Here is a 115,343-nt window from a genome sequence, read left to right on the forward strand (position 1 = left end):
AGGATCGTTCAAAGACAATTCATGCTCTGCCAGGAAAAAATCATATTTTTTCACATTAGAAATCCTGCTCGCCTTGCCCTCTTCCAAAAGCATTTGTCTATAGACTACGCCCTCGTCATCTGCTTCGAAATACCATTTTTTCCCATCTTAATATAGCAGCAGGTAGATCATAGCAGCCCCGCTTCAGCGTCTATTTCAAGCAACTCTCCAAACATCTGCTCAAAAAGTTCTCTACGCTCTTCTAAATTAAGTACATCAGGATCGAAATTGACCCGCACCACTGCTGCTTCACAGTCCAATGCTTCAATAGCTTCCTCGTCCAGATATATTTCGATTGAGCCTGGTTTAAGCAGCACTTTTTCGATTCCGCCATACTGTGACTGTGATTCATCGTTGTAAGTCATATGGATTTTATCAAAACCCAGCGCCAGGTCCTGCTCATCCGGGTGCATGGTTAGTTGGAGTAGGATATACTCCTGCGGGTCATACTGGTCGTCAGCGAAGCCTATCATCAGAACATCATTCTCATCATCAGCCTGTGCATATATAAAGTTTGCAGTAAATGTGCTCATCATTGCGGCCCCCACAGTTCCATTTTATTCAAATATAAAATATACCTGTAAATAATTTCAACATCCATACGGAATAACCCTTCTCTTGGACGGATTTGTAGTCAGAATATGGTGAATGAGGGTGTAAGTATGCATAAAAAGAGCAGCGTTTCTCCGTTTCCGGGGTACACTGCCCTGTTATGACAACATCAAATTAACTATTCTGCTCTGTTTTCAGCCTCTTTTTGATAAAGTCAGCACATTCCTGTACCAGCTCGTGCAGTTGTTCTGGCTTCGTGCATCTTTTTTCAAGTGCGGGCTTTTGCCAATCTAAATCTTTAATCACAACTACTGCAAATTCTTTCCGGTACCAGCCAACGTCCAGTGTATAAGAATCTGCTCGATAGGCAACCTGAAAAATATCCTCCTGATCCAAATACTGCGTCACATTATAAGTAACAATTCCGGGAAAAAAGTCAATGTCGTCGAACATGGGCGGGTGTGGATCCTTTTGATTTGACGGGGGTTTTAGAGTTTAACTCATTAAAAGCCCAGTTAGAAATTCTTTTTATAAATAGCACCTTGCTGCAACGGGTTAAATCCCTCAGGCCAAATAGTCGATTCATCGAAAAAAGCTTCTCGCAGGTTCGCACGATCTAACCCACTACATTTGAGTACAGCTCCAAACAGCACCGCTCCCTGAAAATCAGCATCTCTAACATTTGCGCCTGTTAAATCTGCTGTTATCAAACATGCATTTTTAAAGACAGCATAGAGGCATGTTGCATTTATTAGGTTGGCACCATTCAAATCCGCATTGGTCATTTCGCACATAATCATTGAGGCCCCGGTAAGATCCGCTTGTGAAAGATTGGCGCCGTCAAGTTCAGCATTTCTTAAACTTGCTTTACGGAGACTCGCTCTCATTAAATCGCAATTGTTCAAAATCGCCCTGTGTAAATCATAGCCATCTAAATTCGCTTCAATAAGTGAGTCTGCATTAACGATTATTGGATTTTCGTTAGCTAATGTATGTATCTTTACTATATCTGTCTCCTCCTTTAAATCATTCTGTCGAGTTCATCTACAATAGTCTCTCGCACTGACTCAGGAGTTTTATTTTCAAGTGTTATAAGCCGCAAAAGCACACTCATTGTCTGCCGGAAGCTGACCGGACTTGATCCTACTTCTCCGTGAGCCCCGGTATGAATTTCAATCGTTCCCGAAGGCAGCAGAAAAGCGGGATCTTTAGATAACGTATGTATTTCATCGAACATTGCAATAATATATGCCTCCGGAATTCCGCGTCTGACTAACTCTGGCTGTAAAGCAATTACATCTTCAATGATCTCATCATCGTTGCAGCCGATCCCGGCTTGAACCACCAGTTCGCCAGAATCTGACGGAAAATATGAAATTCCTATACAGGCGTAATTACTAACCATCCGGGCAGCTAGTACAAGCTCTACTGAAAGCTTACAATGCTTTTTAGATACATAGTTTATCAAAGGAAAGGCGCGCTCGACTCTCTCCCTCGCTGGGTATTTCGCAAACGGAGGTTCATCCAGCCAAACACGGGCACGTCGATAACGGCCAAGGTCGTTGAAGTTCATCAGCATTATGGGTCCTCCGGGAAGTTGTTGTATATGGTCAATCCGGTTCTTGTCTATAACCACCTTTGTTAATCAGCAGTTCCTCAAAATCACACGAGGCCACTGCCTTATAACCTCTTTTCCATAATCCTTCGAGCAGGAGTGATATTGTAGTAATGTATGTTTCTGTGCGCTCACCTATACTCGGTTCGATCTCGACTAAATATTTTGAGAACAAAAATCCGTCAGGAGCCACTTTCCTTCTCTGCTCATGGAAATCATCATTTCTAATTACATCGAGATCACAAATAGCATGGAATAAACTCGAATACTGTCCCGGTTGACCACCAATAGCTCTGCTAATATCAGACAATATGATAGCTCTATCAAGGTCAGTATCCAAATATATTTTGCAAAATAGATTTAAGTCGTTATGTGGCATCTTTGCACCTCATGGCAAACGTCTGATTAAGAGTTAATAACTTCATCACGCATCTCACATAGCAGCACAGCTTCATTCATTGTTAACGGAAACAAATCACCATCTTCAAAAAGATTTTTCTCAGCTTCATCATAACTATCTGCGTATTCTAAAACGTATGTTTCCCCCCCTGATTACGGTTAGCCTTTAAATACTTGCCTTTAGATGTATAAACGACGGTATTATTGATTTTTACTTCCTTGTAGTTCAGTTCTTTAAGCAGCGAGATTATTTTAATTTCCGTTTCCTTCCTTATGCGCCTCTGTTTATTCCAAATCCGCATGTTTATCATAATCCACCCCCAAAGCAACTTCTTTCGATTCACTTATCCTCCCCTCGCCTAAAAATTGAATAATATCAGCTGTCTCATCCTCCCAATCTGGGCCATAAAATGATAAATAGCCGGCAAATTCTCGAAGATGATCCGGCAATTTGTAGTCCAGGATAATGATCTGCTGGTACACCTTAAACATGATTTCAACAGGCATTAAGAAGGACTCCTTATCTTTTTCTTTAATAAAAACTAACACCGATGCATCTGAATTGTTCTGTTCAATCTTTTTTATAAGCAACCCAACTGTATCTTCAAAATCCCTATTCCATTTCTTTTGTTCTTCCACTGAGACATGCAGCCAGTTTATCTCTTGTAACTGCCAGATTTTTGTTGAGAGATCAATTAAGTTGTAGCCTTTATTACTCATAATTTCGTACATATTCAAATCTAATTTGTAATTTTTCTTTTAAATCAAACTCCCAGTAAGCGAACACATAGGAAGCAAAAAACTTGTCAGTATCCCGTTCTGATCTTGCTGCTTTAACTAAAGATACTTCGTGATTCTCTACTAGCCAACCGCTTAGATTCTCAATATTCCATCCGCGTTCGTGGTCAAGATACTCATTTCCTTCACCAGTATCAATAACGAACTCTTTTCCAATCTCACGTGCTTTCTCCATTACATATTCAAGATATTCATCATTATCCTCCATCTAAGACCGTACCTCCTCATATTAATCCCGGCGCTCCAGCTGACCATTCCAATCCAACAATTTTTAAAACCGCCACATGGTTCACACTCTAAAAAAGTTAACCATCTCATATGAGGTCTATACTGACTAAATTCTGCCTAATGCTCTATCAGCTTCTATCTGAAGCTGGAACGTCTTAGTTCCCATGTATTTCCGTGCAGTCTCTAAAATGATTTCTAACAGATTGATGTTCCTTTCCTCTTTTAACAATTTTATTATTTCAGGCATGAAGATGTCCTCAATTATGACCGTTTCTAGTACCTCATCGTGTAACGTAATCGATTCTCTATACGCAGCCTCAGTCGAAGGTAAGAACTCTAACATTTTCCGCAAAAATTCTTCTGATTTTTTATTCATTAGCACCGACTCCTCAGTTAATTGACTGCCACTACTTGAATCATAATACTGTGTCCACAATAAATATAGTTCTAACGGACCGAGATGATCTTATTTTTGCTAAAATCCACTTTTGGGGATTCTAACGGACTCGGATGCTCTTATCTGCGGTGATTTACGTCAAAACATCTGTTTGAACGGAAATAACGGCGCTGGGGTCCGTTAGAGATCTGTATGGTGCTCTAGAGTAAAAATAAGGGCTGTACGGTCCGTTAGCAGCCTCTGTCATCTGACAAAGCTACTGGAGCAGCGAAATCAGTGTGGATGCCGCACGAATGCCGCGTCGAATCGCTTACTAAAGCGCGTAACCGGTAGATTAGGCTCCCCTACGCTCCAAAAGCAAAAAAACCGCCCCTACCGAGGCGGTTTAAACCATACCGTATACTGCACCCGTCACATCATTCTCCATACCCTGCCCCAAGCACCCTACAGCACACCCTGTTATAATACTTACTGATTACTCTCACTACTTATGCTACTTGCTACTGTCATCCCGGCTGCCCCGGCATTAGCGCTCACTTTTGCCCTTGACCTAAACGCTCCCGGCCATTCCAATTACTTGTTACTCTGTATCTTACCTGCTCAGTCTTGCACTTTTTTACTATTTCCCGCTTGAATTTGCGTTGTTACACGTAGAGTATTCACCCGTACGTACTGTCCCTACCCTGCATCACTTTCACTTTTACAGTTGTTCCGGTACAACTCTTAACACGTCACATTTCCCGCCAGCCCTACTGGGCAATCTGCTCACGGATGTTCGCGAGGATCTTCTTCTCCAGCCGCGACACCTGCACCTGCGAGATGCCAAGGCGGCTGGCGACTTCGGACTGGGTCTGGTCGCGGTAGTAGCGCAGGTAGACGATCAGGCGCTCGCGTTCGGTGAGTGCGCCGATGGCTTCGCTAAGCGCCAGCTTGTCGAACCAGCGCTCCTGCGACTCGTCGGCGATCTGGTCGATCAAGGTGATCGGGTCGCCGTCGTTCTCGAACACGGTCTCGTGAATCGAGGTCGGCGGCTTGTTCGCCTCCTGGGCAAACACGATTTCTTCCGGTGTTACACCAAGCGCTTCGGCAACCTCACCGATGGTCGGCAGGCGGTCCAGCGTTTTGGACATCTCGTCCTTCATCTTGCGCACCTTATTGGCCATCTCCTTGAGGGAGCGGCTGACCTTCAGGGTCCCGTCGTCGCGCAGGAAGCGCTGGATCTCGCCGATGATCATCGGCACGGCATAGGTGGAGAACTTGACCTCATAGCTGAGGTCGAATTTGTCGACGGACTTGAGCAATCCGATACAACCGATCTGGAACAAATCATCCGGCTCGTATCCGCGGTTCATAAACCGCTGCACCACCGACCAGACGAGCCGGATGTTGCAGCTTACGAGCGTGTCGCGGGCCAGGTTATCCCCGGCCTGACTGAGCGCGATAAGACGTTTGACCTCCGCATCGTCCAAATAGGTCGGCGGAGCTTTTTTTGATTCAGCTTCCATGGCTCCAACCCCTAATTGTATAAAGCTTTTTTGGAGACGATTGTTTTCTTCATAGAGATGGAGGTGCCCCGGCCCGGCTCGCTGGTCACTTCGAAACCATCCATAAAGTTCTCCATAATGGTAAAGCCCATTCCCGACCGCTCCAGCTCCGGCTTGGATGTGTACAGCGGCTGCTGTGCCAGCTCCAGATCCTCAATCCCGTTGCCCTGATCCTCAATGGTCAGATGGACGGTTTCATGCTCGATTCTCGCCGAGATACTGACAAGCCCTTCCGGGTTGCTGTCGTAGCCGTGAATAATGCAGTTGGTGACCGCTTCTGAAACAACCGTCTTCAGGTCATTCAGTTCATCCATCGTCGGATCAAGCCGCGAGACGAAGGCCGCTACGACGACACGTGCGAACGATTCGTTCTCCGAAAGGGCGGCAAACTGGACACTCATGAAGTTACCAGCTTCACTCTTTGTCATAACGCAACCTCCAAATCCGAGAGCGCTGCGCTCTCGTCGTCATATAGGGACATGATTTTGAACAGGCCCGACATTTCCAGCAGCCGCTTCACGGGTGCGGTGGCATCACAGACTGCCATTTTCCCGCCCTTGCTGCGGATCAGCTTGTACCTTCCAAGAATGACGCCGAGACCCGAGCTGTCCATGAACTGCAGCTCCTTCAGGCTGAGAATCAGATGCTCGACCTGGCCCCGCATAATGGCTTCATCCATTTCCATCCGAACATAATCGGCTGCGTGATGATCCAGCTCTCCATACAAACGGACAACCAGCACACTCCGGTGATGCTCCATCTCCACATGGGAATTCATACTTGCCACTCTCCTCTTCGTTGCTTTCAAACCGCCCTGTAACAACTTCTTTCCCCTACAAGGACAAGGTTTTCTACACGGCAAAGAGTGATTCCTGCCTCACGACAAAACTAGAAGAAAACCCCCATGAATCTACAGAAGTCACAGTGGGAATCTACAAAATACACGCTATATTAATCAATCGTGAACAGCGAGCCTGCAGTCCGCTTGAACAGCTTCCACCAGCCGGCCTTAGCCACATCCTCGCCTGCCTTAAGCTCATACTCCTTGATAACGCTCGTACCCTGATAGACAACCAGCTTCCCGATGGTCTGGTCTGCGGCGACAGGCGCCTTGATATCCTCCTGCAGCACGACCTCATTGCGGATTCCTTCCTGGGTAACGCCCTTTTTGAGCAGTACGCTGTACGTTTCCTTGGCGGTAAGCGGAAGCTCCTTTTTCACGCCTTTTTCAACCTTCAGGGTACCAATGGCATCTCCGGGTTTATAGATCGTATGCACCTTATATTGGGAAAAGAGATAGTCGAACATGCCCGACACCTCGCTGTTGCGCGTCTTGGTGTTCGGTTCACCCAGCACCACGGCAACGGCGCGCAGCCCGTCTCTGGCCGCAGTGGCCGAGAGGCAGAACTTGGCTTCAGAGGTGTATCCGGTCTTCAGGCCGTCTGCACCGGTATAGAACCGCACCAGCTTGTTCGTGTTAACCAGCCAGAACGGCTTCTCGGTATCCTTGCGCAGATAATCCTGGTAGGAGCCGGTATATTTGATGATCCGTTCATGCTTCAGCAGCTCCCGGCTGATGACGGCAATGTCATGAGCGGATGAATAATGGTTCTCCGCAGGCAGCCCGTTACAGTTGGCAAAGTGGGTATCCTTCAGGCCAAGCTCCTCCGCTTTGCTGTTCATCATATCGACAAAAGCGCTCTCCGACCCGGCAATCTTCTCCGCCATCGCCACAGAAGCATCATTACCGGAAGCCATCGCGATGCCCTTAAGCATCTCGTCAACGGTCATTTCTTCACCGGGCTCCAGAAAAATCTGCGAACCGCCCATCGAGGCGGCATATTCACTGGTCCGCACCATGTCAGTCAATTGCAGACGGCCTTCATCCAGCGCCTCCACCGTAAGCAGCATCGTCATAATTTTGGTGATGCTGGCCGGCGGCAGCTTGTCGTGACTGTTTTTTTCGTAGATGATTGTGCCGGTGCCCGCATCCATTAGGATGGCAGAGCGCGCATTCGGGGCGAGATCTGATGCAGCGGCGGTTTTGCCGGTGCTTTTAGCCTTTTCCTCCGCCGCAGCACCTCCGGCCGCTCCCAGTACGGAAACAGCAATACACAGCATAAGCGTTAACATACGTATTTTTCTCAAAATAGTTCCCCTCCTGAACATTACCTTCAACTCACAGGTACTGTATTCCAGTCTGGTCAGAAAGGCAGGAAATTATTCCAGTTATCTGTATAAAAAAAGGGGCCTTCCCTGCATCCTCACGGATTCTGCAGAGAAAGCCCCTTTGCTGTTCACTCTCGGCAAGACCAGGAGCGTTAGCCCCCGATTGCCATTGCGCTGAAAATAACCGGTCCGACCACAGTTGCAGTTGAATTGGCATCCTGGTTCTCAACAATCAGCTGATAGTTTTGCGTACCAGCCGGCGCGTTGATATCTACCATGTGCAAGGAGATAATGCCGTGATCATTGAAGAGATCTTCATATTCCACGCGTGCATAAAAAATCTCCGAGCCTGCACGCCAGATGCGCACAAGGATGTTTGGCGTATCGAGCAGCACATTCACACCAATCGTCGCCTTGAGTTCAACCTTGTTCGGAAAATGCGCCGGTACCGCCGGGTCAATATACACCCCTACTCCAGCGATCTGTACACCTGCAGGGGAAATCGGAACCGGAATGTTAACTCCGTTAGTAATGGGGGTAACGACATGAGCATTGTAGTCCAAAAGTGTTTTTACCACAATCTATCACTCCTTTTCATAGGTATGCTTCAGTATATGAAGACTATGAAAAAGAGCTTGTGCAGATCTATCGATAGATTTGCCTAAAAATATTGCAGATTCACCTGCGGGCCGCACCGTATTCTATAGCCTGCCGGCTGCTGACGCGTCCCAGATAGAGCCTTGACACCGGCGGATAACGCCCCGCCCATTTGGCCGCGAGCAGCGGCAGCACTACGCCGACCAGTGTAAACGGGATCAGTCCGTAATCCGTACCGAGCAGCACCTTGAGGCTATAATTCAACGGCAGATGCAGATACATGATGGCGATCGTGTTCCGTCCAAGCCTGCCCATGAAGCCGAGCGGAAGCCGTTTGGACAATTGGTATACAGCAGCGCAGATAGTCAGCGAGATCAGCAGCGGCACCGCCAGATCCAGCAGCAGCGCATCGTAATCCTTATATTTCATATCAAGGCTGTAGCTGATGAATCCGCTGCGTTCCAGCCATAGCACAAGTACACACAGCGGCAACAGCAATAAGAGCACGTAAGCGCGGCTGATCAGCGCAGGAATAGCTTTTTTACCGTAATACCCGATCGCATAATAGGTTACGGCGAGCAGGGCAACGTCGATGTTCCAGGGGAGGTTGAAGTTCTTTAGCGGCGTCAGCGCGATCAGATGGGATAGAAGGTACGCGGAGGCGATCAGAAGGAATTGGATGCTGCGGCTGTATCTGACAATGTAACCGAAGAGCAGCTGTGTGAACAGGAGACAGGTGATGAACCAGAATACCCCGTAAGGCCCGGTCAAGGACAGTCCTCCGTAGAGCAGCCTGGCGATATTTTCGAGGAACCCGGTGAAATTGAGGCTATACAGCAGCATCCCGGCCGCAATTAATAATCCATAGGCAAAATAGGGTGTCATCAGCCCCTTCGTCCGCTTCACTGCCCAGCCGGTGTACCGCTCAGGCAGGATCGGCTTAAACACCAGACCGCTCAGCAGAAAGAACAGCGGCATCCGGAACCAGGACAGATAATGATTGGCACCGGCATCGCCGGAATGTCCCATCACTACAAAAATAATGCTGAAGCCCTTGGCGGCATCGATCCATAACTCACGTCGTTTTTCCACTTCTCTCTTCCAACTCCTCCCAATCCAGTTTTATTTTTAATATAATTATAGAATGATTGAATTGCTTGTTCAAATTTTAATGAATGTTTTCATGTTGTTTCAGAAAGTTAAATTCAGATAACAACCTGTTATATATAAAAAAATGAGGCATTGAGCCTAGAACCGGGACTTTTACCGTTATTCTCGCTTCTCGGCTTACTTTCGGGACAACAACGGGACTTTTCGGGTTGTTGAGAAATCAATTCTCTGCCTGTAAAACAAATCATGTCACGAAACGATGCTCTGGGCTTGTTATATAGGTATAAACCATAGGAGGTGAAAAGCGTGCAATTAACCGTCCCCGGGGAAGCGGACGAAAGGAAGCTGATGATTGAGCAGGCTGTAGAAGCTGTGAAGGCAGGCAACAAGCAGTCCTACGAGATTATTATTAAGCTGTTTGAACGGCAGATGTATACTTACTGTTTCTATATTCTCAAGAATCATACGGAAACAGAAGATGCTGTACAGGAGATCTTTATCCGTGCTTATGCGAACCTTCACCGCTATAGCAGCTGTACTTCCTTTTCAGCCTGGCTTTACAAGCTGGCCTATCATCATTTAATTAATTTGAAGAATAAAGAAGGCCGCTGGCTCAGACTAATTGAGCATTACAAGGATCAGCAGAGACAGCAGCAGGTTCCATTAACCGATTCCATTACTCACGAGCTGCTGACCCATCTGACCACAGAAGAACGTCATATCCTGCTTCTAAAAGCTGTAGAGCAATACACCTTTGAAGAGATTGGCGGGATTATGGGAATTGGGACAGCTACAGTCCGCAAAAAATATGAACGGCTGCGCAAAAAGCTGATAGAGCGCGCAGGCCAAAAAGGAGCGAGGGTTCATGGGACAATATCAGGGGCAAACAAAACATTCTGAATTGGATGTTTTCGAACGGAATATCCGCGAGTCTGTTATACCCAAGCGGGAATTGAGCACTGACATTATGCATAAGATCGGGGAGATCGAGATGAACAGAACAACCACAAGAGCTTCAAATTTCAGACCGGGAATCCTTAAGAAAACAGCAATTGCTGCGTCCGTGGCTGTAGTGCTTGGCGCAGGTACTATCGGTGCAGGTTTTGTATCGCCTGTAATGGCAGAAACGCTGAAGAAAATTCCCGGTATCGGCCTTATTTATCAGGGTACAAGCCCCCAATCAGTAGATCAGGCGATTGCCCGGGGGATATTATCAGAGCCTGAGCAAAGGGTTACCCACGGCGGAAATACACTGAAGCTGACCAATCTGCTCTATGACGGTACACGGCTGTCCCTCCTGCTGGAGTATGAAGGCGAACAGGATCTTGCCGAGCGCAGTTTAGGGTCTATCATTGAACCTCCGGTATTCCTGGCAGACGGACAGCCGATTACATTTACCAAAGGGATGTTAGGCGATGTCCCTTATCATGATAATACTTACCGCGTGGAGCTGACACATGGCCTCGATTTGCCTGACGAATTTGCGCTGACCATTCAGGCCAAGATGAAGCAGGCGGATGAAATCTTTGAATTCAACGTACCTGTGAAGCTGGTTGATAACGCAATAACGGTTAAACCGGACATTACCAAGTCGAATGGATCGTTTAGTTATACAGTCGATGAGCTGCTGGTAACACCGGTGTCCACGCGTTTAATTTTACACAGTCAGGGCGAGGTCCCTCATTCTAATGGGCAAACAGGTGAATATAGCGCCAGCAAAGTGTATTACGAGCTTGTAGATGACCAGGGGAATTCCCTTGACCCGAATATCTTTGGCTATTATAACAGCAGACCGCAGTCATCGGATCAGGTCAACGAGCTGTATGCCCCATTTGTTGCTACAACAAAGTCAATAACCATTAAACCATTTACGTTAACCGTTAAGAATGATGATTACAGCATTGTGGGGCAAAAGAAAGACCGTAACGGCAACCTGCTGCCGGGAATCCATAACCAGGGAGAACGGACTTACCTGCAGGATCTTGAAATCACAGTGCCGCTCCAGCCCTAATTCGCCATTGATTATTGGGGTGATAATACAGCATTAGACCGGAGCAGTTAATTTAAAGCCGTGTCATCTAACAACAAAGTCACTTAAAGCAGGCTGTCGAGACTTTCTCGACAGCCTGTAGGTTCATGACAATAGCCTCGCTTGCTCAGGTATCCGAAAAGGGAGAACAACCCAAAAAGCCCCTCCGTCTTCCTGTGCGGAAGCGAAAGGGCGATGTAACGCTCTTTTATTGTCTGGCTGAATCCTGCCACTGTGCATCTGCCGGCGGCAGCTCATCTCCTGCCGTCAGGTAAATCCGGTCTACCCGGAGCTGGGATTCACAGGCTAATATGGACAGCGTGTGCTCACCCGGGCTGATCTCCAGGTCGGAGATCGCGCACCAGTAATATACTTGGGCGGTATTGTAGGTGTGAATCTTTCCGCCGCCGAACTGCTCGGACAGAGGCTGAATGTCGCCGTCAAGCGCCAGGTAACAGGAATCAGACTGGAAGTTATGATGTCTGATCAGCAGCCAGGCGTGATACACTCCCGCTGTCTGTACGTTGATCCGGTAATGCATGCCCGGGGCGGCATCCGGCTCCTCCCACTTCAAGCCCGCGTCAGCAACATGCATCGCGAAGCCTGTTCTGCCGTTCGTCTCAGCCTGCAGATGGCTCCAATTCAGGCTGGTATCATCTGCTGCAGGCGTCAGGTACGCATTAGCAGAGTTCTCCAAGGCATATTCAGCCTCGATGGCAACAACACCGTCCTGCTCGGTAAAGCTGCCTGAACCGAAAGCTTCAATAACATTTTTTTCATCCGTACGCTTCCACAGGCTGTCATAGCGCGCACTTCCCAGCTCCGTCTGCGTTTGAGGCTGGCACTTCTCGAAGATCAGATCAAACCGCTCCTCGAAAAAGGCTCTATCCGCGTACAGGACCGATGGCAGCGTTACTTCTTGTTTCTGTGTACTGTAAAACCCGCTGCACAGTGCCTCTACTTCCTTCCAGTCCACTTGAGGGCTCTCCGCGCCGTAACCGGCAGCCGGTTCGTCCCCCCGCACGCTGAAGGCCGGGCCCAGATTAGACTCAGCTCTCTCACTCGTATACAGCACCAGCTTTGAGATGGTTACATAATTATCCGCTGTGTAGAGCTTGAGCGTATGAGCGCCAGCCGCCATATACGGGAGGTTCACCAGCAGCTTTTCCCCGTTATCCATAATGCTCTGCTGCCAGCTGCCCTTCCATTCGTCATTCGTTTCCGACTCCACCAGAACTGGCTCCCCTTCATCTAAGCTTACACCGAAACGGATTCTGCCTGTAGAATTCAGCGTCAGGAAACGGTGAACTTCCAGAATATACTCCCCGCTCTGCTCCACGTAAATGTCATACCCGACGGAGGCATTGTCCCGCAGCTCCCCTTCCGGCACCTGCCCTGCAGGATGCCAGGCCATCAGCGCCGCTCCCTCATATCTGGCCATGCCCGGCACCGTTAACCAGGCGGACTGCTCCTCTCCGGCGTTATTCACTGCTTCGCTGCGGTGATGGTAGCCGTCAGCCGGAATAGACACATATCCGTCCGCTTCGATATATCCGGTGAAGCTGTCCGGCACAGGCGGAGTGGCTTCAACTTCCACCTTGACAGAGATGACAGTGCCGTTTCTGTGATCACGGATGACGATAAGTCCCTGCCGGCCGCCATGGGCCGCGGGCTCATGGACCGTAACCAGAATCCGCTGCTCGGTCTGCAGCGTCCCTTCCGTATCTGAAAGAGAGATCCAGTCCCCCCCATCCTCTACCTCTAACGTATAAGGGATACTTCCCGCGCCCTGGTTACCGAGCTCAATCCACTTCTCACGGCGGCCGTAGACCGAGAAGCGCAGTGACTCCTCCCCGTTCCAGAGGTCTGTCCGCAGGCTGCTTCCCGAGATTCGCAGCGCCGGCTTACGTATCGGATACAGCGCAGTCGGCGGAGGCGGGAAGCTTTCGGGCGTAAGCATGCCTTCCCATTTGCCGCCGCTAAGCTTCCGGTCATAGAAATGCAGCATCCGCCGCTTATTGTCCAGCATCTCAGCTGACAGCTCCGAATAACGGTCCGCCGCCTGCATATTCCCGCGTTCATAGGACAGCACGCTGCGGTCGGCATAATAAAACTCATGGTTGGTGTAATAGGAGGCATGAATTTTCATCAGGAGCAGCTGGAAAAAGGCGGCCTGCTCCTCCTGCGGCAGATTGTGCAGAATGGCATTGCCCCGTCTGTAAAGGTCCTCCAGCAGCAGCAGCCTGCGGCCTGCCTCATCCCCGTAAGCCGTCTGCGAGAATACGCCCGGCTGCATATGCTCAATCTTGCGTACATTCGTCGCCTGGGCAAAGGCCGTATACAGCTGTGCTGCCTCAGCTCCGTGTCCGCCGGAGAAATTGGCATTAATCCAGTGCTCCGTGAACAGCCGCGGGTCTTTCGTAATCCCTTCCGCTTTACCGGCCTCCCAGCCGTACCGGACAAAATACTCCAGGTCCTGCTCAACCGGCTTCAAGCCGCCGACATTCAGCACCCATACCTTACGGATGCCCGACTCCCAGGATTTCTTCAGCTCATTGCCTGTCTGCGCCAGCGGGATAGAATTGATGAACAGATAGCTCATTCCCGTTCCCGGAGCGGCCCAGTAGGAGCCGTGGAAGTAGAGCCCGTTCCCGCCGCTGCGGCTGCGTTCGGCTGCCGAAGGATAACGGCGCATATGCCCGAAGTTATCATTCGCCCAGATCAGGGTCAGATCCTCCGGCAGCTCCAGCCCCTGGTCATACAGTGACAACACCTCTTTATAGGGTACGAAGGTCTGCAGGGCCGCAGTCCCCTTATCCTCCCCAAGCACCTCTATAAGCAGCTGCCGCTGATCACGGACCACCTGTCCGAGCAGCTTGACCTTCGCTTCCTTCTTCTGCTCCTTGGTCAGGGAATCGTCGGCATCAATAGCCCGGGTATGGAAGCCCGAATCATGAATGCCCCGCATCCCCATCGTGAAGCACACCTCATAATTCCGGTTCTGACCGATGCTCTCCCGCCAGTATTCCAGCAGAATCTCCCGGTTGCGGCCAGGGATGGAATAATCGTATTCGGCATCTGTATAGCCCTTGCTTTCAAGCCACGGGGTCCACTCATTCTGGTTGCTGCGCAGCAGCATGTCACAGTGAGAGGTACCGACAACAATGCCCATCCGCTCAGCCAGCGCACCGTTCTCGGAATTGCCGTTGAAATAATTGACATGCATCGCCGGCCAGATATAGTTCGCCTTCAGGCGGAGCAGCAGCTCGAAGATATGGCTGTAGGCTACCGGTCCGATGGTGCCGTCCGGTGTATGCAGTCTGGCCCAGTCATCCAGCTCCTCTTCATCATTCAGGAAAATGCCGCGGTACTGCACAGAAGGCCAGTCGGCCTTACTGAAAGCTGCAGGCACACTATACGAGCCCTTGGTCTTCACCGGAACATCCGCCCAGTAATGCCACGGGGATACGCCAATTGCCTCACACAGGTCGTAGATACCGAAGATCGTACCCCGGCGGTCCGAACCAACAATGTACAATACGCCGTCCACAGCCTGCTGAAGAAAAGCTTCCCAGCGCCACGCTCCCGTCTCATCCTTAATCAGTTCAAGTGGGAGCTCGGCATTCTGCAGGGCTGCTGGAAGCTGCGCGCCCTTTTCCAGTGTAGCAATAATGATGGCGCATTCATGGATCTCTGCCGAAAGGACTGCCTTACAGCCGAAGACCCGCTTAATGTCGGTAATCAGATTCGCTGCGGCGATTTGTACAGCACTGTTTTCCTGTTCGGACACATAGATATGTACCGGCTTGCTGCCTGTGAACAGCTCCAGGCCTTTGTCAGCTGGGTGGATTGTATTCAAGTACATTAACCTCCTCATGATCGGCGGGCACAGCCTGCTGCCTGCTTTCTGTGGGTTAACTATACCTCAAGATAGAACAACAATCTTATATTATGTTGCTTTTATCGCTGTTTGTTGTACTATATTGCTATAAAAGACAGGGGTTGAAGCCATGGGCGCAGATCTGTTCGTTCCGCATCCTTTATTCTATATTGAATACATGAAGCATGACGCCGGGCACCGGATGCCAGGTGTTCATTACCATAACTGCTACGAGCTGTACATCCTGGAAGAAGGTCATCATAATATGCTGATCCATGACTCGGTGCTGACGCTGGCGGTGCATGATACGGCGCTGTTCAAGCCCAATCTGTTCCACCAGAGCTACCGGAATAACGGCTGCGCCAGAACCTGCCTATATTTCACAGACCGGTTTCTGCGGATGTATTTTACGGAAAAGGCCGTCACCTCTCTGCTGGACTGCTTCGACAGAGGCGTCATATCCATTGACAGGGAGCTGTTCCCCCGGGTCAAAAAGCTGCTGCTCCTGCTTGAGAAGGAGGATGTCACGGATAGCAGCAACCGGATTTTCATCTATCTGGCTGAAATACTGGACATTCTGAACCAGAGCAAAAGCGCGCCAAGAACCGCACAGACCACAGCCTCCCCCGATCAGATCGACCTGATTCTCTCTTACATCAACCAGAATTATGCTACAATCCGCAAAATCGAAGAGATCGCCGGGCAGTTCTACATCTCCAAATACTATCTGTGCCACATCTTTAAGGAAGCAACCGGACTTACCCTCGTCCATTATATTAACAACATCAGAATCCAGCATGCCTGCAACATGCTCGTTAATACCGGCCGCTCCATTCTGGAAATCGGGCTGGCCTGCGGGTTCAATTCCTCCATGTATTTCTGCAAAACCTTCAAGCAGGCGCTGAACGTAACGCCGAGCGAATTCCGGAGGACGGCGTTGTAATGATTTCAGTTTGGTATCAAAAGAGAGCAGCCTCTCCCCTGACGGGAGAAAAGCTGCTCTCTTTGTTGTGAACGGCCAGCTGTATACATAGCCGCCTTAATATAAATGGCAGGACACCTGATGGCCCGTGTCCAGCGCACGCAGCTCCGGCGCCTCCGACTTGCATCTGTCCATGGCATATGGACAGCGCGGGTGGAAGGCACAGCCGGTTGGCGGCGTCTCCGGGTTCGGCACGTCGCCGGTCAGGACGATCCGCTGCTTTTTCTGGCCCGGATTCGGCACAGGGACAGCGGACATCAGCGCCTGCGTGTACGGATGCAGCGGCTTCGCGAACAGCTCCTTGGTCGGGGCCAGCTCGACAACCCGGCCAAGATACATTACGGCTACGCGGTCGCTGATAAACTTCACGACTGACAGGTCGTGGGAAATGAACATATAAGTAAGGCCGTACTGCTCCTGCAGATCCTGCATCAGATTCAGCACCTGGGCCTGGATGGACACATCCAGCGCCGATACCGGCTCGTCGCAGACTATGAATTTCGGATTCAGCGCAAGCGCCCGGGCAATCCCGATCCGCTGCCGCTGGCCGCCGGAGAATTCATGGGGAAAGCGGTGGGCCTGATAGGGGGATAGGCCTACAACCTCCATCAGCTGCTCGACACGGCTTTTCAGCTCGCCGGAGGGTACGGAACCATGGGTCCGCAGCGGCTCCTCCAGAATACGCTGGACAGTCCAGCGCGGGTCAAGCGAAGCATAAGGGTCCTGGAATACCATTTGCATATCGGTCCGGAAGCGGCGCAGCTGCTCTGTGTTCAGGCTGCGCACATCTGTGCCGCCAAACATAATCTCGCCTTCAGTCGGTTCAATCAGCCGCAGGATGGCCCGGCCGGTCGTGGACTTGCCGCAGCCGGACTCGCCGACGACAGCCAGCGTTTCGCCCTGCTCGACGGATAAAGTGATCCCGTCCACAGCTTTGACAGCACCGACCTGCTTTCCGAAGAAGCCCTTGCGGACCGGGTAATGCTTTTTCAGATTACGAACCTCAAGTAATATGCTCATAGGACTCCCTCCTCCTGCAATAGACACCGGCAGGTATGGCCCGGCTGGATTTCTACCAGCTCCGGACGTTCCGTCAGGCAGCGGTCAACTGCCACCGGACAGCGCGGCGCGAACCGGCAGCCTGCCGGCAGGTTCGCCGGATTCGGCACCTGGCCGGGAATCGAGGTCAGGCGCTCGCTGTCTCCGGCAAGCTGAGGCAGCGAAGCCAGCAGTCCGCGGGTATACGGATGCAGCGGCGTATTGTACAAGGTGGCGACATCCGTCTCCTCGACAATCTGGCCGGCATACATAATGACAACCCGGTCGCACATCTCGGCTACAACGCCCAGGTCATGGGTGATCATCAGGATGGACATGCCTTCCTTCTCCTGCAGCTCGCGCATCAGATCAAGAATCTGCGCCTGAATCGTTACGTCGAGCGCCGTTGTCGGCTCATCAGCGATCAGCAGCTGGGGACTGCAGACCATCGCCATCGCGATCATCACCCGCTGGCGCATCCCGCCGGAGAGCTGGTGGGCATACTGCTCGGCAATCTTTTCCGGGCGGGGAATCCCGACCTTGCGCAGCATTTCAATTGCCCGCTCGTTCGCTTCCTTCCTGCCCAGCTTCAGATGATAACGGGCCGACTCGGAAATCTGCCGGCCGATCTTAAATACAGGATTGAGCGAGGTCATCGGCTCCTGAAAAATCATCGCAATCCGGTTGCCGCGGATATTACGCACCTCTTTTGCCGGCATCTCCAGCATATCCTTGCCCTCAAAACGGATATGGCCGGAGGCGATCCGGCTGATCCGCTTAGGCAGGAGCTGCATGATCGACAGCGAGGTGATGCTTTTTCCGCAGCCGGATTCACCTACAATCCCAAGCGTCTCCCCTTTACGCACTGACAGACTGATGCCGTCCACCGCGCGGATTGTACCCGCCGCTGTTTTGAACTCGGTGCATAGCCCTGATACTTCCAGCAGTTCTGCCATGATTGCCCCTCCTTTATTTCTGTATCTTGCTTATCTTTGCTGCTTATATAAGAATTCCGCTTATTATTTGCCTTCTTCGACGCCCAAATATTTAAGAGCAGTGAGCGCATAGACTTTGGCACACTGGATGATCTGCCAGACCGGCGCTTTTTCATTGAAGTTATGAATGGTTGACAGCTCAGCCGGCCCGTATTGCAGCACAGGAATATTATGGGTCCGGAAATGACGCGCATCGCTCGATGCCCATTGCAGTACACCGTAGGCTTCCTCGCCGCTGACTTCGCAGATGCTCTCCACCAGGTCGCTTACGACTGGCTCCTCAGGAGCTGTCCAGTTCGCGTTCCCCTGGAAGCCGAAGCCCTTCACCTCAGATTCAATGCCTGCTTCAAGCAGCAGGGAGCGGGCACGGTCCAGCACATCACGGTAATCTACACCGAACGGTACACGGGAATCGACCTGGATCGTGCAGCGGTCCGCCACAACGTTCACCTTGGTTCCGCCTTGAATCGTCCCGATATTCACCGTTACGTGATCGAACACCTGATAAGCAACTTCACCGTATTCTTCGCGCTGCTTCACATAATCCTGCGAGATGCGGATGATCTCTTTAACTTCTTCCGGAATATCCGGCTTGATGTCCCATAGACGCTGCAGCGCTTCAATCCCTTTGGCTGCCTTAACGATGGCGCTGTCGCCGACGACCGGCGACAGGCTGCCGTGGCCCGGCGTGCCTTCTACAGTGAATTCGAACCAGCAGCTGCCCTTCTGCCCGATGGTCGGGTTGAGCGGACCGGACGGCTCGGCGATAACAGCCGCCGTTCCAGAGATCAGACCGCGCTCCAGTACCCAAGGCACGCCCAGATGGCCGCCTGTCTCCTCATCCGGCACGATCAGCAGCGACAGGTCGCCTTTTAGCGGAACACCCAGCTTGGCCAGCAGTGCGGTTGCATAGACAAGTCCGGCCAGCCCTGCTTTCATATCGGAGGCGCCTCTGCCGAGCAGATAACCGTCAACAATATCGCCGCAGAACGGATCAAAGTCCCAGCGGGAAAGGTCACCGGCAGGAACAACGTCGGTGTGACCGCAGAAAATCAGATTTTTGCCGGACGGCTCCTCCGCCCCCGAACTCAGAGTAGAAACGAGATTCAGCATGGTATCGGTAGCCGGGTGAATGGCCGTATCAATTCCTGCTTCTTTTAAATAATGGATAATAAAAGCGCTGATGTCGCGTGAATCGCCCGGCGGGTTCTCCGAAGGAAAACGGATCAGCTGTGAGCACAGCTCCAGGAGCTGGTCCTGCTCATCGTCAATCGCCTGCAGTATCTTGCTTTTCCAGTCTGTCATTGCCTGTTGCGCTCCTTTAAGTCCTCATGACTGGCAATTGCGGCCAATGAGGATCATATGAATTTGTGAAATAGAGCAAGCAGAAACGGCTGTACCGCCCTTTGTAGGACGGTACCGTTTCAGCAAGCCTTCTGCCTTCTTATTGTTCAAACGACAGCGGGTAGAAGCGGATCACCTCATCCGGATAGAACGCATAACCGCTGATCTTATTGCTCATGCCGACAATGCGGTTATATTCGTACAGGTACGCCCAAGGTGCTTCCGTTGTAATGATCTCCTGTGCCTGTTCATAGAGCGCGGTCCGCTTGGCTGCATCCGTCTCAACGTTAGCTTCTTCCCACAGCTTGTCTACTTCTGCATTGCTGTAGTTGATGTAGTTGGAAGAACCTTTGCCGTATAGAAGGAAACCAAGGTGATAGCCGGGGTCATTGACGAAAGAGGTCCATTTCGAGATGTAAGAGGTCAGGTTATTCGTTTTCTGCTGTTCAAGGAACTGGGCGCGGGCCAGCTTGTTGATGTTCATCGTTACGCCGATTTTGGCCAGCTCAGCCTGAATCAGTACCGCATCATCTTCCCAGTCATCGAACCCGGAGCCCAGCGTGAAGTCAAAGGCAAATCCGTCAGCATAGCCGGCTTCAGCCAGCAGCTCTTTTGCTTTATCAAGGTTGTGCTCATAGACGAAGCCTGCATCGGTGAAGCCCGGTGTGTTGCTCGCTACAGAGCTCTTCATCTGTTTGGCCTGTCCGTACATAACGCCGCTCAGCAGCTCATCGTAAGGAATCGCATAGTTGATCGCCTGGCGGACTTTTACGTTGTCAAAGGGCTTCACATTGTTATTCATTGCGAAGAACAGAATCCGGTTACTCGCGTTGGAAGCGACTGTCAGGTCCGTGTTGCTCTCAAGGGAAGCTACATCCTTAGGAGGGATCTCGATCGCCATGTCCACATCACCCTTATCGAGCAGGAGCACACGGTTGGAGGCTTCCTTAGTGAATTTCATAGTAACCTTGCTGAGGCTTGGCGCACCCTGCCAGTATTGCTCATTGGCGGTAAAGATTGCTTCCGTTGCCGGGTCCCACTTCTCAAGGGTGAACGGTCCGGAGCCTGCTGCATTTGTCTTCAGATAGTCTGCACCCTGCGCTTCAACAATCTTCTGATCCACGATGGAGAAGGTATACATCGCAATGATCTGCAGGAAATTATGATTGGCATTAGTCAGTGTCACTTCAACTGTGGAAGCATCCACTACAGTTACTGACTTGATTGCAGCCATTCCATAGAGGAAGCTGCCGGAGCTGGAGTTAGCTACACGGTCAAAAGAATACGCAACCGCTTCGGCATCCACCGGATTGCCGCTCTGGAACGTCACGCCTTGCTTCAGCTTGAAGGTGTACACGGTATTGTCATCCGACACTTCCCAGCTCTCAGCCAGCATCGGCTGTATATCTTCGGTGTTGGCGATATCAGCGCCGTCTTCGGTTTTGATTCCATAGGTGACCAGCTGATCATAAGCGGCAAGCACGAGTGTATCGGAGGTAAGGTCATTGGCTTCCGCCGGGTCAAGCGTAGTGCCGCCTTCGGAATAGGCAACCGTCAGGTTGCTTTTGACAGCAGGGGCAGACGTTCCTGTATTCCCTGTAGCCGCTGTAGAAGCGGGGTTCGTCGGATTGGCGCTGCTTGCACAGCCGGCGAGCATGATGGAAAAAGCTACGAGCGTGGACATCAGTTTGAATCTTTTCATCAGTAATTCCTCCCTTTTCTATATCCTGCCTGCAAAATAACACTGGTGCTGCTCCTGATCATACGCCGCTGGCGGCCGGGTAGTGCACCATGCCATTGGCTTCTCTGATCTATATTTACCGGGATTCAGCGGAGCCGGGAGTACCTCCCCCTGCTCTGCTTTATTTGCCCGAACGCAACCGCGGGTCAAGCACATCCCGGAATCCGTCTCCTAGCAGATTAAAGCCTAATATTGAAGTGGCAATGGACAGTCCCGGAAAAGTAACCAGCCACCATTGCCCGGAAATAATGTATTCCCGGCCTTCGGAGATCATTGCGCCCCACTCGGCAATCGGCGGCTTAACGCCAAGCCCGAGGAAGCTGAGACTGGAAGCCGTCAGGATGGCAAAGCCCATCCCGAGAGTTGCCTGCACCATCAGCGGTGCAAGGGCATTAGGCAAAATGTGGCGGTACAGGATGACTGTATTCTTCACGCCGATTGCCCGGCTTGCTTCGATATATTCCTTCTCGCGGAGTGAGACCGTCTGCCCGAACATCAGCCGGGCGAATTCCGGAATGCCGACGATCCCGACGGCGATCATCGCACTGGTTAAGCCTGCTCCGATTGAAGCGGCAATTGCCATGGACAGCACCAGCGACGGGAAGGACAGCAGGATGTCCATCAGGCGCATAATAACGGTTCCTGTACGGCCGCCATAGTAAGCGGCAATTCCGCCGAGCGGCACACCGATGACGAAGGAGATGCCGACCGCAATCAGACCGGTCCAGATACTGATTCTTGCTCCGTAGAGCACCCGGCTGAGAATATCGCGGCCGAAATTGTCGGTACCGAACCAGTGGCTGGCCGAAGGCGCCTGAAGCTTGTTTGCCATATTTGTCACATACGGATCATAAGGGGCAATCCATGGAGCTATAACGGCTACAACCGTCCAGATGAAAATAAAGGTCAGCCCGATGGCGGCAAGCCGGTTACGCAGCAGCAGGGACCACAGGGTTTTGGGCTTGGCAGCAGCTTGCGGCTTCGCCGGCTTGCCCTGTGATGAATGCGCTGAATGTGCTGCAGTGCTCAACGTAAGTCTCCTCCTTTCTCCCAAGCGGTTCTATTCATAGCGGATCCGCGGATCAATGAAGCCGTAGATTAAGTCGACAGCCAGGTTAATCACGCAATAGAGCACGGCACTGACCAGGGTAAAGGCTTGGATCGGCGCGTAATCCGCAGCCAGAATGGAATCTGTGACATAACCGCCGATTCCCGGCCAGGAGAAGATGGTCTCCGTAATAACCGCTCCGCCCATCAGAAAGCCAAACTGCAGTCCGAGTACAGTTAATGTAGGGATCAGCGCATTAACCAGTGCGTGCTTATATACGACAGCCGATTCCCGCAAGCCTTTGGCCCGTGCGGTGCGGACAAAATCCTGATCCACCACCTCCAGCATGCTGGAGCGGGTCATGCGGGCCACGATGGCCATGGTGCCGGTGCTAAGACAGATCGCCGGGAGGAGCAGGTGAGCCAGGCTGCTTTTCAAGGCAATGATGTCTCCGGACAGGATACTGTCCAGCACGTACAATCCGGTCAGATGCACCGGCGGGTTGAGATCGCCGCTGATGCGGCCCATCGGCGCCGGAGCCCAGCCGAGGATCGAATAAAAGATATAAATGAACATGAGGCCCAGCCAGAAAATCGGTACACAGGCCCCGATCAGTGAGAACACCCGGGAGATGTGATCCAGAATCGATTCCTTTTTTGTCGCTGCCACAATCCCGACGGGGATAGCCACCAGAATTGCAATCAGAATGCTTGCCAGTGTCAGCTCAATTGTAGCCGGGAAGCGTGTAGCCAGGTCGCTGGCTACCGAATGCCCGGTATGATACGCGTAGCCGATATCCCCCTTGAGCAGTTGCCCGAGGTAGGAAAAGAACTGGATGTAGAGCGGCTGGTCCAGTCCCATATCCATGCGGATCTTGTTCACAATCTCCTCCGGGGCCTGTTCTCCGGCCAGCATAATGGCAGGATCACCAGGCAGCACTCTCGAGAGGATGAAGGTGATGACGATAATTCCGAGCAGGGTCGGAACCATTTGCACCAGTCTTTTTAATGTGTAAGCAAACAATGAATCAACCCCCTTACGGCATCAGTCGCGATGATGCTCTGAGCCTTTTCTTTGTAGCGGAACCGAGGTTCCATGTCAGGTACTATGCTGTTTCAAAGCATCTTTAGTGGTTGTGCTAATTCTACATAGAATTCAACGGCTGCTCTACGTCCCGTTTGACTAAAAAAAAGCACAACCGTTTGTCGGTTGTGCACTACTGCAACGTGTGGACGTCACTTTATCTAACATGATATTCCATAAAAATTCCAGTGCCGCCTATTTTTCCTGAAGATAGTAGTAGATCAGGCATAAATGGCAGACAAACTGCTCACGCGGATCATTCAGATCAAACCCGGTTATGTCACGGATCCGCTCCAGCCGGTATTTGACCGAGTTGCGGTGTATGTACAGACTGTTCGCAGTGTCAATCAGACTTCCCCGGCATTCCAGATAGTGATAGAACGTCAGCAGCATGTTGCTGTCATGCTCCTGGTCATACTGCAGCAGCTTGCCCAGCTTGCGCTCGAACAAGTGCTCAAAGCCAGGTCCGCTCAGCCCCTCAAGCAGATGATACACTTCCATCTCTTCATAGCGGGTAACGCTTCCCGGCCCCTGTCCCAGCCGTCTGGAGACAGACAGTGCCTTGCGGGCCTCGTTATAGCTGGTATAGATGTCCCACAGGTATTCCGGTGTACCGACGCCGGTACGGTAATTGGAGAGGCCGTTGCTTTTATCCAGCAGCCAGCCCTCCAGCGTCTTAGACCAGGATTCCTGTATATCTTCGGCGGCGCTAAGCTTACGACCTTCCGGTGTGGGCAGGAACAGCACAGCCCTGCTGGAACGGTACTCGGCATGAGGGGTGACCCCGCGTTTCTTCGCTTCCCGGTCCAGCAGATTGTTCACTGTCTCCTCGCTTGGTGCTGTCTCCCCCTCAATGACTGCAACCTCCCATTTATGCTCAGGGTTCATGCCCAGCTGTCTCGCCCGGCGTTCCACTTCATGACGCGAGGGCAGGGGCGGAGTCAGCAGCTCGTCGATGAAATTGCCGCGCAGCCTGAATTCCGTATCCTCGGCAACCTTCCGGCGCATCAGCTCAAGCGCGAACACCAGCCGGGCCTGTTCAATCCCCACTTCCTCCATATCGTCCAGCCGTTCCTTATCCACCAGCAGCTTAGCCACGGTACGCCGGTCCACATGGATGCTCCAATTCAGCGGCACCGTCTCCTGCTGCCAGTCATAATCCGCCGGTGACGTGACGATAATCCTCCGCTCCGGATCAACCAGCGCTACCGGAGCCTTCAGAAATTCCGCCACATTGTCGGTTACCGCCTGGATGCCGCTGTTCTCCAGCACCATCGTCGTCAGTGTACGGTACACCTCCTCCGCCCGGCGCAGGAGCATTGCCTGCCGGCCGAGCAGCAGCTCCGTCACGGGCTGGGTAATATCCGTATAGGGGATCTCCGGCGGAATTTCCACAATCGGCAGACCGCAATCATTACTGGCGTCAATCGCGCTTTGCGGAATCTCCTTCAGGAACCGGGCCGGCTTGATCGCCAGCGCCGCCGCGCCCAGATTATCCAGCGTATAGATCAGCTCCGCCAGCAGCGAAGGATCGTGACGGATGGAGTAGGCGGTAGTCAGCAGCATAACCCCTTCGCTGATCCAGCCTTTCAGGTCAGGGACCTCCATGATGTCTACAAACCGGACCACCCGGTCCAGCCCCTGCTCACCGCTAACTACCCTCGCTTTGCCGAGCACGGACAGCTGCATTAGTTCTCTTAATGTAATTCCACGTGTCTTCAAGCGTCTCTGCCTCCCTCTGCTGTCTACAGTATTTCATGATTTTTCCTGAAATATGCCACACTATTCATCCAGCGCTCATTGCGCAATTCGTCACGCTAGTGTACCAGACATCTGCCGTTTACCACAGGAAAATATAGCAAATTGCAGACAATTTCCGTCTGTGAAGATGTAGCGGCTGCCTGGGAAAGGCTATTCGGCTCTAATAACTCTCCAGGCTTGCTCTATGCAAAAACATAAATTTGCCTGAAAGCAAAAAAAAAAGCGTCCCCCGGCAGTCACTCCGGGGGACGGCTTAACTGCAAGCTAAGCAGCTAAAACATCAATGCACGCATGCGGCACACACCTGGTACGTACTCGATACGCATTAGGCATTATTTTGCAGCACATTAGTGCGGCACAATCAGCGCTGCACAATGCCCGGCAGGGATGCGGCTGAGGCCGCGGCTGCGCCAAGCGACAGGATCGGGTCAAACGCGCGGATGCCGAGCTTCTCCTCCAGCTCCGCTGCAAGCCCGATGGTGGCGAAGCCGGTACATGCCAGTACCAGCGCATCAGCTCCGCGCTCAACGAGCCGGGCAGCTCCGGCGAGGGCGCCGGCCCGCCCTGCAGGCGTACCGAGATCCAGCGTAGTCGTTACGCCATCCGGGCGGTCCATGCCAATGTAAGCATCGCCCAGAATGCTGCGGATGAACGGCGGAACCTCCGTAAGGATCGTCAGGACGCCGATCCTGCTGCTGCAGGTCAGTGCAAGATGGGCAGCGCAGGAGCCTGCGCCAAATACCGGAACCTTGACGGCTGCCCTTGCTTCCAGCAGTGCAGGGTCAGCAGCACAGCTGATGCCGATCGCCGTACAGCCCTCAGCTTCAAGCTGCCGGGCAAGCTCAATAATCTTCGGCACCGACTCTGCTTCCGTCTCGTCATTGTACACACCCCGGGGCTGATCCGGAATACAGCGGCTGAGCACCGGCAGGCCGAACCGTTGCTCAACCAGCGCCCCGTGCAGCCGGACTGCAGACTCGTCCTGCAGTGTAATCACACGTATCATTCCAAGCATTCTTATCCCCCCTGATTAGACTGCAACAGCCCGTCTTTAATCGCTGCTTCCATATACACATCCACACAGTCCATCTTCTTTGCTCTTATCTAACCCGTCAGCAATACTGCTACAGAAGCTCCCCGGTACGCATAATGAGCTTATCATCAATATAGACATCCGGCTTCATCACTACAGCGTCGATATGTACCCCTGCCGCAACAATTCCCCCGAAGGTATTATTGCTGCCAAAAGCCACATGGATCGTCCCGTAGACCTTCTCATCCTCCAGCACCACACCGGTAATTCTAGCCTTATTGTTTGTTCCGATCCCGAATTCCCCAAGCAGGCGCCCGTCGCCCACGCCGAGCATCTCCAGCAGCTTGTCCCCGCCTTCGCCTTCCGCTGCAGTCAGACGGCCCTGCTCAACCGTCAGCACCAGCGGGCTGTTCAGCGCGCCGATTCCGGCAATCGAGCCGTCCACTTTGATCTGCCCTGCCGCAGTGCCTTCCAGCGGCGCAATATAAGCCTCTCCGGACGGCAGATTACCGGATTCGCCCGGATTCAAATATAACCCGGTGCTGAGCACACCGGCTCTGCCGTCAATAGAGAAGCTGAGGCTGAGCCCGTCCTTCTCCACCCGGACCTCCCGGCCTGCGGACAGTAGCGCAGCTACCTGCTCGGTCAGTTCCTTAACCTGCCCATAGTCGGCAGTAATCGCCCCGTGGCTGAACATATCATCTGTCATCCCCGGCATAGTCGCCACCCGGGTTCCTGCAGCCGCCGCCTGCTTGCGGGCCGCCGTATGTGTCATCGAATGTGTTGTGATACATACCGCCACATCCGCCTTTGCCATCGCTTCCGCAACCGGGGCAGGCAGCTCTTCGCCGGATCTGCTGCGCGGCTGCATAATCAGCAGCATGGATTCAGCTCCAAGGCGCTTGCCTGCCTCGTAGACGGATTCGGCAAGCTCCCGCTTGTCATCATCGGCTACAACGGCCAGCAGCTCGCCGCTGCGCAGGGCCAGGCATTCCTTAAGGACATTCATGCTGATTACTATTCTTGCTTCACTCATCTCAAGTTCCTCCTGATTACACCATTTCTGCTATCAGCTTGCCCATCAGGGCATTTGACAGTACAGCAGGCACTCCTGCTGAGGCCGCCCACTGTCTATGCTGCTCCACATAACCCATACAGTCAAGTACTATGACATCGGCCTCACCCCGCAGCCGCTCCGCGGCAGCGCGGAAATCGCTTTCTGTTCCGGTATACGGGGAAGCCGCGGCAAAGGGAATGCTCCCGCCCGAAGCAGCGAATTTATCTCTCATGCTCTCCTCCTGCTCCGGCAGCGGACCGATTAACCCCAGCCGGCGTCCGCCCAGCATAGCGTGCACAACAGGCGGTATGATCCGGTCCGGCTCTATTAAATGGGCCCTAGACGTGTGCAGGCCGGGAAATACACCTGTACAGGCAAGCAGAATTGTAGTGATTCCCGCCGCCTCCATGGCATCCATTTTCCTCTGCAGCACCGATACGATCCGTTCCCGTGAAATCACCGCCGCCGATCCGTCCGCCATGCGGGTAGTAAGCACGTACTCCCCGGGCTGCGGGCTAAAAAACTCCCGTACCTGCTCAGCGCTAAAGCCGTCCAGCACACCTGCCTGCACCAGCTCTGCCTGTCCCTTCAAATATTGCTCGATGATCGGGGCCACATCAGACCTCGGCGCCTGCCCGATCGTGATTAAACCGATTTGCTTCAAGCTGCTCCCCCCTGTCGTTTCCTATGCATTCCTGAATTCTGTCCCGACACTCGCACGCTGATATGCAAATGGCGCTGAACCGCTTCAGCGCCACCGTTTCCCGTTATGTTAAATGGATGCCACCGCCGGCTTGCCCAGTGTCTGCAGCACGTTCATCGGGCCGTAAAGCTCTGTAATGCGTGCAAACTCTTCCTCGTTATAGAAGGAGCAGGTACCCTGCGTCACCTCTTTGGCCGTTTCAATCGCAAAACGTACCGCCTGGGCAATATCCACCTCATGGCTTGCCCCCGTGCCGCAGCCCGGAACCATGGATTGGGCTGTAATAGCCAGGCCGACAACCGGCGCTGAGGTAGCAACCGCAGGCTGCAGGATCGAATTGATATGGTACAGGCCGTTGCCGTAAGGAGTAATATCCTGGGTCGTCACCGGGAAAGTAACCGGATACTGGCCGGTCGTCATCTCCTTAATGCGCAATAGATCCTCGCTGACCCGCAGAATGTAGCCCTCCTTGACTGTAGGCGAGATAGCAATCCCTTTATGATTCACCACGCGGTTGCCTTTAGTTGTGTCGATTGACAGGACCGCTTCCATCTCAGGCAGCACCTCATGCTCGTTCATCTGCAGAATATCCACCGGAGAATCCATGAAATCCACCGGCTCATGCGGCAGTGTCGGAGCATCCGGGCAAATATGCGTCGTAATCAGCACGTCCCCTTTTAAAACATCTCCCTTAGCCTGCATATCCGCCAGCTTGAGTGCCGCAGCAACTGCCGCAACCGCACCGTCAGCATCAGAGACGATTCCGATCCGGCTGGGCCGGGCGCCGATTCCGCCAAGACGCCCGACAATGCCGAAAGTAGGCGCAGTGCCTCCGCCAAGCTTGCCGCTGCTGCCTGGTATGGTGATTTTGACGAATTCTGTGCTGCCCTTTTCACCCTCAACCTTTCTTACCTCCACGGCAATCCCCGGATAAGCAGAAAAAAGCTGTTTGACCTGCTCCCCGTTCACATAAGCGCTGTCCATTGTGTTCATTACCGTAATCGTTTGCTGAAGTGCCATATCAATTCCTCCCCGGATGTCATTCTCTATGATAGTAATGTTAGAATTTATACTAGCTTAAATGCCGAAATGTCCACAATGTACCGCCCTGCCAAAACTATTGCCGGTTTCTTGTCCTTTACAGATAAACCTTACGTCACGCGTATGCTCTCTAACCGGCCGCAGACGTTTTATACAAGAACTCGGCATACCTTTTCAGGAACAGCCGTGATATGGTAGCTTAAGATGAAGAATGACTAGGGATATTTATCCAAGATGAATCAGGAATCAGGAGGTCATATTATGCCACATCAGCAGCTGGCTGCTGTAATGAGAGCCGAGGCGGAGGCAGCAGTATTCTCGGGAGCTTTTCTCGTGACAAACACCGCTCTACCCGCCGTCACCGGCGCATTTGGATACGCCAACAAAGCCGACGTAACCCCTAACCGGGCTGACACACGCTTCGGCATTGCCTCAGGCTGCAAGCTATTCACTGCAATTGCTGTCTGCCAGCTGGTTGAGCAGGGCAAGCTCTCGCTGGTAGACAAGGTCATGGATGTGCTGGACCGGACCGTTTTCCCACAGTTCAGTCCATATTTCACCGTGCATCAGCTGCTGACCCACAGTGCAGGAATTCCGGATTATTTTGATGAGGAGACGATGGAGGATTTTGCCGAGCTCTGGACAACCCGGCCGATGTATCTGCTGCGGGGGCCCCGGAATTTTGTGCCGATGTTCTGTGAGCTGCCGATGATTTCCGAGCCGGGCACCAGGTTCCGCTACAATAACGCCGGTTACATTCTGCTTGGACTGCTGGTTGAGAAGCTTAGCGGATTAACCTTTACCGATTATGTGGAGCAGCAGATTTTTGCGGCATGCGGAATGAATGACTCCGGATATTTTGCACTGGACGCACTCCCCGGCAATACGGCCCAGGGCTACATCGTGAAGGAGGACGGCACGCACACCACGAACATCTACTCCATTCCGGTAAAAGGGGGCGCTGACGGCGGCGCGTTCGTGACCGCTCCTGATATGCTGCTGCTGTGGGAGGGGCTGCTTCAGCACAGGCTGCTAGGGCCGGAAATGACTGCCCTGCTGTTAACCCCGCATATTCATGAAGATAAGGATGATTACTACGGCTACGGCGTGTGGATTACGAAGCGTGATAGCGGTGTGTATAAATATCATGTGATGGGCTATGATCCCGGGGTATCCTTCCACTCCGCCCATTACCCGGCCAGCGGTACTACCGCTGTAGTCCTCTGTAACGAGAGCCGGGGAGCTTACCGGATGCAGCAGGCTGTGGAAAATTGGCTGAACAGCGGAAGAGAAGGCTGAGGTGTCTGCATTGTGAAAAATAAAGTGGTAATGGCCATCATGATTCTTTCTCTTATCACGTCTTTATTGACCTTTGCGCAATCCTACTATCGAACTGCGGAGGGTCAAGGGTCTGCTGACCGGCAGATCCGTAATACTATCTTTGATCTGTCCGACCGGCAGATGAAGCAGGCTATCGCTACAGGCAGCGGTGATCTGCAGTCGGTCAAGGCATTTCAGACGGAGCAGCAGGCCGCTGTAATTGAAAGTAACCAGTCCGGCATACAGCCTTCTGTCAACGTTAATACACCCTATTACTATATCGCGATGATGTCCTACTCTGCTCTCAGCACAGGCCAGGAATACACCTTAAGTGAGGCCAGGAAGCTTAATAAGCAATTTTCAGACTTAGGCCAGCTGGGGTTTAGCATAAAAGCTTCCGGGGATAATGCCCGTTTCACTGAACACATCAGCATCATGCTGAGGCAGGGTTCAACAGCAATGCAGCCCGGCAGCATAACAGGAAAAGATGAACAAGCTGACAAAGATGGGGCTGAAGCAGGCAGCACTAGCTATTCCAAAGTCCTGATCCCTATTTCGATACACGCCGAATCGATTTCAGCCAGCCTGCCGAGCTGATCTATACAGATGATGGACAGCATTTGTCCGTGACCTATCAGATTGATTTTGCGGCGGTAAAATAAAAAAAACTGCCGGGAATTCCCGGCAGTCTGGACGTACGGGACAGCTAGTGTTCCGTACGTTTGTGTTAAATTGCAGCCTAGTACCGCGTAACGCCGTTCTTGGTCACCAGTGCGAATACCAGCGGCTGCGGCGGAACCGGCTCAGCGGAGATGCGGTAAGCTTCCAGCACCTTGGCTTCCGCTTCCTGCACCTTGCTCACGCCCGCGTTGTTCACATGCAGTACAGCCAGCGTATCGCCTGCGGCAACGGCATCGCCGACCTTCAGGGACAGCTGGATGCCGACAGCCAGGTCGATCTGCGATTCCTTGGTCTCGCGGCCTGCGCCGAGAAGCATGGCGGCTACGCCAATCTCCTCAGCCTGAATGCTCTCCACATAGCCTGCGGAAGCAGCCTTCACCTCGATGAAGCGGCCTGCCGAAGGCAGCGTATCCGGTGCTTCCACCTGCGACACATCCCCGCCTTGGGCGGTTACCATCTGCTTGAACTTCTCCAGGGCGCTGCCGTCCTTAATATGAGACAGCAGAATGGAGCGTGCTTCAGCTTCATCCTTCGCCTTACCGCCCAGCACCAGCATCTGGCTGCCCAGAATGAGGCAGACCTCCTGCAGATCCTTCGGCCCCTGACCCTTCAGCGTCTCGATGCCTTCCTTAATCTCCAGCGCATTGCCGATGCCGAAGCCCAGCGGCTGATCCATATCGCTGATTACGGCCACTGTGTTACGGCCGAGATGCGTGCCGATATCGACCATGGCCTGTGCCAGGGCGATTGAATCGTCCAGCGTTTTCATGAAGGCGCCGCTGCCGGTTTTGACGTCAAGCACGATGGCGTCTGCGCCGGCGGCGATTTTTTTGCTCATAACGGAGCTTGCGATCAGCGGAATGGATTCCACCGTCGCGGTCACGTCACGCAGTGCATACAGCTTCTTGTCAGCCGGGGTAATGTTACCTGACTGGCCGATTACGGCCGCGCCAATCTCCCCGACCTGGGCAAAGAACTGCTCACGGCCCATCTCCACCGAGAAGCCGGAGATCGACTCCAGCTTGTCGAGTGTGCCGCCAGTGTGACCGAGCCCGCGGCCGGACATTTTGGCGACCGGCACTCCGGCTGCTGCCACCAGCGGTGCAAGCACCACGGTTGTCTTGTCGCCCACGCCGCCGGTGGAGTGCTTGTCCACCTTAATTCCGGCGATCGGGCTAAGATCCACCTGGTCCCCGGACATTGCCATCTCAAGGGTCAGATCGCCGGTTTCCCGCGCATTCATTCCCCGGAAGTACACAGCCATAGCCCAGGCGGAAATCTGGTAATCCGGAATCTCACCTTTGCTGTAGCCCTGGACCAGGAAAGCAATTTCTTCACGGCTTAATTCGCCGCCGTCTCTTTTTTTCTGAATCAGATCAACTGCACGCATTAGTTTTGCACCTCACGGATGATGGCTCTTACGAGCCCGATAAATTTAGTATACATCTAAAGTAGAACACGCCGGTAATGGATCAGCCTACATCTTAGGAATAAAGGCCAGCACCAGCTTCAAAAAGCGCTCGCGCACACGCTCAGCTGTCTCCATAACCTCGGCATGGTTCAGCGGCTGGTCAAGGATGCCGGCAGCCATGTTGGTGATACAGGAAATTCCCAGTACCTCAAGGCCTGCATGACGGGCTACAATAGTCTCTGATACGGTGGACATCCCTACGGCATCCGCACCCAGAACGCGCAGCATCACAATCTCGGCAGGCGTTTCATAGTTCGGTCCGAGCAGACCGGCATAGACACCTTCCTTGAACTCAAAATTCTGCGCTGCCGCAGCTTCCTTGGCTACTGCAATCAGACGCGGGCTGTAAGCAGCCGACATATCCGGGAACCGTACGCCAAGCGCGTTATCGTTCGGTCCGATCAGCGGATTGCAGCCGGTCAGGTTCAGGTGGTCGGTAATCAGCATCAGATCGCCCGGGGTATAATCCTTGTTCACACCGCCGGCGGCATTGGTCACGAGCAGGCTGGTTACACCAAGCTCCTTCATGACCCGTACCGGGAAGGCCGTTGTTTCCGGACCGTAGCCTTCATACATGTGGAAGCGGCCTTTCATCATTACCACCCGGCGTCCTTCGATAAGGCCGATCAGCAGCTCGCCTTCATGACCTTCAACGGTCGATACCGGGAAATGCGGAATTTCGTTATATGGAATAACTACTTCATCTGTAATCAGGTCTGCCAGCACACCAAGCCCGGAGCCGAGAATCAAGCCGATTTCCGGTGCTACTGTACATTGATCTTTAATATAGGCTACTGCCTCTTGAATATGGTTTTGAGTTACTGCCATGGTTTGTTGCCTCCTTGAGGGTATGCCCGGATTGCTCCGGGCTGGGTTCTATTTAAGTTCTGACAAAAAGCTTGTCCCGTACTGCGGCGCCTTTGCCCCGAAATTGTCGGCAAGCGTTGCCGCCACGTCCGAGAAGGTCTGGCGGATGCCCAGGCTGCCCGGATTCTTGAACCGCGGGCTGTATACCAGCAGCGGCACATATTCGCGGGTGTGATCCGTTCCGCTGTGGACCGGGTCATTGCCGTGGTCAGCGGATATAATCAGCAGATCGTCTTCGCCCAGCGTGGACAGCAGCTCAGGAATGGCTTCATCAAAGACCTCCAGCGCACGTCCGTACCCTTCCGGATCACGGCGGTGGCCGTACAGGGAATCAAAATCCACCAGATTGGTGAACAGGAAGCCGTCAAAGGGCCTACGCAGCTCATCAATTGTGATCTGGATGCCATGCTCGTTGCTCTTGGTCGGATACGAGGCAGTAACTCCTTCTCCGGTGAAAATATCATTGATTTTACCGACTGCAATAACATCCTTACCGATATCCTGCAGGGCGTTCATTACTGTCGGCTCCGGGGGCTTAACGGCATAGTCATGACGGTTAGGGGTACGCTTGAAGTCTCCCGGCTCGCCGACATACGGGCGGGCAATAACGCGGCCTACCGAGAATTCCGGAGCCATCGTCAGCTCACGGGCGATTGTGCAGGCGCTGTACAGCTCTTCAAGCGGAATAACCTCCTCATGGGCGGCGAGCTGGAACACGCTGTCTGCCGAAGTGTACACAATCCAGGCCCCGGTCTTCATCTGCTCTTCGCCGTATTCCACAAGAATTTCAGTACCGGAAGCCGGCTTGTTGCCGATGACCTTGCGGCCGGTTGCTGCTTCAAATTTCTCAATCAGCTCTGCAGGGAAGCCGTCCGGGTACACGTTAAAAGGAACCTCGATCTTCAGTCCCATTAGCTCCCAGTGGCCAGTCATCGTATCCTTACCTACGGAGACCTCCTGCATTTTACCGTAATATCCGGTTGGCTTAAGCACCGGCTCAAGCGGCGGCAGGGCCGCAATATTAGCCAAGCCAAGCTTTTGCAGGTTAGGCAGCTTCAGGCCGGGCACCTTCTCCAGAATATGGCCCAGCGTATGGGACCCTTTATCTCCAAAACTTTCGGCATCCGGCGCTTCACCGATACCTACACTATCAAGCACAATAAATCCGATCCGTTTAAATGAGGACATTACATCATTCACTCCTTCGCAGTATGCGTAACCTGAGGTCGTATTAAAAACAGGAAGAAACGGCTCTACCTGCTTCCGCAGGGCTGCGCCCAGGGAAAGCCAGCGGTTCCACAGCCCCGCTTGTCAGGTACCCGTTTTTTTCGCCGAATGAACCATCCGGACCTGTTTTGATCCGGTCATTCATTCAGTATGATTCCATCATAACTATCTTACTCATAAAAAGCATCTTTTTAAGCACGCGGATGATGATTCTCATAGACTTCCTTCATATTTTTGCGGGCAATCCCGCTGTATATCTGTGTAGTCGAGATATCGGCATGGCCCAGCATCTGCTGAACGGACCGGAGATCGGCACCGCCTTCAAGCAGATGTGCGGCAAACGAATGCCTTAAGGTGTGCGGGGTAATATCCTGCCCGATCTGGGCTTCCCGCGCGTATTTTTTGATGATTTTCCAGAAGCCCTGACGGGTCAGCCGTCCGCCGAGACTGTTCAGGAACAGTGCCGGCTCATCCAGGCTGCTGCGCAGCAGCTTGTCCCGCATTCCGTCCGTATACCTTGCTACACTGTCTGCAGCAATCGTACCAATCGGAATAATCCGCTCCTTGCCGGAGGCCGAGCTGCAGCGGGCGAATTTCAGCCCGGTCTGCACATCACCGACATCCAGCGAGATCAGCTCGGAGACCCGGATGCCGGTTGCATACAGCAGCTCCAGCATCGCTTTATCCCGCATCCCCTGCGGGCTGTTCCCTTCGGGAGCAGCCAGGAGCCGCTCCACCTCCCCGATGCTGAGAATCATCGGCGGCTTCTTGCTGGGCTTGATTTTATCCATATCCAGCGTCGGGTCCTGATTAATCTGCCGCGTTTTCAGTAAAAAATGAAAAAAGGCGCGCAGCGATACCGTACTACGATTAACCGTAGCCGCTGCCCGTCCAGCTCCGCGCAGCTGCGCATGGTACTGAAGCAGATGTGTTCTTCTTATTTCATCCGGCGAAGCAATTCCCCGTCCGGCTGCAAATTCAAGGAACTGCGTAACATCCCGTCCGTAAGATTCAAGCGTGCTGGGGGACAAGCCCTTATCCTCGGTAAGATACTGCATAAAAGGCTGCAAATGCGACTTCATTCACTCACGCTCCCGTCTGCTCAGGCTGCTATTCGCGGCAATGCAGCATTTAGGCATAAGATTCTTTTAAAATTTTAGCTATATGGCTACATTCGACACACTTCTAGCATTTTCCTGCTTGTCCCGGCATCACTCACCGTACCAGTAATAGAGCCGCAGCCGTTCGCCGGCGCTGAGCCTTCCGCTGTCATGCGGAGCCTCCTGAAATGCCCGGACAGCCGAGCCCTCCGGAATGTCGTAGTGATCAACCGGACTGATCCAGCCGCCGACCCAGTTCAGCACATAATACAGCAGACAGCTAAAAGCGACCAGCAGGGTCATAAAATACAACCGGCGCACCGTTTTAGGAATAGAGACGATCATCAGCATACCTCCCGCTTTATCTTGACTCGTCCTACACTTTATGCGCCGGCTTACAGGGTTATGTATGTCCGGACTTGAAATCTCCAAGCCTTATCCATATTTTACGATTGAAAAAGCCCCCTCCGGCGTACCGGAGAGAGCTTGTGCGGTAATTCCTCATCTATAAGCTTTATTCGGGAGCGCTGCCGTCCGCTGCATTTTTGTCCTTACAACGGTGGCAAATCCCGTGAAAATCAAGTCTATGATCAAGCACCGTAAAATTAAATTCGTTCTCAAGCCGCTCTTCCAGCGGTCCCAGCCAGTCCTCACGGATCTCGTCCATCGAGCCGCACTGCACACAAATCAGATGATGATGGTGATGCTTGGCCGTATCCGTCCGCAGATCATAACGGGCAACGCCGTCTCCGAAATTGATTTTCTCCACGACATGAAGCTCGCTGAGCAATTCCAGGGTACGATATACGGTGGCGAGACCGATCTCGGGAGCCTTTTCCTTTACAAGCATAAACACATCTTCCGCGCTTAAATGATCCTCTTCGTTCTCCAGCAGCACTCTTAAGGTTGCTTCCCGTTGTGGCGTAAGCTTATATCCTTGGGATTGTAGCTGTTGTTTAATCTTGTCTATCCGGGCTTCCACCTGTCTCCCTCCCCCTTGGAAAATTACCGCACCGGGCATAAAACCACTTCTATATTATAGGGGGAGTCCCTTTGAGAAGTCAAACTCTTTTAGAATCATTTTAAATTAGATATATTCACATAAAAAAAGGGACCCCGCCGGCGTCCGGCAGGGCCAAGTTCTATTATAAGGGGGTCATGGGATTACTATAAACCGCGAAGCTTAAGATAGGATGAATAAGAGATAAAGGTTTGCTGAAACGGTGCTTGGAAGGATTGGGGATTGTAGATTGATTGGAATGTTATAGGAGCTTGATAGGAGTTTTGATAGAAACGTTATAGGAGAGCAAGCAGCTTGAAGCTGCTAATCTTTTTACAAAATAATAGGATATACTGGAAGTTAAGGATTACATCCAAAGCAAAGGGGTCATAGCAATCAGCATGCAGCGAATCAAAAAAGCCATAAAAGCCAGCTTAATTTTCCTGGGCATCTTCAACGGCCTGAGGTATCTACTCAGAGAGGTTATATTCGGGAACACCGGCTCATTCGGAGCCGTTACTAATGTTGTCCAAAAGGCAAGCCTGGGGATTGTCATTCTGTTAAGCTTGCTTTTTACAGCGTGGGTGATTAATGAGCGGAATTGACCCGGTACACAGCAGATTATAATTCTATGCCGGGCTAGCAACCCCACTTCAACCTTCGGCATCATATTTGGCATAACATTCAGCCTTCCGGCTGGCTTATAACAAGCGAATTCAGACTATTATTTTATAATCTATTATCCCCCGGGTATTTAGTTCGAACTTTAGTTCGAATGAATCCACTTACATTACTTATACCTAGTCTGGACACTAATTTAGTTGGAAAAAGCTCAGCTAATCCTGCCACTTTCGAGCAAAATATGCTTTCCAGCCGATGTAAGCGGATTCTTTCCAGCTAATCATAGGTTTGTAGCGGAAAAGGTGGTATTAGCGGGTGTTTTTCCACCTAATCTGCTGCTGCACCTTAGCTTTTTGAGGATAGCAGGTCCCGGCGGCTCTGGAGGACTGGCTGAACAGTTCTTAGACGGTCTAACAACGAAGCTTAGCGTATAAAATAAAACCAGCCTGTCCGGATATTACCCGGCAGACTGGTTTGTTATAGGTGCATACCTGATTGCTCGCGATTACAGTTTACAGCGAAACCAGCATCGGCGTCACCCAGCGCATCATGGCAGGCGTTACCCAGGCCTCAAACCCGGAAACCCCGAGAACCAGTACGGCCATGCCCAGGGACAGCAGCGTATACGTCACGAACGGTCTGGTCACCGGTGTCCGTCTGCCGCCGAGCACACGGCTGCGGATCATCAGCAGAGAGAAGGCGATAGCGGCAGCGCTGCTGACCAGCAGCACCGGAATGAGCACCAGATTATGCGGAGCGACAGAGACAAGCGCAAACAGCATACCGTGCCAGGAATACTCGCTGACCATGCAGCCGACGGTGAAGCCGATCAGCACGCCTTTGAGAAAATCAAGAATGAGAATCCCCGGCAGCCCGATCACCGACAAGCCCAGAATCCAGATCAGCCCCACCCATTTCAGATTCAGTGCGGCGATGCTCCAGAAGGAATCCGGTGCAGCCGGCAGCCCCTGCTGGTCCACCGTCACAAAAAAATTCCCGAGATAATCCCCCAGCTCCTGCTGCTGATCGAGCGTCAGGCTGCTGACAATCAGCGCCCCGAACACAACCCCGACCAGAAATAATACCGCTACGAAAATATAAAGAGGCGTCTGTTCCTTGATCATCAGCCGTAAACTGCGCATCGGGACGTTCTCCTTTCAGGTCACATGTTAAACCATATGAGGAAACGTCCCGCTCTATGACTTGTCCTTTGTGAGACTCTGAGGTTATCTGCCCAGCTGTGTCAACGGCTCACTTTACCGTAGATACCTCCGCCGCCCGAAGTCAGGGCAAGCCCGCCGCTGCGGGCCAGCACAATCTGCGCAGCCAGCTCAGGCCCGGTCACCGCCGCTAATTCAGCCTCGCCGGCCCGGTGCAGAATATTCATCTCGGTGCCGAATGCCGCCAGCAGTGCGTTCATCTTCGCCTTACCCAGCCCCGGGATAAACTCCAGCGGAACCTGGTAATGGTAAGGCGGACGGTGATCCGGAACAAGCGGCTGCTCCCGGTCGGCAATATGCAGGATACGGTCAAACACTCCCTGTACAAGCTTGGTGCTTCCGCAATAAGGACAGCGCTCAGAGGTGGCGGCAGCTTCATCAATAATGCTGCCGCAGCCTGCACAGTAACTGCGGTGATATTTGCCGAGCCGCGGATTGAGGCCGAAGTTGGCCCCCACCCTCCGGCCTTCACGGCGCTCAAGCGCCAGCCGGAACTCATCGAATGAGGGAGCCGCCAGTTCGAGCACATTGTATTCGCGGCCGATTTTGCCGAGAGAATGCGCGTCGGAATTGGTCAGGAAGGAATAACGGTCCAGCTCGGAGATGTAGCCGGCCATTGCCGAATCTGCGCTCAGGCCAAGCTCAACAGCGGCAATCTGCTCCAGGTCAAACAGCTCGGCCATCCGCTCAGTGGCACAGCCGTACAGCCCTTTATGCGGCGTAAAAATATGCGCCGGAATCAGCAGGCCTCCCCGTCCGCATATTTCCTCCTGCAGCACGCGTGAGGGGGCATACAGCCGCTGGGAGCTGAGATTCACGTTGCGCATATGCCGGCTCATCCAGGCGCTGAAATCCTCCATCGCCGCAAGGTCCGGCATAAAGGCCAGCACATGGCATTCCTTGCGGCCCGGCTCACGGATTTCAATTTCGGTGCCGAGCAGAATCGTCGTTCCCCGGTAGGCTACCCCGCCGCCGTCTGCTTCAGCCATCTCACCGGACATCAGCAAATCTCGGATATCCTGCATTACACCGGGCGAGTGGCTGTCGATGATCCCAATCAGTTCAATTCCTTTGCGCTCTGCAGCTTCCCTGGCGATATTGGCAAAGGTAAGATCACGGCTGCCGCTGATTTTCACAGCATTTCCTGCAGAGGTTCTGCCGATGTGGACATGCAGGTCGCAGTAAAAGCTGTGCAGCTCAGGCGTTAGTGCCATTGCCCTGTCAGTGTATAGAGATGCCATGCGTAGACGGCCATCATCGTTTTGGCATCGGCAATCCTTCCGTCCGCAATGTACTGGTACGCTTCCTCAAGCGTCAGCTCGGACACCTCCAGGAATTCATCCTCATCCAGCGCCATATCGCCCGGCTGGGCATTCTCCGTCACATACAGATGAATAATCTCATCCGCAAAGCCCGGCGAGGTATAAAAGGATTTCAGCAGCTTCAGCTCACCGCTATGAAAACCAGTCTCTTCCTGCAGTTCACGGCCTGCGGCTTCCAGAGGATCTTCCCCCTTGTCCAGCTTTCCGGCCGGAATCTCCACCTCAGTACGGTGCATCGGCTGGCGGTACTGCTCAACGACCAGCATTTTATTGTTATTAAGCGCAAGCACCGCTACAGCTCCCGGATGCTTTACAACCTCGCGGGTAGCGCTGTTGCCGTCCGGCAGCTTCACGGTGTCTACCTGCAGACTGATGATTTTCCCTTCAAAGATCGGCTGCGTGGACAAAGTCTCTTCATCGAGTGCAGGATTGCTGTGCTTTTCAAAATTTTTCATAGATTCATGGTCTCCTTTGGCTGAGTTCTGCATAGGGTGTATTATAGCAAACTTAAGGGGAAAGAAGGAATGCAAGCATGAATGACATCCTTATCCGTACCAGCAGATCAGCCGTTACAGCCGTTGGCAAGCCTGAGCAGATTAAAGCCGTTATTGCAGAATGGATTGAACGGTACGGGCGCGACATGCCCTTGTCCTACGTCCTGCTGCTGCAGGCAGACAACCGGCTGAATCCGCCAAAAGCAGGCTGACTGCATCCCTTCTGCACCCGCCGGTAATAAGAAGGAGCTGCTCCGGCTTTTTGCGGAAACAGCTCCTTTTTACATCTGCACAGCCGCCGAGGCGGACAGGCTTATGCTTTTGCGCTTTCTTGAATAATAGCTACGACGAGCTCAGCCGCTTTCACGATATCATCAGCCTTGATCCGTTCTTTGGTGGTGTGAATATGCTCGTACCCGATGGCCAGGTTAACAGTAGGTACCTTGAGGCCGTTGAATACATTGGCGTCACTGCCGCCTCCTGAAGGGAACAAGCGTGTTGTCAGACCCAGGGAAGTAATTGCACGGTCCGCCAGCTGCACCACAGGATCATTTTCATTAAAGCTGAAGGCCGGATAAATAATCTCACTGCGGAACTCGCATTCTGCACCGTATTCGCGGACGGTTGTTTCGAGCGCTTCGCGCATCGAGGCAATCTGCAGCTCCACCTTTTCCTGCACGATACTGCGCGCCTCAGCATCCAGCTGCACATGGTCACAGACGACGTTAGTCGGGCCGCCGCCGGCAAATTTGCCGATGTTGGCTGTCGTTTCCTTGTCAATCCGGCCCAGCTTCATTGCGGAAATCGCCTTGCCTGCCACCTGAATCGCGCTAATTCCATCCTCAGGATTCACACCGGCATGAGCAGATTTGCCAAAAATCTGCATCGTGATTCTCGCCTGCGTAGGTGCGGCAACAGCAATTGCGCCGATCTCGCCGTTAGAATCGAGGGCAAAGCCCATATCTGCATCCAGATGGCTCGGGTCCATCGCACGTGCGCCAAGCAGACCAGACTCCTCGCCTGCTGTGATTACGAACTGTAGCTGTCCGTGCGGAATTTTCTGCTCCTGAATAACACGGATCGCTTCAAACAGGGCCGCCAGACCCGCTTTATCGTCAGCGCCGAGAATGGTCGTGCCGTCACTGGTGATCCAGCCGTCTTCCCCGAGGGCAGGCTTGATATTTTGCCCGGGAACCACGGTATCCATATGGCAGGTGAACAGCAGCTTCGGTGCCGCAGCGCCGCTGTCTGCCGCCCAGGTCACGAACAGGTTACCCGCTCCGTGTCCGGTACGCTCCATAGAATCATCCTCGATGGCTGTAAGTCCCAGAGCACTGAATTTTTCTTTTAGCACATCGGCAATCTGCCGCTCATTTCCGGTCTCGCTGTCCACCCGGACAAGCTCCATGAATTCCTCAATCAATCGGTCTCTTACTATCACTGGACTTCCCTCTCTTTCACAGATACGTTACAATGGTGGTAATGCTGTTAACTTACACTAATCCTAAAGGAGTCACACATGAATCGTCAAAAATGGTTCCGCATCGTTATCTATATCATGCTGATCGCAATGATCGCCTCAACACTGCTGATGGTAGTCGAGCCTTTCCTGGCCGGTTAAAAAAGCTTAATAACAGCGTCCGGTACTTACCGGACGCTGTTTGCTGTGTCACGGCGCTTATGCAGCCGCTGATTAATAGAGCTTGGTATCCGGAGTATAACCCTCCAGATTGTCCTTCACGCGCTGCAGGAAGCGTCCGCAGATGACACCGTCCAGAATCCGGTGGTCCAGCGACAGGCAGATGTTGGCCATGGAGCGCACCGCAATCATGTCGTTGATGACGACCGGCTTTTTGACAATGGATTCGAACGTCAGGATCGCCGCCTGCGGGTAGTTGATAATCGGATAGGACAGGATGGAGCCGAACGACCCTGTATTGTTGACTGTAAAGGTACCGCCCTGCATATCATCGAGGCGCAGCTTGCCTTCCCGGGTCTTCTGGGCCAGCTCGTCGATCTCGCGTGCCAGGCCGGCGATGTTCTTCTGGTCAGCCTTCTTGATCACCGGGGTCATAACGGAATCCTCTGTGCCGACCGCCAGCGCGATGTTGATGTCGCGTTTGACAATGATTTTGTCAACGGCCCAGACGGAGTTCATGATCGGATAGTCTTTGATCGCACTGACTACAGCCTTCATCATAAAGGCCAGATAGGTCAGGTTGATGCCTTCCTTGCGCTTGAACTCATCCTTGAGCTTGTTGCGCAGGACAACCAGATTGGTCACGTCCACTTCAATCATCGTCCAGGCATGCGGAATCTCCGAGACGCTCTGGCGCATTCTGGTCGCAATGGTGTTGCGGATCGGCGTCACGTCGATCAGGTACTCTGAGCTGCTGCCCAGTCCGCCTTCGACCTCAATGGTCGGAATGCGCGGGGATTCACTCAGGTGAAGCCCTGAATTGCGCACCGGCTCCAGCTGCTCCTGCGCCTCCGCTTGAATGACCTGAAGCGCAGGCTGCTGCAGCGCTTCTGGCACTTGCCGGCCGGCTTGCCCCGCGCCGGCTGCGCCCGGATGTGCAGGTACCGTCTGACCGGCGGCTGCGCCGCCGTTCTCCAGGTACGCCAGCACATCCTTGCGGGTGATGCGCCCGCCGAGCCCGGTGCCCGGCACGGCGCTTAGGTCAATGCGGTGCTCCGCTGCAAGCGTCTGCACCGCGGGGGAGTAGCGGGAGCGCATAGGCGCGTCCGCTGCTGAGAGAGACGGCGCTGCCGGCCGGACCGGCGCGGCTGGCGTTCCTGGCGCAGGCGCGGCTGCGGCCGCCTGCGGGGCAGTGCCCGCTGCCGGTGCGGAGCTTCCGGCAGAAGCGCCCGCCGGCGCTGCCACGGCGATGCGGGCGATGATCTCGCCAACGCTAATGACCTGGCCTTCCTCGGCCAGCAGCTCAACCAGCGTGCCTTCCACGGTAGAAGGCAGCTCGGCATTGACTTTGTCCGTAATCAGCTCGCAGATCGGCTCATATTCCTCCACGCGGTCGCCCGGCTGCTTCAGCCACTTGCCGATTGTAGCGGACACCAGTGATTCCGCCAGCTGCGGCATTACCACGTCCGTCAGCTTTGTATTGTCAGACATATTGTCACTCCTTAAAGTTTGGTAAGCACAGGCTTCCTGATGATTCTTCGTACATAACTTGCTTCGGAGGCTTGGCTTAGTTAGATAGTATAAATTTAAGGCCTGTAAGTATTGTTTGGGTGGAACGTTATCCTGCTATAGTTGAACGTTAACTTACTTTGGTTGAACGTTAACTTACTTTAGTTGGGCGTTAACCTACTTTAGTTGAACGTTAGCCTACTTTAGTTGAACGTTAGCCTACTTTAGTTGAACTTTAGCCTACTTTAGTCGGAAATCCTCCACCTAAATCCGCAGCAAACGCCCGCCACAGAAGATTAGTTGGATAAACGCCACTTAAAAGCTCACATTCCACCGTCAAAGCTCCATATGGGCGAAATTAGATGGCGATTATCCAGCTAATTCTTATAAATAGCGCCAAAATTCAAAATTAGCTGGCGAAAATCCACCTAATCCGGAAACTCGATGGTAGCAAGGTACTCCCCTTAATACTGCGCCAGCCGCAGCATCTCTGCCTTCACCTTATCTTTGCTCAGCATGAAGAACTTCTCCATCGGCGGGCTGATCGGCATGGCCGGCACATCAGGGCCGCACAGCCGGAAGATCGGCGCATCCAGCTCAAACAGACAGTGCTCGGCGATGATCGCCGCCACTTCGCCGCCGATGCCGCCGGTTTTGTTGTCCTCATGGACGATCAGCACCTTGCCCGTCTGGCGGGCTGCGGCGATAATCGCGTCACGGTCGAGCGGCTGCAGCGTGCGCAGATCCAGAATGTGCGCGGTAATGCCTTCTTCGCGCTCCAGCTCCTCCGCTGCCTGCATCGCAAAATGCAGCGGTAAACTGTAACCGATCACCGTAATGTCGCTGCCCTCGCGCAGCAGGTTCGCTTCGCCGATCGGCACGATATAATCGTCCTCAGGCACGTCTTCCTTGATCAGCTTGTAGCATTTTTTGTTCTCGAAGAACAGCACCGGATCAGGGTCGCGTACCGCTGCCTTCAGCAGGCCCTTGGCATCAGCTGCCGAATATGGCGCCACGATCTTCAGCCCAGGCGTACCGAAAAAGATCGATTCCGGACACTGGGAATGATACAGTCCGCCGAAGATCCCGCCGCCGATCGGCGCGCGGATAACAACCGGACAGCTCCAGTCGTTGTTGGAGCGGTAACGGATTTTGGCCGCCTCGCTAATAATCTGGTTGGTCGCCGGCAGCATGAAATCAGAGTACTGCATTTCGGCAATCGGCTTCATGCCGTACATCGCCGCCCCGATGGCTACACCGGCAATTGCCGACTCGGCCAGCGGCGTATCCATGACGCGTTCTTCCCCGAACTGCTCCTGCAGCCCTTTGGTAGTGGTGAACACGCCGCCCTTAACACCGACGTCCTCGCCAAGCACGAATACTGACTCATCGCGCTCCATTTCTTCCTTCATCGCCAGCCGGATCGCATCGATATATTCCATCATCGCCATGATTTATGCTCCTCCTTTGAGGCCGGATTCGTCGTACACATGCAGCAGCGTATCTTCCGGTTTCGGGAATGGTGCATTTTCGGCGTACGCAATAGCCTCTTTCAATTCGAGATTGTATTCAGCAACGAGATCACGCTCCTGCTCATCACTCCAAAGCCCCTGTTCAATGAGATAGGTCCGGAATGCGGCAATGCCGTCTTTTTTCCAGTTCTCGTCTACCTCTTCCTTGGTCCGGTAAGCCAGATCATTGTCCGAGGTGGAGTGCGGCGACAAACGGTACATCATCGCTTCAATCAGTGTCGGCCCTTCACCGGCCAGTGCGCGCTCCCGCGCTTCCTTCACTACACGGTAAACTTCCAGCGGATCATTGCCGTCTACACGCACACCCGGGAAGCCGTAGCCCAGCGCACGGTCGCTGACCTTGCCGCCAAGCTGCTTATGAACCGGAACAGAAATCGCATACTGGTTATTTTGGCAAAAAATAATGACCGGCAGCTTATTCACACCCGCAAAGTTGCATGCCTCATGAAAATCCCCCTGATTGCTGGAGCCTTCGCCAAAAGTGACAAAAGAAACGAACTTCTTCTTCTGCATCTTTGCAGCCAGCGCAAAGCCGACCGCATGAGGAACCTGGGTTGTCACCGGACTTGAGCCGGTCACAATACGCAGACGCTTGCTCCCGAAATGGCCCGGCATCTGCCGGCCGCCGCTGTTCGGGTCCTCCGCCTTGGCGAATACGGACAGCATCAGCTCACGCGTAGTCATCCCTACCGTCAGCACAAAGGCATAATCCCGGTAATACGGTAAAAAATAATCATTCTGCCGGTCCAGCGCAAACGCCGCAGCAACCTGCGCCGCCTCCTGGCCGATTCCCGAGACGTGGAAATTGATCTTTCCGGCCCGCTGCAGCAGCAGGCTGCGCTCATCGTATTTCCGTCCCAACTGCATATATCTGTACATGTCAATGACCTGGCCGTCTGTCAGTCCAAGCTGTTTATGTCTGTTGGTCTTGTTAGCAGTAGTACCTTGAGATTCCATACAGAGGTACCTCCTAAAAATTTTGATGGGTTATTGGCATGCGCCATAGCACTGTCTTTAACCTGATCTTATAACCAGGTACTAAGACTAGACTAAATACATTATAAGCCCTTTCACCGCAAAAAGAAAAGAGAGGAAAAGCCGGAAAAGAACGGTTGTGCGCTCATCACGCTCCGCCAGCTCTCTCCGGCATTCCTTTTGCTCCCCTGAGCTTATATTAGAACCCGATGGCTCTGCCATCCACCGCCAGCATTGCTTCACCAATCACTTCGGACAGGGTCGGATGGGCATGGATTGCCTCCCCGACTTCCCAAGGTGTAGCATCCAGCAGCTGGGCCAGCGCCGCTTCCCCGATCAGGTCGGTCACATGCGGACCGATCATCTGCACTCCGAGAATGTCGCCGCTGCTGCGGTCCGCAACTACCTTGACGAATCCATCCTTCATCCCGTGAACGATCGCCTTGCCGATCGCCGAGAACGGGAATTTCCCGGTCACAACGTCATGCCCTAAGCTCTTCGCTTCCTTCTCGGTATAACCGACACTAGCCACCTCCGGCCGTGTATAGACACAACGCGGCACAAGATGGGCATGATACGGATGAAGCTGCTCCCCTGCCAGATGATTGACGGCACGGATGCCTTCATGTGATGCTGCATGGGCCAGTTGCAGCCCGCCGATGCAGTCACCGATTGCATAGATATGCGGCTCACCGGTCTGCATATTCGCATTGACCTCGATCACGCCTCTATCAAAGCGGATATCTGTATTTTCCAGTCCGATGTTCTCGATATTGGCCACTCTGCCAACCGACACAAGCAGCTTTCCTGCGGACAGCGTCTGGCTCTGCTCTCCTTTGCGGGCTTCGATACTGATCCCGTCCTCTGTAATGGCACTGGTCTCCGGGTCTACAGTAGTGCCTGTTAGCACTTTAACTCCGCGCTTCTTAAGCAGTCTGGTCAGCTCACGGGCAATTTCTGCATCCTCAAACGGCAGCAACTGGTCTGCAGCTTCGACAACGGTAACCTGAACGCCAAAATCCGCCAGCATCGAAGCCCACTCCACTCCGATCACGCCGCCGCCCACAATAAGTATGGAAGCCGGCAGTTCCTCCAGTGTGAGCGCTTCTTCGCTGCTCAGAATTACCTTGCCGTCAGGCTTCAGTCCCGGAAGCACACGCGGGCGTGAGCCGGTAGCCACGATGAGATTAGTAGAGACCACTGTCTCCATCTCTCCGTCCTCCAGCTCAACAGCCACCGCACCGCTGCGCGGTGAGAAAATCGACGGGCCGATAATGCGGCCCTTGCCTTTAACCACCTGGATTTTATTTTTGCGCATCAGATACTGTACGCCCTGGTGCAACTGCTCCACAACCGCGTCCTTACGGGCCTGCACCTTCGGGAATACCAGCTTGACGCCTGATGTTTCGATTCCGTAGCTTTCGCTCTCCTGTATTTCAGCGTATACCTCCGCACTGCGCAGCAGCGACTTGCTTGGAATGCAGCCGCGGTGCAGACAGGTTCCGCCCAGCTTGTCCATTTCGATGACGACGACAGACTTGCCGAGCTGGGCAGCGCGGATCGCCGCCACATATCCACCGGTTCCTCCGCCCAGAATAGCTACGTCACAGGAAATTGTCATTGTATGTATCCTCCAGTCAATACTCAAAAGTTCTGCATAACTCTCTACATTGTACTCTCTTTTCAGTGCAATTCAAAACGTACAAACGTCATATAGGCATGGACTTTTGCCATGTGAAGCGTTATCATATTGGTGAATTCAATAGGTTGCAGGGAGAGTGTTGCCGGTATGAAACTGATCATTTCACGCTTCTGTGCCATCCTTATTCTCGTGATTCCGGGACTTCTGGCGATGAAGGGATTCCTGATGATGAAGGACGACCTGTTCAATTATCTCTCCATGCACGGCGACGACAGGGTAACTCCGGTTTTTGCCTGGCTGCATTTCGGCGGCGGGCTGCTGCTGTTCGCGGCGGGCATGAGTTTTCTCGGCGGCTGGATTCTCACCCGTGACCGCAAGAAAAATTACGTCGGTCCCCGGTTCAGGGAAAAGCAAAAAGCTGAACAGCCGGCGGCTAAGAACACCTTATAAACTTGTTATTTACTTACCCATAAACAATAAGGGCACTTTTACCTTTCATTCCACCAACTTAGCCCATTCTTCCGAAATCAAAGGCATTTTTGCCTTTCATTCCGCCAACTTAGCCCCATTCCGCTGAAATCAAAGGCACTTTTACCTTTCATCCCGCCAACTTGCCCCATTCCGCCAGCCCCACCCACCATTCCTGCTCTCCACCCAGCCTATACTTCACGACTAACAGCGGTAGAATCCGCACATTAACGCATATCAAAAAAGCAGCAAGCCCGCTTCACCGGCACACTGTGCTCCGGGAAACGCGGCTTGCTGCTTTTCTTGTTCCTATAACACTCAGCTCAGACCAAATCCTAAGCCCCGCCCGGCGCAGCTTTGCGCGCACCATTAACAAGCTCGCTGTAGAGCCCGCCCTGGCGCATCAGCTCGTCATGCGGGCCGTGCTGGAGCAGGCGGCCGTCCTGCAGCACCAGGATACGGTCAGCGGCACGGATCGTGCCGAGCCGGTGGGCAATGACGAAGCTGGTCCGGCCCTTCATCAGCGCCTGCAGCCCCTCCTGGATTTTGATCTCAGTAACGGTATCAATGCTGCTGGTCGCTTCATCCAGCACCAGCATCGCCGGATCGGCCAGGATGGCCCGCGCAATCGCCAGCAGCTGCCTCTGACCCTGGCTGATACCGCTGCCGTCCACAGACAGCATCCGGTCATAGCCTCCGCGCATCCGCATAATGAAGGAGTGGGCATTCGCCAGCTTCGCCGCCTCCTCAACTTCTGCGTCGGTGGCATCCAGCCGGCCGTAGCGGATATTATCGCGGATCGTCCCCTTGAACAGGAAGGTGTCCTGCAGCACAAAAGCCATCTGGCTCCGCAAGCTCTCACGGCGGATGGAGGACAGATCCCTCCCGTCCAGCGTGATGCTGCCTTTGCTTGGATCATAGAAGCGGGACAGCAGGCCGATCAGCGTTGTTTTGCCGGCGCCTGTCGGTCCGACCAGGGCAATCATTTCGCCCGGCTTCGCTTCAAAGCTGATATCATGCAGAATATCCTTGCCCTCGTCATAGGAGAAGGATACGTCCTTGAAGACGACTGCCCCCTCGACATGATTAAGCGATACTGCCGCCCCCTCGTCCCGGGCTTCCGTCTCCTCCTCCATCACCTCAAACACCCGCTCCGCCCCGGCAATCGCCGACAGCAGCGTATTCCACTGGTTTGCCAGGTCATTAAGGGGTCTCGTGAACTGGCGGGTGTACTCCACAAAGGCGATGATAATCCCGACCGTCACAATATCACGGACGGCCAGATAACCGCCGATGCCTGCCACAATGGCAAAGCTCAAATTGTTCAGCCCGTTCATCAGCTTGGGAATAAAGCCTGAGATCGCCTGGGCCCAGTATCCTGACAGCATAATCCTTGTATTGCGCTCACGGAAGCCGGAAATGACCCGTTCCTCCTGTGAAAAGGCTTTGATTACCCGCTGGCCCGACAACGTCTCTTCAATGTAACCGTTCATCTCGCCGACATTGCGCTGCCGCTCCTTGAACAGCGGCCCCGTACGCCGCGTAATCCAGCGCATGCCGAGGAACATCAGCGGCACGACGATGAAGGTCAGGAGCGTTAGCAGCGGGCTGAGCCACAGCATCACACCTACTGTCCCTGCCAGCGTCAGTACACTTGAAAAAATCTGAATAGCCGAGCTGTTCAGTGTCGAGCTGATATTCTCAATATCATTGGTCAGCCGGCTCATAATTTCACCCTGCTGCCTGCGGTTAAAGAACGAAATCGGCAGCCTGTGCAGATAAGCGAACAGGTCGGTACGCATCCGGTATACCGTCTCCTGGGCAATCTCAATCATCCAGATGTTTTGCAGCCAGGAAGCCAGAGAAGTGAACAGGTAGACCAGCCCCAGCATAATGAGGAAAATGACCCAGCTCCGCCCCCCGTCACCTTCCAGATAGTGATCCACCGCACGGCTGATCAGATAAGGCCCCAGAAGCGCCAGTGCTGTACTAATCAGGACAAGAAGCAATACAAGCGTCAGCTTAGCCCTGCGCTTGGCAAGATAGCTCCAGATTCTTGAGAGGGTGGCAGACCAGTTCTTGGGCTTCGCCTTAGGCTTCCGGCCTCCGGCCGTTTTGTCACCTGTTCCAAAATCCGGCCCCGGATGGCGGAAAGGGTCAGTTAATGCTTTGAACATGCTGCGCCCCCTCCCCTGTCTGCGATTCATATATTTTCCGGTATAATGGTGATCCGGCCAGAAGTTCCCGGTGGGTTCCCTTGACAATCAGGCGGCCTTCATCGAGCAGCAGAATCAGGTCAGCCGAGACGGTTGAGCTGATCTTCTGGGTAATCAGGACGGTCGTACAGGACATAGAAGTAAGCTCCTCCAGTAACCGCCCTTCTGTTACGGCATCCAGTGCACTTGTACTATCATCCAGGATAAGAACTGCCGGCTTGCGGACAAGTGCCCGGGCAATGGTCAGCCGCTGCTTCTGTCCGCCCGACAGATTAACCCCGCGCTGGCCGAGCATCGTATCATAGCCTTCCGGCAGCCCAGCGATGGTGTTGTGAATCTGCGCCGCTGCGGCCGCCCGCTCGATCTCCTCCACAGTAGCATGTTCATTGCCCCAGGCGATATTCTCCCGCACAGAGCCGCTGAACAGCAGCACCTCCTGCGGCACATAGCCGATCGACCTGCGCAGCCTGGACATTTCAATGTCCGCACTGTCCATCCCGTCAATCCGGATAATTCCGCCGGTCTGCTCATAAAGCCGGGGAATCAACCCGACCAGCGAAGACTTGCCGGAGCCTGTCGCACCGAGTATAGCCACCCGCTGGCCCGGCTCCACCTTGAACGAGACATCTTCAAGCGCAGCAATATCACTTTCCGGGTAGCTGAAGCTAACCTTGTCGAACTCAATTTTACCTTGAATCGTATGTTTCCCATTCATGCTCTGCTGTGACGCTGCAGGATCTGATTGCCTGTCTCCGTCAGGCGATGCCATTACTTCAGAGATACGCTGCTCTGAGGCAACTGCCCGCGAGAACGTTGCCATAATCCAGGACAGAGCAGACATCGCCCCAATGGTGCGGAGTGCATAGTTAATGACAGCAACGGTCTGCCCCAGGGTAGCTTCACCGGCAGCAATTTCAATCCGCCCGAACCATAGTACAGCGACAATGCCCGCATTAACGATCAGCATAATGAGCGGTCCCATCGTCTCGGTCAGCCTAAGCGCAGCAATCGTCGATTTCATCAGCCCGCCGCTGAACGATGCGAACCGGCCGATCTCATGGCCCATGCGCACAAATACGCGGATGAGCCGGATGCCTGTCAGATTTTCCTGAATGACACCGTTTACACCATCCAGTCTGCTCTGTACCAGCTTGAACAGCGCCGAAGACCTGCGCATCACCCAGGCCAGAAACAGAATCAGCACCGGAAGCGTTACAGCCAGCAGCAGACCCAGCTTCACATGCACGACCAGCGCCATTACGACACTGCCCAGCACAACCAGCGGAACGCGGGTCATAAACCGCAGCGCCATAAAAACCGTATCCTGCAGCTGCGTCACATCCCCGGTCAGCCGCGTAATCAGAGAGGACGTCGGAAACCGGTTAAACACCTCATACGTGAACGACTGTACCTTTTCATACAGCTTTTCCCGCAGATCGAAGGCAAAGCCCTGGCTGGCATGAGAGGCAAAGAAGGAGCTCAGGATTCCTGCAGCGAACGCTATGACAGCGCTCAGGGTCAGGACCCCGCCCCACAGCCAGACCACGGACATGTCTTTTTCAACAATGCCGTTATCGATGATCTTGGAGATCAGAAGAGGCTGCGACAGCTCGACTGCCAGCTCAATCCCCATCATGGCCAGGGCAGCAATGGCGGCTACCCTGTATTTTTTGAGATAGGAGAATATTAAATTCATCTGCTGTACCTCGCCCAGTTATTCGTATAGAGCTTCCCTTAACCGTGTTGACATGGCAGATCCCTGCCCGTTCTTCAGTATAACCCTGCGCAGCGCCTTGTTACTCCGGTTCAGCTCTGTCAGCTCCTCCAGCATGTCCGATAGCAGGGTCTGTACTTCCTCTGATAATCCTCCATTCTCCCGGGCACCTGCTACCCGTTCCTTATACTGTTCCAATTTTTCCGGCACTTGTCATAACTTCCTTCCCGTAAAAGGTTCTCCCGCTGAAAAACACGTGCGTCCATTATAACACATCCGTCTATACGATCTTAGCGCAGGAAATGACGATACAGAAATGTCCCCGGCCATGCAATGTTTTCACTGGCTACTTCACGGGCACATATGATACTCTAAGAAGGTCGCATTTTCAGGCATACTATACTCTTAGGGATAAGAGCGAAAGGATAGATGGACGTGGCACAGTTGTTTTTCAGGTACGGCGCAATGAACAGCGGCAAATCCATTGAGATTCTCAAGGTAGCCCATAATTATGAGGAGCAAGGCAAGTCAGTGCTCATCTTCACCCCATCCATTGATGACCGGGACGAGGTTGGTTACATTTCCTCCCGTATCGGACTGCGCAAGCAGGCTATAGCCATTGACGAAAAAACCGATATCTACGGCATCGTAAGCAGCAACCTGCCCAAGCCGCACTGCGTGCTGATTGACGAATCCCAGTTCCTTACCAAGGACTGTATTCTCCAGCTTGTACGCATCGTGGATGAGCTCAACATTCCGGTTATGGCCTTCGGCCTCAAAAATGACTTCCAGAACAATCTCTTCGAGGGCAGCAAATACATGCTGATCTACGCAGATAAAATCGAAGAAATGAAGACCATTTGCTGGTTCTGTGAGCGTAAGGCAACAATGGCGCTGCGCGTGGAGGACGGCAAGCCCGTCTACAGCGGCAAGCAGATCCAGATCGGCGGCAATGAAGCTTATTACCCTGTCTGCCGTAAATGTCACAAGAATCCGCCTTTGTAGCAGCAAAAAAAGCATTCCGGTACCGTTCAACGACGGCTGGAATGCTTTTTTTATTTATAGGCTTGGCACACTATCTCTGCTTCTGAATAGCCTGAAGAGCATGGTATTCATCTTCCCTGCTTACAAACAGCTCATGCCTGGAAGACAGGTTCCCACCGTAATGGGTGCGGCTTGAACCGGCACGCATTCCTCCGTTGATTCTGGAGCGGTGGCGGATTCCTGCTGTACTGAGGCGGTTCTTAATGACGTAATATTCCATCTGGTCAAAAGTGGTATAGAGCAGCGTCCGTTCCGGCGGTATGAAGAAATGCAGTATGCTTCTGGCAATGCCCATGCCGGCTCCCTCCCCGTCTATGCTGTTCCAAAGCTCTCAGGTTAAGCCTGATTCAGGTACCGCTCCTGCAGTATATTCATGTGATGTCTTTCATGTCCGGCAATCATGCACGCCTGGGCTCTGACCGTTACCGGCACCGAATAGAAGTTTCCCGCCCGGGTCCAGACCTCATCCGACAGGCTTTCCAGCAGGGCAAGTGTTGATTCCCGGACAATCCGGTAATGAAGCACCAGCTGCTTCAGGGTGAAGCGCTCAAAATGACCGGAGGCAACGTAATCCTTCTCTTCATAACCGGGCAGCTGCGCCTGCTCGCCCCTGGCAAAACAGAGCAGCCGGTAAGACATAATCCGGTCATTATCGGTCAGGTGGCCGACCATCTCCTTGATGCTCCACTTCTCCGGGGCATACCTGTAACTGCCCTGTTCTTCACTGAGCCCGCCGAGCAGCGCAAAAACCTCCTTCGACTGCTCACGCAGAATCGTGGTAATGTCGCCTTGCGGCGGTACTAAAGCGATATAACCTGCCTGAGCTTCAGTATACTCTCCTTGTTCCGGACGCTGGTTCATATTAACTGCCCCTCTCACCTAAAATTATGAAGATTTTGTTGAAGAGTGTAAAATGCTATTGTTGTATTTTAGTATATTATGTATAATATTTGCAAGAATAAGGAAGAGTCAACTTGTTCACCGGGAGTGTAGGTATGCTGGATTTTTCGATATATATGTTCTTCTCTGTCCTGGAAACCTTCGCTATGTTCCTGCTTGCATTTCGAGTTTTTAAGATTGATCTTTACATAACTGAAATGATTTTTGCAAGTCTGATTATGGGCTTTGTCTCGTTCGTCCTTCGGCATGATTATAGTATGTTGCTTATAGATGTTGTTATTCAATATCTGCTTACCTTCTGCTTCTTTTGGCTTTTGTTCCGAATCCACATTTTTTATGCAGCGATAATGACTGGCCTAGCCTATTTATCCTACATGCTGCTGCAATCGACCTGCTATTTAATTATGAATTTTACAGGTTTCTTTTCCTTAACCTTTTTGTATCCATCAATAGGAGTTAATATTCTACAGATCGTTTCTGCTTTGACTACACTTTTAATAGCCCGTTATATCAGAAAACAAAGAAAAGGCTTTGATTTCGTACCGGACAAACAGAATAAAAAGCTTAGAATCCAATCACATGAATTTATATTGTTTGCTCTAACCTTACCATGTGTTCTGGTTGTTGTTTTAATGATCAATCTCTCAGAGCGTTACTCCAGTTATTTCTTCTTGATGCCTTTAGCCTATGGAGCCTTGTTATATAGCTATTTATATCTCTCATATAAAAAGGACAGGTCTGAGAATGAACACATTATCTCATAAAATTGCAGCTGCCATAAAAAAAGCTAACCCGGAGGAAACCTACTCTGTTGAAATCATGCAATATTCACTCGGCATTATATTAAATACGCTGCTAATCATTACTGCTACAGCAATGATCGGCTTGCTTACAGGCCACTTTGGTGAGTTCATGACCTTCCTTCTGAGCTGCTCCATTCTTCGCCTAACATCAGGCGGATTTCATCTCAAGACGGCGAGAGCCTGTAACCTTTTTTCTATTCTCTTATGTACACTCATTCCTTATCTTTTCAGCTTCTCGGGAGCGGCTCTTACGGTCATTAATATGACAAGCCTGCTTATCATGCTTCTATTCGCACCTAACCCGGATACAAATGCCCGGATGCCGGTGAAATTATATCCGCTACTCAAGATAATCTCTATTCTTCTGGTGAGTCTTAATTTTTTTATTCATTCGTCTGTCATCGGATTGGCGTTTATCGTTCAATCCTTAACAGTAATACCATGGATAAGGAGGGAAAAACAATGAAAAAGTCGCTTGCCAAGCATGCTTCCTCAATCCTTGCCGCTTCTTCCCGTTTATTTGTTTCAATCATGAAACCAGCTTTTCACAGCCCAGAAGCACCAAAGGAACTCCGTAAGTAATCCAACAAGGATGGGGAAAACATGCGTGTCTTACAAAACGACGGTTCTTCCCTGGATATTCGGGAGGAAGACATATTGTATTTTTCCAGCTACAAAAATGCAATATTCGTCCATACGAAAGAAGGCGAATTTGTTTTCCCCACTACTCTTTCCGATCTTCTGATTGCTTACAAGGGTAAAGGATTCGAACGCCTTGACCGTAATAATGTGGTTAGCCTTAACAAGGTGAACACGTATGACGCCGAGCGCAAAATTGTCCACTTCACTGAAGGCGAACAATTCACTACAGTATCGGAGTCTAACGAACCCCGGATCAAGAGGTTTCTTTCCACACACTTGAGCGAATCAGATGACTGATTGAGTTGCTGTATGCCGTATCTTTCAAAAATCCCGGTATCGTTATCGATACCGGGATTTTTGCTTGGGCAGCGGGCAAATATTATGACATATCAACCATGTTATGTAAAGAGTAATTCGCAGGGTGAATACCAGGAGACGGATTTCTTTCCAAATGGTACCATTTAAATAGATTAGCTATAATTTAGCATATTATACCTACCGATGGAGGAATCTAATGGATTATTATTTTCATCCTTCTCCGCGCCCCTCATCACTCGAACTACTATCTGACGAGCAGCTATTGAACATCTATGAATTGGCGGTGGAGGCTAAAGCTTCGCCTGATTTTATTGAGATTATCACGAATATTCTTTCCGGAAGAAAATTAATCCCCAGCGATCATTTGGACACGTGAGCTCAATAATATCAGTTCATTTCTACATATATCCGGGTAACGCTGCATATTCATTAAAGCACAAAAAGCCATCCTCTTCGTTAGAAGGGATGGCTTTTTGTGAGCTATTCAATAACTTCTGTCTTGAACACATTGTCCAGCTTGCCGCCAAGTCTTTTCTTCAGCGGTACCTTAATGTCACGGCTCAGTTCTTTGAAGAAGGTATCCACATCGCAGTTTACATTTTGGGCCATAACGATAACCGTTCCGTCTTCCACAATGTTACGGTTGACTTCCTCCGGCACATCAACTTCGATGTCATACTTCTTCGTCAAAGTTTTCAGATACCTCGCAAAAATCTCGAGCAGTTCCTCATTGTTGAAATTCTCGACCGCTGCTTTTCCCTTAGGTGTAAATTTTACGTTAATTCTCATTCATGGATTCCCCTTTTCTGTCAAACCATTTTTTGTTGGCTTATGGATCAGGATGAATAGATGGCTGCAAGAAAGGGCAACATTATTCATTTTGTAAACCGGCTCGTTTAATACTCTGTAAGAATATCTTTTACAACTTCTTTTAAACCCATACAGCCTTGTCTAAAATCTGCTGCAATGTTCGCCATTCCGGCACACCTATCACTATCATAACACAAAAACAAAACACTCCTCCATTGGATTTTCATTTCCAATAAAGGAGTGCGTGCTGAACGCGCTTACCCAATCTTATTATTCCGCAGTACAACAAACGCAAATTTGAACAAATGTGCGTATAATCTTTTGTTAAAGAACAGCAGACTGATGCTCATTTTATTTTTGAAGCCAAGCGTGTTGTCCTGGAAAAACGGGTTGATATTATTTTTGAGAAAGCCAATAAATTCCTCGCAGCGTTCATCATTAACCTTCATGCCCTTTTTAATGTAATAGTTGTAGTAGTTAAAGCCGTACTCCACTACATTATCCAGGTATTGCTTCGATATATCATGGTAAGGGGTATTCTTCCCGTCCGACTTGAGGTCATTGTACCGGTCAATTACAGCCAGGTAGTAGTTATAGAAGCTGTTATCGTCCCACACCTGTGTAATACTGCCGCCCCGCTGCAGATAATAGTATTTGGGGTCCCAGACGCGTACCGATTTGTTGGCATGCTTAAACAGGAAGTACATGGCCCACAGGTCCTCATAGATTTTACCGACCGGGAACCGGAGATCCGCAAACAGCTCTCTCTTGAACAGCTTATTCCATAAATAGCTTTGAATTTCGATGTCCTCAACGATTTTTTGTACACCTTCCACATTGCTGTAGACAATCTCACCTTCAAAATATTCATACAACGGCTCCGTTGAATCGTCCGTCACCACGTAATGCCCGCAGATGGAAATATCGGCGTCATGCTTCTCGCTTAGATTGTATAAGAGCTCAAACATGTCCGGTGCCAGCCAGTCATCACTGTCTGCAAAGCCGATGTATTTGCCTCTGGCAATATCAAGGCCGCAGTTTCTGGCTTCCGAGACGCCGCCGTTCTTTTTATGGATCACATGCACCCTGCTGTCCTGACTTGCATAATGGTCACAGATCTGAGGGGATTTGTCCGGAGAGCCGTCATTAATCAAAATCAACTCAAAGTCCGTAAAGGTCTGTGCCAGTATCGATTCGATACATTTTGGCAAATAATCAGCTACATTATACACCGGAACAATAATACTGATTTGCGGTTCCATTCTAATACCCCCATATTCCTTTAGTATTGCCGCCCCGCTTTGCGTATTTTGAATTTGGCGAGGAGCGGATTAAGCATTTCCTGAAGCATGTCGGTATCCGATCTGCTGAGCCACAGACCTGCTATAAAAAATAACGGGACCAGCGTAACCGATAGCACAGCAGCGTCTACAATGAACATTGCGTATGAATGCGGAGTAACCATAAAATCAAACTGTTTCGTTACGGCAATGATAATCACGGAAACCAGAAGATTAATGATCCATTTTTTATAGGTAATCCATGCATTTCTTTTCAATAATTTGCTGTTAGTGTACCATACTATATCAATTAACCGGTAAGTTAAAGCGATCATAGTCGCGTACAGCACCCCGTAGGCTCCGAACGGAAATACCAGAATTAATGAGAACACAAAGTTGATGGTTGTCTCCAGAATCGATCTCCACTGTGTTTTACGGAAATGGCCGACGATGTCAATTACAAGATCTGAGGATAACCGGGCATTGAACAGCAGCTTGACCACAGCAAATAATAGAGGCAAGAGCGTATCAATATAATTGGTATCTTCAATTCCTGAAGTGTACAGCCTCATAAACGGCAGAATTAGAATCGTAGTGATGGTCAGCAGGGCAAACACCAGCGAGATGTAGGAAGACTCAAAAAGGTTGAACATCTTAACGAATTTCGGGAAATTATTATTATATTTTTGTCCTAACGCGAACTTGAAGCTGTCACGGATGGTAAAGGTTACTCTCTCCACCACACCAAAAATCATATTGTACATCATATATACACTTACAACCTTCAGGTTTGTGAACAAGGTGAGCAGGACTACATCGGTATTTTTGAATACCAGATAAGACAGCTCGTGGATCAGAACGGAATTTTTTTGGCTGATGGCCTGGTAATCCGGTGTAGTCTTGAAGTTAATCCATTTGTAATGCTTTCTCATATAGAGCTGGTACACAATAATCTGGACAATGGTAATCACAAAATAAACCGCCTGAACGACAATAATATCAAAGCCGTTCAGCATTAAGACGATACGGATGACGTTGTTCAGAATCGTGGACAGCGCGGTTACAGAAGCCTCAATGTAGTTCTTGCCCTCAGCAAGCAGCAACACTCTGAACTTTCCCTGAAAATAATAATTCACTGCTCCGCCCAGTCCGCTCAATAACACAATAGCCATAACGGTGAGGTTGCTGAAGCCAGAACTGACAACAAGGGGATATCCGATTGAGATCAGGATGACCGCGATAAAATAATACCAGCCTGTTTTGCGGTAATAAGACGAGGTTGCAGTCAGAATTTCGTTGATTTTGGACTTATCGTTATTCCCGATATGCTTGTAGAGCGCCTGGATGGAGGCAGCCCCAACCCCTGCTTCCAGTAAGGATAAGTATGTAATAACCTGCACTACAGACGTTATAAGACCGTTCGCCTCCGAACCGTAGGTAAGGATAACCAGACGCGGGATATAGAACCCCAGTCCGATTACAATCAACTGGCTTAGAACACCGACCAATACATTTAATATGCTTTTTTTGGCCATCCGACTCTTTCCCCTTCACACTAATGTGCTTGCTTCAATGTATTGGTGTTCTTTCCGTGAAAACTTACTGCACCTTTCATTTTTTACAAACGATTATACACGTATGATTAAAATTTTCATGTCGAAAAATGTAGTAATCTAAAATTTAGATTAGACAAACGGGAACCCCATATGTATTCGCCCAGCTGTATGTATTCTTAACTGTTAAAATACGGCTCTCCCCCCTGTTCATCGCATAATTAGCTGCTTTGTAATTAACCATTTTGTAGCGGGGTAGAATCACCCTAATAATAAAACCCTGGTCAACCATGACGGTCGAACGGGCTTTAAAATATTTATTTCGTTAGGGTTAGGACGTGACTCCAGAGAATATTTGGGCTTCCGGCCGCTGCCCTTTTTGAAATTTGACAATAATTAAAAATAATTATCGATGTTGCTTAAAATAAGGTGCTTACTTGAAGGCACTGGACAGCTTATCTTAAAATGAATTTATTGATGTTGTCTGTAAACAGTGTTATTCTAAAAACTTGATGCAACACAAAATAATGTATTTCCCTACCCCTATTAATGATCACTATTTTAGCTATAAAGAAAGGTAACACTATGATAAAAGTTGATAACCTGTCCTTCTCATTTCCGCAAAAAGAACTATACAAAAATATTTCATTTACATTAGAAGAAGCACAGCATTGTGCTTTTATCGGGACAAGCGGCAGCGGGAAGAGCACACTTACGGATATTCTGATCGATCCGGAACGATATTTGTTCGAAGGCAAGCTTGATATAGAGCCGGATTGCAGAATCGGGTATGTAAGCCAGTTCTCACAGCTGGATAACAGTAAAGAAACAACGGTTTTTGAATATATAGGTGAAGAATTTATTAAGCTTCAAAATGAAATAAACGCTGTTCTCACTGAAATGGAGACCTCAACTGATATTGAGCCATTACTGGAAAAGTATCAGCTCGCTTTAGACGCCTTTGAATTAATTGACGGGGATGATTTTGAGAGCAACATTAATAAGAAGCTAAATCTGGCAAATCTCATGAAGCTGAAAGAGCTTAAGGTATCGGACCTCAGCGGCGGGGAATTCAAGCTTATCCAGGTCATGAAGGAAATGCTTAATAGTCCAGACGTGTTAATTATGGATGAACCGGATGTGTTTTTGGATTTTGAGAATCTAAATGCGCTTAAAAATCTTATTAACGCTCACAAAGGCATACTGCTGGTCGTAACGCATAACCGGTATTTGCTCAATCATTGCTTCAACAAAATTATTCACCTGGAAAACATGGAAATTCAAGAGTTTGACGGACGTTATATTGATTACAATTTCTCCCTGCTTCAGACTAAAATCGAGGCACAGGAGCTCGCCCTCGCTGAAGAGGAAGAAATCAAGAGAAATGACAACATCATCGATAATCTTAGAGCTATTGCAACTTATAATTCTGAAGCCTCCCGGGGCAGAGCATTAAAAGCCAGAGTTAGATTCCAGGAGAGACTGGAAGCGCGCAGAATAAAGGCTCCGTTCGTAGATATTAAGCAACCGAAGATCAGCTTTGGTGTTGGTCACGAAATGGAAGATACGGTTGTTATACGTGTCCAGGATTACAGTGTTTCCTTTGATGAATTACTCCTTGAAAATGTTAGCTTCGAGATCAAAGCTGCGGATAAGGTAGCCATCATCGGTCCAAACGGTACGGGTAAAACGACCCTGCTACGGGAAATCGTTAAGAACAAACATGATTCCATTGAAATCAATGCTGATGCTAAAGTAGCCTATTTATCCCAGCTTCAAGGCGAAATTCTGGACGATTCGAATACGATTCTGGAAGAATTCATTGAGGCGGGGTTCAATACGTATGAGGAGATTAGATCCTATCTTGCGAACTATGGCTTTGAAGGAGAAATCGTCACTCAGAAGATAGCTTCTTTATCCGGCGGGGAAAAAAACATCCTTCAGCTAGCCAAGGTGTCTGCCAGTAATGCAAACATCCTGCTGCTCGATGAGCCGACAAGCCATTTGGATACCTACACCCAAATCGCACTGGAGAAAGCCATACAAGCGTATAAGGGTGCCATTCTGATGATTTCTCATGACTTCTACTCTGTCGTGAACGGTATGGATTATGTTTTGATCATTGAGGATAAGACGATCAGAAAAATGAGCATGCGTAAATTCAGAAAGATGATTTATGCCAGTCATTTTAATAAGGATTACCTGGAAATGGAACAAAACAAAAAAGCTGCTGAAATGAAAATAGAGCTCGCTTTGAAGGAAAATAACTTTGAACTAGCCAAAGTATTGGCGGAGGAGCTTGAAGAGCTGATTAAGCTGCTGTAAACGTGTGAGACAAAAGCAAAAAGACACTGAAGCGTTAGTCTCAGTGTCTTTTTGCTGTCATTTAAGGAGCAGTTCACCTAGCTGGTCGTTCCATCCTTCAACAACACCATTGTTAAAGCTTATAATTGCTGATCCATAATACCACGTATCTCCTCCGTTTGTGATATGATCTGGCGTTCCCATTGATTTCTTAACAGTATCTTTGGAATCGCCTAATGCGATTTTTATTGCTGCGACTTCGCCTCTTGAGCTGCTCTTATCATTATTAGCAGAATAAAAAACCGATGTTCCATCTGCATATGTTGGCTGTTTTGTCTCAGGCACAGCTGCATTTGCAATCTCATTTTTAGCATTTTCGAGTTCATTATGAACACTGTTCATTACATCGTTCTTAATGATCTCACTCTGCCCATCCATAGCATCAATGACTTGCTGCTTATACTCGGCAAATAAAGCTGATGCATAGTCATAGTCACCCGCATCCTGCCAGCCTTTAGCAGTTAAAATCTTTGCATCTCCTGTAATACGGTTTATTTTAACTGGAAAGCTTTGATCCAGCTTCTCATACTTGTATAAGCCAGGATAAATAACAAGACCAAATATAATAATTCCGATTAACAGAAATGAATATCGGATAATCTCTTTATACATCTCTTTTTGCATAGCTCTTGCACTCCATATGACCACATCGGCTGCGGGATTTGCTGTCATCTGTACAGTTGCTTAAAGCTCTCTTTTGAGTATATTTCGTTTAAACCCTTTATTTTTGTCTCCGTTAGTGCTTCACCTTCTTCAATCTTGCTTTTAACAGCAGCTATATCGCTAAAGGCAGAAAAAGGATTCTTCTTGTTAGGCCATGATCCGCTAAGAAGGTCGTCTATATCAAGTAAAATAAGCTCTTGCTGTACGCTGGTCAGCACATTATCTTTGATTGGAAAACCCGTTTCAATAATTGATTTTCTTTTTGCGGTAACCAGCTTTCTCTGCAAGCTGTTCAGACCTATGTACCCTGCCAGACAAACAATAAAGGCTGAGCCTGAAATGATTCCTGTTTTTACGGTTAAGCCGTTTAAGATTAGACTGGCAATGATGGTTACGACACACAGAAAAACCGTCTGAACCGTTAATTTAAATTTAAAATTGCGGCGTTTAATAGAAATAGTATGAAGTGATTCTTCCTTCAAAGCACATTCTCCTTTAGTTGGTATAACCCAATCTTACACCTGTTTTACAACAAAAACAAAACCCAATAAACCAAGAGGTTTATCGGGTCAGATGGAGAACTACATATCTTGATCCTTACCCTTTCAAGACACCTTATGCTCAATCCGCAGCTTGTCGGCTACCATGGCAATAAATTCCGAGTTAGTTGGCTTGGATTTGGAGATATTAATGGTATAGCCGAATAAGTGGGAGATGCTGTCGATGTTTCCGCTTAGAGCCGTAAGGATTTCTGAGTTTTAAAATCTTTCTACAATTCCCATCTCACTAGGTATTTGTAGGTTTAATAACCGATATTTATCGGTCTGAGAATATTGTAATGTGGGATGAAGTTGAGCACAAGTCCAAAACCTATAAACTCCAATTAATTAGTTAAGCCCATCACTTAGGCTTACTCTCAATAGTTACCCCTAGGTTATGCTTTTTAATATCACTTTCTTCAATTGCTGGTTTAAGGTATACATATACTGTACAGCTCCAGAAGAAACTACCCTAAAAAGGGAGATCATCAATATATTTAATATCGGGATGTTTTTTCAACTCTTCCTTGAATACTTCCCACCATGGATGATTTTCTTCATATGATATCTGGTTTTTTATTTTTTCAATTACTTCTTCATTATTCCTGTTCAATTCTTCTCGAATATAAGATTCTAGATGAAAGTCAATTTCATACGTATTAACTTCACAAATTTTTTCCCAAAAATATCTATTAATATATTCTCTACCCTCGTAACTCATATCTAATTTCTTGACTATTTGGAAAGTCCAGTCAGAAACATTTCTAAAATATATCAAGTGTTCAGTTTGAATCCATGTAGCTAGTTGACCACTTAAACAATTATTGGTTTTTAAATCTACTTTACCCAATTCTAAATTTTCAAGCAGTAGATTCTCGATTCTCAATCTAACAATTTCATCAATATTATTCCAATTATCCCCCGGAACTATGTGTAACATAGTACGAATATCTTCATCAGTATTAGCGAGTTTTAATTCTTCACTGATAACTTTAAAAACGTTAAGCACATCATTTTCTTCCAATTTATCAAAAAGTGATTTCATGAAATATCCGATTTTTTGAATGTCACCTTCTTTTCTTTTTAATATAACGGATATAGCAATATTAGCTCTTTGTCTTTTTGGAATTTCACTGACTAAGAGTTCCGAATACTCAACTGATTTAACATAGTATTTTTCAAATACTCTTTCCAAAAATATCGATTCCTCAAATTTCACCTTAGATTTTTCAATAACTTTCAACAAATAATCTATAAAAGCAATAATTGCATCTGCCTCGGATTTATTGTCATTATGGTTATCATGACTTCTTGGATTTCTGATGGCAGTAAAAAGTCCTCTAAGTATGTCTTGAATTCCTTTTTGTACATTCTTCTCTGATTCAGTCTGAAGTTTATTTAATTGTATTCGAGGATTATCACCACCAAAAGCTTGGCCTATTAAATTTGAGCCATCACCTTCAAGTCCGGTTTTATTTCTAATCGTTTCAGTTAACATATGGATTGAATCTAAAATTGCACTTGAATAACTTTCGTTCTCATAATTTTTATGTATAGTTTCCCATGTATCTTGTTGAATACTATGTTTCAAATCCATCAATATCACTCGCATTCATATTTGGAATATCATTTCGTGTGTAAAATTCATATCGACATCTATTTCCCTCTATTTCTCCATAACCTTCTTCATGTACTTCTCAGCTTTATAATCCTTCCGAACCTCATGTAGCACACCGCTATTAGCTTCTGACCAAGACTCCAGAATCATCCTTGGCTCTGCCTCAATGATATCACGCACCACAACAATATCGTCCCTTCTGAAGGCCTCAATTACGTTGATCAAGTCAGTTCGATCAAGCAGCTTCACATGGTTGATACCAGCCAATGTCTCACAGGGCTCCGTAAACTTGGCTGTAGCGATCACAATGGCTCTCTTGGCCTTATAGTACCTCATACATGAGAAGACCTCCTGTACAGCGCTGATCCCCACTGGATTATCTACGTGATACCGCTTTGCTTGTACGACATTCCTGACACCTTCACCATCAGTGAAAACCACATCAGCTCCGAAGTCGCGGCTCCCTAGAGTCTTGTAAACTCCTGTATAGCCAAGCTCCATTAACAGCCTATACAGATACATCTCAAAGCCAGAACCATCCTGCATCCTGTCAATATCAGCCATGGTGATAGCTTTCAAATCATAATTCTCTTCATTTAAAAAAACTGCTGATCTCGTTTGCTTACGTTGGAAACTCAAAAATAACAAACTAAACACAGTAATCATTACAACTATTGTTACTAATAAAATATAGCCCATCAAGACTACCTCCACTGTAAATTAGAAAATTCACACCATATTTTTCTTGTAAATAAATCAATTTACTGGATTTTCCGACATTGCGAAAAAAGGTAATCTTATGATTACCTCTGCATATAAAAATTCTCGTTACCACTAGAGCGTTCTTGAAAACTGATATTGATTAAGTAACGTAGATGTATCTTATAGTATGTCTTACAAAGAGCTAGATTAAGACGTCGAAATACCTGTACTGGGTAATTCCCATTGTTTAATGGATTTCGAAATGAAGAGGTAAAGCAAAGAAGTTGGCATATTAATTCTCGTTACTCTTACAACTGTTTAGTATTATCAAGACTTCACTGTAATCATCTAAATCGATATTCGGAACATTCGTTATTTTGGCTTTGTTTTTACATAGTATCCGTTCGCATCTTGATTTAAAACTGTAGCCATTCATTCTAGATGCAGAATTAGACCTTGATTGCATACTTGATTCTAATTCAACGAGTGCGTAATTTATGATTCTAATACATTCGATATCCCATTCCAAATAGTTTAAACAGAGTTCAACATATTCAGATTCTTTAGACTGAAATTTACCATAATTATCATATTGTGAACCTGCATCTGTCTTAAAAAACCAAGATGATACTTCAAAAATATATTTTTTCAACACATCGTTACTGTTCAGTATCCGCAATTTTCTTTCATCTGGTTTAAAAGAATCAATAAGATCGATGGTTCTGCTAGTTACAATTTTATCAACGTTTACATGTACTATATACCTGTCTAAAATCTCAACAAAAATATCCCAGAACGTTTTCTTGAAATCATATCCAAAATAATATGGTTCATTTAGCCAATTTGATAAATCGTTCACAATGAATTTCGGGTTGAGTGAAAAGGACATTTCGAGTAATTGAGGGTAATAGTTGTAGAAGTTAAAGAAATCCAGCGGATCATTTGAAATCAATTCTATTATGCCATCCCTTACATTTTCATGACTCGATTCTAATATATCCTTCCAAAATTTATTGTTTTTATCATTAACCAGTCCCCCTACTCTTGCAGTCTTCTTTAGGTTTTCAAATAGTTTTTGGAAGAAGTATTTAGAATTTTTATTACATATCACATTTACATCATTTATTATTTTGTTTACTGTATCTGGGTTAACTATCTCAGGATATGTATAGAATTTATACAGATTTTCTAATTCCCTCGATAAGTATTCCTCACCACCAAGAACATAAAATTTACTTAAATTATCAATTAAATAGTTCCAGAAACATTCTACTGTTGAACTATCAATTGTTACATGTCTTTTTGCATGAGCACAATCATTTCTAATATTTTTCCAATTGTTGTAAGATACTTTAACCTGTTCCCCATTTGTAAAATGTAAGATTCCAATATCCTTTTTACTATTTTCATCTGCACAAGAAGCTTCTACAATTGTATTTAAGTGACTTTCCCAAATATCGTCATTCTCTAATTTTTTTATAATTTCATTTTCCCAAAATCTAGGGTTAGACTTAACAAGTTCTTTGCCATAAGTACAATCCAAAATTCTATTTCTGATAGTAGTTTTAAAGGAAAGATACGACATAATAAAAGCTGACTTATATGCTCCAATCTTGTAACAACGTACAGATTCTTCGAAAAATTCATGAGCTGAGTCTGATTCCTTAAAAGGCTTCGTTTCCTCAGCCCATTTTTCGATTTGCAATTTCATAAATATCACCTCCAAATATAGTAATTACCTTCACTCAATATTAAACGTACATCATTTCACCTGAGATGTAAACATATGTCTAATTATGTCTTTTTGTCGCACAATACTGAATACATTTTCAATTCATTGTCAAAAAGAATACAGTCCATCCATACATTCCGAATCGTCTAGAAGTTTCAACTTCTGTCCTAGCTTAAAGCACGTTCATAACTTTATAACTTTTGTACTTGAAAAGGTATAAAAGATAGTAGACGATTCGGAGTGATTTACGATGACTATGTACGGTTATGCTAGAACATCTACTATTGGACGAGATAACGGATTGGAGACACAAAAGCAGTTACTAAAGGAAGCAGGCTGTCTAAACATCTACCATGAGCAAGTCACTGGGACATCCACAGAAAAGCGCTCTGCTCTAAAGGAGCTATTACAAGCTCTATCAGAAGGAGATACACTTGTCGTAACCAAAATAGATCGTCTAGTACGTTCTATTATTGATTTGAACAACATCGTAGGTAAAGGCGTCAATGTGAAGTTTTTAAAGGTAACCTTCATTTTGAAGCCACAGAGAAGGCAAGTCCGATGCAATCATTAATGTTTAATATGTTAGGCTTTTTTGCACAATTTGAGAGGGATTTAATTGTAGATCGTACTACAGAGGGAAGAGCGCGCGCTAAAGCAAGGGGAACACATATGGGCCGTCTTGCACAAGATGCAAATATCATTAAGCGTGCGTTGACACTCTATGCCGAGAGAGAGTCAAATAGGCTAACAGTAAGCGAGATTGTTAAATCCACCGGCATACCGAAAGCTACATTATACGCAGAATTAAAGAAGCTGAATCTGAGAAAGCAACCATTCTAATGATCGATGAAGATAATTTTGGAAGGAAATTCAGGATTATTGTCGAAAATACTATTATTAACAAAGTTAAAAACATCGATTGAAGGAGGCTCTATGAATTATATTAATCCCTCTCAGCTTAGTATAAAGACATGTTTTCAATGTCGATATACTCTTCCATTTTTTCAACGTGAGTACAAATGGGAACCTAAGCATTTTGAAGACATGATTTCAGATATTCAGTCAGCATTCTTAGGGAGTTATTCAGAAACTGATTCAAGAAAAAATGTATCACAATACACCCCTTACTTTTTAGGAGCAATAATAACATCTAATGAAATGAGCGATAAAAAATCGCTTATTGATGGGCAACAACGCATTACATCAATTTTTGTTTTACTTGCATATTTAGACCGCTATATTAAAACCAATGATATAAAAGAAGCTTATGATATATCAAAGTTGCTTTATACCATAAACTATGGGGATAAAGATTTTAGTGTTGATTTCTCTTTCACAAGAAAAGAGGTTTTCAATAAATATTTAGATACTGATTCTGATGAGAGTAAGGCTTTTCTAGATATTGATAGTATACCTTCTCTGGATCAGGGAGATCAAAAAATTATTGTTGCACTACAATCCATTCACAGTATTCTTGATGATAGAGTGTTAGCAGTAATTCCATTTTTTATAGACTATTTAGTAGAGAAAGTAATGCTTATTGAAATTATGGTGCAGACTGAAAATGAAGCTCATCGGGTATTTGTCACGATGAATGATAGAGGACTTCGGCTTGGACCTCTTGATTTGTTAAAAGGACGAATGCTCTCAAAGATTAGGGACGATGCTAGCCTCAAAGAATGTCATAGGAATTGGATAGAATGTATAAATAAACTTAGAGAAGACGATCAAGAAGGAGATTCTCTTTTCTTTAAGAACCTCTTTCGCTCTAAGTGGGCAAATACAATACGTGGTAAACAAAAAGGTGATAAGCGTGGTGACTATGATTTAATTGGTGATGAGTATCATAGATGGTTTGTTGATAATGCTGAGAATATTGGATTTTATACTGAGGATGATTATTACAACTTTATATTAAAAAAACTCCCTTTCTTTACCAATGTTTTTTTATTTATTAAAAACCATGAAAACGAATACTCGATTGAATATCAAGCAGTTTATTATAACTCTTTAAAACGTTCAAGTTTACAACCTATGATTTTATTAGCTGCTATAAAAGAAACAGATACACAAGATGAATGGAAAAAGAAAATCCAGTTACTATCCAGCTTTTTAGACCTAGTGCTTTCTTCAAGAATAATTGAAGCAAAAAGTAATACATACGACAACTTAAGAGATATAGCTTTTGATATGGTACGTTCTGTACGAGATAAAAGTTTAGATGAAATTAAAGATTATGTATTAACAGAATGGCCACGGCATTATGCAGCAATATCTAAATTGCCAAATCTAACTTATAGTAATTCTGATAAGTCTGATTTATTATTCATTCTTGCAAGAATTGCATGTTTTTTAGAAGAAAAGCTTCGGCTTTCTTCTAAAGTTGGTTTTGTTGGTTATTGTCAGAGGGATAGAGGAAATAAGACATTTGATATTGAGCATCTCCTTTGTAAAGAATTTGATTCCACTAAGTTGCCACTAGACCATGAATTTGCAGATGCAAGGGACTATTCACTAATCAGAAATTTCATTGGTGCATTGACACTTTTGCCCAGAAGCAGAAACCGTTCACTACAAGATAAATCCTATAATGAAAAAAGAACAGTTTATGCTACTGAAAATATACTTACACAGTCCCTGTGCGATAATTTTCATCAAAATAATCCAATATTGTTCGAGTTCAAAAGAGAGTATCCTGAGATAAAACTCAATTCAATTGACACTTTTGCAAAGAAGAATGTCTATGAACGTGCTAGCGTTTATCTTGAAATTGCTAGAGAGATATGGAAATATCAGTTTTAGAAGATAAAATATCTAATCAAATGCCAGATGCGGGATATGAAGCATCTGGCATTTTCCAATTTCACTTTCATTTGTGGTAAGGATCAGCGGGAGTGAGTTTAACTAGCCACCCCTTAGCTTAATGAATTTTCCGAACTTGAACTTCATCTTCCTTTTATATTTAAGAAGTTCTTCATAGAATGTTTTTTCATGAAGAGAAGCGGGAAGATCTGCTCCATCTATATATTGCATTACCAAGAAGGAAATTGATAGGAGGTGGTTTACAGTTAAATGATAGTTGATCTTACCATCATAGCTAGGTACACATACATTCAAATACCCTTAAATTACTTTTAACGATACGAAAGGGCTTAATTCATAAATTCAAACAATACACATTCCCCCTTCTGTTATACACTTGCAAACATTCTCAAAGAGTTTGCACATTTTTGCAATACTTTCATGGGGATGAACGTCAATCCGTGCTAGTTTGCTGGTATCTTTTAATTGCTTCTCAAACGATTGAATGCTTAATGGTGTTCCTTTTGTTGTTGGGAATAACAAATTCGTTTCAGTGTAACGGTCTTTAAATTTTAGATATTGCTTCAGCTCACGCTGCATCACGCTAGAAAAATAAACATAACGTTCTTTTTTCCCCTTTGTTTTAGTCAAAAGAATCATTTTGTTTTTAAAATCAATTGCATCCACTGTCAACTCTAAGCATTCCCCTATTCTCATGCCTGTATCTTGTAGCAATAACACAATGATTTTATTTCTGTATCCATGAAACTTTGTATCGAATTTATTGATTAATACATTAAATTCGTCTTGATTGATCCCCTTTTTTTGCCTCCTCACAGTTTTTATTTGTGTAACGTTTTCTACAGGATTCTTAACAAGCTCACCTTCCTGTTTCAACCAATTAAATAGAACTTTATGTTTCGTATATAGTAGTTGTTTACTGTAATTGATGAAACCTCTTTTTTAAAGTCCGTTCTATTTTCGGGATGGTTAATTTGCTTCGATGATTCCCTATTCACAACTGTATATTTGCCTCGTTCTTGAACATAAGCTATATACTGCCTGATATGTCCTGTCCGAACTTCTTTTACTTTATCTACATCATGACTATCTTTCAAATATGCAATAAACAACTTCAAGGATTGTTCATAAGAACCATTTGTTTTTCGTGATAAATTCTTGTTTTGACAGTAAGCTAAAAAGTCCTATAAGTAATACTCCAGTTCTGATAGCTTCATACGAACCCTCCGTCTCTTTCCTACAAAAACAAAACCCAATAAACCAAATAGGTTTATCGGGTGAGATGGGAAAAGTTTGTCGGCTTCAAAATAAGTTTATCGGCTTTCATATATTATATGGAATCTACTCCCAGCATTCAAAAACCCCTTCTACATATCTTGATCCTTACCCTTTCAAGACACCTTATGCTCAATCCGCAGCTTGTCGGCTACCATGGCAATAAATTCCGAGTTAGTTGGCTTGGATTTGGAGATATTAATGGTATAGCCGAATAAGTGGGAGATGCTGTCGATGTTACCGCGGGTCCAGGCCACCTCAATGGCATGGCGGATCGCCCGCTCTACGCGTGATGGAGTGGTTTTGAACTTTTCGGCAATGGCCGGATACAGGGTTTTGGTAATAGCCCCCAGAATTTCGATGTTGTTGTACACCATTGTGATTGCTTCGCGCAGATACTGGTAGCCTTTAATATGAGCAGGCACACCGATTTCATGAATAATGGAGGTAATGTTCGCATCCAGGTTCTTGCCCTTGGAGAGCGGCACAACATTCATATTGGATGATGGTCTTGAGGAGGCGAAGCCCCCCATGCTCGCAGAGCTGCTCATGCTGCCCTGGGTGCCTACAAGCTGACGCACACGGTTAGCAAGAACCTCCATATCAAACGGCTTTAGAATATAATAAGACGCGCCAAGCTGCACAGCTCTTTGAGTGATGTTCTCCTGACCAAATGCAGTCAGCATGATGACCTTCGGCTGCGGGTTAAGATCCATATCACGCAGGCGTTCAAGAACGCCGAGTCCGTCCAAGTGCGGCATGATAATATCAAGGATCAATACATCCGGAATTTTTCTTGCCCCGCTTAGCATCTGAAGCACTTCTTCCCCATTATAAGCGATGCCTGTAACGGTCATGTCTTCCTGTTCCGTAATGTATTCGGCAAGCAAGTTCGTGAACTCCCTATTATCATCGGCCAACAACACTTCAATATTCTGCACTGGCTGCTTCCTCCTTATTCATCTCTGCTTATTTAAAAAATCACATTTTTTACCGCACTCCTTAGGTTTTCGACAGCCAATTCAAATATCCTTCTGTCGAAAATTATTTTTCTTTATTTTTTTTCGCCGTTAGATTATAATTAAATATTTTATTTCATGTTTCGATTTATATCGCTGAGCTTCGACAAAAAAATCTTAAGGCTATACCGCCTTAAGATTATATGGGGAAAGTTCAGTTTGTCCGGTAACCCCGGAATCCTTTAGCATCCACTCAATAAAACAGCCATAGCCCGACTTGGGATCATTAACGAAGACGTGGGTCACTGCGCCGATTAAACGGCCATCCTGCACAATCGGGCTGCCGCTCATGCCCTGGACAATGCCTCCGGTCTTATCAATCAGGCGGGGGTCAGTGATGCGCAGCACCAGCCCTTTGGTGGCAGGCGTCTGCTGATGGGCAACATGAATGATTTCTACATTGAACCGCTCTACCTGCTGTCCGTCAACAACGGTAAGAATCTGTGCCGGCCCTTCCTTTACCTCACTGCTTTTGGCGATGGGTATCGGCTGCTTATACAGGCTGTGCTCAGGATTTTTAGTCATTTTGCCGAAGATGCCGAAATCCGTATTACTCTGCACATTGCCCAGCACCTGGCTCTCCTTAAGAAAAACTGCACGTTTCTCCCCCGGATCGCCGTCCTGGCTCTTGGAAATCGAAGTTACAGTGGATTGTACGATATGTCCGCTGCCCACCACAATCGGGGTTCCGGTGTTCATGTCCGTAATGACATGGCCCAGAGCGCCATACACTCCCTGCTCCGGAGCATAAAAGGTTAAGGTGCCGACTCCAGCCGCAGAATCACGGATGTACAGCCCCAGTCTCCACACCTTGTCATTACGGTCATAGGCAGGCTTCAGCTTAGCTGTATGCTCCTTGCCGGCACGTTTGTACACAATGCTCAGGGTCTCGCCTGACTTGCCTGCCTTCTCGACCAGCTTTGCAACCTTGGATACCTCGCTCAGCTTCACACCGTCGATGGAAACCATCAGATCACCGGGTATAAGCCCGCTGATCTCTCCGGGTGAAAGCTTGGACTGCTCAGATACTTCAATTAGATGATGGCCAACAACAAGAACTCCTGCCGACTTTACTTTTACACCGATCGTCTGGCCTCCAGGAATAACCTTAAGCTCCTGGTCTGCTGCTTGAGCCGCCGCTTTGGCCGGCTGCGAATCAAGCTGTGCGGCATAACTCGGGATGGATCCCGTTACACCGGATAAGCTGAGAAAGAAGGTGAAAAAAAGGCAGGGCATTAACTTCCTGAGGTTCGGCTTCAATGGCTGTCACGCTCCCTTTTGCTTCTTTCGCTTGACGAAAAAGGTGGTCGCCAATTGCGTACCTATAAGATAACCTTGCCCTCAGGCTTTTATTACTGTCAATCATTGTCCCGCCTAGCTTATGGCTGCTTTGCTGGCCTCAGCCAGAGTGAGCATTTCCTGGGCGTGATGCAATGTTTTTTCGGTAATTTCGACGCCGCCCAGCATCCGGGCAAGCTCCATGACCCGGCCATCGGCGGTGAGTGAATCAACTTCAGTCATCGTCCGTCCGTCCTCAACCCTTTTACGGATAAGATACTGATGATCGGCCATGCAGGCTACCTGCGGCAGATGCGTAATGGAAAACACCTGGCATGAGGAGGAGAGCTTAAACAGCTTATCCGCAATGGACTGGGCCGCCCGTCCGCTGACCCCGGTATCCACTTCATCAAAGACCAGTACAGGAATAGCGTCTGTCCGGGCAAAAATACTTTTCATCGCCAGCATAATCCGTGAGAGCTCACCGCCGGAAGCGATTTTGCCGAGCGGCCGCAACGGCTCACCCGGGTTCGGCGAGATCATAAATTCGGCACTGTCGATACCCTGGCGGGTAAGCCGGTACCGGCGCTCCTGGTACTCAACGCCGCGCGGGTCCTCCATAATATCCAGCTTAACCTTCAGGGAGGTACGTTCCATTTGCAGGTCTTTTAGCTCGCCTTCAACCTGGGAGGCCAGATCAGCTGCACATTGCCTGCGTGCCTCGCTGAGCATCTGTGCCGCTTCCATTAAGGTGTTGAGCAGGCCGTTGCGCTTTGCGGTCAGCTTCTCAATATACTCATCCTTATTCTCCAGCAGATCCGTTTCCCGGTGTATCTGATCATAATACGCCAGAATCTGTTCTACACTGTCCCCATATTTACGGCGGAGCCCGTTAATCAGATCAAGACGGTTCTCGATCTCCTCCAGCCGTGCCGGATTAAATTCGATATCCTCGCGGTAATCCCGCAGCTGGAAAGCAGCGTCCTCCAGCTGATAATAGGAGGATTGCAGCTGTTCCAGTACAGTACGCAGCCCCTTCTCATCATACCGGACTGCATCCTCCAGCCGGGAGATTACTTTATTGATGGATTCCAGTCCCTGTTTGTCATACAGCAGGTCGTATGCACCAGATACCGAATCCATCATTTTCTCACTGTGGGATAGTTTGACCCGTTCTTCAGCAAGTAATTCATCTTCTCCCGGTTTTAACCCTGCCGAAGAAATTTCCTCTAGCTGAAAACGGTACAAATCCAGCATCTGATAAGCCTTCTGGCTGGATTCCTGAAGCTCCCGCAGCTCCTTCTCGACCTTGGCAAAAGCGGTGTACTTCTCCTGATAATCTGCCTTCAGCGGACCTATAACGGCCTCCCCGTAAGTATCCAGCAGACCGAGATGGCGCTCCGCCTTAAGCAGGTTCTGATGCTCGTGCTGGCCGTGAATGTTGACCAGCTGTTCGCCGATTTCCCGCAGCATGCTGAGATTGACCATCTGGCCGTTAACACGTGAAGTGCTTTTGCCGGTTGATGTAATCTCACGCCGTATAATCAGATGCTCCTCCGCATGCGCATCAATGCCCAGGCGCTCCAGCGTCTCCCATACCGGGTGACCGCCCGGCAGGCTGAACAGCGCTTCCATTTCCGCCTTGTCGCAGCCGTAACGGATGGAATCGGCGGACCCGCGTCCGCCTGCCACAAGGGCAAGGGCATCAATAATAATGGATTTCCCGGCACCTGTTTCCCCTGTCAGTACATGAAATCCGGGATAAAAATGTACGTCCACCGCTTCAACAACGGCCAAATTGCGGATCGACAACGTTTCTAACACTAATACTGCACCTCCGAAAAGATTCCCATGAATGGATTGCTCTTACATCTATTTAGGTCAGGAGATATATCCCATGATTTGCGAAATGACATCCTTGCTGTCCTCTGGCAGGCGGCAAATAATCAGAATGGTATCGTCACCCGAAATGGTTCCCATAATCTGCGGCCAGTCGATATTATCAATCAGCGCAGCCACCGAATTGGCTGTACCCGGCAGGCACTTCATCACCACAAGATTGCCTGAGGAATCGATATGGACGAAATTGTCCACCAGTACTCTTTTCAGCTTCTGGGTAGGGTTGTAGCGCTGGTCTGTCGGCAGAGAGTATTTATATCTTCCGTCATCCATCGGCACCTTGATCAGAAGCAGCTCTTTGATATCCCTGGAAACCGTAGCCTGGGTGACCTGAAACCCCGCTTGGCGCAGTTCTTCCACCAGTTCATCCTGTGTTTCAATTTCTTTATGCGTGATGATCTCACGAATCTTGATATGCCTGTGTCCCTTCATTATTGCCTCCTGTATTGTAAAAAAATATAAGCATTAAGCGGACTCGCCGTCATCCCTGCCAAAAGAGATCACATGAATCGCGGACGATGACGTGTTGACATACAGCACTCCGCTGCAGTCAGGATAGATCAGCAGATATGGCAGAAGTGTATCCCGGAGCGCACTCCCCGTGAATTCAAGCTCCTTCCGGGGACGGGACAGAATGACCAGATAATACGAGCCATCCTCTTTACCGGCTACATAATCAATAAACAGCCGGCTGTACATGGAGGCACCGTCTACATTAAAAGACAACGGGATCTTGAGCTTACCGCCAATCACCTCATATCCTGCCGCCTCCAGCCACTCGATGGAGGGGTGGGGAGCAATCACATCGTTGATCGGCACCCGGTCCTTCAGAAAGGATCTGGGTGAGCTCTGCAGCCAAAGGTAAATCCGGTAGACCAGGAATATCACGGCTGCCAATCCAATAAGCGCAACAACGGCTTTGTCAGAGCTTGCCACACAAATCACCTCGGTGATTTATTCGCCCAGCCGGGCTTGAACTCCTGCTTCTCAGCAGCGCCTGCTGATCTTTCGTAATGATATGAGGGTACTTCTCAAGCAAAAGAAACTCATCGTTTCTTCGATGAGTTTCCGTTAGCCCCCGCAGTAAAGGTTGCTGCCGCTTCTTTGATGACGGTGTCGGCCAGAAGCGCGAAGCTTCCGCCCGAATCGTGCGGAGATGAAGTCTCCTGCCGTTCTTCGCTTTCAGCAGCTTGAGCCTCTTCTTCCTCCAGCTTCCAGTGTGCGAGAAATTCGATATTGCCTTCTCCTCCGGTAATCGGCGAGAAGGTCAGGCCGGCCAGCCGGTAGCCTAGCTCATCGGCCATAGTCAGCACGTTGACCAGCACTTCCTTATGTACTGCCGGATCACGCACAACGCCGGATTTACCGACCTTTTCGCGGCCGGCCTCAAACTGCGGCTTAATGAGCGCAGCGATATCCGCCGGACGGCTCAGCAGCGCTTTGAGCGGAGGAAGGATGATCTTGAGTGATATAAAGGAGACATCTATGCTCGCAAAATCCGGCACCGGCCCGTGCAGATCAGGCGGAGTCATGTAACGGAAATTCGTCCGCTCCATTACACTAACCCGCTCGTCATTGCGCAAACTCCAGTCCAGCTGGTTATAGCCGACATCAACAGCATAGACATGACTTGCCCCATGCTGCAGGGCACAGTCAGTAAAACCGCCGGTGGAGGAACCGATATCCAGCATAACGCGGCCGGTCAGATCAATCTCAAACCTGCGCAGCGCCTTCTCCAGCTTGAGCCCGCCGCGGCTGACATACGGATGCACAGCACCCTTTACCTTCAGGACTGAGCTGCGGAGCACCTTCATGCCCGCCTTCTCGATCCGTTCCTCGTCAGCCAGTACAAGGCCGGCCATGATGGCTGCCTTGGCCTTTTCCCGGCTCTCATAAAAGCCTTGTTCCACCAATAATACATCGATCCGTTCTTTAGGGTGTTCCATGTTCATCTCCTGATCGTTCTTGGGTCAACCGCTTCCTGCCTAACAGGCTTCAGGAGGTGGAGGTTGACTTATACGTATATTTGCTCAGTGCCTTCATGGCTTTGATCCGTGCACAGAGCGCTTCAACTGTAAGGCCGGTCTGCTGGCGCTGCTCTTTAACTGAGCCGTGCTCAATAAAGAGGTCAGGCACTCCCATCAGATGCACCCGTGTATCGTACATCTCCTGTGACGCGTAAAATTCCAGTACTGCACTTCCCAGGCTGCCCGCTTCACTGGCTTCCTCAATGACAACCATTGAAGTCCCGGCATTGGCCAGCTCAAGCAGCATGGAGTTATCAAGCGGCTTCTGGAAGCGTGCATTCACCACAGCAACCTGTACGCCTTCACGCTTAAGCAGCTCAGCTGCTTCCTCGGCAACCTGAACCATTGGCCCGCAGGCAAGCACCGCATAATCATCACCGGTGCGCAGTCGCTCCCATGAACCGATCGGAATAGTCTTCAGCTCTTTGTCCTGCGCGACGCCGGTTCCGTCAATCCGCGGATAACGGTAAGCAATTGGACCGTCATTGTATTCCAGCGCCGTCTTCATCATATGGCGCAGCTCATTCTCATCCTTAGGCATCATGATGACCATATTCGGAATATGACGCATAAATGCAATATCGTAGACGCCCTGATGCGTCTCGCCGTCCGCCCCGACAAAGCCTGCACGGTCAATGGCGAACATCACATTGGCGTTGTGGCGGCAGATATCATGCAGAATCTGATCATAAGCCCGCTGCATGAAGGTGGAATACACCGCAAAGACCGGCTTCATCCCTTCCATAGCCAGCGCTGCGCAGAGCGTTGCCGCGTGCTGCTCGGCAATACCGACATCAATCATCCGGTCAGGGAATTCCTTCGCGAACGGGAAGAGGCCAGAGCCGCCCGGCATGGCCGGGGTTACAGCAATCAGACGTTTATCCTCACGGCCCAGCTCAATCAGCGTCTCTCCGAACACTTCCGTATACATCGGCGGCTTGCCGACCGCTTTCAAGGGCTGTCCGGATTCAATTTTGTATGGAGAAATGGCATGCGATTTGTAGAAATCAGTCTCGGCAGGCTTATAGCCTTTGCCTTTGGTGGTCAGTACATGCACCAGCACCGGACCGTTGACATTGTCTGCCTGATGGAAGGTGTCGATCATCTTCTCGATGTCATGCCCGTCTACCGGACCGAGATAGGTGAAGCCCAGCTCCTCAAAAAGCACGCCGGGAACCATCATATATTTGAGGCTGTCCTTCAGCTTCTCTGCCGTCTTGGCCAGCTTACCGCCGATCGCCGGAATTCTCCGGAGCAGTCCTTCCACTTCATCCTTGGCCCGCAGATAATGGCGGTCGGAACGGATTTTGCTCAGATAATTGTGCATAGCCCCGACGTTAGGAGCGATGGACATCTCGTTATCATTCAGGATTACCATCAGCTTACGGCGCTCATGACCGATATGGTTCAGCGCTTCAAAGGCCATCCCGCCTGTCAGCGCCCCGTCACCGATCACAGCAATGACCTTGTTGTCCTCGCCCTTGAGGTCACGAGCCATAGCCATACCCATCGCTGCAGACAGGGAGGTGCTGCTGTGTCCGGCTTCCCAGACATCATGTTCACTCTCCGTACGCTTGACGAAGCCGCATAGACCGTCCTTCTTACGGAGCGTGTCAAAGCGGTCCTGCCGTCCGGTCAGTATTTTGTGGACGTACGCCTGATGTCCTACATCATATATCATTTTGTCCCGGGGACTGTCGTAGCAGTAATGCAGCGCCAGCGTAAGCTCCACTACCCCCAGGTTGGATCCCAGATGCCCGCCGGTCACAGTGAGCTTCTCAATCAGAAACGTACGGATCTCTTCTGCAAGGGAGTCCAGCTCTGGCACCGATAAAGATTTGAGTTGCTGCGGATCATTTATATTTGGAAGCAGCACGAGTCTTCCCCGCTTTCCTAGATGTTGTAAAATATAAACCCCATTATAACACAAACGAAACGGCTGTCGAAATACAGCCGCTTCGGAAATTTCACTAATGATCCCTTGACATCAGGTAAGATGCAATTTCCAGCAGGCGCGAATTGTCCTTAAAGCCTCCGCTAAGCACAGCGCTGCGGGCGGCTTCTGTCAGCTTCTCCACTTCAGCCCGGGAAGCCTCAAGCCCGATGAAATACGGATAGGTCACCTTCTGCTGCTTGATGTCACTGCCTGTCTTCTTGCCAAGCTTGCCCTCATCACCGATCAGGTCAAGAATATCATCCTGCACCTGGAAGGCGAGGCCGATCTGTGTGCCGAATTCGCGAAGCGCTTCCAGCTGTGCCGGGTCAGCGCCGGCAATCCGTCCGCCGGCCAGCAGGGAGAATACGATCAGATCACCTGTCTTATGGCGGTGGATATACTGCAGCTGCTCCAGACTGGTCAGCCCCTGCTCCCCTTCCATATCAGCCACCTGTCCTCCGACCATTCCGCGCGGGCCGGCCATTTCTGCCAGCTCCTCGACAATGGAGAGGACCTGCTCCGCAGGAACGCCATACCGGCGGGATGCCTGGACCACGCTGTAAAATGCATGTGTCAGCAGCGCATCACCGGCCAGAATAGCGGTTGCTTCGCCAAATACTTTATGATTGGTGAGCTTCCCCCGCCGGTAATCATCATTATCCATAGCGGGAAGATCATCATGAATCAGCGAATAGGTATGCACCATCTCTATGGCTGCTGCTACCGGCAGAGCCGCTTCACGGCTGCCGCCAAGCGCCTCACAGGCGGCGACGACGAGCAGCGGGCGGAGGCGTTTGCCTCCGGCCTGCAAGGAATAGTTCATCGCGTCCTTCAGATGTCCCGGAACGGTCCACACCGCTGGAAGAGTTGTCTCCAGCTCCTGCAGTACCGCTTCCGTAACTCCGGAAATATACGTGCTTAGCGGCTGGCGTTCTCCGCCTGCCGCATGTAGTTCAGGGCTATGCTCAGACCTGCTCATCACTGTCCCCTTCCAGCCGGGCGCCAAAAGGCTTCTTGCGCAGCTCCCCGTCCATCTCGGTAATCATTTCGATCTTACGCTCGACCTGCTCCAGCTTGTTTCCGCACAGCTGCGACAGCTTCATCCCCTGCTGGAACAAATCGATTGCCTTCTCCAGGGGAACGTCACCGTGCTCAAGCTCACGCACGATTTCCTCCAGCCGCTCCATAGCTCCTTCAAAATCCAGTTCCGCTTCCTTCGTCATCGTCTTTGCCATCCTCCTTCATTCCCCAGACCTGGCAGCTTAGCTGTCCGTCATTCAGCTTTATGTTGACCACATCGCCAAGCTCGACTTCCTTCAGCGATTTGATTAAATGCTCTTCCTTCTCGTCATACACGAGGCTGTAGCCGCGTGACATGACCTTCAGCGGGCTAAGCGCGTCGAGTGAGCGCAGCTCCGAGACGTAGCGCGCACGCTTGTCCCGCAGGCGCGCCTGCATCGCACCCGCAAGCGTGCGGGTGATGCTCTCGGTGCGCTGCCGGGCCGCATTCACGCTGGCCTGCGGGTGGAACCGCTGCAGCCGTGCGCGCACCACCGCCTGGCGCTCCTGCGCGCGGCGGTGCCGGGTCTCTGCTGCGCGGCTTAGCGCCGTGCGCAGCATGTCCAGCCGCTGCGCGTGCTGGGCCAGCTGGCGGCGCGGGCCGACCAGCTCTAGCGAGCGCTGCAGCGAGGCCAGGCGCTCGCCGCCGCGCTGGGAGCGGCGCAGCAGGCCCTGCCGCAGCCGCTGCTCGGCGGTGCGCAGCTGCGCAGCGAGCTCGGCAGCATGCGGCACAGCCAGCTCGGCTGCCGCTGTAGGGGTCGCCGCCCGCAGATCGGCGGCGAAATCGGCGATCGTGAAGTCGGTCTCATGACCGACTGCCGAGATCACCGGAATGCCGGAGCCGGCAATTGCCCGCGCCACCGCTTCTTCGTTAAAGGCCCACAGCTCCTCCAGTGAGCCGCCCCCGCGGCCGACAATGAGCACGTCGGCCTCGCCCATGGCGTTCAGGTTCTGAATCGCCTTCACGATGGAAGGCGCAGCTCCCTTGCCCTGCACCAGCACGGGATAGAGTACCACCGCCACCTGGGGAAAGCGCCGCTGCAGCGTGATAATGATATCCCGCACGGCCGCGCCTGTCGGTGAGGTGACAACACCTACCACGCGCGGAAAGCGGGGCAGCGGGCGCTTGCGGTCCGCAGCGAACAGCCCTTCCTTCTCCAGCTTCTGCTTAAGCTGCTCGTAAGCCATATACAGGCTGCCGATTCCGTCAGGCTGCATATGGGTTGCGTAGAACTGGTACTGCCCGTCCCGTTCGTATACCGTTACATTGCCTCTGGCGATTACCTTTGTTCCTTCCTTCGGAACAAAGGGCAGGCGCTGGTTATGCGAGGCGAACATAATGGCCTTGATCCGGCTGCTCTCATCCTTCAGCGTGAAATACATGTGTCCGCTGCCGTGATGTGTGAAGTTAGATATCTCGCCGCGGACCCATACATCCGACAGGAGAACATCCGAATCCAGCTTCATCCGGATATATTTGTTAAGATCTTTAATGGATAAGACTTGCCGTTCGGCTGCCATAAGCAGTCCCTATTCCAGGCCGCGGCGGCGTTTGGCCGCAATCAGCGTGTTGCTCATCAGCATGGTAATGGTCATCGGGCCAACACCGCCCGGTACAGGAGTGATATACCCGGCAACTTCCTTCGCGCTGTCATAGTCCACATCTCCGGCAAGCTTGCCGGTATCCAGCCGGTTCATCCCTACATCGATGACTACAGCACCCGGCTTCACATATGAACCGTCAATGAAATTAGCCCGTCCGATTGCCACTACCAGGATATCCGCCTGACGGCAGATTTCCGCCATATTCGCCGTGCGGGAATGGCACATCGTTACGGTGGCATTCTCACGCTGCAGCAGCAGGGAGACCGGCTTGCCGACAATATTGCTCCGGCCGATTACAACGGCATGCTTGCCGGAAATCCCGGTTCCTGTCCGCTTAATCAGCTCAATACAGCCGGCAGGCGTACAAGGCAGCAGGCTGTCATCACCGATGACCAGATTGCCGACATTGATCGGATGGAAACCGTCCACATCCTTTTCCACAGCAATGGCGTCAATAACCGCCTTCTCCTCAATATGCTTAGGCAGCGGAAGCTGTACAAGAATACCATCGATATCATTCCGGTTGTTCAGCTCTGCCACCAGGGCGAGCAGCTCCGCCTGGCTTGTCTCTGCATCGAGCCTGTGCACTTCGGAGTGGAAGCCGAGCTCAGTGCTGGATTTCTCCTTATTCCGGACATAAACCTGGGATGCCGGGTCTTCACCGACCAGAACGACAGCAAGACCGGGCTTAACGCCGTGCTCTGCCAGATCCTTCACCTGCCGGGCGATGTCAATACGAATTTCGTCGGATACCTGTTTACCGCTGATGATTGCTGCTGTCATGTAAGTCTCTCCCCTTTTTATCTGCTGTAGAAGTGTGATTGCTGCACGAATGGATAGGTTATACGGGCTAATGTTTATTCCTTCGCGGTGCTTACAGCCCGCTTTTCAGCTTGTCGATCTCCTGGATCATCTTGCCGAGTACCCCGTTCACGAACTTGCCGGAGTCCTCTGTGCCGAAATGCTTGGCCAGATCAATTGCTTCGTTAACCGCAACCTTGGCCGGTACATCGTCTGCAAAGACCATCTCAAAGGTAGCCAGGCGCAGAATCTGACGGTCTACACGGGACAGGCGGCTCATCTGCCAGCCCTTCAGGTAATGCTCCAGCATGTCGTCGATCGCTACCTTATGCTCCCATACGCCGTTCACATGCAGGACAACGTAAGCCTTCAGCTCAGCCTCATCCGTTATGACATGCTCGGTCTCGTTCTCTTCGGATGCCTCTGCAATCAGCATTTCTACTGCTTCCGCACTATCCACATCGTTCATTTCCATCTGGTACAGGCTCTGTACAATAATCTCTCTCGCTAAACGTCTCTTCATGTGTTCCTCCTACAATCTTATCTCGCATTTTATATCGTAAAGCATTGTTTCCGGCAAATCATTCATTACATTCAGAAGCACTATTATTTTCAGCTCAAAGCGGTATTCTTAATCCCTAATTGTATTTCGTACAGTTAAAAACCGGGCCGTGGCTTCACTGGGGTGCGTATGCCGGTATCTAATTGTACGAAATATAGTTAAACGGATTGTAGTTAGGCAGGAAGCTGATACGAAAACCCCAGTCAGAACATTAGGTGGATTTCCGCCGCTTAATTCCGTAAATTCTCGTCGTTTACGATGTTTAGTTGGAAATACGCCACTTCATTCACAGCAAACCCCTTCTAAACGCTAATTCGCTGTCAATTAAGTGGTGATTTTCAAACTAGCATTGCTTTCCACGAACACTACGAGAATTTCAGTGGTGATTCTCCATCTGAATAACCAAAAAACCGCGCAGCCCCTTCCCGCCAAAGCCAGGCAACACAAATGAAACGGGTTCCAGGCTCCGGGAGAAAGGCTATCGCGGTTCATTTGAAGGGACGCCAGCGTCCGGATAGCCGCTCAACCAGCTCCTGCCATGTGAACAGGGGCGGCTGCGCCGTATCCTTTCTTTTGCCAAGCGTATATCCGATGAACACTACCAGTGCAAAGAACAGCATATCCCAAAAACCGCTAATTAAATAAATCAGGCCAAGCACAATACCGAAGGTTACTCCGGCAATTCTGCCCCCGTGACTTTCCCATACTTCTTTCCAGGGCATAAGGGAAACTCACCTCTATTCCACTCGACTTTTGAAGCTTGGAGACTGTGAGAGGTTGGCAATATAGACCGAAACGTCTGCAACCGGAATGCCGGTCGTCTCCTGCACGAAATCATGCACCTGACGCTGAACCTCTGTAGTCAGCAGCGGGAGCGAATGCTCGCCGTCCACCACTGCGCGGATCATAATTTCAAGTCCGGCCTGCGACACGCGTATCCGTGATTTCAGATCCCGGATTCCCTTGACCTTACCTGCAGCCTTCAGGCTCAGGTTCTCGATGGTTTCCATGGAAATCTGAATATCCCCGTATTCCGTACGCTGGTCTACTGACGGCTGGGAAGCCCGGTCACGGCGCAAAGAGATGTAGAAGAAACGGATGCTGAGCAGGAACAGAATGACGGCCACTGCAATAGCTGCAATATAGGCGGCCGGGCCATCCTGAATCTCCAGTGTATCCGGTATTGCGCCGCTCAGGAGGAGAATGGCAATTACAGATAATATTCCGATGCTTAGGCTGTATATAAACAGCAGAAGCCTGTCCAAAATTTTTGCCACGAGTCTCATAACCTCCTTAAATTAGAGTAAACCCTCGACGGTGCTGTCGGGGGTTTATGGATAAACGAGGGCCCTTATTTCACGCGGTGAACCGCTTCTATATCTTCGCTCTTGTCCGTATTCCCGGTTGTTTTGAACTGGACGTCATGGACATGCACGTTCACTTCCACTACAGTCAGGCCGGTCATGGTCTCGATGGAGCGTTTCACATTGCGCTGGATCTCGCCGGCCACTTCCGGAATACGGTTGCCGTATTCGATAATGACGGACACGTCAACAGCAGCCTCACGCTGTCCAACCTCTACCTTTACTCCTTTGGACAGGTTCTTGCGGCCGAGAAGCTCCACAATTCCTCCTGCGAAACCGCCGCTCATGCCTGCAACGCCTTTAACCTCTACGGTAGCCAAACCAGCGATAACCTCGATTACTTCAGGAGCAATCTGGATCTCGCCGATCTCCGTACGCTCGTATTCCGTCGGCAATGTACTCATCTTAGACTTCAACCCTTTCAATAAAAAAGTTGTTCAATATTTATAGCGGAGAGCACGTCTCTTATTAAACATACTATATCATTTGCCGAACTTTATGACAAACAATGAGAATGCTTCCTAAATTTCATACTCTTCCAGGAACTTGATATCGAAATTTCCGTCCAGGAACACCGGATGCTCCAGCAGCTTCTGGTGGAACGGGATCGTGGTATGTATGCCTTCCACAGCAAACTCTGCCAGTGCCCGCTTCATCTTTGCAACCGCCTCCTGGCGTGTAGGCGCCCAGACGATCAGCTTGGCAATCATGGAGTCATAGAACGGTGAAATAGTATAGCCGGGGTAAGCCCCGCTGTCTACCCGCACACCCAGCCCGCCCGGAGGCAGGTAAAAGCCGATTTTGCCTGGTGAAGGCATAAAGTTTTTGTCCGGATCTTCAGCATTAATACGGCATTCGATAGACCAGCCGTTGATCACAATATCTTCCTGGGTGAAGGACAATGTGTTGCCCTCAGCCACCGAGATCATTTCCTTGATCAGATCCACGCCGGTGACCATCTCGGTTACCGGATGCTCAACCTGGATTCTGGTGTTCATCTCCATGAAGTAGAACTGGCCGTCCGGCCCCAGCAGAAACTCCAGCGTGCCTGCGCCCGAATAGTTCACGGCCTGTGCCGCACGGACAGCCGCCTGGCCCATCGCTTCGCGGACCTCCGGCGTAAGTACCGGGCACGGAGCCTCCTCGACCAGCTTCTGGCGGCGGCGCTGCACGGAGCAGTCCCGTTCGCCCAGATGGACGACATTTCCGTGATTATCGGCGATAATCTGGATTTCTACATGCTTCATGCCGGTCAGGAATTTCTCCAGATACACACCGGCATTGCCGAAGGCCTTCTGTGCTTCCTGCTGTGCAGCAGTAATCTGCTTGACCAGTGATTCCTCGTCCTCGGCGATACGGATGCCTTTGCCTCCGCCGCCTGCGGTAGCCTTCACGATGATCGGGTAGCCGATGTCACGGCCCAGCATAATGGCCTCTTCCACATCGCCCACCAGGCCGTCAGAGCCCGGAATAACCGGAACACCGGCCAGCTTCATCGTTTCCTTTGCTACCGCCTTGTCCCCCATACGGGTAATAGCGTCCGGCGAAGGACCAATAAAGGTGATATTGCAGGAGCCGCAGATCTCGGCAAAATCAGCATTTTCTGCTAAAAATCCGTATCCCGGATGAACGGCATCGCACTCAGTTAATGTAGCGACGCTCATAATATTGGTAAAATTCAGATAGCTGTCCTTGGATGCCGTCGGACCGATGCAATAAGCCTCATCCGCCAGCCGGACATGCAGCGAATCCCGGTCAGGCTCCGAATAGACCGCTACAGTGGAGATACCCATTTCGCGGCAGGCTCTAATGATGCGAACCGCAATTTCCCCGCGGTTGGCGATCAGCACTTTTTGAATGTTCATGCGTTTCCTCCCAAAGTTTAACGAGGCTTGCAAGCTCCTCTAGTTCTAGTACTGCGGCGGTTACTCCGGCTTTACCAGAAACAGCGGCTGGCCGTATTCCACAAGCTGGCCGTTCTCGGCTAGCACAGACACGATTTCGCCTCTTACTTCCGCCTCAAGCTCATTCATCAGCTTCATTGCTTCAATGATGCAGACGGTTGATTTCTCATTCACCCGGTCACCTACATTAACAAAAGATGGCGATTCCGGTGAAGCGGCACTATAGAAGGTCCCTACCATTGGAGAAACAATTTTATGTAATGCTCCTTCGGCAGGGGAAGACTGCGGCTGTACTGCAGCCGGAATTTCGCTTGGGGCCGTAGGTGCAACATGCTGAAGGCTGTGCGGCTGCGGGGCTGGCGTAAAGGGATAGACATAAGGAGCCGCCTGGATTGCGTTGCCATCAGCTTCAGGGCGATCCGGTTTACGTATAGCCAGCTTCATTCCTTCGCTTTCAATCTCCAGCTCATGTACGGAGGAGGTCTGGTCCAGCAATTTAATCAATTCCTTAATCTCACTTAACTTGAACATTTAATCGTTCACTCCTTCAGCTTTCTCTCGAAGCCACTTTTCTGGTACGGGCAAGCAAAAAACGGCCTCACCGTTTCTCTTTTGAAGCACAGCTTCAGGGATAACGCAAATCTGAGGTCGCTTTCATCATGATAACTTTATGTATTATATCACAAACGCTAGAAATGGAAAGAGCCCGGGGCAACCCGAGCTCTTTCGGCATTTTTTGCTTTTTTATACTGGTAATTATTGCTCTGATACATATTGGACTCTGATCTTGTCCTGGGTAACGCTCAGCTCCTTCATCACCAGATCCACGATGCCTACAGCCTGCTTCACATCCAGTTTGTCGCTCAGCACAACCACGGTGTAGCTGTTGCCCGTTTCTTCTTTGACGATTGCCTCGCCGTATTTCTGCTGCAGCTGGGTTTCGATATCGCTGATTTTGGATTCCTTTTCTTCAAGCTTGGTGAGCTGCTCCTGTGCCACAGCGTTCTCCGCCGGTGTCTTGCTCATATCGTTAATCTGGGCGATCAGATCATTGTAGCTCTTCAAGTTCAGCTGCTCGCGTTCAAACAGGTAGTTGGTGAACATGCTGCTTGCGGAAGCGCTCTGGGCAGCCACTTCTTTCAGAATTTCATCCTCACTCTTAACCGGAGTGCTGCCGGCGGAGGCAGTATCTGCTGCTTTATCAGTTGCTGTTTTATCCGTTACACCCTTATCACTGCTTGCCGTTACCTGCTCTCCCGCAGTCTTGTCAGTGACAGCAGCCGAAGTTTCCTTGGAGCTGTCTGGTTTGCTGCTCGCTTCAGGAGATGCTGCGCCGGCAGCCGGTTCGGTAACAGCTGCTGCTGTAGTCTTATCCTCAACTGCTGCTGCAGCCTCTGAGTCTGCATCCGTACTGAGTGCGCCCTGTGTGTCTACTTCATTGATGACCAGCCCGTTATCCAGCACTGTATTATCCGCTCTGGCTGCTGCGTTGTTCGCACTGTCTACCTGTATAGTCCCTGCTGTTTCCTTCGGAATGGACGACCCTGTGTCTTCCGTAAATAAATAGTAAGCAGAGAGCACCACCATCAAGCTGAGCATGGAAACCAACCAAATCGTTTGTCTTTTGCCCTTCATTTTCTTTTCCTCCTAAAAATTATATTGGTTATCTGCTGATCTGTCCGCCTATTCCTGCTTGCGGGGTACGACGGAAATGCGGTAGCTCGGAACATTCAGGCCCTTCTGTACAGCCTCTTCGATCAATCCGCGGACGACCTTGTTCTCCGCGCCCTTGGCTACAACGAGTACGCCTCGTACCTGGGGCTTGATCCGCTTCGTAATGATCGGAGTTTCATCGCCTGACTGGCTGTAGGTGACGATCTCCCCGTCCCTTGTGTATTGTGTCGTATGGCGTTTGCCGCCGCTGGCATCGGTCTCCTCACTCTGCTGCTGCGAATCATTCATATTGCGCGTCACAACGATCTCTTCTGTGGATTCCACTGTGACCATAATATCAACCGTTCCGACTCCTACAATTTTCTCGAGAATTTCCTTAGTGCGCTGCTCCATCGCCAGTTCAATGGTATCAAAGGCACTCCCGTTATTGAGCTCCCCCTGCTGCAGGGTTGTCTGGGATGATTCAGCAGCAGGCGGTTCCCGCCCCGTATTCTCGCTGTCGAGCTTCTTGACGTTTACAAAAGAGTTAAACAGCATAATTGCCACACCCAGCAGTCCCAAAATGATCAGCCAGCGGAAGGTATGACTCCTTTTCGGACTGCCGGAGCCTCCGCCTGCCCACTGCTCCAGCTTTTTTAACCAGTTAGCCACTCTTATCCCCCCTTGCTGCCACGCTGCAGCTTCATGATTTTCCGGTGTTTGCGGTATTGCCTGCAACCTGAATGATGCCGCGTTCCAGGTTCCAGCTCGTCTCCAGCATCCTTATGATCCCTTCAGCCGTTGCCGCATCGTCAGCAGCTCCGGCATCCTGCCCGCCATTCACGCCGCCCGCGGCTCCTGCTGTTGCTTCCCTGGCTGCTCCGCCTTCACTCTCACTGATCTGCACCTGGACCGGCACCACCGGCTCAATCCGGATCGGCTCAGCTCCGGTATCTGCTCCTGCTTCCGTGCCGCTGTTCTGCCCTGTACCGGATGTAGCCGGCAGTGAAACGGTAACCCCGGTAATGACCGGAACCTCTTCACCGCCAAGGCCGGATGCCAGGCTGAGCCCGAGCTTGACTGTCACCTTAACTCCCTGCAGGCCGGTGCTGCCAGCAACCTGCTCCTGCATCTGCCCGGCCACCTCCTCCGCAGCCAGCTGTAGGCTCTGCTCCTTCGCCCCTGCCGCCAGCATCCGCCCGTCTGCCAGGATCTGTTCCAGCGTTCCGGCTCCCCGGCCTGCCCCGCGGAGCAGTCCGCCCTGCTGCTCCTGTTGCACAAGTGCAACGCTCAATTCCTTGGCGGCATCCCCCTTCAGCAGGGAGACAACCGGGCTTAGCATCGTCAGCAGCACCAGCAGACTGAGCACCAGCCTGGCGTACCGCTCCATCGACTTGCCCGGAAGCAGCATCTCCACAAAGGCAGCCATCAGGACTACCAGTATGAGCTCCCGCAGCCAATCGCCTAACCAGGTCATAAGCTAAACCTCCTGAACGTTAGTAGGCATTTGCAGCTGCTTCTTCCTAAACTTCCGGCATTACCTCATCATTACAGTGACGTTCCCGGCGGTCAGCATAATGGTTACAGCCAGGAAAAACATCAGGGAGACGGCTGCCAGAGCTGCAAAAACATAGATCATGCTTTTGCCGATCGTCTGCAGGCAGGATACAATCGGCGTCTCGCCGAGCGGCTGCATGACCGCTGCAGCCACATTGTAGATCAGCGCCAGAATCAGGATTTTGATCGCCGGGAATGCACACAGGAACAGGATGATAATGACCCCTGACAGCCCGATTGCATTCTTCACCAGCAGCGAAGCCGAAATAACGGTGTCGGTGGCGTCTGCGAACATTTTACCGATGACAGGCACGAAATTTCCGGTGATATACTTGGCTGCCCGGATCGTAACACCGTCCGTTACAGAACTGGTGATACCTTTGACAGAAATGACACCCAGGAAGACCGTCAGCAGTACTCCCAGCAGTCCGGCTCCTATATTGCGAAGAAGATTGGCCAGCTGGGTCAGCTTGTATTTGTCCGACATGGCGCTTACCAGATGCAGCACCGCCGAGAAGAACAGCAGCGGGAAGACTATGGTGTGGATCAGTGTGCCAACCGTATGAATCATAAAAACAATCAGCGGATGCGTAACCGAAACGGTCACGATGTTGCCCATCGACGCCAGGAGGGCAAACAACAGCGGAATCATCGCCATCATGAAATCAATCATCCGGTCAATCGCATCCTTCGCATACCCGATGGCAATATTGAAGCTGTTGACGGCTATGACCAGTACGACCATGTAGCAGAGCATATAAGCAATTTTGCTGACCGTTTTGCGTTCAAAAGCAGTCTGCAGCGTCTCCAGAATCATGCTGAGCACACTGATCATAACGATCGTTACAAGCAGCTTTCCGTTATACAGCACCTCATGCCACATAAATCTGCCAAGCCCGGATAATACCCCTGCAAAGCTCAGCCCGTCCTCTCCCGGAAGCAGCATATCCATCAGTGACGGGGTCTGCCCGTCCGGGAAAAATCCCCCGTATTCCGTCATCAGCTGGTCCCAGTAGGATTCGACCCCGTCCAGCGGGAGATTCTGCATCTGGCCCTTGACCCAGCCGTCTACCGGCGAATTTGTTCCGCCCGATGGCTGAGAGGCGGTTGCCGCCGCCGGAGCCGTATTACCGCACAAGAGCAGCAGCAGAAAGGGCAGCAGGAGCAGCAGTTTATTTAACTTTGGAGAGTCCCGCATCCGCCTTCCCGCCCTTCTCTGCTAATCTGCGTCTACCTTACATGAGCCTCAGGCAGGCAGGAGCTTCATCACCGTTTCAATAATAATGCTGATGATCGGCACAGCCAGCACCATGATCAGCACCTTGCCGGCCAGCTCAATCTTGGAGGCAATGGATTCCTGACCGGCATCGCGAACAATCTGCGCCCCGAACTCCGCGATGTAGGAAATTCCGATGATTTTGAACACGGTTTTGATATAGATCATCTCCATTCCCGAAGACTCCGCCACCCGCTCCAGCGTCCCGAGAATAGTACCGATTTTGCCGATCAGGAACAGGAAAATCAGGATGCCGGCCGCTGTTGTCAGCAGAAAGGCGAACATCGGTTTTTGTTCCTTCAGCACAAGGATCAGTACCGTCGACAAGAGTCCGATTCCCACTACTTGTATGATTTCCATAACGCCTGCCTATTGAAAAAGAAAAATCGTTTTGATTTCCTGCAGGAGGCCGTCCAGCATCCGGATCACCATAAACAGGACGATGATGAATCCGACAATAGTTACCCAGTGGGCAATGTCCTCCTTGCCCATCTGCTTCAGCACCGTGTGAATCATGGCGATGATAATGCCGATGCCGGCGATTTGAAAGATCGCGTTGACTTCAATATTCATTCCTGGCACCTCGCTAAAAGATCAATATGACGATCAATACTCCAAGCAGCAGACCCAGGCTTTTGCTCATCTTTTCATATTTGCCCTGATCTTCTCTGGCCACTGTCTCCTCCTGCTTCAACTGCTGTAAAGCCAGCGCAATATGCGTGCTCTGATTCGACCTGTCGCTTGTGCCCAGGGTGCAGCTCAGCTGACGGATAATCTCTTTCTCCGCCCCCTTCAGGGAAGCGGACCGGAAATGCAGCTCCACCGCCCGCTGAAAGGCTTCCTCCGCCGTTCGGTTCAGCGGCGGGCTCATTTCTTCCGCTGCTGCGGTAAAGAAAGCCTGCAGCGGCCCCTTCGACTGCTGTCCGATTCGGTGCAGCGCCTCCGGCAGCGGCGTATAGCCGTAGAGAATCTCTGTCTCCAGCCGCTGCAGTGCGGCGATAAGCCCCCGGATGTTCCTTGGCCTGTCTGCATACTGGGCGGCCCGGGTGAACCCGGCCAGTGCGCCGGCTACCACTACCAGTACGGCACCCAGCAGCTTAAGCACGGCGTTCACCGCCCAGCTGGTCATCCGGTGTAATAAGGAGCAGCCCCCGCTTCTGCCCGTCCAGAATGCGGAAGGTAAGTCCGGCTTCCGTCCGGTTCAGAATGACATACCGCTCGAACATCCGGTGCTCCAGCAGTCCGCCGAGGCCCGGACGCCGGGCCAGCTCGGCCACTTCCTTGCCGTGTGCCGTGGCTACCACCGAGATTCCGGCGTGCAGCGCTTCGGTTACTGCTTCTGCATCCTCATGGCGGCCGATTTCATCAGCGACGAGCACCTCGGGCGAGAGGGAGCGGATCATCATCATCATTCCCTCCGCTTTCGGGCAGCCGTCGAGGATGTCAGTGCGCGGACCGACATCAAAGGCCGGGATACCCCGGCGGCTGCCGGCAATCTCCGAGCGCTCGTCCACGATGCCGACCTTGAGGCCGGGGCGGCTGCCGTCGCGCCCTGCAGTGCTGCCCGTGGAGATCTGCCTGGCGAGATCACGCAGCAGCGTGGTCTTGCCGTGCTGCGGAGGCGAGAGGATCAGCGTATGCATGATCCGCTGCCGGCCCCGCTCGACCAGATAGGGCAGCACGCTGTCGGCAATACCCGGAAGCTCGCGGGCAATCCGGACATTGAAGCCCGTAATGTCACGTAAATGCTCAACACCCCCTCCGCTGAGCACGGTCCGGCCGGAGAGGCCGATCCGGTGTCCGCCGGGGATCGTGATGAAGCCCTTGCGCAGCTCCTCTTCCATCGTATAGAGGGAATGGTTACTGATGAGATCCAGCAGCCGGTGTGTATCCTCCCGGCTTGGCTTGTACGCTTCTGCGGGCTGCTGGGTCAGGCTGCCGTTCCCGCAGAGGAAATGGTATTTGCCGGAGTAGTTAATCTCCAGCGGACGCCCTTCCCGGACTCTGACCTCTTCCAGCCGGGCAAGAAGATTGGCAGGCAATCCGCTCAGCAGGGCCCTTACTTTTTCGGGAAATAAGAAAAGCCAGTCATTAGCCATACAATGTACCCCCAAGCTGTCCTCTACTTTTCTAGCTTTATTCCATATTTATGCTTGTACCTGAGTTTTATGCCTATCATCTATCATTTTTTCAGAATACCGATTAAGAGAAAGGCTACACCGCAGCCAATCCAGCCCAGCTTGCCCCAGGAGAGCTCCTGGGCCATCCCTGTAAGCCCGACAGCAGTCGTCAGAATCAGAATCGTCGGACCAACCAATGCCAGTCCGGAATTCACCGCCAGCGCCTTGTCCACCTGGTTCAGCCTTAGCATTATCAGCGCCGCCGTAATCTCCACACTACCGGACAGCAGCCTCAGTACCGCCATCCAGCTTACATACTTGTCCAATCCGCTCAGCTCCTTTTTTAGGCTCTGCTTCCATGGATATGCGCAAGCTGTCCACTTTAGACAAGTGAAAATAGGTCGGAATAATAACATGTGTGAAAGAAATCATAGTGAAACTATTTATAAAAAAATATCATCAGTGTGATAAAATAAATTTGTTGTTGAGCAGAGGGAAATAGAAGTGCATCACGTTGGATAGACTAAATAAAAAGAGGGGAATTTCAGCATGCAAGTTCGTAATCTCGTAGTACCGCTAGTATCAAGCACAGCAGCCAAACAGATAAAAGATGTAACGGTCATCATTCTTTCAGCTTTTCTGGTAGCATGCGGGCTCCAGCTTTTCCTCATTCCGCATCAGCTGCTGAGCGGAGGGGTGGCAGGGACGGCTTCTATCATCGGCTATCTCACGAACCCGAAATATATTTCACTGTATTATTTTGCAATTAACTTTCCGATTCTAATCTGGGGCTTTGTGGCCGTAGGTAAAAAATATATCTGTCTGAGCATGCTGTCCGTCGTGGCTACTACCTGGTTTCTGACGGTCATCCCGGTCATTAAGCTGACCAAGGACCCGATACTGGCCAGTATTTTCGGCGGTGTCATCATTGCAAGCGGGGTGGGATTCTCGCTGAGGGCAGGAGGGTCTTCCGGGGGATTCGATATTCTGGGCTCCATCATTACCCGCAAACGCGATATTCCGATGGGCACTGTACTGTTCGTGATGGACGGGCTGGTCATCTTAAGCCTCGGTTTCTTCAAAAGCTGGGACTCTGCCCTCTACGCTATGCTTTGTATTTTTGTCAAAAGCAGAGTGGTGGATATGATTCATATCCGCCACGTCAAGCTGACCTGCTTCATCGTCACCAAGGAGCGTGAAAAGATGCTGAACCGGCTCACCCAGCTGCCCCACGGGGTTACTGTAGTGAACGCGGAGGGCGGTTACAGCCATGAGGGCAATACGATGCTGATGACCGTTACAACCCGGTATGAGCTGGCTGAGCTGCGGAAGACCATTCTCGAGACCGATCCGAAATCGTTCGTGAACGTGCTGGAAACGGTTGAGATCGTAGGCCGGTTCAGGCGGCTGGGTTAACAGAAAAAGCCTGCAAGCCACTGAAAACAGCGGCTTACAGGCTTTTTCTTATTCGTTATAGGCTGCTTATCTGCGGTCCTGAGGTCCGCCGACAAAGGCCTGCTCTTCTGTATCCAGATTGTAGGCAGTATGAAGCGCCTGGATAATCTGCGGAAGATTGCCGGACTCGATGACACAGGACACCTTAATTTCGGAGGTGCTGACCATCTTGATGCTGACGCCCTGGCCGGAGATCACTTCGAACATCTGCGCAGCTACACCCGGATGGCTGACCATGCCTGCACCGACAATCGATACCTTCACCAGACTATCCTCAGAGGTAACTTCACGGTAAGGCAGCTCGCTGTGCAGCCCTTCGATTACTTCTTTGGCCCGGGACAAATCGCCCAGCCCTACTGTAAAGGAAAAGTCGGCTGTGCCGTTCTGGACACCGCTCTGTACGATAATATCCACGTCAACGCCTTCAGCAGCCAGTTTGCCGAACACCTGGGCCAGTACGCCCGGCACATCCGGCACTCCCAGAATACTGATCCGCGCCACATTCTTGTCAAACGCTATCCCGCTTACTACGACTCCCTGTTCCATGCTTGCTTCCTCCTTCACAACAGTACCTTCATTATGATTAAAGCTTGATCTGACGACCAGCTTTACCTGATATCTTTTGGCATATTCTACAGCACGGGGGTGGAGTACCGCTGCGCCCAGATTGGCCAGCTCCAGCATCTCGTCATAAGAGATTTCCTTCAGCTTGCGTGCCTTCTTCACAATACGCGGGTCGGTGGAATAGATGCCGTCCACATCGGTATAGATTTCGCACACATCCGCTTTGATCGCCGCTGCAAGGGCAACTGCGGTGGTATCGGAGCCGCCGCGTCCCAGCGTCGTAATCTCGCCGTCCAGTGTCATTCCCTGGAAGCCGGCCACAATGACGATCTGCTCACGTTCCAGCGATTCCAGCACACGCCGCGGAACGATTTCATTGATCCGGGCCCGGCCGTGGGTTTCATCGGTGCGGAAGCCCGCCTGCCAGCCTGTATAAGAGACAGCATTTCTGCCGATCCCGTGCAGGGCGATAGACAGGAGCGCAACCGAGATCTGTTCTCCTGTGGTCATCAGCATATCCATTTCGCGTGACGGCGGCTGTTCATTCAGCGCTTTGGCCTGATCTATGAGATCATCTGTAGTATCTCCCATAGCGGATACAACCACAACGCAGCGGTGCCCTTCATCCTGCTTCTCTGCGATGCGCTTAGCGACCCGCTTCATGCGTTCAATGTCGCCGACGGAGCTGCCTCCGAATTTCATGACATAAAGTGACAAAGTCCCATTCACTCCCTATTTCGCTCTATCTAGCTTATATTTGGTTTAACGCTTTAACCCAGTATAATACGAAATTCACATCAAGCGTTAATGGTTTCACAAAAAAAAGCGCCCATTTTCAGAATATCCGTAATCTGTAGGATATACATAGAGCCGGACCCGCATTCAGCCGCGGGCTTGGTCCGAAGGAATAAACAGGTCGGCAGGGAATACACTCCGGACGCCTCTCTGCCTTCTCCGGCCGCAGCCCCATCATTTCGCAAGGATACTGCCGCATAAATAACAATAGCCTCCACCGCTGTATCCGGTAGAGGCTATTGTTATTGCAGCAGTTAATTACTCTTGTCCTACGCGCGGGAGATATATTTACCTTCGCGTGTATCGATCAGGAGAACGTCCCCTTCGTTAATGAACAGCGGAACCTGAACAGTATGACCAGTTTCCAGTGTAGCAGCCTTAGTTGCGCCTTGAGCAGTGTTGCCCTTAACACCCGGCTCGGTTTCAGTAACCTTCAGCTCAACGCTGGTAGGCAGGTTGATTCCGAGGATTTCGCCCTGGTAGCTTACAATGTTAACAGTCATGTTCTCTCTCAGGAAGTTAAGCTCCCATTCAAGCTGCTTGGCAGTCAGCTCGAACTGGTCGTAAGTTTCATTGTCCATGAATACATGCTCTGCACCGCTTGCATACAGGTATTGTACACCACGGTTTTCGATGATGGCGCGGCCGATGGTTTCGCCGGCACGGAAGGTACGCTCAACGGTGTTGCCGTTGCGCAGGTTCTTCAGCTTGGAGCGGACAAATGCCGCACCTTTACCCGGTTTTACGTGCTGGAAATCCAGAACGGTAAAGATATCGCCTTCTACCTCTACGGTAAGGCCTGTTTTAAAATCATTAACTGAAATCACTAAAAATCCCTCCTGGATCAATTATCAACTTGGTTGGTGTTGCAAAATTACAGTACCAGATAATCCTTCGACGAATGCGTCAGCAGCGTAATGCCGCTCTCTGTAATCACGATATCGTCTTCAATCCGTACGCCGCCGAGTCCGGACAGATAAATCCCCGGTTCAACGGTAACAACCATTCCCGGCTCCAGAATCTCATCAGCGAGCTTGGACAGCCGCGGCCATTCGTGAACCTCCATACCCAGGCCGTGCCCGGTGCTGTGGCCGAAGTACTCCCCATAGCCGTAACGGGTAATAATGTCGCGCGCCAGCGCATCCGCTTCACGGCCGGTCATGCCCGGCTTGATGTTAGCTAAGGTGTGCAGCTGTGCTTCAAGCACGACGTCATAGATTTCCTTCAGCTTCGGATCAGGCTTGCCCAGTGCAATCGTACGGGTTACATCCGAGCAGTATCCGTCCAGCAGCGCACCGAAGTCAAAGGTGACGAACTCATTGTTGCCGATTACCTTGCTGCTGGCTACACCGTGCGGCATGGCCGAACGTTCACCTGAAGCAACAATGGTGTCAAACGAGGACGAGGTAGCGCCATGGGTGCGCATGAAGAATTCCATTTCCAGATCCACATCGCGCTCAGTCATTCCGGGCTTGATCACATTGAGGATATGGCTGAAGGTGGCATCGGCCAGATCAGCCGCACGCTGCATAACAGCCAGCTCTTCCTCATCCTTGAACATCCGCAGATTCTCAACCGCCTTGGAGGCCGGAACCAGCTCTGCCGGTTTAAGTGCTGCAGCATAGGCTGTGTATGCGCTGAAAGTGACGTCATCCTGTTCAAAGCCGACACGCACACTTCCGCCTTGCGTCAGCAGCTCACGCACCGTGTCGATAAACTTCGGACCATGCTGTACAACCTTGAGGCCGGTCACCTGCTCCGCAGCCTGAGTCATGTAGCGGAAGTCCGTCAGCAGATAGCTTTCATCACCAGTGACTAAGACATAACCGGAAGAGCCGGTGAATCCGCTCAGATAGCGACGGTTATACCCGCTGGTAATTAACATTGCATCCAATCCCAGATCCTGCAAAACCTTACGCAGCTTGGAGACGCGCTTGTTGCCCATTTTCATTCTCCTCTCGAAATAGCCACATTGTATTTTAACATAGGGTCATGCCCTTGAGAAGTTTTTTCGGGCGTTCAGGCCAGCTTTGTCCGCTGTTCGCGTTTTCGCTCATCCGTATACTCGATTGCCGCCGTATAGCCGATGAATAATCCCCAGAGTAAAAAGATGCAAAACTCACTGATGACAGAGTTCCAGGGGAGCTTAAACATGGGCTGCTGCAGAAACGGCCATGAGCCCGCCAGGAAGATTCCCGCCCACCACAGCACACCGTACAGCATTCCCGGCCAGGGTCCTTTCAGCTTACGGAACAGGAGTACATAGATCAGAGAAGCTATTACAGAGAACAGGATATAAAAGAGATACCCGACCAGCTGCCCGGCGGGCTTCATTAAAAAGGCATGCTGAAAAAAAGGCTCGGCCAAAAAGCCCGGTATCACCTTTGTAAAACGAAAAACATAGATCAGCCAGCGGATACCTCCCCAGATCAATCCGGCAAAAATACCCAGTTCGATCGCGAAAAACCAGGGGTTTGTATGTTCTGATGCCTGCTTGCCTGCTTTACTCATTATATTGCCTCGCTTTCACCTGTTAATTGGCGTTGCTGCTTCTCCAGTCCCTGTATGCTAGTATGCTCAGGAAAAGCCAATCCAACTAGCAATGTAAGCATAAATTAGTTACAATGGTTTATATCAATTATAATATAATGCGGGAAGGTGAATTGGTTGTCCCAGGAAACTCCCAGTTACGGCGGCCAAGCCGTTATCGAAGGCGTCATGTTCGGCGGCAAGCATATCAACGTAACAGCCGTACGGCGGAAGAATCAGGAAATTACATTTTTGGAGGTGCCGAAGAGCGATAAGAGCTGGGTCATTAAACTGCGCAAGATTCCGCTGCTTCGCGGCATTGTCAGTATTATAGATTCCAGCGCCAAAGGCTCGAAGCATCTGAATTACTCGGCAGAATCATTCGCTGAGGATGAGACAGAGCCTGAGGAAGCGGCTAAGCAGAAGGATACAGCCAAGGAGAAGAAGAAGGATGAAGGCTGGAGCCTCGGCATGATTTTCGGGGTTGCGGTGATGGGGATTTTGTCATTCCTGTTCGGCAAGCTGATCTTTACCCTGGTTCCGGTTTTTATAGAGACGTATCTGTTCGAGGGTGTAATTAACAACTATATTCTGCGCAACCTTGTGGAAGGGGCGATCAAGCTGATTCTGCTGCTTGTCTACCTGACCGCTATTTCACAAACTCCGGTCATCAAACGGCTCTTCCAGTATCACGGCGCCGAGCACAAGGTCATAAGCGCCTTTGAAGCCGGTGAAGAATTAACCGTCGAGAACGTTCAGAAATACAGCCGTCTGCATTACCGCTGCGGCAGCAGCTTTATGATGCTGACCATTATCCTCGGCGTCGTAATCTATTCTGTGTTCCCTTGGAGCAGCCTTACTGAACGAGTCCTTCAGCGTATTATTCTGCTTCCGGTTGTCATTGGTGTTTCATTTGAGGTCTTGAAGGGAACCAACGCGGTCCGCGATGTTCCATGGCTGAAGTATTTAGGTTACCCAGGACTTTGGCTCCAGTTGCTGACAACCAAGGAACCTAAAGATGATATGGTTGAAGTATCGATTGCATCATTTAACCGGATGCGTGAGCTGGACGCCATGATTGAAGCTAAAGGCTATATTGATGAAAGTGTGTCCGGCGGTGTATTGGATCCTGCGAAAGGATGATTGCCCTATGATCAGGCATGCTTTAGTTTTTTGGATTTCCGTTTTACTGGGCGCTTACGGTCTGTTCTTCGGAGTTGTGAACTACGGACTAAGCTGGCTATTCTGGGAACTGCTCCCCAGCTTCATTCTGGTTGGGCTGCTGTACTTTGCTTACAGGCTGATTATGAAGGACCAGGCTTACGGCTCCCGCCGCTCCGGACCAAAGGTTAAGCCGTCCCAGAAAACAATGGCCAAGGTAGCCGGAGTCCGTAAGACCCAGGCTGCTTCCGGCAAACGTAAAACGTATCCGTTCCAGGTGATTGAAGGCAGTAAAGGCAAGAACGACGACCAGCTGCCTAAATATCATTAGAATAACAGTAAAGCATCCCGGTGCTGCTAAGGCAGTCATGCGGGATGCTTTTTTTTGTATCATCATGAAATCTTCCTGTGCCACATTACAGTCGATGCCTGTGAGGCCGCCATTCCCGGAAGAACGCTTCCCCGGCCTTCATACCCGCTGTATACAGCTCCTCACTCTCCTGCGCCGTGAGATGAAACTGTGTGGTAGAAATGCCAAGCGTCGGAATTTTGACTGTGCGCACGAACTTCTCCGTCTCAATATACCTTTCATCGTGCGCGGACAGCATTGTTCCAACCAGCGCCTGCAGCATTGTGAAAGGGCCGGTAATCGAGTGCGGCTGTGCTTCGGTCTTCCCGATGAGCTGATAGCCGACCGTCGGCGTCCGGCGTTCAGGGCTTTTGAAACCGGCCTCCTTCTCTTCAAACAGCCACAAAGGGAAATTACTCAGCACCCCTCCGTCCACTACATAAACGAATTGCTCCATGAAGCTCTTCCCTTGGGCCGCACGCCCGTTCAGACGCAGCAATACAGGATCAAAGAAATAAGGAATACTGCAGCTCATCCGTACTGCCTTGGCGACTTCAAAGCTGCCCGGAGATATCCCGTATTCCGGCAAATCATCCGGCAGGACAATGATCCGGCCGTTGGTAATATCCGAGGCGATGACCGACAGCTTGCCGCGGGGGAGATCACTGAAAGTGACAATGCCTTTATTCCGCAGAATACTGCGGACCCAGCTCTCCAGCGCTTCCCCGGAATACAGCCCTTTTTTGATCATGACCCGCAATGCCGGGCCGATTAAAGCCGTGTTGTACAGCATTCCCCGCTTCAGAAAAGAGGTGAATGGAGTCTGTCTGATAATCCGGCTCATATCCTCCCCGTTATAGCCTGCTGCGAGGAATGAAGCAATGATAGAGCCGGAGGAGGTTCCCGCCACTCTTTTAAAGACACCCCCTGCCCGCTCCGTAGCTTCAACCGCTCCGGCCAGTGCAATTCCTTTTACCCCGCCGCCCTCAAAGACTGCATTGATCTCCATACACAGTAATCCCCCGTTCCATAGATCTATTGCTTATCTATGAGCACGGGGGAGCATTCATGCTTCTATGATTTAAAATAAAAGGCCAGCAGGCTCGCAAGCCCGTACGGATTACGGACTGCAATATCATTGGCGCGGAACATAATGCTTCCGGCCACTTCCTCGTACTTATCGTTGTACTTCAGCTGATTAATAATCTGCTCACCGCTCTGCCATTCCGCGGTCTGCTTCGTATCGCCAACCTTATAGGCGGCCTGGCCAATGTACAGCTTGACTCCTGTGCCTTTAACCTCATCTACCCACCAGTCGACGAGCTTGTCGTAGCGGGCGGCAGAGAACGACAGGCTCCAGTAAATCTGCGGGGCGATATAGTCAATCCAGCCGTTCTTGATCCAGGTGCGCGTATCCGCATACATATCATCATAGGCTGTTACGCCTGCCGTTGTATCCGAACCGGAGCTGTCGGCTTTTTTGTTGCGCCAGACACCGAACGGGCTCACCCCGTAAGAAACGGACGGCTTGGCAGTATGAATCTCCTGGCCCAGCTGGCGGATGAACTGATTAATATTATCACGCCGCCAGTCTGCCTTACTGGATATTGCTGAAGCATTATATGCTTTGAACGCCGCATCATCCGCAAAGGTTACATTCGAGGGATAGAAATAATCGTCCAGATGCACACCGTCAATATCATAGCCCTTGACTACTTCCATTACGGTATCAATGATGTGCCGGCGGGCTTCCGGAATACCGGGGTTAATATACAGCTTGCTGTCTGCTTTGACAACCCAGTCCGGATGGACCTTGGACACATGATTGCCGGCCAGGCCTGCAAGGGTAGCGGCTGCTGTATCTGTTGTTGCCCGGAACGGGTTGAACCAGGCATGAATCTGTATTCCTCGCTGGTGTGCGGCGCTGACGATGTATTCCAGCGGATCATAATCCGGAACCTTTCCCTGTGTGCCGGTCAGCACCTTGGACCAGGGAACGATCTGCGAGGAATACAGGCTGTCTGCTGAGGGCCGCACCTGAACAAAGACTGCATTAAAGCCGGTTGCCTGCAGCTTGTCCAGCAAGCTGTCGAACTCCTGCTTCTGCTTCGCCGCATTATTCGCTGAAGACACGGACGGCCAGTCCAGGTTGAAGACGGTTGAGATCCAGGCTCCTTTCATTGCCTTCCCTGTGTTACCCGGCAATGTTGGTGCCGGAACAGATGGAACAGATGGAACCGGCACTGTTGGTACTGTAGGAACCGTAGGAGTCGAAGGGCCTGTAATCTCTGCATTGGAATACAGGGCAATATGCTTGGTCGCCTGATTCCATACCACCTGCAGGCCAAGCTGCTCACTTACAAACCGCAGCGGTACCATGACCCGGCCCTGCCGGATTTGTACCGAAGTATCCAGACGCACAGAAGCCGCATTCACGAGTGCCGTCTGCTTCCCGCTGGTCAGCTTCAGCACAGTCTCCCCCTTGCTGATGGTCGCTGTTTTGCTGCTCTGATCCCATGCAACCGCTGCGCCCAGCCCCTGGCTGACAACCCCTGCCGGTACCATCGTAACATTAGAAGCTGTAATATACGGCGGCACATCAGGACTGAGCATTTCCCCGTCCAGTTCAATTGTAATCTGAACGGCTGCCGCGCGGGCACCGGCCGGCCATACCGGCAGAAGCAGCATCAGCACCATTACTCCCAAAAGCCATTTACGGTAATTCATAGTTCCTCCCTGTTGTAAAAATAATAAAAACGGCCCTCTCGTCCTTATTCAAGGGAGAAGGCCGTTTCTTGCAAAACGGAGAAATACAAGTAAAAGTATAACAGTCTGCTATACTTTCTCATACTTCATTTAAGGACGTTATCCGTTTTGACGTAAAAAAACTGGAAAGGTTGCGGTATACCCTACAGAAACAAATTTTTTATGAATCGCTGACCAGCTCATTGTGAATATCATATAAGGTCTTCACGCGTTCCTCATCCCGGCGGAAATACTCCACCAGCGTCTCGATCCGCGTAATCGAATCCCAGCTCAGATGATGCTCGATGCCCTCGACATCCTTATAAATATGCTCCTGCTGTACTCCGATCAGGCCGAGGAATTCCTCCAGCAGCTCATGTCGGTCAACCAGCCGTTTTCCTACTTTTTTACCTTTGCTCGTCAGGACAAGCCCACGATATTTCTCATAGATGAGATATTCGTCCTTATCCAGTTTTTGGATCATCTTGGTTACAGAGGAGGGGTGTACTTCCAAGCCCTCGGCAATATCCGAAACCCGCGCATAACCCTTCTCGTCGATGAGCTTGTAAATGCGCTCCAAATAATCCTCCATGCTGGGTGTTGGCATTAAAGTTTACCTCTTTTCTATAATGAGCGTGGCACTGGGGCCGAGCCTTGCTCTAACAATGATACATGTTTCTGCCGTCCCTTGGCAAGTCCCCCGGTCTCCGCTTCACCCCGTTAACGATGTTTACCATGATTTCTGCGCACCCCACAATGGCATAATAAAGGCATGCTTTACGGAAGGAGTGTGAGTTCATGACAATCGCCGTTCCAGAACGTCCCCCTGTCAAAAGAAAGCCGAGGCCTACCGGTCTTTTTATCCCCGAGCTTGTGTTTTTTGAGCCGGATGCCTTGAACTACCCCAAAGGGGAGCAGATTATGCAGTGGGTCAAAGCTCAAAACATCCCCTACCGGATGACCACCTCGCATAACCGGATAACGAATTTGCCCGGTGAAGGTGAGCTGGAGCAGTACAAAATAGCCAAACGGACACTTGTGGTGGGCCTGCGCAAAACGCTCACTTTTGACCAGTCCAAGCCATCCGCTGATTATGCCATCCCCATCGCCACCGGCTGTATGGGCCACTGCCATTATTGTTATCTGCAGACCACGCTGGGCGCGAAGCCCTATATAAGAGTATATGTAAATACAGGAGATATCCTGGATGCCGCCAAAAAATATATCACTGAACGCGAACCGGAAATCACCACGTTTGAAGCTGCCTGTACGTCCGACCCGCTTGGGCTGGAGCATATTACCGGCTCGCTGGCTGAGCTGATTACGTTCATGGCTGATGAGCCGCTGGGCCGGCTGCGCTTTGTTACCAAGTATCAGCATGTCGATCCGCTCCTTGAGCTCAAGCATAACGGGCATACCCGCATCCGTTTCAGTATCAATGCCGACTATGTCATCAAAAACTTCGAGCCCGCCACCGCACGTTTTGAGGAACGCATTGAGGCTGCCGGAAAGGTTGCACGCGCCGGTTATCCGCTCGGGTTCATCATCGCACCGATTATCTGGCATGACGGCTGGGAGGAAGGCTATGCGGAGCTGCTGGCCAAGCTGGCAAAAACGATGCCGCCAGGTACCGGCAAAGGCTTGACCTTCGAAATGATCCAGCACCGGTTCACCAAGACAGCCAAGACAGTTATTGAGAAGCGTTATCCCAAATCCAAGCTGGAAATGGATATCGAGAAGCGCAAGAAAAAATGGGGCCGCTGGGGGCAGAACAAATATGTCTATCCCGATGAACAGCAAACCGCCCTGCGCGAATTCATCACAGAGCGGATTTTTGAACATTTTCCGGAGGCCGGCATTGATTATTTCACCTAAAACTGCCTGCTAAAATTTCAGCCAATCCGGCGTAATGCCCTGCAGCCAAATGGTAATGCGGAACATCTGGTCCGTAAACAGCAGAATGCCCATCAGAACCATAAGCGCACCGCCTGCCTTCATCAGCATATTAGAATATTTCAGGATACGCCGGGCTCCGCCGATGAAAAAGGCCAGTACAAAAAACGGAAGGGCAAAACCGGTACAATAAGCAGTTATCAACGGGAACCAGGCGCCCTGATCACTGGCAGAAAGTGCGATGATCGGCGCCAGAATAGGTCCGATGCATGGCGACCAGCCAGCCGAGAAGCCAATGCCCAGAATAAATGAGCCCAGGTATCCTGCCGGTTTCCATTTTAAATTAAGCTTATATTCACGAAGCAGGAACTTAGGCTGAAAAATCCCGAGCAGGAATAATCCCATAACCATAACCAGAATGGCCGACAATTGGCGGATTAAATCCCGCTGCTCCTTAAATACTTCACCCACCAGACCGGCTCCAAAGCCGATCGTATAGAATACCGCAGATAAGCCCAAAATAAAAGCCAGCGTATGCGAGAGGGTCCGGAAACGGACCTCTTTGCTGTTGCTGCCGCTTTTAAGCTGCTGCACTGAAAGGCCTGTAATATAGGAAAGGTATGAGGGGTAGAGCGGCAGACAGCAGGGCGAGATAAACGATGCTACACCGGCGGCAAAAGCAATTCCTGCATTCACATTGGACAAGCGGCAGCTCTCCTTCCGGACTTAAGCTGAATAGGCATCAGCGTATCTGATGCTGGAGCAGAGTCTAGGCTGGCAGTCCTTTTTTGCCGATAAGGGTCAGGGCAAGCAGTGCGATAAGCAGCAGAACAATCGTTGCCCCCGGGGCAAGATTCCACACGCCGGCTACCACCAGACCGCCGACCACGGCGATTTCCGCGATAACGACAGACAGGACAACAGAGGACTTAAAGCTGCGGGACAGCAGCAGACTGATGGCCACCGGAATGGTCAACAGCGCAGATACGAGCAGTGAACCGACAATTTTAATCGCTGTGCTGATTACAAGCGCCGTTAGCACCGTAATGAGCATATTGAGCAGCTTAACCGGCAGGCCGCTGACACTCGCCGCATCCTCCTCAAAGCTGAGCAGGAAAAACTCCTTGAAGAACAGCGCCACTACGACAACTACTGCAATAGTAACTATACCGACTACAACCAGATCCGTGTTATCCAGCGTGTAGATGCTTCCGAACAAATAGCTCATAACATCCGCATTGTAGCCTTTGCCTAATGTGAAAAACAATGATGCCAGCGCCACACCGCCTGACATAATGATCGCGATCGACAGCTCGGCATAGCTCTTATACGCTTTACGAAGCTTTTCGATGGCAAACGAGGCTAATACAGCAAAGATCAGGCCTGCCCCAAGCGGATAAAAGCCGGTCAGAAAACCGAGCGCCACCCCGGCAATCGTAACATGCGCCAGCGTATCCCCGATCATGGACAAGCGTCTTAACACAAGAAAAACGCCGATCAGCGGCGCCGTAATTCCAATCATCAGCCCGCCCGCGAGCGCCCGCTGAAAAAAGTCACTAAATAGGATTTGCAAGATGATATCTCCTCTTAAATAATTAGAAACAAACCAACCCTTTATAAAGCGTTTCGATCCCTCCCAAACCCTCCCTTCCAAGGGAGGGCCCCAAGGGCTCTGTCCTCTGGACACCCGTTTAAGTGCAACTGGCGTAGGCGATTCGCCTTGTGGCATCTAGGTGCGATGAGGAAAGATCGCTTTCGTCCCTTACAGGGACACGCTTTACGTTTGGAGGTGTTTAGGTACACACTATCAGATCAGACTTAAGTGTAGTTTGTGCAACTAAATCCGGCAAAAACGCGGCTTATGAAAGAATAGATGTAGTTTGTGCAGCTATTTCGGTGAATAAAGGCAATTTCGGTCGTTTTCAGCAAAAATAAGTGTACAGAGTGCAGTTAAAACCTGCAACTGAGCTCAATCGCAGGTTTTAGTTGCACAAATTACAGTTATTTAGGCCACAGCCTCATTAACTAGTATTAATACTCGCATACAACTGGTACAGCATAGTCACTTAATTCGTCCAGCTTACTTGTAGCGCATGTAGCATGGTTAGTTTCAAGACTTCAGCACCTTCCAGCGCATAGCTCTCTTACATACACCACATATAACACCTTTGTTCTACTAGTTTAGCCTACTTATTGCGTATTTAACACTATTACTTTACTAGCATTAGCTTAGCAGGACTTGCATAGGCAATGCCTTCTTTAGGCCAGTGTATGCTGGAGGTCCTCGGCTGCACAGTTCTGGGCATCATGGGAGTGGCGGCAGTAGAAATTGATTTTACCATTTGTCTGTACCGGCTCATTGCCCAGATAGCTCTTGATCATGTCGATATCATGCGACACCATCAGGAAGGTCATGTGGTGATGGGCATGCATATGGAAGATGAGCTCAAAAAATCCGGCTTGTGTCTCCGCATCAATTCCAACCGTAGGTTCGTCCAGAATCAGCAGATCCGGATGGTTAATCAGCGCACGGGCCAGGAAGACGCGCTGCTGCTGGCCGCCGGAGAGCTGACCGACTCGTTTGTCCGCAATATCCTGAATCCGCATCACTTCCAGTGCGTCGTCACACTGGCGGTGCTGGGCTTTGGATACACGGCGGATCAGGTTTTTGTTATTGTACAGTCCGGACAGAACAACCTCGCGTACAGTTGCCGGGAACAGCGGGTTAAAGGCATTCTTCTGCGGAACATAGCCGATCCGTTCCCAGTCTTTGAATTTGCGTACAGACTGGCCGAACAGCTTGATATCGCCGCTGGTTGGCGGCAGCAGGCCCACAATCATTTTCATCAAAGTGGTTTTACCCGCGCCGTTGGAACCGATAATGCCAAGGAAATCCCGCTCCTTCACGGTGTAGCTCAGACCGGAAATGACCTTCTGCTCTCCGTAAGAGAAGGACAAATCCTCTATTTCAATCATATGCTGATGGCAGTCCAGGGATACCGGTTGCATGATGTGTACCGCCTTTCACTTATACTTTCCTTACTATTGTAAAGCCAGAATCAGATTTTGCAAATTTTTCTCCATTAAAGTGAAATAATTATCGCCGTTCTTCTCCTGGGCTTCAGTAAGACCTTCAACCGGATTAAGCACCATAGTCTCTACTCCGGCTTCAGCCGCCAGTGTTTTAGCCAGCTTATCGGAGACAAGCTCTTCAAAGAAGATGTACTTGATGCCTTCATCCTTAACCAGGTTCGCCAGATTCACGAGATCCTGCCCGCGCGGCTCAGCATCCGGCGACAATCCCATGATTGCGTGCTGGCTCAGACCGTAATCACGTGCCAGATAAGCAAAAGCCTGATGAGAAACGACAATTTCTTTATTCGGAAGCTTCGCAAGCTCCGTCTCAAATTTACTGTCAAGAGCCTGCAGGCGTTCAGCCAGCTTGCTGTAACGCTCTTCATAGCCTGCTTCATGCTCTGGATCAGCAGCAATCAGGCTGTTCTTAATGTTCTCAGCCATGATCAGCGCTGATTTTGGGCTTACCCATGTGTGCGGGTCCGTATGCAGGCTGTCCCCGGCTGCCTCTTCCGCATGATTATCAGCATGCTCATCTTCAGTGTGCTCGTGTTCGTGAGCATCTTCAGCGTGTGATTCTTCAGCATGCTCATCTTCGGCGTGGGCTTCTCCGCCATGGTTGTGGCCATCATCCTCGTCAGTCATGATGTAGTCTACGCCCTCACTGACTGCAACAGCCTTAACTTCACTGCCTTTGTCCAGACTCTTCAAAAAATTCGGCACCCAGCCCTCAAGTCCTGCGCCGTTGTACAGAAACAGCTGGGACTTCGAAGTGTTAATGATATCCTGGCTCCGCGGAGTCCAGTCATGCGGCTCTACCCCTACTGGAAGCAGATTAATCGCATTGATGTCATCCCCGCCAATTTCACTTGTGAATTCATATATAGGATAGAAAGTAGTCACAACATTCACTTTACCCTCAACAATGCTTCCGCCGGACTTAGCTCCGCATGCCGTAAGCACCAGCAGTGCCAGCAATGCCGGCATGAGCAGCAATTTCTTGGTTAACCCTGTAAAAAACATATTCTCTATCGACCCCTTAAATCGTAAATTTTACTATGAGCATTATAATAGTAATCGTTACGATAAGTCAACACCGAACTCTCCCGCTCAAAGAAATCTGTTACAACCTGCCTACCACACAGCTAATAAAGGACATTTTCCATATCAGAACAAAAGAACGCCTGCAGCCGGTGAAAGCTCCTACGTCTTATCAACAAGGGCTTTTCATCTCGGCATGCGGCGTTCTTCTATATGTTCTGATATCAATTCCGGCTTACGCCGAAATCAGCAGCTTTGCTGTACAAATATCTATAACTGATACCATCCTACTTCACAACTGCTCCATTAGGCATGCTGTCCGGAACAGTGGCGATGGTCAGCTGGTCGCCCTTAGAGGCTGCCAGTATCATGCCCTGGGACAGTTCACCGCGCAGCTTCACCGGCTTCAGATTAACGATGCAGATCACCTTGCGGCCCACCAGCTCTTCCGGGGTATAGAACTTGGCAATGCCCGATACCACCTGGCGCTGCTCATAACCGAGATCCAGCTGCAGCTTCAGCAGCTTGTCAGCCTTCTTCACCGGCTCAGCCGCGATCACCTGGGCTACGCGCAGTTCAGCCTTAGCGAAGTCGTCGATGCCGATCTCTTCCTTATGCTCTTCCTCCGGCTCAGCCGCATTTCCAGCAGCCTCAGCTGCGGCTGGCACTGCTTCAGGCTCGGCTGCCGCCGGCTTGCCTGCGCCCATCGCTTCAGCGATGTAGGCTACTTCTACGGCTACGTCAAGCCGCGGGAAAATCGGATCACCTTTGGCAAGCTTCGTACCGGCCGGAATCAGGCCGAAGGTACGTCCGCTGTCCCAGGTAGTCAGCCCGCCCGGCTGAATGCCCAGCTGCTCCCAGATCTTGGCCGGAGCACCGGTCAGGAACGGCTGCAGCAGGATCGAAGCGGTGCGCAGACCTTCCACCAGGTGTCTCATGACGGAGGCCAGCTCGCCGTTTCTGCTCTCATCCTTAGCCAGCACCCACGGCTGGGTTTCGTCGATGTATTTGTTCGTGCGGCTGATCAGCGCGCCGATAGCAGTCAGTGCAACGGAGAACTCCATCTTCTCCATCGCTTCTTCCACCTTGGCATAGGTGCTCTCTACAGCAGCCTCCAGCTCGCCGTCGAATGCCGTGACCTTGCCGGCGTAAGCCGGCAGCTCGCCGCCGAAGTATTTCTCAACCATAGCTCCGGTACGGTTCAGCAGGTTGCCGAGGTCGTTCGCCAGGTCGTAGTTGATCCGGTCGACGAAGCTTTCCGGAGTGAAGGTGCCGTCGGAGCCGAATGGAACCTCACGCAGCAGGTAGTAACGCAGCGCATCCAGACCGTAACGGTCAATCAGGGTCACCGGATCTACTACGTTCCCTTTGGATTTAGACATTTTTCCGTCCTTCATCAGCAGCCAGCCATGGGCAAACACCTTCTTAGGCAGCGGTTCACCCAGAGCCATCAGGATAATCGGCCAGTAGATGGTATGGAACCGGACGATTTCCTTACCGACAATATGCACATCCGCCGGCCAGAATTTGTCATACAGGCTGCGGTCAGCAGAACCGTAACCAAGGGCAGTGATGTAGTTAGTGAGCGCATCAATCCATACATACACTACATGCTTCGCATCACCTTTTACCTTAACACCCCAGTCAAAGGTTGTACGGGAAACGGCAAGATCCTCCAGACCCGGCTTGATGAAGTTATTGATCATCTCATTCTTACGTGATTCCGGCAGAATGAACTCCGGGTTCTCTTCGTAGAACTTAAGTAGGCGGTCAGCATATTTGCTCATCCGGAAGAAATAGCTTTCTTCTTTTACCAGCTCAACCGGGTGTCCGCTGTCCGGGCTTTTACCGCCGGTAATGTTCCCGTCCGCATCACGCTCAATATCCACCAGCTGTGTCTCCGTGTAGAAGGTTTCGTCAGAGATACAGTACCAGCCTTCATATTCACCTTTGTAGATGTCGCCCTGCTGCAGCAGCCGGTCAAAGATGTCCGCAACTATTGTCTTGTGGCGTTCCTCGGTAGTACGGATGAAATCGTCATTGGAAATATCCAGCTTGCGCCAGAGCTCCTTGATTCCTACCACAATACCGTCAACAAATTCCTGAGGTGTCTTGCCGGCCTTTGCAGCCTTTTCTTCAATCTTCTGGCCATGCTCGTCAGTACCGGTCAGATATCGCACCTCGTAGCCGCGCAGCCGTTTGTACCGGGCCATTGCATCACCGGCTACAGTCGAATAGGCATGCCCGATATGCAGCTTATCGCTTGGATAGTAGATAGGGGTTGTCAGATAAAATGTTTTGTTCTCACTCATTAATCCTGTTCATCCTTTCGTAATGGCACAATCTTATACAGCTCAGTTCACGCAAAAAACTCCCGCCCCTATATGGGGCGAGAGTTAACTCACGCGATACCACCCAAAGTTCCCCGGCCCCTCACAGAGCACAGGCTTATTCAGTCCCTTATTCATGAACTGTCCATTAACGCTGGATCACGCCGTGTTCTTACAATTGACCGCAGGTATCACAGTCCCTTGCTCGGGCACAGTTCCTCCCGGACCATCTTCAATCTGTGCACCATACCGGTTCCCAGCACTCCCGGCTCTCTGCAATGGCCAACCTGATCTACTCATCCGTTCCTCGGAATGCATATTATTCTCCAAAATATACCCAAAAATCAGCTATCCTGTCAAGTCGGCCGGACAGTTCCTTCATCAGGCGACTGGTCCTCCCGCGGCGGGACAGGATCAAGGCCTCCCGGATGAAAGGGATGGCACCGGGCAATCCGTTTAGCGGCAAGCCAGGAGCCCTTCACCGGTCCGTGCACTTCTATCGCCTCCAGCGCATACGCCGAGCAGGTTGGATAGAACCGGCAGGTCGCAGGCTTCAGCGGGGATATGAACTTGCGGTACACCCTGATCGGAGCCTGGACCGTTCTGCGCAGGTCCGGCATATCAGCGGCCATCTTTACTGTGGGCTGCAGTAAGCTCCGAATCTGCTTCCTTGCCGCCTTCACAGTCCTTGCAGTAACCGAACACTTCAAATTTATGCTTGACTACCCGGAACTGGTCCGGAGTATCCGTTAAATTCATCGGGCAGAAATGAATCGGGTAAGTCTTCATGCATTGAAGGCAGATCATATGATGATGATGGTGGTCCTGATTACAGCTGGCCTTGAATTTGACGCCGTCCTCGAAGACGACCTGTTCAAGAACACCAAGCTCCTCCATCACCCGCAGGTTGCGGTAGACCGTGTCGAAGCTGAGACCGCTGTATTTGCGCCCCATATAATCATAGACATCCTTCGCCGACAAATATCCCGTATTCTCGCCGAACAACTTGGCAAGTGTCTTGCGCTGATCGGTGATTCGCAGCCCCTGCCCCGACATAGCTTCCAGTATTTGTTCTGTCGACAGCATTTGCTCATCTCCCATACATAATTCATTACTGTTACACTCTCTTTATAATGCCCCAAAACCTTTTCCCCGTCAATCAAGCAGCGCCCTGCTCTACCCGTTCCTGCCGGAGTTTTGCCGGAATCACGAACATTTGCGTCCTGCTGCTGCAGCAAAACAGGCTAAAGCCTCAAGAGGGGCTTTAGCCTGCTTAATCCTTACCTGCTCATCCTTCGCTTACTGCTTCAGCGCCGGCAGCGGTGTAAATACAAAGTTCACCGGCAGATTGCTTCCGGATGCTACCGAGAATACAATCTCCACTGAGCTTTCATAGCTGCCGGAACGGTATACGACCGCGTTCATATCGGAGCTGGTCAGACTGCCTTTGTTCGGCAGGTTGACGAGTGTATTATTCACCAGCAGTGAACCAAGATAGTTACCTCCGCGCGGATTAAACGTAATCAGCGTATTGGCAGCAACATGTTCAAATCTTATTTTGTACAGCACACCGAAATTCCCGGCATTAGAAGCTACTACCCCTGTCATTGGATCAATACCGATCAGATTCAGGTCATTCCTGTTATCACCCAGAATCAGCTTTGCCTGCGTTGTTCCAACTACATCATTCACGGTGATGATCCGGGTGGAATCCGGATAGGTTCCGCGGTTATGCACACCGTCACTATCGAGAATTGGCAAAGTAGGCAAAAGGGCAATCGGGTCCTTGCTCTCTTCGACCATCACCACATTGTATTGAACGGTAAGATCACTGAACAGATCGGCACTAAGCGAGAGAACCTCACCCGGCTTCATCGCTATTTTGTTAATATCAGTTAGGATAGCTCTGCTCTCACCCGGCAGCAGGGTGGTCGTGCTGTATTTCTCGTTTGTAAGCATTGAATTGTAGTATTTTTGAATCGAAATTTTACCAGTATACTCCGGAGAAGTGACCGGACCGGCAATCCCGGAATACTGCGTTGTAATTGTTGTAGGATACAGGTTGTTGTTGGTTGCAATAACATACAGCTTCTGTCTGGTAGACATGTTGTTCAGGTGATGAACAAGGAAGCGGGTATTGCCGACCGATGTTTCACGGTACAGCACGCCTTCCTGATTCACTGTTTCCGGACTGTTGCTGCGGATCAGCTTATAATTCTCCGAGGACAAATTATACGTCAGATTAGTCAGGCCGGGGATCATTCCGCCGTCCATAGTAATAACGTCTCCAGGCAGAGTGAACAGCTTCGCTACTTCATCCTGGGTATACAGCTGCTCGCTGGTGATGTTAATCGTCTTCTCAAAAGTGCTGCTCAGCCCATGCTTATCTGTTACTTTCAGCTGGATTGATACTGGACCCGGGTTAAAGAAGGCCAGCGCTCGGTTCGTCCATTCTGCTGTAAGCTCTTCATACTCCGGATCATAGCTGAGATCAGTCAGGGTGATCGGCTCACCCATTTTGTATTCTTCTTTGTTGGTAGTGAAGTTAGCGACTGGCGGCTGGTTAGGCTGTACGACCTTAATCGTTACGGAATAAGGATCACTCCACTGCCCGTTTGCATCAACCACAGAATACGTGACGGTATAATACCCCGGCTGATCATAAATATCCTGTTTATTATCACTCCAGCGCTCATCCACAATAGGCGTACCGTTCGGTGAAGAGCTGGAAGTGGTGTAGTTAATATAAGTCTGGCCGGCAAAAATCTCGGTCGGCTGTACGCTGAATATTGCTGTTGGCTTGGTGTTCAGCGTCAAAATAACACGTTTGCCTACATTATCGACGGTATAAGGAAGGTTCAGGGCGGCTGTGATTGAGGTCAGCGGAACCATAAAGGTACCCATGAACTGGTAAGCAGGGCCTTTCATTGTTACTTTAGTGCCATTGACAGTATAAATTTTGCTGTCTGTCTTAAAGCGCATTACACTGCTGCCTTTGGTAACAACAACTTCTTTTGTTTTAGCTTCATAGGTATAGCTTACGCCGACCATTTCGACCATCGCACGGATTGAAACGTAGGATACCCCGTTCTTCACGGCCATCGGCTGGTTAGCCAGATAGGATATTCCGTTTTTGTACATTTGCCGGCTGTTCATATGCAGGATTAACTGGTTTGCAGCGGTTCCATAAACAGCGTTTACCGGATTCTGCGGCTGAACAACCGTTCCGTCCGTAGCAGCAGGAGCGGCCGTCTCCGTTGAGGCTGGTGTCCCAGTGGCCGAAGGATCAGCAGATGCAGCAGGATCTGCAGTAATACCCGGATTCGGAGTAGCTGTTGGTGCCGCTGTTGGTACCGGTGTAGCTGTTGATGTAACCGTCCCTGCAGGAATCTCACTTGGCAGCGGATCAGTGGCTTCAGGCTGAACAGCAGCGGCCTCGCTTGGCTGAACAGCTTGAGCTGTACTTACAGTGCCGGTTACTCCGGCGGTGCTTACCGGTATGGCATAAGCCGGTACCGCAGCTGCAGCTTGTGTTACAGCAAGCGCAGCGACTAACGTTAATTTCTTCAAATTCATGGTATGACTCCTTCTGCTCCCATTAGTAAGTTTATAAGGCAGTTCTGTTCTCTATCTGCTTCTTATATTCCCCATCTTACAAAAAGCTTGAACAACCACAGGCATGACGCAATTAGAGCCACGGTCTTTTAACAAAACATAGTATTAGACGCACCGCACCTGAAAAAGTTTCATTTTTTGTAAAGAAAAAAACAAAGACGATCCCCTTCATCTGCAGGTTAATCGCCTTTGCCTTACGCTATAAATTAGTCTTTATATTGGTTGCCCTTCTGTACAGCATCTATCCTGGATAATACAGTCAGTCAGCGATCTGCGGCATTATCCTTCCGGTCACGGTATTCTTTCGGCGTCATCCCCGTCTGCTTCTGAAACACTTTGGTAAAATAACGCCGCTCCTGATAGCCCACGCCTGCACTAATGGCCGCTATGCTTTTGTCCGTGCTGGCAAGCATGAACTTAGCCGCTTCAATCCGCTGCTGGGTTACATATTCAACAAAGGT

The 115,343-nt window shown here is 50.5% G+C and carries 117 protein-coding genes and 2 pseudogenes (2 of these 119 only partly in view); 20 read left to right on the forward strand and 99 right to left on the reverse strand.

The genetic code is table 11. The features are described 5' to 3' along the window. The 15 genes from R70331_RS30610 to R70331_RS20245 all read right to left on the reverse strand — a co-directional run. On the reverse strand, window positions 1–54 hold the 5' end (the start) of the coding sequence (locus R70331_RS30610) for a YxiJ family protein (protein ID WP_052419133.1). The gene continues 723 nt to the left of window position 1, outside the view; 54 of the gene's 777 nt are visible here — the first part of the coding sequence; the start codon lies at window positions 52–54; its stop codon lies beyond the left edge, outside the window. Window positions 55–167: 113 nt separating this feature from the next. After that, window positions 168–575: an Imm10 family immunity protein gene (locus R70331_RS20175; protein ID WP_081947682.1), complete on the reverse strand. Its 408-nt coding sequence runs from the start codon at window positions 573–575 to the stop codon at window positions 168–170. Window positions 576–765: 190 nt separating this feature from the next. After that, window positions 766–1,044: a hypothetical protein gene (locus R70331_RS20180; RefSeq protein WP_042178428.1), complete on the reverse strand. Its 279-nt coding sequence runs from the start codon at window positions 1,042–1,044 to the stop codon at window positions 766–768. Between the two features lie 62 nt (window positions 1,045–1,106). Further along, the gene (locus R70331_RS20185) at window positions 1,107–1,598 is read right to left on the reverse strand and encodes a pentapeptide repeat-containing protein (RefSeq protein ID WP_331281515.1); all 492 of its coding nucleotides are present in this window, start codon (window positions 1,596–1,598) and stop codon (window positions 1,107–1,109) included. A 14-nt stretch (window positions 1,599–1,612) separates the two neighbouring features. After that, window positions 1,613–2,170 carry a hypothetical protein gene (locus R70331_RS20190; protein ID WP_042178430.1) on the reverse strand — a complete coding sequence of 186 codons (558 nt, stop codon included), beginning with the start codon at window positions 2,168–2,170 and terminating at the stop codon, window positions 1,613–1,615. Between the two features lie 31 nt (window positions 2,171–2,201). Then, the gene (locus R70331_RS20195; RefSeq protein ID WP_042178433.1) at window positions 2,202–2,585 is read right to left on the reverse strand and encodes a hypothetical protein; all 384 of its coding nucleotides are present in this window, start codon (window positions 2,583–2,585) and stop codon (window positions 2,202–2,204) included. Between the two features lie 305 nt (window positions 2,586–2,890). After that, window positions 2,891–3,325 (reverse strand): hypothetical protein, encoded by a 435-nt coding sequence (locus R70331_RS20205; RefSeq protein WP_042178438.1) that lies wholly within the window; start codon window positions 3,323–3,325, stop codon window positions 2,891–2,893. After that, on the reverse strand, window positions 3,318–3,611 hold the full coding sequence (locus R70331_RS20210) for a hypothetical protein (RefSeq protein WP_042178440.1): 294 nt from the start codon (window positions 3,609–3,611) through the stop codon (window positions 3,318–3,320). The genes R70331_RS20205 and R70331_RS20210 overlap by 8 nt, the downstream gene beginning before the upstream one ends. Before the next feature lie 126 nt (window positions 3,612–3,737). Beyond that, a complete protein-coding gene (locus R70331_RS20215) occupies window positions 3,738–4,007 on the reverse strand; it encodes a hypothetical protein (RefSeq protein ID WP_042178442.1) in 270 nt (89 codons plus the stop codon). A gap of 770 nt (window positions 4,008–4,777) precedes the next feature. Beyond that, complete coding sequence (gene sigF, locus R70331_RS20220) at window positions 4,778–5,533, reverse strand: RNA polymerase sporulation sigma factor SigF (RefSeq protein ID WP_039875115.1); 756 nt, start codon at window positions 5,531–5,533, stop codon at window positions 4,778–4,780. Between the two features lie 11 nt (window positions 5,534–5,544). Next, entirely contained in the window at window positions 5,545–6,000 is a 456-nt protein-coding gene (spoIIAB, locus tag R70331_RS20225; RefSeq protein ID WP_039875117.1) for an anti-sigma F factor, read from the reverse strand. Then, entirely contained in the window at window positions 5,997–6,350 is a 354-nt protein-coding gene (gene spoIIAA / locus R70331_RS20230; protein ID WP_042178445.1) for an anti-sigma F factor antagonist, read from the reverse strand. The genes spoIIAB and spoIIAA overlap by 4 nt, the downstream gene beginning before the upstream one ends. Before the next feature lie 173 nt (window positions 6,351–6,523). Further along, the gene (locus tag R70331_RS20235) at window positions 6,524–7,720 is read right to left on the reverse strand and encodes a D-alanyl-D-alanine carboxypeptidase family protein (RefSeq protein WP_442950555.1); all 1,197 of its coding nucleotides are present in this window, start codon (window positions 7,718–7,720) and stop codon (window positions 6,524–6,526) included. 173 nt (window positions 7,721–7,893) lie between these two features. Then, complete coding sequence (locus R70331_RS20240; RefSeq protein ID WP_052419136.1) at window positions 7,894–8,319, reverse strand: hypothetical protein; 426 nt, start codon at window positions 8,317–8,319, stop codon at window positions 7,894–7,896. Window positions 8,320–8,419: 100 nt separating this feature from the next. Further along, the gene (locus tag R70331_RS20245) at window positions 8,420–9,430 is read right to left on the reverse strand and encodes an acyltransferase family protein (RefSeq protein ID WP_042178449.1); all 1,011 of its coding nucleotides are present in this window, start codon (window positions 9,428–9,430) and stop codon (window positions 8,420–8,422) included. A 324-nt stretch (window positions 9,431–9,754) separates the two neighbouring features. On the opposite strand from R70331_RS20245, the gene R70331_RS20250 reads away from it, so the two are divergent. Then, window positions 9,755–10,348 (forward strand): RNA polymerase sigma factor, encoded by a 594-nt coding sequence (locus tag R70331_RS20250; RefSeq protein ID WP_042178451.1) that lies wholly within the window; start codon window positions 9,755–9,757, stop codon window positions 10,346–10,348. 91 nt (window positions 10,349–10,439) lie between these two features. Then, window positions 10,440–11,459 carry a DUF4179 domain-containing protein gene (locus R70331_RS20255; protein WP_231576325.1) on the forward strand — a complete coding sequence of 340 codons (1,020 nt, stop codon included), beginning with the start codon at window positions 10,440–10,442 and terminating at the stop codon, window positions 11,457–11,459. 226 nt (window positions 11,460–11,685) lie between these two features. Here the strand turns inward: R70331_RS20255 and R70331_RS20260 are convergent, their stop codons facing one another. After that, complete coding sequence (locus R70331_RS20260; protein ID WP_081947683.1) at window positions 11,686–15,342, reverse strand: glycosyl hydrolase 115 family protein; 3,657 nt, start codon at window positions 15,340–15,342, stop codon at window positions 11,686–11,688. A 145-nt stretch (window positions 15,343–15,487) separates the two neighbouring features. Between R70331_RS20260 and R70331_RS20265 the strand changes: the two genes are divergently transcribed. After that, window positions 15,488–16,300 (forward strand): helix-turn-helix transcriptional regulator, encoded by an 813-nt coding sequence (locus tag R70331_RS20265; RefSeq protein ID WP_042178458.1) that lies wholly within the window; start codon window positions 15,488–15,490, stop codon window positions 16,298–16,300. A 96-nt stretch (window positions 16,301–16,396) separates the two neighbouring features. On the opposite strand, the gene R70331_RS20270 is transcribed toward R70331_RS20265, so the two are convergent. The 11 genes from R70331_RS20270 to R70331_RS20320 form a co-directional block, all read right to left on the reverse strand. After that, complete coding sequence (locus tag R70331_RS20270; RefSeq protein ID WP_042178460.1) at window positions 16,397–17,359, reverse strand: ABC transporter ATP-binding protein; 963 nt, start codon at window positions 17,357–17,359, stop codon at window positions 16,397–16,399. Further along, window positions 17,356–18,333 (reverse strand): ABC transporter ATP-binding protein, encoded by a 978-nt coding sequence (locus tag R70331_RS20275; protein ID WP_042178463.1) that lies wholly within the window; start codon window positions 18,331–18,333, stop codon window positions 17,356–17,358. The genes R70331_RS20270 and R70331_RS20275 overlap by 4 nt, the downstream gene beginning before the upstream one ends. A 63-nt stretch (window positions 18,334–18,396) precedes the next feature. Beyond that, window positions 18,397–19,677, reverse strand: coding sequence for a M20 family metallopeptidase (locus R70331_RS20280; RefSeq protein ID WP_042178465.1), 1,281 nt, complete (start codon window positions 19,675–19,677; stop codon window positions 18,397–18,399). A gap of 139 nt (window positions 19,678–19,816) precedes the next feature. Then, window positions 19,817–21,418, reverse strand: coding sequence for an ABC transporter substrate-binding protein (locus R70331_RS20285; protein ID WP_197071352.1), 1,602 nt, complete (start codon window positions 21,416–21,418; stop codon window positions 19,817–19,819). Window positions 21,419–21,578: 160 nt separating this feature from the next. Next, entirely contained in the window at window positions 21,579–22,409 is an 831-nt protein-coding gene (locus tag R70331_RS20290) for an ABC transporter permease (protein WP_442950590.1), read from the reverse strand. Between the two features lie 108 nt (window positions 22,410–22,517). Next, a complete protein-coding gene (locus R70331_RS20295) occupies window positions 22,518–23,528 on the reverse strand; it encodes an ABC transporter permease (RefSeq protein ID WP_197071353.1) in 1,011 nt (336 codons plus the stop codon). 255 nt (window positions 23,529–23,783) lie between these two features. Then, window positions 23,784–25,310: a PucR family transcriptional regulator gene (locus R70331_RS20300; RefSeq protein ID WP_052419137.1), complete on the reverse strand. Its 1,527-nt coding sequence runs from the start codon at window positions 25,308–25,310 to the stop codon at window positions 23,784–23,786. Between the two features lie 400 nt (window positions 25,311–25,710). Further along, the gene (locus R70331_RS20305) at window positions 25,711–26,364 is read right to left on the reverse strand and encodes an aspartate/glutamate racemase family protein (protein WP_042178474.1); all 654 of its coding nucleotides are present in this window, start codon (window positions 26,362–26,364) and stop codon (window positions 25,711–25,713) included. A gap of 109 nt (window positions 26,365–26,473) precedes the next feature. Next, window positions 26,474–27,418 (reverse strand): aminopeptidase, encoded by a 945-nt coding sequence (locus R70331_RS20310; RefSeq protein WP_042178476.1) that lies wholly within the window; start codon window positions 27,416–27,418, stop codon window positions 26,474–26,476. A gap of 16 nt (window positions 27,419–27,434) precedes the next feature. Continuing rightward, complete coding sequence (locus R70331_RS20315; RefSeq protein ID WP_042178478.1) at window positions 27,435–28,103, reverse strand: AroM family protein; 669 nt, start codon at window positions 28,101–28,103, stop codon at window positions 27,435–27,437. A gap of 108 nt (window positions 28,104–28,211) precedes the next feature. Beyond that, window positions 28,212–29,162: a DUF1177 domain-containing protein gene (locus tag R70331_RS20320; protein ID WP_042178481.1), complete on the reverse strand. Its 951-nt coding sequence runs from the start codon at window positions 29,160–29,162 to the stop codon at window positions 28,212–28,214. A gap of 282 nt (window positions 29,163–29,444) precedes the next feature. Here R70331_RS20320 and R70331_RS20325 point away from each other — a divergent pair, with 282 nt between their 5' ends. Both R70331_RS20325 and R70331_RS20330 read left to right on the forward strand, forming a co-directional pair. After that, window positions 29,445–30,482 carry a serine hydrolase domain-containing protein gene (locus tag R70331_RS20325; RefSeq protein ID WP_042178484.1) on the forward strand — a complete coding sequence of 346 codons (1,038 nt, stop codon included), beginning with the start codon at window positions 29,445–29,447 and terminating at the stop codon, window positions 30,480–30,482. Between the two features lie 12 nt (window positions 30,483–30,494). Then, window positions 30,495–31,100: a hypothetical protein gene (locus tag R70331_RS20330; protein ID WP_042178487.1), complete on the forward strand. Its 606-nt coding sequence runs from the start codon at window positions 30,495–30,497 to the stop codon at window positions 31,098–31,100. Between the two features lie 142 nt (window positions 31,101–31,242). Here the strand turns inward: R70331_RS20330 and R70331_RS20335 are convergent, their stop codons facing one another. The 9 genes from R70331_RS20335 to R70331_RS20380 form a co-directional block, all read right to left on the reverse strand. Further along, window positions 31,243–32,574: a pyrimidine-nucleoside phosphorylase gene (locus R70331_RS20335; RefSeq protein ID WP_042178489.1), complete on the reverse strand. Its 1,332-nt coding sequence runs from the start codon at window positions 32,572–32,574 to the stop codon at window positions 31,243–31,245. An 87-nt stretch (window positions 32,575–32,661) separates the two neighbouring features. Beyond that, entirely contained in the window at window positions 32,662–33,483 is an 822-nt protein-coding gene (locus tag R70331_RS20340; protein WP_042178492.1) for a purine-nucleoside phosphorylase, read from the reverse strand. Between the two features lie 48 nt (window positions 33,484–33,531). Then, window positions 33,532–34,710 (reverse strand): phosphopentomutase, encoded by a 1,179-nt coding sequence (deoB, locus tag R70331_RS20345; RefSeq protein ID WP_042178494.1) that lies wholly within the window; start codon window positions 34,708–34,710, stop codon window positions 33,532–33,534. A 230-nt stretch (window positions 34,711–34,940) separates the two neighbouring features. Then, window positions 34,941–35,831: a site-specific tyrosine recombinase XerD gene (gene xerD, locus R70331_RS20350; RefSeq protein ID WP_042178496.1), complete on the reverse strand. Its 891-nt coding sequence runs from the start codon at window positions 35,829–35,831 to the stop codon at window positions 34,941–34,943. Between the two features lie 129 nt (window positions 35,832–35,960). Further along, entirely contained in the window at window positions 35,961–36,194 is a 234-nt protein-coding gene (locus R70331_RS20355; protein WP_042178499.1) for a DUF4227 family protein, read from the reverse strand. Window positions 36,195–36,363: 169 nt separating this feature from the next. Further along, window positions 36,364–36,831: a ferric iron uptake transcriptional regulator gene (gene fur, locus R70331_RS20360; protein ID WP_039875161.1), complete on the reverse strand. Its 468-nt coding sequence runs from the start codon at window positions 36,829–36,831 to the stop codon at window positions 36,364–36,366. Window positions 36,832–37,982: 1,151 nt separating this feature from the next. Beyond that, window positions 37,983–38,612 carry a stage II sporulation protein M gene (gene spoIIM / locus R70331_RS20370; protein ID WP_039875164.1) on the reverse strand — a complete coding sequence of 210 codons (630 nt, stop codon included), beginning with the start codon at window positions 38,610–38,612 and terminating at the stop codon, window positions 37,983–37,985. A 101-nt stretch (window positions 38,613–38,713) separates the two neighbouring features. Next, window positions 38,714–39,931: an endonuclease Q family protein gene (locus R70331_RS20375; RefSeq protein WP_042178505.1), complete on the reverse strand. Its 1,218-nt coding sequence runs from the start codon at window positions 39,929–39,931 to the stop codon at window positions 38,714–38,716. Then, window positions 39,895–40,467 (reverse strand): NUDIX hydrolase, encoded by a 573-nt coding sequence (locus R70331_RS20380; protein WP_039875168.1) that lies wholly within the window; start codon window positions 40,465–40,467, stop codon window positions 39,895–39,897. The genes R70331_RS20375 and R70331_RS20380 overlap by 37 nt, the downstream gene beginning before the upstream one ends. 77 nt (window positions 40,468–40,544) lie before the next feature. Between R70331_RS20380 and R70331_RS31610 the strand changes: the two genes are divergently transcribed. Beyond that, window positions 40,545–40,718, forward strand: coding sequence for a hypothetical protein (locus R70331_RS31610; RefSeq protein WP_156131165.1), 174 nt, complete (start codon window positions 40,545–40,547; stop codon window positions 40,716–40,718). A gap of 101 nt (window positions 40,719–40,819) precedes the next feature. Here R70331_RS31610 and R70331_RS20385 read toward each other — a convergent pair whose 3' ends face one another. Further along, window positions 40,820–41,947 (reverse strand): M20/M25/M40 family metallo-hydrolase, encoded by a 1,128-nt coding sequence (locus R70331_RS20385; protein ID WP_042178508.1) that lies wholly within the window; start codon window positions 41,945–41,947, stop codon window positions 40,820–40,822. A gap of 78 nt (window positions 41,948–42,025) precedes the next feature. Here R70331_RS20385 and prli42 point away from each other — a divergent pair, with 78 nt between their 5' ends. Then, window positions 42,026–42,127, forward strand: a complete 102-nt coding sequence (prli42, locus tag R70331_RS31615) for a stressosome-associated protein Prli42 (RefSeq protein ID WP_086074730.1) — start codon at window positions 42,026–42,028, stop codon at window positions 42,125–42,127. 72 nt (window positions 42,128–42,199) lie between these two features. Here prli42 and R70331_RS20390 read toward each other — a convergent pair whose 3' ends face one another. The 4 genes from R70331_RS20390 to lpdA all read right to left on the reverse strand — a co-directional run bounded on the left by R70331_RS20390 (window position 42,200) and on the right by lpdA (window position 47,782). Beyond that, window positions 42,200–43,636 carry a dihydrolipoamide acetyltransferase family protein gene (locus R70331_RS20390; protein ID WP_042178511.1) on the reverse strand — a complete coding sequence of 479 codons (1,437 nt, stop codon included), beginning with the start codon at window positions 43,634–43,636 and terminating at the stop codon, window positions 42,200–42,202. Window positions 43,637–44,118: 482 nt separating this feature from the next. Further along, window positions 44,119–45,105, reverse strand: a complete 987-nt coding sequence (locus tag R70331_RS20395) for an alpha-ketoacid dehydrogenase subunit beta (protein WP_042178514.1) — start codon at window positions 45,103–45,105, stop codon at window positions 44,119–44,121. Window positions 45,106–45,108: 3 nt separating this feature from the next. Next, entirely contained in the window at window positions 45,109–46,143 is a 1,035-nt protein-coding gene (locus R70331_RS20400) for a thiamine pyrophosphate-dependent dehydrogenase E1 component subunit alpha (protein WP_042178516.1), read from the reverse strand. A 217-nt stretch (window positions 46,144–46,360) separates the two neighbouring features. Next, window positions 46,361–47,782 (reverse strand): dihydrolipoyl dehydrogenase, encoded by a 1,422-nt coding sequence (lpdA, locus tag R70331_RS20405; protein ID WP_042178519.1) that lies wholly within the window; start codon window positions 47,780–47,782, stop codon window positions 46,361–46,363. 168 nt (window positions 47,783–47,950) lie between these two features. On the opposite strand from lpdA, the gene R70331_RS20410 reads away from it, so the two are divergent. Next, window positions 47,951–48,253, forward strand: coding sequence for a DUF2627 domain-containing protein (locus R70331_RS20410; RefSeq protein WP_042178522.1), 303 nt, complete (start codon window positions 47,951–47,953; stop codon window positions 48,251–48,253). Window positions 48,254–48,606: 353 nt separating this feature from the next. Here the strand turns inward: R70331_RS20410 and R70331_RS20415 are convergent, their stop codons facing one another. From R70331_RS20415 to R70331_RS20425, 3 genes are read right to left on the reverse strand one after another with little or no spacing between them, the layout of a single operon-like run. Next, a complete protein-coding gene (locus R70331_RS20415) occupies window positions 48,607–50,448 on the reverse strand; it encodes an ABC transporter ATP-binding protein (RefSeq protein WP_042178525.1) in 1,842 nt (613 codons plus the stop codon). Beyond that, window positions 50,429–52,183 (reverse strand): ABC transporter ATP-binding protein, encoded by a 1,755-nt coding sequence (locus R70331_RS20420; protein WP_042178528.1) that lies wholly within the window; start codon window positions 52,181–52,183, stop codon window positions 50,429–50,431. Before R70331_RS20420 ends, R70331_RS20415 begins: the two co-directional genes overlap by 20 nt. Window positions 52,184–52,201: 18 nt before the next feature. Next, entirely contained in the window at window positions 52,202–52,411 is a 210-nt protein-coding gene (locus R70331_RS20425) for a hypothetical protein (RefSeq protein ID WP_042178530.1), read from the reverse strand. Between the two features lie 225 nt (window positions 52,412–52,636). Here R70331_RS20425 and R70331_RS20430 point away from each other — a divergent pair, with 225 nt between their 5' ends. Then, the gene (locus R70331_RS20430; protein ID WP_042182951.1) at window positions 52,637–53,206 is read left to right on the forward strand and encodes a thymidine kinase; all 570 of its coding nucleotides are present in this window, start codon (window positions 52,637–52,639) and stop codon (window positions 53,204–53,206) included. Between the two features lie 70 nt (window positions 53,207–53,276). Here the strand turns inward: R70331_RS20430 and R70331_RS20435 are convergent, their stop codons facing one another. Beyond that, on the reverse strand, window positions 53,277–53,540 hold the full coding sequence (locus R70331_RS20435; protein ID WP_042178532.1) for a hypothetical protein: 264 nt from the start codon (window positions 53,538–53,540) through the stop codon (window positions 53,277–53,279). Between the two features lie 41 nt (window positions 53,541–53,581). Next, complete coding sequence (locus R70331_RS20440) at window positions 53,582–54,106, reverse strand: DinB family protein (RefSeq protein ID WP_042178535.1); 525 nt, start codon at window positions 54,104–54,106, stop codon at window positions 53,582–53,584. A gap of 783 nt (window positions 54,107–54,889) precedes the next feature. Here R70331_RS20440 and R70331_RS20450 point away from each other — a divergent pair. From R70331_RS20450 to sda, 3 genes are all read left to right on the forward strand, one after another. Continuing rightward, the gene (locus R70331_RS20450; protein WP_042178540.1) at window positions 54,890–55,414 is read left to right on the forward strand and encodes an accessory gene regulator ArgB-like protein; all 525 of its coding nucleotides are present in this window, start codon (window positions 54,890–54,892) and stop codon (window positions 55,412–55,414) included. A 137-nt stretch (window positions 55,415–55,551) separates the two neighbouring features. Next, window positions 55,552–55,887, forward strand: a complete 336-nt coding sequence (locus R70331_RS20455; RefSeq protein ID WP_042178543.1) for a LytTR family DNA-binding domain-containing protein — start codon at window positions 55,552–55,554, stop codon at window positions 55,885–55,887. A gap of 217 nt (window positions 55,888–56,104) precedes the next feature. After that, window positions 56,105–56,284: a sporulation histidine kinase inhibitor Sda gene (gene sda, locus R70331_RS20460; protein ID WP_042178544.1), complete on the forward strand. Its 180-nt coding sequence runs from the start codon at window positions 56,105–56,107 to the stop codon at window positions 56,282–56,284. A gap of 104 nt (window positions 56,285–56,388) precedes the next feature. Here the strand turns inward: sda and R70331_RS20465 are convergent, their stop codons facing one another. From R70331_RS20465 to R70331_RS20475, 3 genes are all read right to left on the reverse strand, one after another. Then, window positions 56,389–56,697, reverse strand: coding sequence for a hypothetical protein (locus R70331_RS20465; protein WP_042178546.1), 309 nt, complete (start codon window positions 56,695–56,697; stop codon window positions 56,389–56,391). 278 nt (window positions 56,698–56,975) lie between these two features. After that, window positions 56,976–57,980, reverse strand: coding sequence for a glycosyltransferase family 2 protein (locus R70331_RS30615; protein WP_052419138.1), 1,005 nt, complete (start codon window positions 57,978–57,980; stop codon window positions 56,976–56,978). 20 nt (window positions 57,981–58,000) lie between these two features. Continuing rightward, complete coding sequence (locus tag R70331_RS20475) at window positions 58,001–59,533, reverse strand: MATE family efflux transporter (protein ID WP_052419139.1); 1,533 nt, start codon at window positions 59,531–59,533, stop codon at window positions 58,001–58,003. Window positions 59,534–60,136: 603 nt separating this feature from the next. Here R70331_RS20475 and R70331_RS20480 point away from each other — a divergent pair. Beyond that, a complete protein-coding gene (locus R70331_RS20480; RefSeq protein ID WP_042178548.1) occupies window positions 60,137–61,876 on the forward strand; it encodes an ABC-F family ATP-binding cassette domain-containing protein in 1,740 nt (579 codons plus the stop codon). Window positions 61,877–61,933: 57 nt separating this feature from the next. On the opposite strand, the gene R70331_RS20485 is transcribed toward R70331_RS20480, so the two are convergent. The 6 genes and pseudogenes from R70331_RS20485 to R70331_RS20505 form a co-directional block, all read right to left on the reverse strand. After that, a complete protein-coding gene (locus R70331_RS20485) occupies window positions 61,934–62,539 on the reverse strand; it encodes a hypothetical protein (RefSeq protein ID WP_042178550.1) in 606 nt (201 codons plus the stop codon). Between the two features lie 44 nt (window positions 62,540–62,583). Further along, the gene (locus R70331_RS20490; RefSeq protein ID WP_042178552.1) at window positions 62,584–63,060 is read right to left on the reverse strand and encodes a hypothetical protein; all 477 of its coding nucleotides are present in this window, start codon (window positions 63,058–63,060) and stop codon (window positions 62,584–62,586) included. Window positions 63,061–63,183: 123 nt separating this feature from the next. Then, window positions 63,184–63,309 (reverse strand): annotated as a pseudogene (locus R70331_RS31175) (sporulation initiation factor Spo0A C-terminal domain-containing protein); the annotation flags it as partial. A gap of 280 nt (window positions 63,310–63,589) precedes the next feature. Further along, complete coding sequence (locus tag R70331_RS30620) at window positions 63,590–64,714, reverse strand: TIGR02391 family protein (RefSeq protein WP_052419140.1); 1,125 nt, start codon at window positions 64,712–64,714, stop codon at window positions 63,590–63,592. A gap of 69 nt (window positions 64,715–64,783) precedes the next feature. Further along, complete coding sequence (locus R70331_RS20500) at window positions 64,784–65,434, reverse strand: restriction endonuclease (protein ID WP_042178555.1); 651 nt, start codon at window positions 65,432–65,434, stop codon at window positions 64,784–64,786. 295 nt (window positions 65,435–65,729) lie between these two features. Next, window positions 65,730–67,148: a hypothetical protein gene (locus R70331_RS20505; RefSeq protein ID WP_042178558.1), complete on the reverse strand. Its 1,419-nt coding sequence runs from the start codon at window positions 67,146–67,148 to the stop codon at window positions 65,730–65,732. A 277-nt stretch (window positions 67,149–67,425) separates the two neighbouring features. Between R70331_RS20505 and R70331_RS32140 the strand changes: the two genes are divergently transcribed. The 3 genes from R70331_RS32140 (at window position 67,426) to R70331_RS20515 (ending at window position 69,974) form a co-directional block, all read left to right on the forward strand. Then, window positions 67,426–67,743: a recombinase family protein gene (locus R70331_RS32140; RefSeq protein WP_269322354.1), complete on the forward strand. Its 318-nt coding sequence runs from the start codon at window positions 67,426–67,428 to the stop codon at window positions 67,741–67,743. After that, a complete protein-coding gene (locus R70331_RS32350) occupies window positions 67,731–68,012 on the forward strand; it encodes a recombinase family protein (protein WP_269322202.1) in 282 nt (93 codons plus the stop codon). Before R70331_RS32140 ends, R70331_RS32350 begins: the two co-directional genes overlap by 13 nt. A 93-nt stretch (window positions 68,013–68,105) precedes the next feature. Next, window positions 68,106–69,974, forward strand: a complete 1,869-nt coding sequence (locus tag R70331_RS20515; RefSeq protein WP_042178561.1) for a DUF262 domain-containing protein — start codon at window positions 68,106–68,108, stop codon at window positions 69,972–69,974. Between the two features lie 363 nt (window positions 69,975–70,337). Here the strand turns inward: R70331_RS20515 and R70331_RS32150 are convergent, their stop codons facing one another. The 28 genes and pseudogenes from R70331_RS32150 to R70331_RS20650 form a co-directional block, all read right to left on the reverse strand. After that, window positions 70,338–70,871: a tyrosine-type recombinase/integrase gene (locus tag R70331_RS32150; RefSeq protein ID WP_052419141.1), complete on the reverse strand. Its 534-nt coding sequence runs from the start codon at window positions 70,869–70,871 to the stop codon at window positions 70,338–70,340. Further along, window positions 70,868–71,116: pseudogene (locus R70331_RS32155) on the reverse strand (tyrosine-type recombinase/integrase); the annotation flags it as partial. The pseudogene R70331_RS32155 and the gene R70331_RS32150, both read right to left, overlap by 4 nt. A gap of 270 nt (window positions 71,117–71,386) precedes the next feature. Then, on the reverse strand, window positions 71,387–72,211 hold the full coding sequence (spo0A, locus tag R70331_RS20525) for a sporulation transcription factor Spo0A (RefSeq protein ID WP_042178563.1): 825 nt from the start codon (window positions 72,209–72,211) through the stop codon (window positions 71,387–71,389). A 201-nt stretch (window positions 72,212–72,412) separates the two neighbouring features. Continuing rightward, window positions 72,413–73,549, reverse strand: coding sequence for a SpoIVB peptidase (gene spoIVB, locus R70331_RS20530; RefSeq protein WP_042178566.1), 1,137 nt, complete (start codon window positions 73,547–73,549; stop codon window positions 72,413–72,415). Window positions 73,550–73,663: 114 nt separating this feature from the next. After that, a complete protein-coding gene (recN, locus tag R70331_RS20535) occupies window positions 73,664–75,391 on the reverse strand; it encodes a DNA repair protein RecN (protein ID WP_042178569.1) in 1,728 nt (575 codons plus the stop codon). Window positions 75,392–75,448: 57 nt separating this feature from the next. Next, complete coding sequence (gene ahrC / locus R70331_RS20540) at window positions 75,449–75,898, reverse strand: transcriptional regulator AhrC/ArgR (protein ID WP_042178572.1); 450 nt, start codon at window positions 75,896–75,898, stop codon at window positions 75,449–75,451. A 33-nt stretch (window positions 75,899–75,931) separates the two neighbouring features. Next, window positions 75,932–76,402, reverse strand: a complete 471-nt coding sequence (locus R70331_RS20545) for a hypothetical protein (protein WP_042178575.1) — start codon at window positions 76,400–76,402, stop codon at window positions 75,932–75,934. A 110-nt stretch (window positions 76,403–76,512) separates the two neighbouring features. Next, on the reverse strand, window positions 76,513–77,412 hold the full coding sequence (locus R70331_RS20550; protein WP_042178578.1) for a TlyA family RNA methyltransferase: 900 nt from the start codon (window positions 77,410–77,412) through the stop codon (window positions 76,513–76,515). A gap of 49 nt (window positions 77,413–77,461) precedes the next feature. Further along, complete coding sequence (dxs, locus tag R70331_RS20555) at window positions 77,462–79,369, reverse strand: 1-deoxy-D-xylulose-5-phosphate synthase (protein WP_042178581.1); 1,908 nt, start codon at window positions 79,367–79,369, stop codon at window positions 77,462–77,464. 94 nt (window positions 79,370–79,463) lie between these two features. Further along, window positions 79,464–80,408, reverse strand: coding sequence for a polyprenyl synthetase family protein (locus R70331_RS20560; RefSeq protein WP_081947687.1), 945 nt, complete (start codon window positions 80,406–80,408; stop codon window positions 79,464–79,466). Continuing rightward, the gene (xseB, locus tag R70331_RS20565; protein ID WP_042178584.1) at window positions 80,395–80,652 is read right to left on the reverse strand and encodes an exodeoxyribonuclease VII small subunit; all 258 of its coding nucleotides are present in this window, start codon (window positions 80,650–80,652) and stop codon (window positions 80,395–80,397) included. The genes R70331_RS20560 and xseB overlap by 14 nt, the downstream gene beginning before the upstream one ends. After that, window positions 80,624–82,009: an exodeoxyribonuclease VII large subunit gene (gene xseA, locus R70331_RS20570; protein ID WP_042178586.1), complete on the reverse strand. Its 1,386-nt coding sequence runs from the start codon at window positions 82,007–82,009 to the stop codon at window positions 80,624–80,626. The genes xseB and xseA overlap by 29 nt, the downstream gene beginning before the upstream one ends. A 9-nt stretch (window positions 82,010–82,018) precedes the next feature. Beyond that, window positions 82,019–82,876, reverse strand: coding sequence for a bifunctional methylenetetrahydrofolate dehydrogenase/methenyltetrahydrofolate cyclohydrolase FolD (gene folD, locus R70331_RS20575; RefSeq protein WP_042178589.1), 858 nt, complete (start codon window positions 82,874–82,876; stop codon window positions 82,019–82,021). Window positions 82,877–82,967: 91 nt separating this feature from the next. Further along, window positions 82,968–83,417 carry a transcription antitermination factor NusB gene (nusB, locus tag R70331_RS20580; protein WP_042178592.1) on the reverse strand — a complete coding sequence of 150 codons (450 nt, stop codon included), beginning with the start codon at window positions 83,415–83,417 and terminating at the stop codon, window positions 82,968–82,970. Between the two features lie 527 nt (window positions 83,418–83,944). Beyond that, a complete protein-coding gene (locus R70331_RS20585) occupies window positions 83,945–84,178 on the reverse strand; it encodes a DUF2273 domain-containing protein (protein ID WP_042178594.1) in 234 nt (77 codons plus the stop codon). 15 nt (window positions 84,179–84,193) lie between these two features. Next, window positions 84,194–84,733 (reverse strand): alkaline shock response membrane anchor protein AmaP, encoded by a 540-nt coding sequence (gene amaP, locus R70331_RS20590; RefSeq protein ID WP_042178595.1) that lies wholly within the window; start codon window positions 84,731–84,733, stop codon window positions 84,194–84,196. Window positions 84,734–84,807: 74 nt separating this feature from the next. Beyond that, a complete protein-coding gene (locus R70331_RS20595) occupies window positions 84,808–85,224 on the reverse strand; it encodes an Asp23/Gls24 family envelope stress response protein (protein WP_042178599.1) in 417 nt (138 codons plus the stop codon). 117 nt (window positions 85,225–85,341) lie between these two features. Beyond that, window positions 85,342–86,685 carry an acetyl-CoA carboxylase biotin carboxylase subunit gene (accC, locus tag R70331_RS20600; protein WP_042178602.1) on the reverse strand — a complete coding sequence of 448 codons (1,344 nt, stop codon included), beginning with the start codon at window positions 86,683–86,685 and terminating at the stop codon, window positions 85,342–85,344. A gap of 60 nt (window positions 86,686–86,745) precedes the next feature. Then, entirely contained in the window at window positions 86,746–87,255 is a 510-nt protein-coding gene (gene accB / locus R70331_RS20605; protein WP_042178603.1) for an acetyl-CoA carboxylase biotin carboxyl carrier protein, read from the reverse strand. A 225-nt stretch (window positions 87,256–87,480) separates the two neighbouring features. Further along, on the reverse strand, window positions 87,481–88,359 hold the full coding sequence (locus R70331_RS20610; protein WP_042178604.1) for a SpoIIIAH-like family protein: 879 nt from the start codon (window positions 88,357–88,359) through the stop codon (window positions 87,481–87,483). Between the two features lie 48 nt (window positions 88,360–88,407). Continuing rightward, on the reverse strand, window positions 88,408–89,049 hold the full coding sequence (gene spoIIIAG / locus R70331_RS20615) for a stage III sporulation protein AG (RefSeq protein WP_042178606.1): 642 nt from the start codon (window positions 89,047–89,049) through the stop codon (window positions 88,408–88,410). A gap of 31 nt (window positions 89,050–89,080) precedes the next feature. Then, complete coding sequence (gene spoIIIAF, locus R70331_RS30630; RefSeq protein ID WP_052419142.1) at window positions 89,081–89,854, reverse strand: stage III sporulation protein AF; 774 nt, start codon at window positions 89,852–89,854, stop codon at window positions 89,081–89,083. Between the two features lie 60 nt (window positions 89,855–89,914). Further along, on the reverse strand, window positions 89,915–91,132 hold the full coding sequence (spoIIIAE, locus tag R70331_RS20625; protein ID WP_042178609.1) for a stage III sporulation protein AE: 1,218 nt from the start codon (window positions 91,130–91,132) through the stop codon (window positions 89,915–89,917). A gap of 48 nt (window positions 91,133–91,180) precedes the next feature. Beyond that, window positions 91,181–91,570: a stage III sporulation protein AD gene (gene spoIIIAD, locus R70331_RS20630; RefSeq protein ID WP_039875230.1), complete on the reverse strand. Its 390-nt coding sequence runs from the start codon at window positions 91,568–91,570 to the stop codon at window positions 91,181–91,183. A 9-nt stretch (window positions 91,571–91,579) separates the two neighbouring features. Then, entirely contained in the window at window positions 91,580–91,783 is a 204-nt protein-coding gene (spoIIIAC, locus tag R70331_RS20635; RefSeq protein WP_020426549.1) for a stage III sporulation protein AC, read from the reverse strand. A 13-nt stretch (window positions 91,784–91,796) separates the two neighbouring features. Further along, window positions 91,797–92,315, reverse strand: a complete 519-nt coding sequence (gene spoIIIAB / locus R70331_RS20640) for a stage III sporulation protein SpoIIIAB (RefSeq protein ID WP_042182963.1) — start codon at window positions 92,313–92,315, stop codon at window positions 91,797–91,799. Beyond that, on the reverse strand, window positions 92,308–93,309 hold the full coding sequence (spoIIIAA, locus tag R70331_RS20645) for a stage III sporulation protein AA (RefSeq protein WP_042178614.1): 1,002 nt from the start codon (window positions 93,307–93,309) through the stop codon (window positions 92,308–92,310). The genes spoIIIAB and spoIIIAA overlap by 8 nt, the downstream gene beginning before the upstream one ends. Window positions 93,310–93,392: 83 nt before the next feature. Then, window positions 93,393–93,656 (reverse strand): YqhV family protein, encoded by a 264-nt coding sequence (locus R70331_RS20650; protein WP_425280448.1) that lies wholly within the window; start codon window positions 93,654–93,656, stop codon window positions 93,393–93,395. 223 nt (window positions 93,657–93,879) lie between these two features. On the opposite strand from R70331_RS20650, the gene R70331_RS20655 reads away from it, so the two are divergent. Continuing rightward, window positions 93,880–94,746: a YitT family protein gene (locus R70331_RS20655; RefSeq protein ID WP_042178617.1), complete on the forward strand. Its 867-nt coding sequence runs from the start codon at window positions 93,880–93,882 to the stop codon at window positions 94,744–94,746. A 66-nt stretch (window positions 94,747–94,812) separates the two neighbouring features. Here the strand turns inward: R70331_RS20655 and R70331_RS20660 are convergent, their stop codons facing one another. From R70331_RS20660 to R70331_RS20680, 4 genes are all read right to left on the reverse strand, one after another. Continuing rightward, window positions 94,813–96,066: an aspartate kinase gene (locus R70331_RS20660; protein ID WP_042178619.1), complete on the reverse strand. Its 1,254-nt coding sequence runs from the start codon at window positions 96,064–96,066 to the stop codon at window positions 94,813–94,815. A gap of 347 nt (window positions 96,067–96,413) precedes the next feature. Beyond that, entirely contained in the window at window positions 96,414–96,971 is a 558-nt protein-coding gene (gene efp / locus R70331_RS20670) for an elongation factor P (protein WP_042178624.1), read from the reverse strand. Between the two features lie 47 nt (window positions 96,972–97,018). Further along, the gene (locus R70331_RS20675) at window positions 97,019–98,089 is read right to left on the reverse strand and encodes a M24 family metallopeptidase (RefSeq protein WP_042178625.1); all 1,071 of its coding nucleotides are present in this window, start codon (window positions 98,087–98,089) and stop codon (window positions 97,019–97,021) included. A gap of 74 nt (window positions 98,090–98,163) precedes the next feature. After that, a complete protein-coding gene (locus R70331_RS20680; RefSeq protein WP_042178627.1) occupies window positions 98,164–98,655 on the reverse strand; it encodes a YqhR family membrane protein in 492 nt (163 codons plus the stop codon). A 207-nt stretch (window positions 98,656–98,862) separates the two neighbouring features. Here R70331_RS20680 and R70331_RS20685 point away from each other — a divergent pair, with 207 nt between their 5' ends. Together R70331_RS20685 and R70331_RS20690 are read left to right on the forward strand one after the other, a co-directional pair. Further along, a complete protein-coding gene (locus R70331_RS20685; RefSeq protein ID WP_156131259.1) occupies window positions 98,863–99,816 on the forward strand; it encodes a DUF1385 domain-containing protein in 954 nt (317 codons plus the stop codon). A gap of 7 nt (window positions 99,817–99,823) precedes the next feature. After that, the gene (locus R70331_RS20690; protein ID WP_042178631.1) at window positions 99,824–100,165 is read left to right on the forward strand and encodes a hypothetical protein; all 342 of its coding nucleotides are present in this window, start codon (window positions 99,824–99,826) and stop codon (window positions 100,163–100,165) included. Between the two features lie 85 nt (window positions 100,166–100,250). On the opposite strand, the gene R70331_RS20695 is transcribed toward R70331_RS20690, so the two are convergent. The 3 genes from R70331_RS20695 to mntR form a co-directional block, all read right to left on the reverse strand. Next, entirely contained in the window at window positions 100,251–101,192 is a 942-nt protein-coding gene (locus tag R70331_RS20695) for a patatin-like phospholipase family protein (protein ID WP_042178633.1), read from the reverse strand. A gap of 65 nt (window positions 101,193–101,257) precedes the next feature. After that, window positions 101,258–102,910: a family 10 glycosylhydrolase gene (locus R70331_RS20700; protein ID WP_042178635.1), complete on the reverse strand. Its 1,653-nt coding sequence runs from the start codon at window positions 102,908–102,910 to the stop codon at window positions 101,258–101,260. Between the two features lie 199 nt (window positions 102,911–103,109). After that, the gene (gene mntR / locus R70331_RS20705; RefSeq protein WP_042178642.1) at window positions 103,110–103,535 is read right to left on the reverse strand and encodes a transcriptional regulator MntR; all 426 of its coding nucleotides are present in this window, start codon (window positions 103,533–103,535) and stop codon (window positions 103,110–103,112) included. A 191-nt stretch (window positions 103,536–103,726) separates the two neighbouring features. Between mntR and splB the strand changes: the two genes are divergently transcribed. Beyond that, window positions 103,727–104,803 (forward strand): spore photoproduct lyase, encoded by a 1,077-nt coding sequence (gene splB, locus R70331_RS20710; RefSeq protein ID WP_042178644.1) that lies wholly within the window; start codon window positions 103,727–103,729, stop codon window positions 104,801–104,803. A 9-nt stretch (window positions 104,804–104,812) separates the two neighbouring features. Here splB and R70331_RS20715 read toward each other — a convergent pair whose 3' ends face one another. The 9 genes from R70331_RS20715 to R70331_RS20755 all read right to left on the reverse strand — a co-directional run. After that, window positions 104,813–105,526 (reverse strand): cytochrome c biogenesis CcdA family protein, encoded by a 714-nt coding sequence (locus R70331_RS20715; protein WP_042178646.1) that lies wholly within the window; start codon window positions 105,524–105,526, stop codon window positions 104,813–104,815. Between the two features lie 64 nt (window positions 105,527–105,590). Next, window positions 105,591–106,394, reverse strand: coding sequence for a metal ABC transporter permease (locus tag R70331_RS20720; protein WP_042178650.1), 804 nt, complete (start codon window positions 106,392–106,394; stop codon window positions 105,591–105,593). Between the two features lie 686 nt (window positions 106,395–107,080). After that, window positions 107,081–107,830, reverse strand: coding sequence for a metal ABC transporter ATP-binding protein (locus R70331_RS20725; protein ID WP_039875261.1), 750 nt, complete (start codon window positions 107,828–107,830; stop codon window positions 107,081–107,083). A 33-nt stretch (window positions 107,831–107,863) separates the two neighbouring features. Then, the gene (locus R70331_RS20730; RefSeq protein WP_042178653.1) at window positions 107,864–108,919 is read right to left on the reverse strand and encodes a metal ABC transporter solute-binding protein, Zn/Mn family; all 1,056 of its coding nucleotides are present in this window, start codon (window positions 108,917–108,919) and stop codon (window positions 107,864–107,866) included. A 305-nt stretch (window positions 108,920–109,224) separates the two neighbouring features. Beyond that, window positions 109,225–111,249 (reverse strand): methionine--tRNA ligase, encoded by a 2,025-nt coding sequence (metG, locus tag R70331_RS20735; protein ID WP_042178654.1) that lies wholly within the window; start codon window positions 111,247–111,249, stop codon window positions 109,225–109,227. Between the two features lie 374 nt (window positions 111,250–111,623). After that, window positions 111,624–111,887, reverse strand: coding sequence for a membrane protein insertion efficiency factor YidD (gene yidD, locus R70331_RS20740; protein ID WP_042182966.1), 264 nt, complete (start codon window positions 111,885–111,887; stop codon window positions 111,624–111,626). Window position 111,888: 1 nt separating this feature from the next. Further along, entirely contained in the window at window positions 111,889–112,353 is a 465-nt protein-coding gene (locus tag R70331_RS20745; RefSeq protein WP_042178656.1) for a Fur family transcriptional regulator, read from the reverse strand. Between the two features lie 213 nt (window positions 112,354–112,566). Next, on the reverse strand, window positions 112,567–114,843 hold the full coding sequence (locus tag R70331_RS20750) for a copper amine oxidase N-terminal domain-containing protein (protein WP_042178659.1): 2,277 nt from the start codon (window positions 114,841–114,843) through the stop codon (window positions 112,567–112,569). Between the two features lie 302 nt (window positions 114,844–115,145). Further along, a protein-coding gene (locus tag R70331_RS20755; protein ID WP_042178662.1) for a response regulator transcription factor crosses the window boundary here: on the reverse strand, window positions 115,146–115,343 show its 3' end. The gene runs 597 nt beyond the window's last position; the window shows 198 of its 795 coding nt (coding positions 598–795); its start codon lies off the right edge, out of view — the gene reads right to left on this strand; the stop codon is at window positions 115,146–115,148.

The sequence above is a fragment of the Paenibacillus sp. FSL R7-0331 genome, from assembly GCF_000758645.1.
GTDB lineage: Bacteria > Bacillota > Bacilli > Paenibacillales > Paenibacillaceae > Paenibacillus_AQ > Paenibacillus_AQ camerounensis.

Coding starts and splice junctions, on each gene's coding strand:
- R70331_RS20175 (WP_081947682.1), bottom strand. CDS start 575: ATGATGAGCACATTTACTGCAAACTTTATATATGCACAGGCTGATGAT.
- R70331_RS20180 (WP_042178428.1), bottom strand. CDS start 1,044: ATGTTCGACGACATTGACTTTTTTCCCGGAATTGTTACTTATAATGTG.
- R70331_RS20190 (WP_042178430.1), bottom strand. CDS start 2,170: ATGCTGATGAACTTCAACGACCTTGGCCGTTATCGACGTGCCCGTGTT.
- R70331_RS20195 (WP_042178433.1), bottom strand. CDS start 2,585: ATGCCACATAACGACTTAAATCTATTTTGCAAAATATATTTGGATACT.
- R70331_RS20205 (WP_042178438.1), bottom strand. CDS start 3,325: ATGAGTAATAAAGGCTACAACTTAATTGATCTCTCAACAAAAATCTGG.
- R70331_RS20210 (WP_042178440.1), bottom strand. CDS start 3,611: ATGGAGGATAATGATGAATATCTTGAATATGTAATGGAGAAAGCACGT.
- R70331_RS20215 (WP_042178442.1), bottom strand. CDS start 4,007: ATGAATAAAAAATCAGAAGAATTTTTGCGGAAAATGTTAGAGTTCTTA.
- sigF (WP_039875115.1), bottom strand. CDS start 5,533: ATGGAAGCTGAATCAAAAAAAGCTCCGCCGACCTATTTGGACGATGCG.
- spoIIAB (WP_039875117.1), bottom strand. CDS start 6,000: ATGACAAAGAGTGAAGCTGGTAACTTCATGAGTGTCCAGTTTGCCGCC.
- spoIIAA (WP_042178445.1), bottom strand. CDS start 6,350: ATGAATTCCCATGTGGAGATGGAGCATCACCGGAGTGTGCTGGTTGTC.
- R70331_RS20255 (WP_231576325.1), top strand. CDS start 10,440: ATGAACAGAACAACCACAAGAGCTTCAAATTTCAGACCGGGAATCCTT.
- R70331_RS20260 (WP_081947683.1), bottom strand. CDS start 15,342: ATGTACTTGAATACAATCCACCCAGCTGACAAAGGCCTGGAGCTGTTC.
- R70331_RS20265 (WP_042178458.1), top strand. CDS start 15,488: ATGGGCGCAGATCTGTTCGTTCCGCATCCTTTATTCTATATTGAATAC.
- R70331_RS20270 (WP_042178460.1), bottom strand. CDS start 17,359: ATGAGCATATTACTTGAGGTTCGTAATCTGAAAAAGCATTACCCGGTC.
- R70331_RS20275 (WP_042178463.1), bottom strand. CDS start 18,333: ATGGCAGAACTGCTGGAAGTATCAGGGCTATGCACCGAGTTCAAAACA.
- R70331_RS20280 (WP_042178465.1), bottom strand. CDS start 19,677: ATGACAGACTGGAAAAGCAAGATACTGCAGGCGATTGACGATGAGCAG.
- R70331_RS20285 (WP_197071352.1), bottom strand. CDS start 21,418: ATGAAAAGATTCAAACTGATGTCCACGCTCGTAGCTTTTTCCATCATG.
- R70331_RS20305 (WP_042178474.1), bottom strand. CDS start 26,364: ATGCTTGGAATGATACGTGTGATTACACTGCAGGACGAGTCTGCAGTC.
- R70331_RS20310 (WP_042178476.1), bottom strand. CDS start 27,418: ATGAGTGAAGCAAGAATAGTAATCAGCATGAATGTCCTTAAGGAATGC.
- R70331_RS20320 (WP_042178481.1), bottom strand. CDS start 29,162: ATGGCACTTCAGCAAACGATTACGGTAATGAACACAATGGACAGCGCT.
- R70331_RS20325 (WP_042178484.1), top strand. CDS start 29,445: ATGCCACATCAGCAGCTGGCTGCTGTAATGAGAGCCGAGGCGGAGGCA.
- R70331_RS20335 (WP_042178489.1), bottom strand. CDS start 32,574: ATGCGTGCAGTTGATCTGATTCAGAAAAAAAGAGACGGCGGCGAATTA.
- R70331_RS20340 (WP_042178492.1), bottom strand. CDS start 33,483: ATGGCAGTAACTCAAAACCATATTCAAGAGGCAGTAGCCTATATTAAA.
- deoB (WP_042178494.1), bottom strand. CDS start 34,710: ATGTCCTCATTTAAACGGATCGGATTTATTGTGCTTGATAGTGTAGGT.
- xerD (WP_042178496.1), bottom strand. CDS start 35,831: ATGAAGTCGCATTTGCAGCCTTTTATGCAGTATCTTACCGAGGATAAG.
- R70331_RS20355 (WP_042178499.1), bottom strand. CDS start 36,194: ATGATCGTCTCTATTCCTAAAACGGTGCGCCGGTTGTATTTTATGACC.
- spoIIM (WP_039875164.1), bottom strand. CDS start 38,612: ATGCGCAGTTTACGGCTGATGATCAAGGAACAGACGCCTCTTTATATT.
- R70331_RS20375 (WP_042178505.1), bottom strand. CDS start 39,931: ATGGCATCTCTATACACTGACAGGGCAATGGCACTAACGCCTGAGCTG.
- R70331_RS20380 (WP_039875168.1), bottom strand. CDS start 40,467: ATGAAAAATTTTGAAAAGCACAGCAATCCTGCACTCGATGAAGAGACT.
- R70331_RS31610 (WP_156131165.1), top strand. CDS start 40,545: ATGAATGACATCCTTATCCGTACCAGCAGATCAGCCGTTACAGCCGTT.
- prli42 (WP_086074730.1), top strand. CDS start 42,026: ATGAATCGTCAAAAATGGTTCCGCATCGTTATCTATATCATGCTGATC.
- R70331_RS20390 (WP_042178511.1), bottom strand. CDS start 43,636: ATGTCTGACAATACAAAGCTGACGGACGTGGTAATGCCGCAGCTGGCG.
- R70331_RS20395 (WP_042178514.1), bottom strand. CDS start 45,105: ATGGCGATGATGGAATATATCGATGCGATCCGGCTGGCGATGAAGGAA.
- R70331_RS20400 (WP_042178516.1), bottom strand. CDS start 46,143: ATGGAATCTCAAGGTACTACTGCTAACAAGACCAACAGACATAAACAG.
- lpdA (WP_042178519.1), bottom strand. CDS start 47,782: ATGACAATTTCCTGTGACGTAGCTATTCTGGGCGGAGGAACCGGTGGA.
- R70331_RS20410 (WP_042178522.1), top strand. CDS start 47,951: ATGAAACTGATCATTTCACGCTTCTGTGCCATCCTTATTCTCGTGATT.
- R70331_RS20415 (WP_042178525.1), bottom strand. CDS start 50,448: ATGTTCAAAGCATTAACTGACCCTTTCCGCCATCCGGGGCCGGATTTT.
- R70331_RS20420 (WP_042178528.1), bottom strand. CDS start 52,183: ATGAATTTAATATTCTCCTATCTCAAAAAATACAGGGTAGCCGCCATT.
- R70331_RS20435 (WP_042178532.1), bottom strand. CDS start 53,540: ATGGGCATTGCCAGAAGCATACTGCATTTCTTCATACCGCCGGAACGG.
- R70331_RS20440 (WP_042178535.1), bottom strand. CDS start 54,106: ATGAACCAGCGTCCGGAACAAGGAGAGTATACTGAAGCTCAGGCAGGT.
- R70331_RS20450 (WP_042178540.1), top strand. CDS start 54,890: ATGAACACATTATCTCATAAAATTGCAGCTGCCATAAAAAAAGCTAAC.
- R70331_RS20455 (WP_042178543.1), top strand. CDS start 55,552: ATGCGTGTCTTACAAAACGACGGTTCTTCCCTGGATATTCGGGAGGAA.
- sda (WP_042178544.1), top strand. CDS start 56,105: ATGGATTATTATTTTCATCCTTCTCCGCGCCCCTCATCACTCGAACTA.
- R70331_RS20465 (WP_042178546.1), bottom strand. CDS start 56,697: ATGAGAATTAACGTAAAATTTACACCTAAGGGAAAAGCAGCGGTCGAG.
- R70331_RS30615 (WP_052419138.1), bottom strand. CDS start 57,980: ATGGAACCGCAAATCAGTATTATTGTTCCGGTGTATAATGTAGCTGAT.
- R70331_RS20475 (WP_052419139.1), bottom strand. CDS start 59,533: ATGGCCAAAAAAAGCATATTAAATGTATTGGTCGGTGTTCTAAGCCAG.
- R70331_RS20480 (WP_042178548.1), top strand. CDS start 60,137: ATGATAAAAGTTGATAACCTGTCCTTCTCATTTCCGCAAAAAGAACTA.
- R70331_RS20485 (WP_042178550.1), bottom strand. CDS start 62,539: ATGCAAAAAGAGATGTATAAAGAGATTATCCGATATTCATTTCTGTTA.
- R70331_RS30620 (WP_052419140.1), bottom strand. CDS start 64,714: ATGGATTTGAAACATAGTATTCAACAAGATACATGGGAAACTATACAT.
- R70331_RS20500 (WP_042178555.1), bottom strand. CDS start 65,434: ATGGGCTATATTTTATTAGTAACAATAGTTGTAATGATTACTGTGTTT.
- R70331_RS20505 (WP_042178558.1), bottom strand. CDS start 67,148: ATGAAATTGCAAATCGAAAAATGGGCTGAGGAAACGAAGCCTTTTAAG.
- R70331_RS32140 (WP_269322354.1), top strand. CDS start 67,426: ATGTACGGTTATGCTAGAACATCTACTATTGGACGAGATAACGGATTG.
- R70331_RS32350 (WP_269322202.1), top strand. CDS start 67,731: ATGCAATCATTAATGTTTAATATGTTAGGCTTTTTTGCACAATTTGAG.
- R70331_RS20515 (WP_042178561.1), top strand. CDS start 68,106: ATGAATTATATTAATCCCTCTCAGCTTAGTATAAAGACATGTTTTCAA.
- ahrC (WP_042178572.1), bottom strand. CDS start 75,898: ATGAAGGGACACAGGCATATCAAGATTCGTGAGATCATCACGCATAAA.
- R70331_RS20550 (WP_042178578.1), bottom strand. CDS start 77,412: ATGGAACACCCTAAAGAACGGATCGATGTATTATTGGTGGAACAAGGC.
- R70331_RS20560 (WP_081947687.1), bottom strand. CDS start 80,408: ATGAGCAGGTCTGAGCATAGCCCTGAACTACATGCGGCAGGCGGAGAA.
- xseB (WP_042178584.1), bottom strand. CDS start 80,652: ATGACGAAGGAAGCGGAACTGGATTTTGAAGGAGCTATGGAGCGGCTG.
- xseA (WP_042178586.1), bottom strand. CDS start 82,009: ATGGCAGCCGAACGGCAAGTCTTATCCATTAAAGATCTTAACAAATAT.
- folD (WP_042178589.1), bottom strand. CDS start 82,876: ATGACAGCAGCAATCATCAGCGGTAAACAGGTATCCGACGAAATTCGT.
- nusB (WP_042178592.1), bottom strand. CDS start 83,417: ATGAAGAGACGTTTAGCGAGAGAGATTATTGTACAGAGCCTGTACCAG.
- R70331_RS20585 (WP_042178594.1), bottom strand. CDS start 84,178: ATGCCCTGGAAAGAAGTATGGGAAAGTCACGGGGGCAGAATTGCCGGA.
- R70331_RS20595 (WP_042178599.1), bottom strand. CDS start 85,224: ATGAGTACATTGCCGACGGAATACGAGCGTACGGAGATCGGCGAGATC.
- accC (WP_042178602.1), bottom strand. CDS start 86,685: ATGAACATTCAAAAAGTGCTGATCGCCAACCGCGGGGAAATTGCGGTT.
- accB (WP_042178603.1), bottom strand. CDS start 87,255: ATGTTCAAGTTAAGTGAGATTAAGGAATTGATTAAATTGCTGGACCAG.
- R70331_RS20610 (WP_042178604.1), bottom strand. CDS start 88,359: ATGAAGGGCAAAAGACAAACGATTTGGTTGGTTTCCATGCTCAGCTTG.
- spoIIIAF (WP_052419142.1), bottom strand. CDS start 89,854: ATGACCTGGTTAGGCGATTGGCTGCGGGAGCTCATACTGGTAGTCCTG.
- spoIIIAE (WP_042178609.1), bottom strand. CDS start 91,132: ATGCGGGACTCTCCAAAGTTAAATAAACTGCTGCTCCTGCTGCCCTTT.
- spoIIIAD (WP_039875230.1), bottom strand. CDS start 91,570: ATGGAAATCATACAAGTAGTGGGAATCGGACTCTTGTCGACGGTACTG.
- spoIIIAC (WP_020426549.1), bottom strand. CDS start 91,783: ATGAATATTGAAGTCAACGCGATCTTTCAAATCGCCGGCATCGGCATT.
- spoIIIAA (WP_042178614.1), bottom strand. CDS start 93,309: ATGGCTAATGACTGGCTTTTCTTATTTCCCGAAAAAGTAAGGGCCCTG.
- R70331_RS20655 (WP_042178617.1), top strand. CDS start 93,880: ATGCAAGTTCGTAATCTCGTAGTACCGCTAGTATCAAGCACAGCAGCC.
- R70331_RS20675 (WP_042178625.1), bottom strand. CDS start 98,089: ATGGGCAACAAGCGCGTCTCCAAGCTGCGTAAGGTTTTGCAGGATCTG.
- R70331_RS20680 (WP_042178627.1), bottom strand. CDS start 98,655: ATGAGTAAAGCAGGCAAGCAGGCATCAGAACATACAAACCCCTGGTTT.
- R70331_RS20685 (WP_156131259.1), top strand. CDS start 98,863: ATGTTCGGCGGCAAGCATATCAACGTAACAGCCGTACGGCGGAAGAAT.
- R70331_RS20690 (WP_042178631.1), top strand. CDS start 99,824: ATGATCAGGCATGCTTTAGTTTTTTGGATTTCCGTTTTACTGGGCGCT.
- R70331_RS20695 (WP_042178633.1), bottom strand. CDS start 101,192: ATGGAGATCAATGCAGTCTTTGAGGGCGGCGGGGTAAAAGGAATTGCA.
- R70331_RS20700 (WP_042178635.1), bottom strand. CDS start 102,910: ATGAATTACCGTAAATGGCTTTTGGGAGTAATGGTGCTGATGCTGCTT.
- mntR (WP_042178642.1), bottom strand. CDS start 103,535: ATGCCAACACCCAGCATGGAGGATTATTTGGAGCGCATTTACAAGCTC.
- splB (WP_042178644.1), top strand. CDS start 103,727: ATGACAATCGCCGTTCCAGAACGTCCCCCTGTCAAAAGAAAGCCGAGG.
- R70331_RS20725 (WP_039875261.1), bottom strand. CDS start 107,830: ATGCAACCGGTATCCCTGGACTGCCATCAGCATATGATTGAAATAGAG.
- R70331_RS20730 (WP_042178653.1), bottom strand. CDS start 108,919: ATGTTTTTTACAGGGTTAACCAAGAAATTGCTGCTCATGCCGGCATTG.
- metG (WP_042178654.1), bottom strand. CDS start 111,249: ATGAGTGAGAACAAAACATTTTATCTGACAACCCCTATCTACTATCCA.
- yidD (WP_042182966.1), bottom strand. CDS start 111,887: ATGCCGGACCTGCGCAGAACGGTCCAGGCTCCGATCAGGGTGTACCGC.
- R70331_RS20745 (WP_042178656.1), bottom strand. CDS start 112,353: ATGCTGTCGACAGAACAAATACTGGAAGCTATGTCGGGGCAGGGGCTG.
- R70331_RS20750 (WP_042178659.1), bottom strand. CDS start 114,843: ATGAATTTGAAGAAATTAACGTTAGTCGCTGCGCTTGCTGTAACACAA.